Genomic DNA, 111344 nt, shown 5'->3' with positions numbered 1-111344 from the left:
CGGCCGTCAGGTAGTCGACCTCGTCGGTGACCTGGCCGTCGGTGACCTTGCGGTACGGGGTCTCGACGAAGCCGAACGCGTTGACCCGGCCGTAGGACGCGAGCGAGCCGATCAGACCGATGTTCGGGCCTTCGGGGGTCTCGATCGGGCACATGCGGCCGTAGTGCGACGGGTGCACGTCACGGACCTCGAAGCCGGCCCGCTCACGGGAGAGACCACCCGGGCCAAGAGCCGACAGACGGCGCTTGTGGGTGAGACCCGACAGCGGGTTGTTCTGGTCCATGAACTGCGACAGCTGGCTGGTGCCGAAGAACTCCTTGATGGAGGCGACGACCGGCCGGATGTTGATCAGCGTCTGCGGCGTGATCGCTTCGACGTCCTGGGTCGTCATGCGCTCACGCACGACGCGCTCCATACGAGCCAGACCCGTGCGGACCTGGTTCTGGATGAGCTCGCCGACGTTGCGCAGACGGCGGTTGCCGAAGTGGTCGATGTCGTCGGTCTCGACGACGATCTGGGTGCCCGACTCGCCGACCGTCTCGGTCTCACCGGCGTGCAGCTTGACCAGGTACTTGATGGTGGCGATGACGTCGTCGGTGGTGAGAACGCCGGCGTCCAGCGGCTCGTCCGCGCCGAGCTTCTTGTTCACCTTGTAGCGGCCGACCTTGGCGAGGTCGTAGCGCTTCGGGTTGAAGTAGAGGTTCTCGAGCAGCGTCTGGGCCGCCTCGCGCGTCGGGGGCTCGCCCGGACGCAGCTTGCGGTAGATGTCGAGCAGCGCGTCGTCCTGGCCCTGGGTGTGGTCCTTCTCCAGGGTGGCGCGCATGGACTCGTACTCGCCGAACTCCTCGAGGATCTGCTCGGTGGTCCAACCGAGCGCCTTGAGCAGGACGGTCACGGACTGCTTGCGCTTGCGGTCGATGCGGACACCGACCATGTCGCGCTTGTCGATCTCCATCTCCAGCCAGGCACCCCGGGACGGGATGATCTTGGCCGTGAAGATGTCCTTGTCGGACGTCTTGTCGATGTTGGAGTCGAAGTAGACACCCGGCGAGCGGACCAGCTGCGACACCACGACACGCTCGGTGCCGTTGATGACGAAGGTGCCCTTGTTGGTCATGAGCGGGAAGTCGCCCATGAAGACCGTCTGGGACTTGATCTCGCCGGTCTCGTTGTTGGTGAACTCGGCCGTGACGAAGAGCGGGGCCGCGTACGTGAAGTCGCGCTCCTTGCACTCGTCGATCGAGTTCTTCGGGGGCTCGAAACGGTGGTCGCGGAAGGTCAGCGACATCGACCCGGAGAAGTCCTCGATCGGCGAGATCTCCTCGAAGATCTCTTCCAGACCGGACTTGGTGGGGACGTCCTGTCCGCTTTCGAGAGCCGCCTCGACACGAGCCTTCCATGCGGCATTGCCGAGCAGCCAGTCAAAGCTCTCGGTCTGCAGCGCGAGGAGGTTCGGAACCTCGAGGGGCTCCTTGATCTTTGCAAAGGAGATGCGCAGCGGGGCAGTGCTGGCGCCGTTGTTCGTATTCGCGGTCGAGGCGTTGCGCGAGGCGGCCAAGAGGGGGTCCTTCCGAGGGCTCGGACTCACTACGCGCGTACCGGTCCCATGTTGTGAACGGAGGGAGAAACCCCAGCTAAGGGCTGTTCTTCATCCGAAGCTCAGACACGGGCATGCCCCTGGTGACGGGCAGAGGGCAGCTAACAGGCAGCGCAAAGGGTCAGTGTAGCCACTTGGCACACTGATGTCCAGTGCGGGTTTTCGAGACCCTCGAGACCCTCGTTTTTCTCATCTCCGCGAACCCCATGCGCCGTGAGGCGCACATCGATACTGCCCGTTCGGTCGTCGATCCATGCCTCGGAACGTGGATCGTTGTGACGACGCGTCCTGAGAATTGCGCGCTGCGTGCGGTTCGTCAAGGCCCCCGCCCCTGAGCTGCTGCTCCGGGACCCTCATCGGCCGCCGTGAGGGGCGCACGGCGAAGATCACCATACTCCCAGGAGGGAGAAGAACAAGGCACCCTCGGCCGGAACGCCGAAGGGCGACCACCCGCTTGGGTGATCGCCCTTCAGTGTGTGCGCGTTACAGCGCGGGAGTCAGAAGACTCGCGAGGTCACTTGACCTCGACGGAGGCGCCGGCGGCCTTGAGGGACTCGGCAGCCTTCTCCGCGGCGTCCTTGGCGACCTTCTCGAGGACCGGCTTCGGGGTGCCGTCGACGAGGTCCTTGGCCTCCTTCAGACCCAGGGAGGTCAGCTCACGCACGACCTTGATGACCTGGATCTTCTTCTCACCGGCGCCGGTGAGGATGACGTCGAACTCGTCCTGCTCGGCCTCGGCCTCGGCCGGGGCGGCAGCAGCGCCACCGGCGGCAACGGCGACCGGGGCGGCGGCGGTGACGTCGAACTTCTCCTCGAAGGCCTTCACGAACTCGGAGAGCTCGATGAGGGTCATCTCCTCGAACTGCGCAAGCAGGTCGTCCTGGGACAGCTTCGCCATGATGGCGTCCTTCCACTCATTCGGCAGGTGCCGTGTGTACATGTGAGGCGGGCGTACGTTCGGCCCGCTGTGACCGTCGCCTCAGGCGGCGGTCAATGCGCGAGCCGAATTACTCGGCACCGCCCTGCTCGGCCTTCTTGGCACGAAGCGCCTCCGCGGTGCGGACGAACTTCGAGGGAAGCGCCTGGAAGAGCGCGGCAGCCTGGGACTGCTTGCCCTTCATGGCACCCGCCAGCTTGGCGAGCAGAACCTCGCGGGACTCGAGGTCCGCAAGCTTCTTGATCTCATCGGCGGACAGCGCCTTGCCATCAAGGACACCGCCCTTGATGATCAGATTCGGGTTGTCCTTGGCGAAGTCACGAAGACCCTTCGCCGACTCCACCGGGTCACCGGTGATGAAGGCAACCGCCGTCGGACCAGTGAAGTGGTCGTCGAGCGAGTTGATCCCGGCCTCGTTGGCCGCAATCTTGGTCAGCGTGTTCTTCACCACGGCGTACTGGGCGTTCTCACCGAGCGAACGGCGCAGCTCCTTGAGCTGAGCCACGGTGAGACCCCGGTACTCGGTCAGCACGGCGGCGTTCGAGCTGCGGAACGACTCCGTCAGCTCGGCCACCGCGGCAGCCTTGTCGGGCCTTGCCATGAGCGTCGGCCTCCTTCCGGGTGATGAGGACCGCTCAGAAGGGCCGAACAAAACGAAACGCCCCGGCGCAGGCGCACGGGGCTGAGCTCGACCGGAATTGCTTCCGGGAACTTTCCACAGTCACCTGCGCAGGACGTCCGCTACTGAGCGGATCCTTCGGCCACCGGACCCTCGGAAGGAGAGCACGGCAACGACCAGCGGTCTTTGGCTTCTTCGGAAGAGTACGCGAACGCAACCCCGCCAGGCAAATCCGCCGGATTCGCGTCAGGCGTCCCCTGCGTCCTTCATCATTTCGGCGAGATCGACGGTCTCGGCAGCGGGCGGAGCCGCCACGGTCACGGGCTTGTCGACCGACAGGATCTTGATGGTGAGGTCCATCGGGCCCTCACTTGTCGTGCTGCGGGTCCGGACCTGCTTGGTCTGGTCGTTCTCGTCGATCCATATGTCCATGGTGAGCTTCTCGACGCCGAGCTCCTCGTACTGCTCGAGGGTCCCCTCGCGGCGCTTCTTGGTCTCCGCGTCCTCGCCGGCCAGGCTCGCGCGCATGGCGTCGAGGGTCAGGGTGCCCGTGTAGTGCGTGGTCCGCACGCCGTCGACGGTCTCCTCACCGACCTTCTTGAGGTCCTTGGAGGCGGTGAGCGCCGCGGTGTCCTGGGCGGGGTTCCTGTCGGCCTGGGCGGTCAGCTCGGCCAGCGGGTCCTCGCCGCCGGCCTCCTTGAGGGCCGCGAGGTCGAACTTCATCCACGTCTTGCCGGCCTCGAGCGGCTCCCCGCTGTTGAGGTACATCGCCCCGCCGACGAGGCGGATCTCCACCTCTCCGGCATCGGCCCCCACGCCGCCCTTCATCCTCATGCTCATGGCCAGCGGCTTCATGGCCATGGAGGCCTGGGCCTCGATGTCGCCCTCTCCCGGGACGGTGCCGCTCATCGAGTAGCTCAGCGAGGTGAGCTTCTCGTCCTTCTCCGCCGCACGCTTGACCGCGGCGGCCGGGGTGACCTCGACGGGCTTGTCCGCGGACGAGGACGCCTGGGCGGACCCGGCGGCCTTGCCGGACGACGCCTTGCCGTCGTCGGTGCACGCAGCCGTGCCGCAGAGCAGTACACCGGCCAGGACTATCCCGGCTGTCTTCCGGAGCTTTGTGTTCACGATTCCCCCCACGGGATTTTGCTCGCTCTTGATCTTTCCGGACGAGCTTAACCCTCCCGACCGACACCGTGCCCCGGAAAAGAGCCGGCCCCCGCGGCTCCGAAGAGCTGCGGGGGCCGGTTCGGACGCGATGCCCGCGACTGCCGTCCAGGGATCAGACGGCGGCCGGGTCCTCCTCGACGAGGAGGTTGCGGGTGCGGTTGGAGTCCAGCGGGATGCCGGGGCCCATCGTCGTGGTCAGGGTCGCCTTCTTGATGTAGCGGCCCTTCGCGGCGGACGGCTTGAGACGGAGGATCTCCTCCAGCGCCGCGGCGTAGTTCTCGACCAGCTTCGTCTCGTCGAAGGAGACCTTGCCGATGATGAAGTGCAGGTTCGAGTGCTTGTCGACGCGGAACTCGATCTTGCCGCCCTTGATCTCGTTGACGGCCTTGGCGACGTCCATCGTGACGGTGCCGGTCTTCGGGTTCGGCATCAGACCACGCGGACCGAGCACACGGCCGAGGCGGCCGACCTTGCCCATGAGGTCCGGGGTGGCGACGACCGCGTCGAACTCGTTCAGGCGGTTGCCCTTGGAGATCTCGTCGATCAGTTCGTCGGAGCCGACGATGTCGGCGCCCGCGGCTTCCGCGGCCGCAGCACGGTCACCGGTCGCGAAGACCAGGACCCGGGCGGTCTTGCCGGTGCCGTGCGGAAGGTTGACGGTGCCACGGACCATCTGGTCGGCCTTACGCGGGTCAACGCCCAGACGGAAGGCGACCTCGACGGTGCCGTCGAACTTGGTGGCGGCGGTGTCCTTGGCGAGACGGACAGCCTCGAGCGGGGCGTAGTTACGCTCCCGGTCGATCTTGGCGTCCGCAGCGCGGAGAGTCTTGCTGCGCTTCACTTCTGCTCCTGATGTGTTGAGCGTGGAGTCGTGGTGCGGACCAGCGCTTGGTCCTACCACTGGGGCTTACGAGGGGGCTGTCAGCCCTCGACCGTGATGCCCATGGAACGGGCGGTGCCGGCAATGATCTTCGACGCGGCGTCGAGGTCATTGGCGTTCAGGTCGGGGAGCTTGGTCGTGGCGATCTCGCGGACCTGGGCAGCCGTCAGCTTGGCAACCTTGGTCTTGTGCGGCTCGCCGGAGCCCTTGTCCACACCCGCGGCCTTGAGGATCAGCTTGGCGGCCGGCGGAGTCTTGGTGATGAAAGTGAAGGAACGGTCCTCGTAGACCGTGATCTCCACCGGCACGACCATGCCACGCTGCGACTCGGTCGCGGCGTTGTAGGCCTTGCAGAACTCCATGATGTTGACGCCGTGCTGGCCCAGGGCGGGGCCGACCGGCGGAGCCGGGTTGGCCGCACCGGCCTGGATCTGGAGCTTGATAAGCCCCGTGACCTTCTTCTTCTTGGGAGGCATTGCTCTCTCCGGGTCCTAGTGAGAGTTATCCGCCTGCCACCCGATCATCCGGATGGAGGCATACCGCACAACGATAACGGGTATCCATGCGCGGCCAAAAACCGAGCAGGTCAGACAGCCTGCGAGAGGCGGTCTGACCTGTTCGGAAACCTGGCGTCCAGAAGGAACTAGTTCTTCTGGATCTGGTCGAAGCTGAGCTCGACCGGGGTCTCGCGGCCGAAGATCTCGACAAGGCCCTTGACCTTCTTCGAGTCGGCGTTGATCTCGTTGATCGTGGCCTGCAGCGTCGCGAACGGGCCGTCGGTGACGGTGACCGAGTCGCCGACCTCGAAGTCCAGCACCTGGACCTCGACCTTGCGGGCCGGAGCCGGCTTGCCCTCGGCCTCCGCGGCCTCGCGGGCGGCCTTCTCCTCGGCCTCCGGGGCGAGCATCTTGACGATCTCGTCCAGGGTCAGCGGGTACGGGTCGTAGGCGTTGCCGACGAAGCCGGTGACACCGGGGGTGTTACGGACGACGCCCCAGGACTCGTTCGTCAGATCCATGCGGACGAGAACGTAGCCGGGCAGCTTGTTCTGCCGGACGTTCTTGCGCTCGCCGTTCTTGATCTGGACGATCTCTTCCTCGGGGACCTCGGCCTGGTAGATGAACTCCTCGACGTTCAGCGAGACGGCACGCTGCTCCAGGTTGGCCTTCACGCGCTTCTCGTAGCCCGCGTAGGTGTGGATCACGTACCACTCGCCGGGGAGGCCTCGGAGCTCGTCACGGAGGGCGGCGACCGGGTCGACAGGAGCCGCCGGCTCCTCGTCGGCCTCTTCCGCGCTCTCTTCGGGAGCCTCTTCCGCGCTCTCTTCGGGAGCCTCTTCCGCGCTCTCCTCGGCAGCCTCGGCGTCCTCGGAGCCGGCCTCGTCCTCGTCGACGTTCTCGACGTGCAGGGCCTCGTCCTCGGCCGGCTCACCGGCGGCGTCGTCGGCAGCCTCTGCCTGGACCGGCTCCTCAGCGTCCGACGCCTCGACGATGTCGAGCTCGTCCTCAGGGGACTCGAAGCTCTCGCCGGAACGGTCGGCGTCGTTCAGGTTCGGGTCAGACACGATGGCTTCTTCCTGGATACAGATGGGGTGGAACATGCGAAAGGGGCGCCGATTTCCGGCGCCCTCCGCGGATCAGCCGAAGACGTACTTGACTGCTTCCTGGAAGCCATAGTCAATCACGGTCACGAGGCCGATCATGATGACGACGAAGATAATCACCACTGTGGTGTACGTCGTCAGTTGATGACGAGTCGGCCAGACGACCTTGCGCAGCTCGGCGACGATCTGGCGGTAGAAGAGAGCCAGGCGACCCAGCGGGCCCTTCTTGCCGCGCTTGCCGCCCTTGCGGGTCTTCTTCTTCGACTCCGGCGTCTCGTCCTCGGCATCAGGCATGTCGATGGAGCCTACGGCGTCCGTCACGATCTCTCACCTGATTCCCGGGTCGTGGCCGTGCCGCGCCCGGTGGAGCCGCACGGCGGTGCATAGAAGTACGTACATGCGCACACAGCCTGGCGAAGGTGTGTGTAGCAGGGCCGGAGGGACTTGAACCCCCAACCGCTGGTTTTGGAGACCAGTGCTCTACCAATTGAGCTACGACCCTTTGTGACTCCCCCAACCTACCGCATCCGTCCGGGTGCACTAAGTGCCCGGCTCGGACTTGGCTGGTGAGGGCCAACAGCCAGTGAGTGTACGTGTTCCCAGGCCCGGCGTCGAACACAAAGCCCGGCCGCAGCCTTCCGGGCCCTTCCGCGGTCCGCCGCAGGTCCGTGTCGTCCGCCCTTCGAAACCTGTGTGCCGGGTCCTTCCGGCGTCTGGGAGCATGGGCCGTATGAGCGCTGCAACCCCTCCCACCGAGCGCCGGGTCTCCGCGCGCATCGGTGCGATCTCCGAGTCCGCGACCCTCGCCGTCGACGCCAAGGCCAAGGCCCTCAAGGCCGCCGGGCGTCCGGTGATCGGCTTCGGCGCCGGTGAGCCCGACTTCCCGACCCCCGACTACATCGTCGAGGCCGCCGTCGAGGCCTGCCGCAACCCGAAGTACCACCGCTACACCCCCGCCGGCGGTCTGCCGGAGCTGAAGAAGGCCATCGCGGAGAAGACGCTGCGCGACTCCGGGTACGAGGTGGACCCGGCCCAGATCCTGGTGACCAACGGCGGCAAGCAGGCGATCTACGAGGCGTTCGCCGCGATCCTCGACCCGGGCGACGAGGTCATCGTCCCGGCGCCGTACTGGACCACGTACCCCGAGTCGATCCGTCTCGCGGGCGGCGTCCCCGTCGATGTCGTGGCCGACGAGACCACCGGCTACCGCGTCTCCGTGGAGCAGCTCGAGGCCGCGCGTACGGAGAAGACCAAGGTCGTCCTCTTCGTCTCGCCGTCCAACCCGACCGGCGCCGTCTACAGCGAGGCCGACGCGCGCGCGATCGGCGAGTGGGCCGCGGAGCACGGTCTGTGGGTGCTGACGGACGAGATCTACGAGCACCTGGTCTACGGCGACGCGACGTTCACCTCGCTGCCCGCCCTCGTCCCGGCGCTGCGCGAGAAGTGCATCGTCGTCAACGGCGTCGCGAAGACGTACGCCATGACGGGCTGGCGCGTGGGGTGGATCGTCGGCCCGAAGGACGTCGTGAAGGCCGCCACCAACCTGCAGTCGCACGCGACGTCGAACGTCTCCAACGTGGCGCAGATCGCGGCCCTGGCCGCCGTCTCCGGCGACCTGGACGCCGTCGCGACGATGCGTGAGGCCTTCGACCGCCGCCGGCAGACGATCGTGCGGATGCTCAACGAGATCGACGGTGTGGTCTGCCCGACGCCCGAGGGCGCCTTCTACGCCTACCCGTCGGTGAAGGGCCTGCTGGGCAAGGAGATCCGCGGCCGTCGTCCGCAGTCCTCCGTGGAGCTCGCGGCCCTGATCCTCGACGAGGTCGAGGTGGCGGTCGTCCCGGGCGAGGCCTTCGGCACGCCCGGTTACCTGCGCCTTTCCTACGCGCTGGGTGACGAAGACCTGACCGAGGGTGTCTCCCGGATCCAGAAGCTGCTGGCCGAGGCCCGCGACTGATCCCCTCCCTGCGTGCGACGGGCCCCCGGCTTCGGCCGGGGGCCCGTTTCTGTGTTCGGGCAAGAACCCGATCGGGGAAAGGGGCTGCCCCGTTCCGGTCGTCTTTGGCAGGATCACTCAATGGAGCGCGAACGAGACGTCAGCCTGCTGCCGAAAGCCCATCTGCACCTGCACTTCACCGGGTCGATGCGGCCCACCACTCTTCTGGAGCTCGCCGACAAACACGGCGTGCATCTTCCGGAGGCGCTGACCGGGGGCGAGCCGCCGAAGCTGCGCGCCACGGACGAGCGCGGGTGGTTCCGCTTCCAGCGTCTGTACGACATGGCCCGCTCCTGCCTGCGCGACCCCGAGGACATCCAGCGGCTGGTGCGCGAGGCGGCGGAGGAGGACATCAGGGACGGTTCGGGCTGGCTGGAGATCCAGGTCGACCCGACCTCGTACGCGCCGCGGCTCGGCGGTCTGATCCCGGCGCTGGAGATCATCCTGGACGCCGTGGACACGGCCTCCAGGGAGACCGGGCTCGGGATGCGCGTGCTGGTCGCCGCGAACCGTATGAAGCACCCGCTGGACGCCCGGACGCTGGCCCGGCTGGCGGTGCGCTACGCGGACCGCGGCATCGTCGGATTCGGACTCTCCAACGACGAACGGCGGGGCATGGCGCGGGACTTCGACCGCGCCTTCGCCATCGCCCGCGAAGGCGGGCTGCTGGCGGCCCCGCACGGCGGCGAGCTGACCGGACCCGCGTCCGTACGGGACTGCCTCGACGACCTGCGCGCCTCCCGGATCGGCCACGGTGTGCGGGCGGCCGAGGACCCGAGGCTCTTGCGCAAGCTCGCGGAGAGGGGTGTGACCTGCGAGGTCTGCCCGGCCTCCAACGTGGCGCTCGGCGTCTACGAGAAGCCGGAGGACGTGCCGCTGCGGACGCTGTACGACGCCGGGGTCCCCATGGCGCTCGGCGCGGACGATCCGCTGCTGTTCGGCTCCCGGCTGGCGGCACAGTACGAGCTGGCCCGCCGCCACCACGCCTTCACGGACCAGGAGCTGGCGGAACTGGCGCGTCAGTCGGTGCGGGGTTCCGCGGCGCCGGAGGACATCCGGCAGAAGCTGCTGGCGGGGATCGACGACTGGCTGGCGTCTCCGCCGGCCTGATCCGCGCCGCTCGGCCCCGCGCGGCCGGGCGGCGACACCGTTCAGCGGGCGTCGCCGGTGACCGCGACGCCTCGCAGCAGCGTGCGCGCGAGACCCGCCGCGAATTCGTCGAGCGGCTGCGGCGGCCGGTGGCCCGCGGTCATGTCGTAGGCGAAGGCGCGCTGTGCGCAGGCGCCGAGCAGCAGGGACGCCGCGGCGTAGGTGTCGGCCTCCGGGCTGATGCGGCCGGCCGTCCGTTCCGCGCGCAGATACGCGTCGAGTCCCTCGATGGGCTTGTGCGGGCCCGTTCCCATCTCGCGCATGGCTTCTTCGTGCCGGCGCTTGAGGCGGGGCTCGGCGTACAGCGACGCGGCCATGGGGAAGGTCTTCTCGTAGAAGAGGGCTGCCTGGCGGGCGATGTCGGTGAGGTTCTCCTCGACGCTCGCGCCGCCCGGGTCGGCGGCCAGCTCCGCCAGCAGCGGGCCCAGCTTCGGCAGCCTCTCCTGGAGCACGGTCACGAACAGCTCCTCCTTGCCCGTGAAGTGCTTGTAGAGCGCCGCCTCCGAGCAGCCGGCCGCCTTGGCGATCTCCTTGGTCGTGGTTCGGGCGAGGCCGATGGAGAGCATCAGATCTCGCGCCGCGTCGATGATGCGGACGCGGGTGGGCTTCTGTTCCATGCGCGCTCCATACCGGGCTTGACGGGTGGGTGAGTACACACCCACCCTAGGGGTGAGTGAACACTTACCCACCCGAGGAGGGTGTGCACCATGAAGCTCACAGTGTTCGGCGCGACCGGCGGCATCGGCGGGCAGATCGTCAGGCAGGCCTTGGCCGCCGGCCATCGGGTGACGGCCGTGGTCCGCGATCCGGCGCGTTTCACGGTGACCGGGGAGCGGCTCGAGGTCGTCAGCTCCGGTCTGGACGATCCGGAGGCCCTGCGCGAAGCCGTGGCCGGGCGGGACGCGGTGCTCTCCGGTCTCGGCCCGCGCAAGAGGTCCGACGCCGGGATCGCGGCCCGGCTCACCCGCTCGGTGCTGACCGCGATGGAGGCGGAGGGGACGCGGCGGCTGCTGGTCGTCAGCGCGGCGCCGCTGGGCAGCGCACCGGAGCGGGAGCCGCTGCGGGACCGCGCGATGATGTCGGTCGTGGGTGCGGTGCTGAAGCCCGTCTACGACGATCTGCGGGTCATGGAGGACGAGCTCGCGCACAGCGCGGCCGACTGGACCGCCGTGCGGCCGCCGAGGCTGCTCGACAAGCCGCTGACCGGCCGGTACCGGGTCGCGGTCGGCGGCAATCCGCGCAGCGCCAGGGTGATCGGCCGGGCGGACGTCGCGCACGCGATGCTCGCGATGACCGACGACCCCGCCGTGCTCCGTCAGGGCGTGGGCGTCGCCTACTAGGTCTTGGGCGCCCGGGTCCTGGGCTGCCGGGTCCTGTCAGGTCCCCGGCTTCCGCAGTTTCAGAGGCTGACGCCGACGGTCACCGGTTCGTTGACCAGCGTCACGCCGAACGCGTCGCGCACGCCGTCCACCACCTCGCGGGCCAGGGCCAGCAGGTCCTCCGTCGTGGCCTGACCGCGGTTGGTGAGCGCGAGCGTGTGCTTGGTGGAGATGCGCGCCGGCCCCGAGCCGTAGCCCTTGGTGAACCCGGCCTTGTCGATCAGCCAGGCGGCCGACGTCTTGGTGTGCCCGTCGCCCGCCGGGTAGGCGGGCGGGGCGACGCCGTCGCCGAGCCGGTCGCGCACGCGGGCCAGGAAGGTCTCGTACTCGGCGGCGGTGAGGATCGGGTTGGTGAAGAAGGAGCCTGCCGACCAGGTGTCGTGGTCGTCGGCGTCGAGCACCATGCCCTTGCCCGCGCGCAGGGCGAGCACGGTCTCACGGGCGGTGGCGGCCGGGACCCGGTCGCCCACCTCGATCCCGAGGGCACGGGCCGTCTCGGCGTACTTCACGGGCGCGGACAGGCCGCCGGCGTCCTCGAGCTCGAAACGGACGCGCAGCACGACATAGCGGTCGGGTTCCTGCTTGAAGCGGCTGTTGCGGTAGGAGAAACCGCACTCGGCGTTGGGAAGGACCACCGTTCCGCCGCCGCGGCGGTCGTACGCGACGACCTCCGTGATCGTCGACGAGACCTCCTGGCCGTAGGCGCCGACGTTCTGGATCGGGGTCGCGCCCGCGGAGCCGGGGATGCCGGCCAGGCACTCGACGCCACCGAGCCCGGCTTCGACGGTGCGGGCGACGGCGTCGGTCCAGGTCTCCCCCGCGGCCAGCTCGAGGCGCGTCCCATCGAGGTCGAAGCCACTGGTCGCGATGCGCAGCGCGGTCCCGTCGAAGCCCTTGTCGCCGATGACCAGGTTGCTGCCGCCGCCGATGATCAGCAGCGGCGTGCCGGCCTCGTCCGCCTCGCGCACGGCGGCGATCACCTCGTCGTCGGTGGTGGCGACCACGAGGCGGGTCGCGGGGCCGCCGAGCCGGAAGGTGGTCAGGGGGGCGAGGGGGGCATCGTGAAGTTCCTGCACGGGGACAAGAGTACGGTCCGTGGCCCCGGCGTTCCGGTGGGGCCACGGACCGTACGGGTACGCGGGGGTCAGACCGCGACGGGCGTGCGCTCGCTGTCCGTGGCCGCGGCCGGGGCCACGGCTCCGGGCAGTGTGCCGTCCGGCCTCGTACGCCCACCGGGGATCAGCAGGGCCACCAGGGCGGCGGCGGCCAGGGCCCCGGCGCCGATCCACACCGCGGGGACCGTGCCGTCGGAGAAGGCCTGCGGCGTCTCGTAGCCGCCCTGGGCGGCGAAGACCGCGCCGAGCACCGCGATACCCAGCGCGCCGCCGACCTCGCGGAGGGCGTTGTTCGCGCCTGATGCGATGCCCTGCTCCGACGGGCGGACGCTGGACATGACCACACTGGCGGCGGGGGCGAAGTACAGAGCCATGCCGACGCCGCTGATGACGAGGGCGGGCAGCTGGGCCGTGTACGAGACGCCGGGCTCGAGCACCAGCGCGAAGAGCGCGAGGCCGAGAGCCTGGAGCGCCAGACCGGCGGTGACGACCGGACGCCCGCCGATCCGGTCGGACAGGAGGCCCGCCACGGGCGCGACGAGAAGCGACATGCCGGTCCAGGGCAGCATCCGCAGGCCGGCCTCGGTGGGCGAGTAGCCGGCCACACCCTGGAGGAACTGGCTGAGCAGGAAGATCGAGCCGAACATGCCGAGGAACATCAGCAGGCTCGCGATGTTGATCCCGAAGAAGGCCCGGCTGCGGAACAGACGCATGGGCAGCATGGGCTTCTTGGCGACGGCCCCGTACCAGGCGAAGGCGACCAGCAGCACGGCGCCCGCGATCAGGCAGAACAGGATCCGGGGGCTGGTCCAGCCGTCGGCGTTGCCGTTGACCAGCGCGTAGACGATGCCGAAGAGGCCTCCGCTGACGAGCAGGGTGCCGGGGACGTCGAGCCGGGCGTCCGGGGCGTAGGACTCGCTGAGGCGAAGGCGGGCGAGCGGCAGCAGGAGCAGTCCGATCGGGACGTTCAGCCAGAAGATCCACTGCCACGAGATGTGCTCGGTGAGAGAACCGCCGATCAGCGGGCCGGTGGCGACGGCCACGCCGGTCACGGCGCCGAAGATGCCCAGTACGGCCCCGCGGCGGGCGGCCGGGACGGCGGCGGTGAGCAGGGTCAGCGTGAGCGGCATCATGATCGCCGCGCCGACGCCCTGGACGGCGCGGGCGGCGATGAGGGCGTCTATGCCGGAGGCGAGCGCCGCCCCGGCGGACGCGCCGGTGAAGATCGCCAGGCCGGTGATGAACAGCCTGCGGCGGCCGAAGCGGTCCCCCAGGGCAGCACCGAACATCAGCAGGACCGCGAAGGTGAGCGTGTAGGCACTCACCGTCCACTCGAGGTCTTCCAGGCCGCCGCCCAGGTCCTCCCGGATGGAGGGGAGGGCGGTGGTGACGACGAGGTTGTCGAGGGCCGCCATGAAGCCGGCGACGCTGGTGATGACGAGTGCCCAGATCGCGCCGGTGCGTCGGGCGGGTTGCTGATGCTGGTGCTGGTTCACTGCTCCCCCAGAGGGTTAGTTATCGATGACTAACTTTCACGGGCAAGGAAGTGCGCGGACCGCCACGGGCGTGGGCCCCCCTCAGTCCTGGACCGGCCGCGCGGAAAGGTAGAAGCCGGACCAGATGCGGTGCTCCGCGGGGAAGCCCATCGAGACGAGAACGTTGACGAGCATCCCGTAGGCCAGGAAGGTCGTGGTCTCGTTCACGTCGGCGCCGAGGTGCAGATGGACGGTCTCCCACAGTTCCATCCAGTCGGCCCGCACCTGCTCACCGAAGGCGTGGTCGCCCGCCGCCTCGGCGGCCGCCACCGCGACGTACGTCTGCATCTGCATCAGCAGCTTCTCGGGGTCGTCCGCGATGAGGCGCTGGTACGCGGCGGCCATCGCACCGAGGGCCTCCTCACCTTCGAGCCCTTCGGCGGCCGCGCTGAAGACACGCCGGGTGTCCTCGAGACACCGCGAGGACGCGGCCAGGAAGATGGCCTGCTTGTTCGGGAAGAGACGGAAGAGGTACGGCTGGGAGACGCCGACGCGCTTGGCGATGACGTCCGTCGAGGTGCCGTTGTATCCGGCGCGGGAGAACTCCGTGATCGCGGCACGGATCACGCTCTCGCGTCGCTCTTCTGCGCTCATCCTGACCATGCGACAAAGTTATTGGCTAATCACTAACTAGTCAAGCGGTGTCGCCGGGGTGCCGACCGGATGCGCGCGTACGCGGTGCCGCGTGAGGGGGTGCACGCGTAAGGGGCGCTCCTCCAAAGAGGGACGCCCCTTACCTGCTTCTGCCGACCCTCCGCGGGCGGCTTCAGGCGAGCTGCACGACGGCGCGGGACATGCCCAGCACCTTCTGGCCTTCACTGGTCGCGACCAGGTCCACGCGGACCCGGTTGTCGTCCAGTTTCGCCGCGACCCTGGCGCTGACCTCGATCAGTGCGCCCTTGTCGTCGTTCGGGACGACGACGGGCTTGGTGAAGCGGACGCCGTACTCGACGACCGCGCCCGGGTCGCCCACCCAGTCGGTCACGACCCGGATCGCCTCGGCCATGGTGAACATGCCGTGCGCGATCACGTCCGGCAGCCCGACCTCTGTGGCGAACTTCTCGTTCCAGTGGATCGGGTTGAAGTCGCCGGACGCGCCCGCGTACCGCACCAGCGTGGCACGCGTCACAGGAAAGCTCTGCGCCGGCAGTTCGGTGCCGGCCTCGACGTCCGCGTAAGAGATCTTCGCTGCCATCACGCCTCCTCGGCGGCGCGGGCCACCAGCTTCGTCCAAGCGGTCACGACCAGTTCACCGCTCTCGTCGTGCACGTCGCCGCGCACGTCCAGGATGTCGTTGCCGGCGAGGGACTTGATGGCCTCGATCGTCGAGGTGACCGTCAGCCTGTCGCCCGCCCGTACCGGTCGTGCGTACGCGAACTGCTGCTCGCGGTGCACCACGCGGCTGTAGTCGAGCCCCAACTGCGGGTCCTGGACGACCTGCTCGGCGGCGCTGAAGGTGATCGTGAAGGCGAACGTCGGCGGAGCGATCACATCCGAGTGCCCGAGCGCGCGGGCGGCCTCACGGTCGGTGTAGGCGGGATTCGCGTCCCCCACCGCGGCGGCGAACTCCCGGATCTTCTCCCGGCCCACCTCGTACGGCGCGGTGGGCGGATACGTCCGCCCCACGAACGACTGGTCGAGCGCCATGGACTGGTCCCTCCTGATATTGATCACAACTGAATGCCGGCCGCCGGACGAACGGCGGTACGGCAAACGACACGAGGCCGCCCCCAAAGGGGACGGCCTCGTATACGAGCCTTATTCAGCGCGTTTCGCGGTGCGCCGTGTGCGAGTTGCAGCGCGGGCAGTGCTTCTTCATCTCAAGTCGGTCCGGGTTGTTACGCCGGTTCTTCTTGGTGATGTAGTTCCGCTCCTTGCACTCCACGCAGGCCAGCGTGATCTTCGGGCGGACGTCGGTGGCAGCCACGTGAGTGCTCCTTGGACGGATAGGACGGATGAACGCATAAAAGAGTAGCCGATCGGAGGACCGACCCCACAATCGGCTACTGTGTGTAGCGGTGACCGGACTTGAACCGGTGACACAGCGATTATGAGCCGCTTGCTCTACCGACTGAGCTACACCGCTGCGATGCAGGGTTCCCTCGCCCGAAGGCGAGGTCACTCGACATCAGAGCCCCAATACGGAATCGAACCGTAGACCTTCTCCTTACCATGGAGACGCTCTGCCGACTGAGCTATTGGGGCGAGCGATGAAGACATTACACGGTCCCTCGCCGATCGCCCAAATCCGTTTCGGTGGGTGCGGCCGACCCTGCTTCCGGCTCTGCTTCCGGCCCGCCCGCACGGTCCCGGGTGCGGCCCCCGCTCCCGTCCTCCGCAGGCCCGCGGACGGCACCCGGCCCGTCCCGTAGGCCACTTACGACCACGCCGGTACGACTATTGCGCTCCTCCTCGAAGCGCACCGCGAGCGCCCCTACGCTCGACGCACGCTGTGTGATCCTCTCCGGCTCCCACGCCACGGCTCCCACGCCCGGGCAGTGTGCGCGACCGCCGTCCGAGCCCGACCGCCCCACCCAGGAGCGCGATGCCCGACAGCCAGCCGCAGCCGCCCGGCGGCGCCACCGCGGACACCGCCGCGCTGCTGCTCTGCGGCGCAAGGCTCACGGACGGTCGCACGGTCGACGTACGGCTCAGCGGCGGCCGCATCGAGGCCGTCGGCACCGCGGGAAGCCTCCCGCCGCACTCCGCCCGGGTGGACCTGACGGGCTTCCTGCTGCTGCCCGCGCCCGCCGAACCGCACCTCCACGGCGACACGGCACTCAGCGCGGAGACCCCCGGCCCCGTGTCGTACGACACACAGGACGTCCAGCGGCGCGCCACAGAGGCCGCGCTGCTCCAGCTGGGCCACGGGGCGACGGCGCTGCGCTCGCACGTACGGATCGGGGACGTCCAGGGCCTCGGACCACTGGAGGCGGTGCTCCAGGCCAGGCGGTCCCTGCGCGGCCTCGCCGATCTGACCGCCGTCGCCGTGCCGCGGCTGCTGACGGGCGTGGCCGGCGCCGACGGCCTGGCTCTCCTGCGGGACGCGCTGAAGATGGGTGCCGGCGTGGTGGGCGGCTGCCCCGACGCGGACCCCGATCCCACCGGGTACGTGGAGACGGTGCTGGGGATCGCCGCCGAGTACGGCTGCCCCGTCGACCTGCACACCCACGGCGACGACCCGGCACGGCTGGCGCGGCTCGCGGCCATGGCCGGCGGGCTGCGGCCCGGCGTCACCGTCGGGCCGTGCGCCGGTCTCGCCCGGCTGCCCAGGGACATCGCCTCCCGGACCGCGGACCAGCTGGCGGCGGCGGGCGTCACCGTCGTCTCCCTGCCGCAGGGCGGTTGCTCCGGCGTCGAACAGCGCGGCAACGCGCCGGTCCGGCTGCTGCGGGCGGCGGGTGTGCGGGTCGCCGCGGGCAGCGGGGCGCTGCGGGACGTGTGCAACCCGGTGGGCCGCGGGGATCCGCTGGAGGCCGCGTATCTCCTGTCGTCCCAGGCGGGGATGCGGCCCTCGGACGCCTACGGCTGCGTCGCCGGCACGGCCCGGGAGGTGATGGGACTGCCCCCGGTACGGGTCGAGGCCGGCTTCCCCGCGGAACTGCTCGCGGTGCGCGGCGAGCGGATCTCGGGCGTGCTGTCGCTCGCGTACAGCAGGATCGTCATCCACCGCGGACGGGTGGTCGCCCGCACGAGCGCGGTGCGCGAATACTGCGACTCCGCGGCGGCCGTCGCTCTCGAACTGCCGCGCCAGGGGCGGCCGGACCCGGGGCCCTGAGGGCGTCGACTCGCGGTGGAGGCGGGGGTCGTGGGGATCCGCTCGGGGTTCGGCAGGGCCCCTAGGGGATCCACTCGCGGTGCGGGCGCGCGGGCGCCGAGGGCGGGGAGCGGGTGCGCGTTCCGGCCATCGGGGGCGTGTCCCCTTGCCGTCCCTGCGCACGCTCGGTGCTTCGGACGTAACGTCGTATGCATGCGCATTGTCATCGCAGGAGGACACGGTCAGATCGCGCTCCGTCTCGAGCGGCTGCTCTCCGCGGGCGGACACGAAGTCGCGGGCATCATCCGCGATCCGAAGCAGGGTGACGACCTGCGGGCCGTCGGCGCCGAACCGGTGTTCCTCGACCTGGAAACAGCCTCGGTGGAACAGGTCGCGGCCGTGCTCCAGGGCGCGGACGCCGCGGTGTTCGCCGCGGGAGCGGGCCCTGGCAGCGGCACCGAGCGGAAGGACACGGTCGACCGCGGCGCGGCCGTCCTCTTCGCCGACGCGGCCGAACGCACGGGCGTACGGCGGTACATCGTCGTCTCCTCCATGGGTGCCGACGCCGAACACAAGGGCGACGACGTCTTCGACGCCTACCTGCGGGCGAAGGGCGCCGCGGACGACTACGTGCGGTCCCGTCCCAACCTGGAATGGACGATCCTGCGGCCCGGCACGCTGACCAACGACGCGGGTAAGGGCATGGTGCGGCTGGAGGTCTCGACGGGACGCGGCATGGTGCCTCGGGACGATGTGGCGGCGGTGCTCGCGGAGATGGTGGAGACACCGGCCACCGCGGGACTGACGCTGGAACTGGTCAGTGGTTCGACGCCCGTCACCGTCGCCGTGAAGGACATCGCGGGGAACTGACCGAGCCGCCGCCGGCCGGTCGTTCGTCGGATCCGCCGCCTGAATCCCCGTCATGGTCCGGCGAGGAACCCCCGCGATGAAGCACGCGATGGACCACCTGACACGAACCCCGCGATGAATCCCCGTCGCCCCTAGGGTCTTTGAGGTCATGAGCAATCACACACAGGAAGTCCGGCCGGTGGTCGTGGAGCGCGACGAGCAGCTCTACGCCTACGTCCGCGGCTCCGTACGCATGGACGCCTTCGCGCTGATCGCCGACCGGCTGCCCGAACTCATCAACTGGCTCGCGGGCAACGGCGCGGAGTTCGCCGGAGCGCCGTTCTTCCGTTTCAACACCATCGACATGGAGGGCGAGTCGGTGGTCGAGGCCGGCATGCCCGTCGTCTCCGCCCCGGAGCCCGAGGGAGACATCGGCCTGGCCGTACTGCCCCCCGGCCGCTACGCGACGGTCACCCACGTCGGGCACCCGGACCAGCTGGCCGGTGTCGTCACGGCGATGCACGAGTGGGCGGGGCGGGAAGGTCTCGAGTGGGACATGACAGTGGTCGACGGGGTCGAGCACTGGGCATGCCGGACGGAGACGTACAAGACGGATCCCCGGGTGGAGCCGGACATGTCCAAGTGGGAGATCGAGCTGGCGTTCCGCCTGGCCGACTGACGGGCGCGGTCGCCGCTACGACGCCGGCTCGGGGCCCGTGTGCCGTCCCGCCTCGCGCGGCGACCGCCACCCGGCCCACGGCGCGACTGCGGCACACGGGGTGTCACGGCCGTCCTGAGGTCGGCCGGCAGGCGGCGCGGGGCGCCGAGGTCTGTGGTGCGGAGGAGGCCGAGATCCGCGGCAGAGCTGTCAGAGGCAGGCGGAACGTGTTCGGCACCTTGGACGACGATGGCCCCTGGCCTGCGTTTCCGCAGATCAGGGGCCATCTCTTCGCGTGGCGGCGCCAGGATTCGAACCTGGGTAGGCTAAGCCGACGGATTTACAGTCCGCTCCCATTGGCCACTCGGGCACACCGCCATGGGATGTCGCCTGTGGAGGAACCGCTGTGGGGCGGTGCTCCGTGGCAACGACGTAAACGATACCTGATGAACCGGGGTGCTTCGCCACCGGATTGATCAGCGCCGGGGTGGGTGCGGGTGGCTAGGCTTGACCGCGCGGTTCGGGGTGATCCGGCCGCACCCCACTCACCCGATACAAGGAGCCACAGGACATGGCCGACTCCAGTTTCGACATCGTCTCGAAGGTCGAGCGGCAGGAGGTCGACAACGCCCTCAACCAGGCCGCCAAGGAGATCTCGCAGCGCTACGACTTCAAGAACGTCGGTGCCTCGATCTCCTGGTCCGGCGAGAAGATCCTGATGCAGGCGAATTCCGAGGACCGCGTCAACGCGATCCTGGACGTCTTCCAGACCAAGCTGGTCAAGCGCGGCATCTCGCTGAAGGCGCTGGACGCCGGCGAGCCGCAGCTGTCCGGCAAGGAGTACAAGATCTTCGCCTCGATCGAGGAGGGCATCTCACAGGAGAACGCCAAGAAGGTCGCGAAGATCATCCGCGACGAGGGTCCGAAGGGTGTCAAGGCGCAGGTCCAGGGCGACGAGCTGCGGGTCAGCTCGAAGAGCCGGGACGACCTGCAGGCCGTGCAGGCGCTGCTCAAGGGGCAGGACTTCGACTTCGCGCTGCAGTTCGTGAACTACCGCTGACGTCAGCGGGCGCGCCGGGGCGACCGGGGGCGGAGCGGCGCGGCCGCTCCGCCCCCGCCCCGTGCCCGGGTGGTGCGGCCGATGACGAAGGCGGCCGCCGTCACCCGCCGTGACGTCCGAATCCCGCCAGCCCCGGCGGCCGCCGCGTCGCAGACTCGTAGAGGAAGGGCGGGCGAGAGCCCGCCGGACGGAACACCGCAAGGAGGAGCGCGAGCCATGACCGGTGCTCAGGAGACCGTCGCTTACGAGATCGTCGACAGCCCGTTGGGCGAGCTCCTGCTGGTCGGGCGGGCGTCGCGCACGGCGAAGGGTGGCACCGCGCTGGCCTCGCTCTCGCTGCCCGGGCAGAAGGGCCGCGCGGTCGTCGAGGGCGGCTGGCGCCGTGACCCGGCGGCGTTCGAGGAGATCGGGCGCCAGTTGTCGTCGTACTTCTCGGGCCGGCTGACCCGCTTCGAGATCGAGTACGCGGACGGCGGGACCGACTTCCAGCGCCGTGTCTGGAAGGCGCTGGAGGACGTCCCCTACGGGCGGACCACCACCTACAAGGAGATCGCCGCACAGGTCGGCACTTCCGCGGTCGGTGTGCGGGCCGTGGGGACGGCGATCGGGCGCAATCCGCTGCTCGTGGTGCGTCCGTGCCACCGGGTGATCGGTGCGGACGGCACCCTGCGGGGATACGCGGGCGGCCTGGAGTCGAAGGCGCGGCTTCTCGGGCTCGAGGGCGCGCTGGCACCGTGACGGGGCCGGTCCCATGAACGGAGCACTGTTCCCCCGTGACCGGGCGGTCGTCGCCCCGGGCGCGGTGCATGTGCCCGGCTGGCTGTCCGCCCGGCGTCAGCGGGAGCTGGTGGACGCCTGCCGCGGCTGGGCCCGCGGGCCGGTTCCGCTCCGGCACACCGTGCTGCCGGGCGGGGGCGTGATGTCGGTGCGGACGGTGTGCGTGGGCCGGCACTGGCAGCCGTACCGGTACTCCCGGACCGCGGACGACGTGAACGGTGCGCCGGTCGCCCCGTTTCCCGGGTGGCTGGTGGAGCTGGGACGCGAGGCACTGGTCGAGGCCTACGGGGAGCATCAGGGCTACACGCCCGACACCGCGCTGATCAACTTCTACGACGGCGCTGCCAGGATGGGGATGCACCAGGACAAGGAGGAGCGGTCAGGAGCTCCCGTGGTCTCCCTGAGCATCGGTGATGCGTGCGTGTTCCGGTTCGGGAACACGCAGACCAGGGGGCGTCCCTACACGGACGTGGAGCTTGAGTCCGGCGACCTGTTCGTCTTCGGCGGCCCTTCCCGCTACGCCTTTCACGGCGTGCCGAAGGTGCTTCCGGCCACGGCCGATCCTGCGACCGGCATGAACAGCGGCCGCTTGAACATCACTTTGCGCGAGACCGGGCTGGCGGGCTGATCCCGCGCGGGCGCCAGGCGGGGTTCAGCGCGAGCGCGAGTGGCCGAACAGGATCCGGTACGCGATCAGCAGGACGAGCGCGCCGCCGACGGCCGCGATCCAGGTGGGCCCGTCGTAGAACTGGTTGGCGATCTCCCGGTCCAGGTAACGGGAGGATATCCAGCCGCCGATGAAGGCTCCGGCGACACCTATGAGCGTCGTGCCGACCAGGCCGCCCGGGTCGCGTCCGGGCAGCAGGATCTTGGCTATCGCTCCGGCCAGCAGTCCGAGAACGATCCAGCCGATGATGGTCATGGAAATGAACCTGCCTTTCATGGGGTGTTGTTGTCGGGGACGTGCACCGGCGGGCAGCGGTTGCGGTGATCAGTAGGGTGCGGCACATGACACAGGAGTTGCGACGGTCGCTGGGGGTCTTCGACGCTGTGGTGATCGGCCTCGGGTCGATGATCGGTGCGGGAATCTTCGCGGCTCTCGCGCCGGCGGCGCGGGCAGCCGGTTCCGCGCTGCTGCTCGGACTTGCCCTCGCGGCGGTGGTGGCCTACTGCAACGCCATGTCGTCGGCACGCCTGGCCTCCTTGTACCCCGCGTCAGGCGGCACTTATGTGTACGGACGGGAGCGGCTGGGAGAGTTCTGGGGGTACTTGGCGGGCTGGGCGTTCGTGGTCGGCAAGACGGCTTCGTGCGCCGCGATGGCTCTGACCGTCGGCGCGTACGCATGGCCGGAGCACGCGAACGCGGTGGCGGTCGCCGCCGTGGTGGCGCTGACTGCGCTGAATTACGGCGGCGTTCAGAAGTCGGCGTTGCTGACGCGGGTGATCGTGGCCGTGGTGCTGGCGGTTCTCGCGGCGGTCGTGGTGGTCTCCCTCGGTACCGGGCACGCGCGGTTCGGGCACTTGGAGCCGGGGGGCGACGCGTCGGCTGCCGGGGTGCTCCAGGCGGCGGGTCTGCTGTTCTTCGCGTTCGCCGGGTACGCGCGGATCACCACGCTGGGCGAGGAGGTCCGGGATCCGGCACGCACCATCCCGCGGGCCGTGCCGCTGGCCCTGGGCATCGCGCTGTTCGTCTATGTGTGTGTCGCTGTCGCGGTCCTCTCTGTGCTGGGTGCCGGGGGGCTCGGGCAGGCGACGGCGCCGCTCGCCGAGGCCGTGCGTGCCGCGGGGGTCCCCTGGCTGGCGCCGGTGGTACGTGTGGGGGCCGCCGTGGCGGCGCTCGGTTCGTTGCTCGCTCTGATTCTCGGCGTCTCGAGGACGACGCTCGCGATGGCCCGGGACGGCCATCTGCCGGGAGCACTGGCCACCGTTCATCCGCGGTTCCAGGTGCCGCACCGCGCGGAGGTCGCTGTGGGGGTCGTCGTCGCGGTGGTGGCGGCGACCGTGGACCTGCGCGGGGCGATCGGCTTCTCGTCGTTCGGTGTGCTCGTCTACTACACAATCGCCAACGCCTCGGCCTGGACGCTGGGTTCCGGACGGCCCGGCGATACACCCGTTCGAGTGCTCTGGACCGTGAGGCTGACGGCTGGATGCGGGGTGGCGGGATGCCTGGCTCTGGCTTTCTCGTTGCCGCCGACGTCCGTGATCACCGGGGCCGCGGTGCTGGCCGGGGGCGCGGCGCTGTACGCGGCGCGGAACAGCGCTCGGGCGGCTCGTAACCGCTGATCAGCGGCCGCCGGCGGGCGGCGTGGGTGGTGGGTGCGCCGCGCCGGCCGGTCGGACGGACGGACAGGCAGGCAGGCAGGCAGGCAGCCGAGCGGACGAGGTCCGGACGCTCTCAGCGCACCGCGAACGGCTGATCGGTCCGGACGATCTCCCTGCCCAGCGGCATCAGCGACACCGGGATGAGCTTGAAGTTCGCGATGCCGAACGGGATGCCGATGAGCGTGAGGCAGAGAGCGAGACCCGTGACGATGTGGCCCAGCGCCAGCCACCAGCCGGCCAGGATCAGCCACAGGACGTTGCCGACCAGGGAGGGAGCGCCGGAGTCGCGGCGATCCGTCGTCGTGTACCCGAAGGGCCAGAGCGCGTAGATCCCGATGCGGAACGACGCCAGCCCGAAGGGGATGCCGATGACGGTGATGCAGAGGATCAGCCCTGCCACCAGATACCCGAGGAACAGCCAGAAGCCGCTCAGGACCAGCCATATGACGTTCAGGATTGTCTTCATCGGCGAGGACCTGCCATCTGCTCGAGTCGGGCGATTCGTTCCGCCATGGGCGGGTGGGTGGAGAACATCTTGGCGAGGCCGCGGCCAGGTCCGAACGGGTTGGCGATCATCATGTGGCTCGCGGTCTCGAGCCGCGGCTCCGGCGGCAGCGGGAGCTGTTTCGTACCGGCGTCCAGTTTGCGCAGTGCGCTGGCCAGGGCCAGTGGGTCACCGGTGAGCTGGGAGCCCGACGCGTCCGCCTCGAACTCCCGGGAGCGGCTCACGGAGAGCTGAATCACGGATGCCGCCAGCGGGCCGAGCAGCATGATCAGCAGCATGCCGACCAGGCCGGGTCCTTCGTCGTCGTCGGACCGGCCGATGGGGATCAGCCAGGCGAAGTTGACCAGGAACATCACCACGGAGGCGAGGGCTCCGGCCACCGAGGAGATGAGGATGTCTCGGTTGTAGACGTGGCTGAGCTCGTGGCCGATGACTCCGCGCAGCTCGCGCTCGTCGAGGATGCGCAGGATCCCTTCGGTGCAGCACACCGCCGCGTTGCGCGGGTTGCGTCCGGTGGCGAACGCGTTGGGGGCCTGGGTCGGCGAGATGTAGAGCCGCGGCATGGGCTGGCGGGCGGCGGTCGAGAGCTCACGGACCATGCGGTACAGGGCCGGAGCCTCGAATTCGCTCACCGGGCGGGCGCGCATGGCTCGGAGGGCCAGCTTGTCGCTGTTCCAGTAGGCGTACGCATTGGTCGCGAGCGCCACCGCGAGCGCGACGAAAAGCCCCGTCCGGCCGAAGAAGCTGCCGATGACGAGGATCAGTGCGGACAGTCCCCCGAGGAGTACGGCGGTTTTGAGCCCGTTGTGCCGGCGGTGCACGGTACGCCCTCCAGATGGTGCGGCAGGGGAACCCTTTGCGTGGTGCTCCACTCTCCAGTGGACCCTTCTGTACTGGTCAACGCCAGGCGAGGGGCACTGGTTCCCTTGCGCTCCAGGGGCCACGTCACGGCCGTACGGGTGAGCTCGCGGAGCGGGCCGGCCCCGGAGGGATCCGGAAAAGGGTCGCTCCGGCTAGAAGAGGCTCTCCGCGGCGTACCGCAGGACCAGCTGGGGATAGCCGGACAGGACGACGCCCACCGCCGCGGTGAGGGCCACGGCGACAGTCACGGGAGCGGGAACCGCCTTCAAGGCGACCTCCCCCGCCGGCTGCGCCGCTTCCTCCGCTTCCGCCGCCTCGGGAGCCCGGAAGAGGACGGCCGTCCACTGCAGGTAGTAGTAGAGGGCGATCACGACGTTGATGCCCATGACGACGGCCAGCCAGCCGAGACCCGCGTCGACGGCCGCGGAGAACACGGTCACCTTGGCGAAGAGGCCGACGATGCCCGGCGGCAGTCCGGCGAGGCAGAGCAGGAAGAAGCCCATGGCCAGCGCGAGCAGCGGCCGACGGTGGTACAGGCCGCGGTAGTCGGAGATCCGGTTGAGCGGACGCGTGCGGGCGACGACGGCCGCCACCGCGAACGCGCCCAGGTTCACCACGGCGTACATCAGCGCGTAGGCGACGGTCGCGCCGATCTGGTCGTCGCTCGAGTACGCGGCGGCCGCGATCGGCACCAGCAGATACCCGGCCTGCGCCACGGAGGACCAGGCCAGCAGGCGCACCGCGCTCCATGTGCGCGACGCGGACTGGCGCAGCGCGGCGACATTGCCGGCGGTCATGGTCAGGGCGGCGAGAACCGCCATCGCGGGGCCCCAGATATCGGCGTACCCGGGGAAGGCGATCACGGTGACAAGGATGAGCCCGGTGAATCCGACGGCCTTGCCGACGACGGAGAGATAGCCGGCGATCGGCAGCGGCGCCCCCACATAGGTGTCAGGGACCCAGAAGTGGAAGGGGACGGCGGCCGTCTTGAAGGCGAAGCCGACAAGGGTCAGCACGACGCCGGCCTTGGCGAGCGTGTCCAGTTGGCCGGGGACGTCCTCCAGCCCGGCAGCCACCTGGGTGAGGTGCAGCGTTCCTGTGGCGGCGTACACGAAGCTGACGCCGAGGAGGGTCACGGCGGTCGCGGTGACCGAGGAGAGGAAGAACTTCAGGGCGGCTTCGCTGGAGAGCTTGTCGCCGCGCCTGAGGCCCACCAGCGCGAAGGCGGGCAGTGAAGCCACCTCGAGGGCGACCACGAGCGTCGCGAGGTCACGGGAGGCGGGCAGCAGCGCCGCGCCCGCGGCGGACGACAGCAGCAGGAACCAGAACTCGCCGGGCGGCAGCTTCTCGCGGGTGTCCGTGAGGGAGAGCAGCGCGGTCAGCAGCGCCCCGCCGAGCACCAGGAACTGGATCACCAGGGTGAACTGGTCGGCGGTGTAGCTGCAGACGTCCGGGGTGTCGTTCAGGCAGAACGTCGAGCGGTCGCCCTTGCGCAGCGGCAGCAGCGCGGCCATCGACACGACGAGACCTGCGATCGCCACGGCACCCAGAAGCGGCTTGCGCCGGTCGGCGACGAACAGGTCGGCGACGAGGACGGCCAGCGCGACGGCGGCGGTGATCGTGGGCGGTGCGATCGCCGCCCAGTCGACGGACTGGACGAGGCTGTTGGCGCCGTCGGCTGCCACGGTCACGACTTGCCTCCTGAGAGGAGCTTCTGCACGGCCGGGTCGGTGAGGCCGAGGAGGACCGCGGGCCACAGTCCGGCGATGACGGTGAGGGCCACGAGCGGGGACCAGGCCGCGAACTCGTACGCGCGGACGTCGGTGACCCGGTCGGGCCACTGCTCGTCCCGGGCCTCCGGCAGCCGGCCGCCCATGCACACCCGACGCACGACGACGAGCAGGTACGCGGCGGTGAGCAGGGTGCCGAACGCGCCGATCGACATGAAGGTGAGGAAGGCCGGGCGGCTGAGCCCTTCGGCCGGGTCGAACGCTCCGAACAGCGCGAGCATCTCGCCCCAGAATCCGGCGAGTCCGGGCAGTCCGAGGGAGGCGACGGCGGCGAAGGCGAGCAGGCCGCCCAGGCGCGGCGCGCGACCGTACAGTGCGGCGCCGGTGGCGCCGGCGAGCGTGTCGAGGTCGGCGGTGCCGTAACGGTCCTTGACCGCTCCGACCAGGAAGAACAGCAGGCCGGTGATGAGGCCGTGGGCGATGTTGGCGAAGAGTGCGCCGTTCACGCCGGTCGGCGTCATCGACGCGATGCCGAGCAGCACGAAGCCCATGTGACCGACCGACGAATAGGCGATCAGACGCTTCAGGTCACCGCCCGCGCCGCTGCGCGCGAGTGCCAGGCAGGCCAGGGAGCCGTAGACGATGCCGACGGCTGCGAACGCGGCCAGGTACGGGGCGAAGGTCCGCATCCCGTCAGGCGCGATCGGCAGCACGATGCGGACGAAGCCGTACGTCCCCATTTTCAGCAGCACACCGGCGAGGAGGACCGAGCCGACGGTCGGTGCGGCGGTGTGGGCGTCGGGGAGCCAGGTGTGCAAGGGCCACATCGGCGTCTTCACGGCGAGCCCGAGACCGATCGCCAGAACCGCGATGACCTGCACCGACGTGGTCAGTCCACGGCCGTTGTCAGTGGCGAGTGCCACCATGTCGAATGTGCCGGCCTTCAGCCCGATCAGCAGGAGGCCGAGCAGCATGACGACGGAGCCGAGCAGCGTGTAGAGGATGAACTTCCAGGCGGCGGGCTGCCTTTCCTCGCCGCCCCAGCGGGCGATGAGGAAGTACATCGGGATGAGCACCATCTCGAAGGCCAGGAAGAACAGCAGCAGATCGAGGACGGCGAAGGTGGCCAGGGTGCCGGACTCCAGAACCAGGAGCAGGGCGACGAAAGCCTTCGGGGACGGGCCCGCGGGCATGTTGAAGTAGCTGTACAGCGCGCAGAGGAAGGTCAGCAGAGCCGTCAGCACGAGAAGGGGGAGCGAGATGCCGTCGATGCCGAGGTGGATCCGCACGTCGAGTGCCGCGATCCAGCTGATGTCGGTCGTGGCCTGCATCTTCGACGGCTGGTCGTGGTCGAAGCCGAGCGCCAGGACGATCGCCGCGAGCAGGATCGCGCCGGTGACGGTCACACCGTGGCGCAGGACCGCCTGGTCGGGGCTGCTGCCGCGCAGCCCGGGCGGGGCGGGCAGCAGGGCGGCCGCGGCGCCGACCAGCGGAGCGACGACGATGAACGCGAGAAGGGCCTGCATCACGGACTCGCTGATATCGATCACGGCTCACGATCCGGCGTTGACGTTGGAAAGGACGACGGCGGCGATCGCCAGGACGACGGAGCCGGCGAGCAGCGCGCTCAGGTAGGTCTGGACGTTTCCGGTCTGGGCACGCCGGACGGCCGTGCCGAGCCAGCGGGTGCCGGTGCCGGAGCCGCGTACGTAGGTGTCGACGACCTCCCGGTCCAGGAACCGGACCAGTTGGGCCGCGGCACGCACGGGGCGGACGAACAGCACGGTGTAGAGCGCGTCGACGTGGAAACCGGCGGCGGCGTGGCGGTGGAGCGGGCCGAGCAGCAGCCGTGCGGGGTCGGCCGGGTCGTGAGCCGCGGCGATGTCGCCGTAGGCCGGGGTGTGGGTGGCGATGGCCTCGGCCTCCGAGACGGCAGGTTCGGCGTCCGGGTGGGCGGCGACGGCGCCGAGGGGAAGGCGGGCGGCAAGCGCGGTGGAGTGCCGCCAGGCTCCATAGGTGACCAGGCCGCCGACGAGGGCCACGCCCGTGCCGAGGACGGCGGTGGTGAGTGTCGGGGTGAGCGCGTGGTCGTCGAACCAGCGGGGCAGCCGTCCGGCGGTCAGCCCGAAGGCGAGCGAGGGGACGGCGAGGACCCACAGCACGGTGGTCATGGACAGCGGCTGCCGACCGTGGTCGGGGGCTTCCGCGCCGCGGCCGCGGAAGGTCAGCAGCCACAGCCGGATCGCGTAGGCGGCGGTCAGGACCGCGGTCAGCAGCGCGGCGACGAGCACGAACCAGCCGGCGGTGACGGGCGCCGTCTCCGAGTCGCCGAGTGCGGTGTGCTCGGCGGCCACGAGGACGGCTTCCTTGGAGAAGAAGCCTGCGAAGGGAGGGATCGCGGCGAGAGCGAGCAGAGCGACGGTCATCGTCCAGTAGGCGTCCGGGACGCGCTTCGAGAGGCCGCTCATCCGGGACATGGCGGCGAGCGAGTTGGTGCCGGCGGCATGGATGATCACGCCGGCGGCGAGGAAGAGCAGCGCCTTGAACGCACCGTGGGACAGGAGGTGGAAGACGGCGGCGCCACGGTCCCCGACCGCCAGGGCGCCGGACATGTAGCCGAGTTGACCGATGGTCGAGTAGGCGAGGACGCGTTTGATGTCGTCCTGTGCGAGGGCGGCGAGCGCCGAGCCGACCATCGTCACGGCCGCCATCACGGCGAGCACGGTCATGGCCGCGGCGGAGGCCGCGAAGAGAGGAAGGAGCCGGGCCACGAAGTAGATACCGGCGGCGACCATCGTCGCGGCGTGGATCAGCGCGGAGACGGGCGTGGGGCCCGCCATCGCGTCAGGGAGCCAGGTGTGCAGCGGGAACTGCGCCGACTTGCCGGCCACACCGGCGAGGAGAAGCAGCGCGATGAGCGTGGGGTGCTCGATGGCGCCGGCGGCGACGGCTCCCAGGATCCCGGTGATCCGGAAGGTGCCCGCGTCAGCCGCGAGGGCGAACAGGCCGATCAGGAAGGGGACATCGCCGAGCTTGGTGACCAGGAAGGCCTTGAGGGAGGCGGCGCGCGCCTCGGGAGTCTCCCAGTAGTGGCCGACGAGGAAGTACGAGCAGATGCCCATGATCTCCCAGCCGACCAGCAGCACCATCAGGTCGCCGGAGTAGACGACGAGCAGCATGGCGGAGGTGAACAGCGAGACGAGGGCGGCGTACGAGGGATAGCGCGGGTCGTCGCGGAGGTAGCCCGTCGAATAGATCTGCACGCACGAGGCGACGACCCCGACGAGGATCGCGGTGAGCGCCGCGAAGCCGTCGATGTGAAGTGCGAGGTCGATCGGGACCGAGCCGGTCGGAGTGAGCTGCGTGGACGCGTCGATCGCCTTGCCGCCGTCCTGGCGCACGGCGACGACGACGGCCAGCACGGCGGCGGCGAGCGTCGGCAGGACGGCGAGCGGACGGACGAAGCCGGGCGCGGTACGGCCGAGGAGCAGTCCGGCCGCGGCGCCCAAGAACGGAAGGAGGGGGACGAGGACGGCGAGGGTCGTGGTGGTCACGCGGTGGCCTCGGCCTTCTCCTCGCGGTCGGTGGACGTCCCGCCGTGCGGGCCGGGCGTGTCGGGTCCGTGCGCCGTCTCCGCGGTGTCGCGCAGGCGGTCGACGTCGGAGCTGCCGCGGTTGCGGTAGACCATCAGCACGATCGCCAGTCCGATGCCGATCTCGGCGGCGGCGATGGCGATGATGAAGAGGGTGAGGGCCTGGCCGGCGTGCAGGGTGTCGCGGAGCCAGACGTCGAAGGCGACGAGGTTGAGGTTGACGGCGTTGAGCATCAGCTCGACGGACATCAGGACGAGGATGGCGTTGCGCCGGGCGAGCACCCCGTACAGCCCGATGCTGAAGAGGAGCACCGCGAGCACGGCTGGATAGGCGAGGTGCATCAGCTGTTCCCCTCTCGGGCCGATCGGTCCGCACGGCCCGACGGACCGTCCTTGCCTCCGCGGCCGGTCGGGGCTGTCCGGGACGCCGGGACCTGGCCGGGCTCCTCATCGTCCTTGCGGGACAGGACGATCGCACCGATGAGGGCGGCGAGCAGCAGTACGGAGAGCGCCTCGAACGGCAGCACCCAGTGCCGGAAGAGGATCTCGCCGGACACCTTCGTGGAGCCCTGGGCCGGTCCGTCGAGGTCGATCCAGGTGGTGCGGAAGGCATCGACGACGACCCACACGAGGGACGCGGCGGCGACGGCGGCCACGGCCAGGGCGACCCACCGGTTGCCCGAGTCGGCGTCCGGTGAACGGCCGATGGGCGCCTTGGTGAGCATCAGACCGAAGAGCAGGAGGACGACCACGGAACCGACATAGATCAGGACCTGCACCCAGGCGATGAACTCCGCGGTGAGCAGGAGGTACTCGACGGCGAGGCCGCCGAGCGCCACGACCAGCCAGAGGGCGGCATGCACCAGTTGCCGGGTCGTGACGGTTATGACGGCCGCGCCGAGCGTGACCACGCCCACGAGCAGGAAGGCGATCTCGACACCGGCAGGGGACAGGAAACCGTGCGTCGCGGCTGCGGCGAACGTCATGCCGGACCTCCCTGGCCCGATGCCGGGCCGTTTTCGTCAGCAGGGCGTTCAGCGGCGGCCGGCGGAACGCCGCCCGCGTCCGGCGGGGTGCCCGCGTCCGGCGAGGCGCTCGCGTCCGCCTCCGCGGCGGCGAGCTTCTCCGCCGTCTTGCGGGCGGCGCCGATCTCCTTCGGTTCCTCGGCGCCCGGGTCGAGTGCCGGCGGTGCGGGCACCGTCCACATCCACTCGCGGAGCTTGTCGCGCTCGTGGGTGAGTTCACGGATGTCCGTCTCCGCGTACTCGAACTCGGGCGACCAGAACAGCGCGTCGAAAGGACAGACCTCGATGCAGATACCGCAGTACATGCACAGGGAGAAGTCGATGGCGAACCGGTCGAGGACGTTGCGGCTGCGTTCGCGGCCACCCGGTACCGCCGTCGGCACGGTCTCCTTGTGGGAGTCGATGTAGATGCACCAGTCGGGGCACTCACGGGCGCAGAGCATGCAGACCGTGCAGTTCTCCTCGAACAGGCCGATGACGCCCCGCGAGCGGGGCGGGAGTTCGGGCTGGACGTCGGGGTACTGAGCGGTGACGGTCTTCTTCGTCATCGTCCGCAGCGTGACGGCCAGGCCCTTGGCGAGGCCGGATCCAGGGATCGGAGACACGACTAGATCACCACCTTGACGATGCCGGTGAGGGCGATCTGGGCGAGAGCGAGCGGGATGAGGACCGTCCATGCGAGCTTCTGCAACTGGTCCTCACGCATACGGGGATACGTCACCCGCAGCCAGATGACGATGAACGCGAGCACGGCGGTCTTGAGCAGGGTCCACACCCAGCCGAGACCGTCTGCACCGAACGGACCGTGCCAGCCGCCCAGGAAGAGGACGGTGGTGAGTCCGCACAGCACGACGATGCCCGCGTACTCGGCGAGGAGGAACAGAGCGAAACGGAGACCGGTGTACTCGGTGTACGCGCCGAAGATGATCTCGGAGTCGGCGACGGGCATGTCGAAGGGCGGCCGCTGAAGCTCGGCGAGACCGGCGACGAAGAAGACGATGGCGCCCACGATCTGCCAGGGCAGCCACCACCACTCGAAGGCGTTGAGGATGCCGGGCAGCGACACCGTCCCGGCCGCCATGGCGACGGAGGCGGCGGTCAACAGCATCGGCAGCTCGTACGCCAGCAGTTGGGCGGCGGTGCGCAGGCCGCCGAGCAGGGAGAACTTGTTGGCCGAGGCCCAGCCGGCCATCAGCGAGCCGAGCACGCCGACGCCCATGACGGCGAGCACGAAGAAGATGCCGGCGTCCACGACCTGGCCGACCGCGCCCTCGCTCGGGCCGATCGGGATCGCGACGAGGACGAGGAGATACGGAAGGAGCGCCACGGCGGGAGCGAGCTGGAAGACGCGGCGGTCGGCCTCCGCCGGCACCACGTCCTCCTTCTGCGCGAACTTCACACCGTCGGCGACGAGCTGGGCCCAGCCGTGGAAGCCACCGGCGTACATGGGACCGAGACGGCCCTGCATGTGGGCCATCACCTTGTGCTCGGTCTGCCCGATGACGAGGGGGAGGACGAGGAACACGGCGAAGACGACGATGAGCCGGAAGGCGACGTCAAGTGCGTCGTTCACGCGGGGTCGCCTCCGGCAGGTCGGTTCGCCTCGTCCTCGTCCGGTCCGTCAGCGGATTCGGGCGCGGATGTGGCTGGGGGTGTCGGTGGAGCTGGGGGTGTGGCGTTGTCCGGTTCGGAGTCAGATTCGGCTCCGGGTCCGGGTCCCGCCACGTGCTCGGTCCTGGATTCGGGTCCCGCTTCGCGTTCGGCTCCGGCTTCCGGCTCGGCTCCCGCCGTAGGTCCTGGTCCGGGCTCCGTGTCGGTCCCGGGCTCGGTCCCAGCTCCCGGCTCCGTCCCGGTACCGGGCTCGGGGGTGCTGGGCTTGCGGGCGGGCTGCTCGGTGCCGGTCTCCGCGTCCTCGAAGGCCGGGCGGGCATGGTGCCACGGTGCGTCGGAGCTTCGGGAGCGCGGCGGCTTGGTGGCCTCCGCCGGACCGGTGGGCCGGGCCTTCTCCGGTGCTGCCGGTGCGGCCGGCGCCTCCGGTGCCGTGGACGGCTCGGGTGCGCCCGTCCGTCCGGCCGGCGGCGTGGTCCCGGTACCGGCCTGGGAGGCCGAGCCTTCGCTCGCGCTTCGGGTGCGGCGCGGTGCGGCCGCAGGCATCTCGGCCTGCGAAGCCGAGCCCTCGCTCGCGCTCCGGGACCGGCGCGGTGCCGCCGCAGGTGTCTCGCCCTGCGAAGCCGAGCCCTCGCTCGCGCTCCGGGACCGGCGCGGTGCCGCCGCGGGCGTCTCGGCCTGCGAGGCGGAGCCCTCCCCGGCGGTACGGGTGCGACGCGGCGGACGCTCGCCGGCGCCCGCGGCTGCGCCCGCCGCGCCCGCGCCGGCGCGGGGTGTGCGGGCGGGCCGTGCGGGAGCGGGCGGGAGCTGGCCCTTGAGGGGGCCCCACTCGTTCGGGTCCGGGACGCCGGGCGGCAGCATCTGGCGGCGCTTCGGCCCGCCGTGCTCGGACTCGCCCGGCTCCTTGGCTCCGGGCCAGGCCTTGGCGACCCGGGCGGCGAGCACGAAGTCCTTGCGCAGCGGATGTCCCTCGAAGCCGTCCGGCAGCAGCAGGGGCACCTGATGCGGATGGCCGGTGAAGTCGACGCCGAACATCTCGTGCGTCTCGCGCTCGTGCCAGCTCGCGCCCGCGTAGACATCGACGGCCGACGGCAGCGACGGGGCGCCGTGCGGAACGGTCGTGCGCACGAGCAGCCGGCGGACCGCGCGGCCCTCCAGCGAGACGACGTGCGCGCAGATCCGGAATCCGGTCCCCGGCTCGTCGACGGCGCTGAGCCAGTCGAAATAGGTGCAGCCCAGCTTGTCGCGGGCGATCTCCAGAGCAGCGATCCAGGAACCGACGGGGACGTCGACGGTGAGCAGTTCGTAGGTCCGCTCGGCTGTCGCCTCCTCGCCGAAGATCTCGGTGACGGCGTCGGGGAGGCTGTCGTACAGGTTCACCGCTCCCCCTTCGGCCCGGATGCGGCTCCGGACCCGTCCCTCGAGTCGGTTCCTGCCTCGGCCTCGGATCCTGCCGGCGGTGGAGTGATCAGGCCGCTCCGCAGGGCCGTCGTGGAGGGCCGGGCAGGGCCGGTCTGCTCTCCGCCGTGTCCGTAGCGTTCGCCGAGCGACTCGCGGGCGATCTTCTCCTGGAGCTTGAGGATGCCCTGGAGCAGCGCCTCGGGGCGCGGCGGGCAGCCGGGCACGTAGACGTCGACGGGGATGATCTGGTCGACGCCCTTGGTGACGGAGTACGAGTCCCAGTAGGGGCCGCCGCAGTTCGAGCAGGCGCCGAAGGAGATGACGTACTTCGGCTCGGGCATCTGCTCGTACAGGCGCTTCACCGCGGGGGCCATCTTGTCCGTCACCGTGCCGGAGACGATCATCAGGTCCGCCTGGCGCGGGCCCGGCGCGAAAGGAATCACGCCGAGCCGGATGAAGTCGTGCCGGGCCATCGACGCGGCGATGAACTCGATGGCGCAGCAGGCGAGTCCGAAGTTGAAGACCCACAGGCTGTAGCGGCGCCCCCAGTTGAGGATCACCTTCATCGGCTCCGGGGCCAGGCGCGCGAGGGCGCCCAGTCGCCGGGGCTCCGGCAGGAGCTCCGGGGCCGGGGTCGGGGCCGAGGCCGGGCTCGAAGCCTGGTTCGAGGTCTGGTTCGAGGTCTGGTTCGAGGTCGGGGTCACGTCCATGTCAGGACCCCCTTCTTCCATGCGTAGAGCAGTCCCACGGCCAGGAAGCCGAGGAAGATGAACATCTCCACGAGGGTCGTCGCGCCGTATCCGTCGGCGGCGAACACCGTCGCCCACGGGAAGAGGAAGATCGAGTCGACCGCGAAGATCACGTACAGGAAGGCGTAGACGTAGTAGCGGACCTGGGTGTGTGCCCAGCCCTCGCCCACCGGGTCGACACCGCACTCGTAGGTCAGCAGCTTCTCCGGCGTCGGGACGACGGGGCGCAGAAGCCGGCCCGCGGTGAAGGCGACAGCGACGAACAGCACGCCGATCAGCGCGATCAGCCCCACGACGGAGTAGCTCCGGAAGTACTCCGTCGCGAGCACGACTCCGGTCGGTTCCGGCACGTCCGTCCCCTCGCTCCCTGACCCAGTCGACCTTGTCGGTGCGTTGTGGTCGTCGTCGCTACGTTGCTTCGCCGTCACGTCGCGCTTCGTTGCCACGTCGCGCTACGTCGCGCCACGTCACGCTTCGTCGCGCTTCGTTTTGTCGCTACGACTGTGCTTGTCGCCGCTCCGCCGATCTCTACGCACGATCTGTACGCACGGGAGTCTAGGCCCTGCTAAAGAGAGCGTAAGCAGTCGTGTCACGCATCGGTCGGCCGCCGGTGGGGTTATCCCTACTTCGCCCCACCCATGTACCCCATGGCGTACGGCGGTCCGGCCCGGCAGGCTTGCCCTCATGACCGCGAGCATCACCGCCCCCGACAACGACCGGCCGCCACCCGCGCGCTTCGTCTTCGACCGCCACACGTGGAAGGAGATCGCGCATCTGCTGGCCAACCTGCCGATCGCGCTGCTCGGGTTCGTCTATGTGACGGTCACGACCAGCGTCGGCGCCGGGCTCTCCGTGACGGTGATCGGCCTGCCTCTGCTGGCCCTCTGCCTGATGGGGGCCCGTGGCATCGGCAAGGCGGAACGGGCGCGGGCCCGCGCGCTGCTCGGCGTACGGATCGACGAGCCCAGCCCGCTGCCCGGTCCGGCGCACGGTGAGGGCGTGATCGCGTCGGTGTGGTCCCGCCTGAAGGACCCGGTGGCCTGGCGGTCGGTGCTGTACTCGTTCATCCGGCTGCCGTGGGGAGTCCTCACCTTCACCGTCATGGTGGTGGGCCTCTTCGTCCTGTGGCCCGTGCTCCCCTTCATCGCGCGCGGACTGTCCAACGCGGACCGCGCGATGGTGCGAGGGCTGCTGTCGCCGTCCGACGAACTGGAACGGCGCATCGCCGAGTTGGAGTCGGACCGCGGGGTCGTCGTGGACACGGCCGCTGCGGACCTGCGCCGCATCGAGAGGGACCTCCACGACGGCGCGCAGGCCCGGCTGGTCGCGCTCGCGATGGGGCTCGGCCTCGCCAAGGAGAAGCTCCTCGAGGACCCGGACGCCGCGGCCGCGATGGTGGACGAGGCACACGGCGAGGTGAAGCTCGCACTGCAGGAACTGCGCGACCTGGCCCGCGGCATCCACCCGGCCGTACTGACCGACCGCGGCCTGGACGCGGCGCTCTCCTCGGTCGCTTCCCGGTGCACCGCACCGGTGACGGTCACCGTGAACCTCGACGAGCGGCCGGCGGCCGCGATCGAGGGCATCGCCTACTTCACCGTCTCCGAGCTGCTGCAGAACGTGAGCAAGCACGCGCGGGCCACCCGCGCCTCCGTGGACGTGTGGCGGTCCGGCGACCGCCTGTTGCTCCAGGTCATGGACGACGGCAAGGGCGGGGCCCGGCTCGACGGCGGTACCGGCATGGCCGGTCTCGCCGAACGGCTGGGCGCCGTGGACGGCCTCTTCGTCCTGGACTCACCGCCGGGCGGTCCGACGACGGTCACGGCGGAGCTGCCGTGGCGCGTCCGGGAGGCGAGCGAGGCACGCGCTGCGCGCACCCACTGACGCTTCACGGCGACACGACGTGTCCCCGTACTCCGCCCGCTCCGGGCCGCGTGCGGACGCGAGGGGCCGTGAGCGGGCACCCGGAGCCGTCGGCCCCGGCCCGGCCCCACCGGCCCCCACCGGCCGAAAGACCCCACCGGCCCACACCGGCCGAAAGGGCCCCGCCCCGGCCGGGACCCTTCGCCGCCCCGCCGCCCACGGCCTCGACCCACCGGCCACGATCCGCCGTTCCGCTGATCCGCCGATGCCCCCTGAGCGCGCCCCCGAGGGCCGTCGCAGCCGCCGGCCGGCGGCTGCGACGGCCCGTCCGCGGCTTCGCGCCGCCCCACCACCACCGCCGTCGGCGAGGACCGGCGCTCGCCGGGTGGTGGGGAAAACCCCCGCCCAAGACGGATACCGCCCTCATGGTGCGGAACCGGCCGCCACAGCACGCTTACGGGTATGACAGCCCGCTTCGCAGATCGGACGACTTCGATGGCCACGGACCACGGATACGGCTCTCCGGCGCGCCGGGACCATTTCCTCCCTCCCGTTTTGCGCGCGCCCTTCGAGGGCCGTGCCTGGCGCGAGTTCGGTTACCTCGTGCTGAACCTTCCGCTCGCGACCGCGGTCTTCGTGTTCGCGGTGACCATGACGTCGCTCGGCGCCGGGCTCCTCGTCACGTTCCTCGGCGTCCCCGTGTTCGCCGCCTCCCTCGCCGCCCTCCGCGGTTACGGAGCGCTGGAACGCGCCCGCGCACGCGCCCTGCTCGGTCTGGACGTGGCGGCGCCCGAGCCGCTGCTCAGCAGCGCGCGGGGACGCAAGAACGGTGTGGCCGCGTGGATCGGCGGCATCCTCAAGAGCGGGGTGTCCTGGCGGCACCTGCTCTACGCGTTCCTCCACTTCCCGTGGGCGGTCTTCGGCTTCTGCGTGTCCGTGACCCTGTGGGTGACCGGCTGGTCGCTGCTGCTCTACCCGCTGTGGCAGTGGGCCTTCCCGATGTGGGGCGGGGTCGACGGCCTTCAGCTGTACGGGGACGGGACGCACAACTTCTACCTCGACACGCCCCTCGAGATCGCCGCCACCAGCGTCGTCGGTCTGCTGTTCACGCTCATGACGCCGTGGATCATGCGGGGTCTGACGAGCGTCGACCGGCTGATGGTGGCCGGGCTGCTCGGGCCGTCGCGGCTCGCGACCCGTGTCGTGGAGCTGGAGTCGGACCGAGGCGTGGTGGTGGACACAGCGGCGGCGGACCTCCGCCGTATCGAACGCGACCTTCACGACGGCGCGCAGGCCCGGCTCGTGGCGCTCGCGATGGACCTCGGCCTCGCGAAGGAGAAGCTTGCCGAGGACCCGGAGGCGGCGGCCCGGATGGTCGACGAGGCGCACGGCGAGGTGAAGGTGGCGCTGCAGGAACTGCGGGACCTCGCCCGCGGGATCCACCCGGCGGTGCTGACGGACCGCGGTCTGGACGCCGCGCTCTCCGCCATCGCCTCGCGCTGCACGGTCCCCGTGGCGGTGGAGGTGGACCTGGACTCGCGGCCGGCGCCCGCGATAGAGGGCATCGCCTACTTCACCGTCTCCGAGCTGCTGCAGAACGTGAGCAAGCACGCGCGGGCCACCCGCGCCTCCGTCGACGTGTGGCGTTCCGAGGACCGGCTGATGCTCCAGGTCAGGGACGACGGCAGGGGCGGCGCCGGCCTGTCGGCCGGCAGCGGTCTCGCCGGGCTCTCGGAACGGCTCGGCGCCGTGGACGGCGTCCTGGCGGTCGACTCGCCGGCGGGCGGCCCGACCACGGTGACCGCGGAACTCCCCTGGCGCGGCTGATCCCGGGAGCAGCCGACCCCGGGCGCCCGGTCGAACGCCAGGCGCTCGGCCGACCCCCCGAGCACGCGGCCGATCCCCCACCGCCCGGCCGGTGATCCGGCGGCGCGGTTCCCTCCCAGTCCCCGCCTCTCCCACTCCCCGCCCCCGCCGCGGCGCCCCCGTCGCCGCAACCCTGTGCCCCACTTCTGCGTCCCCCGGTGCGGTGACCGGGAAAAACCCGAGGCGGGCCCAAGGGCGCTCCGATCCTGGGATGCTGGGACGGCTGGGCGGGAAACACATCAACAGGGGGACACGGGACTGTGGAGGACAGCGTGCGGGTGGTCATCGCCGAGGATTCCGTACTGCTTCGGGAGGGCCTGACCCGGCTGCTGACCGACCGGGGACACGACGTGGTCGCCGGGGTGGGCGACGCGGAGGCCCTGATCAAGACGATCGACGAGCTGGCCGCGCAGAGCGCGCTGCCGGACGTGGTGGTCGCGGACGTCCGTATGCCGCCGACGCACACCGACGAGGGCGTGAGGGCGGCGGTGCAGCTGCGCCGGGACCATCCCGGGGTCGGGGTCCTGGTCCTGTCCCAGTACGTGGAGGAGCAGTACGCCACGGAACTGCTGGCCGGGAGCAGCCGGGGGGTGGGCTATCTGCTCAAGGACCGGGTAGCGGAAGTGCGGGAGTTCGTGGACGCCGTCGTGCGGGTCGCGCGGGGCGGTACCGCCCTGGACCCGGAGGTCGTGGCGCAGTTGCTGGGCCGCAGCCGTAAGCAGGACGTGCTCGCCGGCCTCACCCCGCGCGAGCGTGAGGTGCTGGGCCTGATGGCCGAGGGCCGTACGAACTCGGCGATCGCCAAGCAGCTCGTCGTGAGTGACGGAGCGGTGGAGAAGCATGTCAGCAACATTTTTCAGAAGCTCGGCCTCTCCCCCAGCGAGGGCGACCACCGGCGCGTACTGGCGGTGCTGACGTACCTCAATTCGTGACCGTCCGCTCCGCCGGGAGGTCCGGCCCACCGGCCGACGCCGGCAGGTCCTGACCGCCGGCGCTCTGCCGGTCCTCGAGTCATGCGGTAGGGCCGGGGCCGGAGAATGAGGGGGAGCGGCTTCCGGGAAGGCCAAGGGCAGGGAAAGCATGACGAACCGGGGCGTCACGGCGTCACCGCCGGGCGTCCGACATGCGAGCGGTCCGGGGAAGGCGACCCTTACGGTCGTAGGGTGGCCAGTGGGACGGCCGGTGGGCCGGTCGGGCCCGAGGAACCGCCTCGAGGGAGGTCCAGTTCAGTGACCAGCAAGGTCAGTAGCCCGGCCGAGCAGGCCGATGAGGTCAACGGGTCCGATGAGGCCCTCGTCGGCGAGCAGCGCAGGCGCGCCGGCGAAAAGGAGATCCGCCGTCTGGACCGGGTGATCATCCGTTTCGCGGGTGACTCCGGCGACGGTATGCAGCTCACAGGTGACAGGTTCACCTCGGAGACGGCGTCGTTCGGCAACGACCTCTCCACGCTTCCCAACTTCCCCGCCGAGATCCGGGCGCCCGCCGGCACCCTGCCGGGCGTCTCCAGCTTCCAGTTGCACTTCGCCGACCACGACATCCTCACCCCTGGCGACGCGCCGAACGTGCTGGTGGCGATGAACCCGGCTGCCCTGAAGGCGAACATCGCCGATGTGCCGCGCGGCAGCGAGATCATCGTCAACACCGACGAGTTCGCGAAGCGGGCCATGGCGAAGGTGGGCTACGAGACCTCGCCGCTCGAGGACGGGTCGCTCGACGGCTACAACGTCCATCCGGTGCCGCTGACGACGCTGACGATCGAGGCCCTGAAGGATTTCGGGCTGTCCCGCAAGGAGGCCGAGCGCAGCAAGAACATGTTCGCGCTGGGGCTCCTGAGCTGGATGTACCACCGGCCCACGGAGGGTACGGAGAGCTTCCTGCGGCAGAAGTTCGCGAAGAAGCCGAACATCGCGGAGGCGAACATCGCGGCGTTCCGCGCCGGGTGGAACTTCGGCGAGACCACGGAGGACTTCGCGGTCTCCTACGAGGTGGCCCCGGCCAGCGCGGCGTTCCCGACGGGCACGTACCGCAACATCTCCGGGAACCTGGCCCTGTCGTACGGGCTGATCGCGGCGAGCAAGCAGGCGGATCTGCCGCTCTACCTGGGTTCCTATCCGATCACCCCCGCTTCCGACATCCTGCACGAGCTGTCGAAGCACAAGAACTTCGGTGTGCGGACCTTCCAGGCGGAGGACGAGATCGCCGGGATCGGGGCGGCGCTGGGCGCCGCGTTCGGCGGCTCGCTCGCCGTCACGACGACCTCCGGTCCCGGTGTGGCGCTCAAGTCGGAGACCATCGGGCTCGCGGTCTCGCTCGAGCTGCCGCTGCTGGTGGTGGACATCCAGCGCGGTGGCCCCTCGACGGGGCTGCCGACCAAGACGGAGCAGGCGGATCTGCTGCAGGCCATGTACGGGCGCAACGGTGAGGCGCCGGTGCCGGTCGTCGCGCCGCGCACGCCCGCGGACTGCTTCGACGCGGCGCTGGACGCGGCCAGGATCGCGCTGACGTACCGGACGCCGGTGTTCCTGCTCTCCGACGGCTATCTCGCCAACGGCTCGGAGCCGTGGCGCATCCCGGACGTCGACGAGCTGCCCGATCTGCGGGTGCAGTTCGCGACCGGTCCGAACCACGAACTGGCCGACGGCACCGAGGTGTTCTGGCCCTACAAGCGCGACCCGCACACCCTGGCCCGCCCCTGGGCCGTGCCGGGCACCCCGGGCCTGGAACACCGTATCGGCGGTATCGAGAAGCAGGACGGCACCGGCAACATCTCGTACGACCCGGCCAACCACGACTTCATGGTCCGCACCCGCCAGGCCAAGATCGACGGGATCGAGGTCCCCGACCTCGACGTCGACGACCCCGACGGCGCGCGCACCCTCGTCCTGGGCTGGGGCTCCACCTACGGACCGATCACGGCGGCGGTGCGCAGGCTGCGCGCCACCGGCACCCCGATCGCCCAGGCGCATCTGCGCCATCTCAACCCGTTCCCCAAGAACCTCGGGGCGGTGCTGAAGCAGTACGACAAGGTCGTCGTGCCCGAGATGAACCTCGGCCAGCTCGCCGGCCTCGTCCGGGCGAAGTACCTCGTCGACGCACGCTCGTTCAACCAGGTCAACGGCATGCCGTTCAAGGCGCAGCAGCTCGCCCACGTTCTCCAGGAGGCCATCAATGACTGAGGCGCTCTCGCTGGTGCCCAAGGCCGAGGCCAAGCAGACCATGAAGGACTTCAAGTCCGACCAGGAAGTGCGCTGGTGCCCCGGCTGCGGCGACTACGCCGTCCTCGCGGCCGTGCAGGGCTTCATGCCGGAACTGGGGCTGGCGAAGGAGAACATCGTCTTCGTCTCCGGCATCGGCTGCTCGTCCCGTTTCCCGTACTACATGAACACCTACGGGATGCACTCCATCCATGGCCGCGCCCCCGCCATCGCCACCGGCCTGGCCTCGTCCCGCCGTGATCTGTCCGTCTGGGTGGTCACCGGCGACGGCGACGCGCTGTCCATCGGCGGCAACCACCTCATCCACGCCCTGCGCCGCAACGTCAACCTGAAGATCTTGCTGTTCAACAACCGGATCTACGGCCTCACCAAGGGCCAGTACAGCCCCACGTCGGAGCTGGGCAAGATCACCAAGTCCACGCCGATGGGCTCCCTCGACGCCCCGTTCAACCCGGTATCGCTGGCGATCGGCGCGGAGGCCTCGTTCGTCGCCCGCACCGTCGACTCCGACCGCAAGCACCTCACCGAGGTGCTGCGCCAGGCGGCAGACCACCAGGGCACGGCGCTGATCGAGATCTACCAGAACTGCAACATCTTCAACGACGGCGCCTTCGAGGCCCTCAAGGACAAGGAGCAGGCGCAGGAGGCGGTCATCCGGCTGGAGCACGGGCAGCCGATCCGCTTCGGGGCCGAGGGCGGCAAGGGCGTGGTCCGCAACCGGTCCACCGGCGACCTCGAGGTGGTGGCCGTCACCGCGGAGAACGAGGCGGACATCCTGGTCCACGACGCGCACGCGGCGTCCCCGACCACGGCGTTCGCGCTCTCGCGGCTCGCCGACGCGGACACGCTCCACCACACCCCGATCGGTGTGCTCCGCAGTGTTCAGCGCCCGGTCTACGACACGCTCATGGCCGAGCAGCTCGACACCGCCGTCGAACAGCACGGCAAGGGCGATCTGGCCGCCCTGCTCACCGGCAACGACACCTGGACGGTCGTCGGCTGACGCTCTGCGGGCCTCACAGGGAGGCGGCGGCGCGTGCCTTCTCGTCGTCGTACGAGACGCGCGCCGCCTCCACGTCCGCCACCCGCCGCTCGGTCCAGCGGGCCAGTCCCCACACCTGTTCGGCGGCCTCCTTGCCGAGCGGGGTGAGCGAGTAGTCCACGCGGGGCGGGATGACGGGCTTGGCGTCACGGTGCACGAAGCCGTCGCGCTCCAGTGTCTGAAGGGTCTGGGCGAGCATCTTCTCGCTGACCCCGCCGATCTCCCTGCGCAGTTCGCTGAAGCGGTACGAACGCTCCAGCAGCGCGGCCAGCACGAGGACGCCCCACCGGCTGGTGACGTGCTCGAGGATCAGCCGGGACGGGCACATCTCGCGGTTCACGTCGGGGACGCGGACCAGATCATCACTTACAGCCATACCAGTACCTTACTTCAAAGTGGGTACTTACGAATAGTTAGTGCCTTGCCTAGGGTCGATCCGAAGCACGTCCAGCCCCGTGAATCGGAGAAACCCGTATGAACATCGTCGTGACCGGCGCCACCGGAGCCCTCGGCCGCCTCGTCGTCGAAGAGCTGCTCGCCACCGTCCCCGCCGACCGGGTCGCCGCCGTCGTCCGCGACAAGGAGAAGGCCGCGGACCTCGCCGACCGCGGGGTCGAGCTGCGCATCGCCGACTATGACGAGCCCGCCACCCTCGAGGGCGCCTTCCGCCCCGGCGATCGCGTCCTGCTCGTCTCCGGCAGCGAGGTGGGCCGCCGGGTGCCGCAGCACACCGCGGTGATCGAGGCGGCGAAGGCGGCCGGCGTCGCCCAGCTGGCGTACACCGGCGTCCTGGGCGGGCCCGAGGCGGACTTCGACCTGGCCGCCGAGCACCGGACGACCGAGCAGCTGATCCTCGACTCGGGTGTCCCGTACACCTTCCTGCGCAACGGCTGGTACACGGAGAACTACACCGCCGCCCTCTCCCCCGTCCTGGAGCACGGCGCCGTCGTCGGCAGCGCCGGTGACGGCCGGATCGCCTCCGCCACGCGCGCCGACTACGCGGCCGCCGCCGCGGCCGTGCTCACCGGCGACGGGCACCTGGGCCGGGCGTACGAACTCAGCGGTGACACGGCGTGGTCGCTGGCCGAGTACGCGGCCGAGCTGTCGCGGCAGACCGGCCGCACGATCACCTACAACGAGGTCCCGGCAGAGACCCATCTGTCGATCCTCACCGGAGCGGGGGTGCCGGAGCAGTTCGCCCGCATCCTCGTCGACGTCGACGCCGCCATCGCGCGCGGCCGGCTGGCGCGGACCACCGGCGACCTTGCCCGGCTGGCCGGCCGGCCCACCACGCCGCTCGCCGAGACGATCTCGGCGGCGCTGGCCGGCGCCTGAGCGGGCGGTCCACCACCAAGATCCGTCATGACCGTATGGCGATACGGGCATGACATCCCGCCCCTGCCGGGCGTACCTTCTTCGAGGGACGCGCGCGCACGGCGGGAGGGTCAGTGAAGTCGGAGAAGGAACAGCGGGCAGGACTGCTGTACGGGATCGGTGCCTACGGGATGTGGGGCCTGGTCCCGCTCTTCTGGCCGCTGCTCAAGCCGTCCGGCGCCATGGAGATCCTCGCCCACCGGATGGTCTGGTCCCTGGCCCTCGTGGGCATCGTCCTCCTGGCCCTCCGGCGGTGGGGCTGGATACGCGAACTGGTCCGGCAGCCGCGCAAGCTGGGGCTGGTCGCCGTCGCCGCCTCGGTGATCACCGTCAACTGGGGCCTCTACATCTGGTCCGTGAACTCGGGCCATGTCGTCGAGGCCTCGCTCGGCTACTTCATCAACCCGCTGGTCACCATCGCCATGGGCGTGCTGCTCCTGAAGGAACGGCTCCGCCCCGCACAGTGGGCCGCCGTCGGCATCGGCCTCGCCGCGGTGCTGGTCCTGGCCATCGGCTACGGGCAGCCGCCATGGATCTCGCTGACACTCGCCTTCTCCTTCGCCACGTACGGACTCGTGAAGAAGAAGGTCAACATCGGCGGACTGGAGTCGCTGGCCGCCGAGACCGCCATCCAGTTCCTGCCGGCCATGGCGTTCCTCGTCTGGCTGGGCGCGGACGGCTCCGCGACCTTCGGCGTCCACGGCGCCGGGCACGCGGCGCTGCTCGCCGCGACCGGTCTGGTGACGGCCGTTCCACTGGTCTGCTTCGGCGCCGCGGCGATACGGGTCCCGCTCTCGACGCTGGGGCTGCTCCAGTACCTGGCCCCGGTCTTCCAGTTCCTGCTCGGCATCCTCTACTTCCACGAGGCCATGCCGGCGGAGCGCTGGGCGGGCTTCGCCCTGGTGTGGCTGGCCCTGACCTGCCTGACGTGGGACGCGCTGCGCAACGCGCGCCGCAACAAGGCCGAAGCCCTGCGGCTGGCGGCCCAGGCGGCGGCCGCCGGCGCGGCGCCTGTCACCACCGGGCGTACCGGTGCCGCCGCGGCACGCGCCGCGGACGGCCCCGCCTCCTGAGCGGACGGCACCGCCTCCTGATACGGGGCAGCGCCATACACACCCCGGTCGCGTCATGCGGCCGGGCCACGCCCACCAGGGCCCAATAACCACTCGAACGGCTCAGCTCCCGCTCCCGGCGCAGGCCGGGACCTGCCGACCGGTGCTACCACCGGAAGTCCAGGCCCCGGTCGGACGGACCGCGGTAGTCCACAGAGCGGAGTGAGTGCGCCATGCAGCAACCCCTCGCGCTATCGGTCGACTTCGGCCAAGGCTTCAGCGACGCGTGGTCCGCCGTGGCCAAGTTCATCCCGAAGTTCATCGCCTTTCTGGCGATCCTGGTCATCGGCTGGCTCATCGCCAAGGCGATAGCCAAGGTGGCCGACAAACTGCTGCGCAAGGTCGGCTTCGAGCGGATGTCGGAGCGCAGCGGCCTCTCGAACACCCTCAGGAACTCGGACTACGACGCCACAGGAATCATCAGCAAGATCCTCTACTACGCGATTCTGCTGATCGCCCTGCAACTGGCTTTCGGAGTCTTCGGACCGAACCCGATCAGCAACATGATCAACGGGGCTGTTTCCTGGATCCCGAAGGCCATCGTCGCCTGTGTCATCGTCGTCGTGGCCATGGCCATCGCGCGTGCCGTCCGCGACATCATCCAGGGCGCCCTGTCCGGGACCTCCTACGGCCGGCTGCTCGGGACGGTTGCCTGGGGCTTCATCGTGGCACTCGGCGCGATCGCCGCGCTCAGCCAGGCCCAGATCGCGACCTCCGTCACCGGTCCGGTGCTCTGGGCCGTGCTCGCCGCGATGGCGGGCATCCTGATCGTCGGCGTCGGCGGCGGTCTCATCGGTCCGATGCGGGAACGCTGGGAGCGGTGGCTCGCGACGGCGGAGGCCGAGTCGGGCCGCGCCAAGGACACCATCAGCGCCTACCAGCGCGGTCGTGCCGACGCCGCCGCGGGCCAGCCCGCGGGCGAGCGGCAGGCGGCACGGCCGGGCATGGGCAGCCAGGACATGGGCCGCCAGGGCAAGGGCCCGGACTTCGGGCGGGAGCCCGGCCCGGAGCAGCGGGGCGAGCGGGGCCGTGGCCCGGACTCGGGTCCGCAGCCCCCGCTCGGCAACGGCCGCGACCCCATGTGACGACGACCCCGGGCGCTTCCTCGACGGCTGCCCGCCGCGAGGAAGCGCCCGGGGCGCATGCGCCCCCAGGATCGCGCTCGTGGTTCAACGGCCCGGCGAGGCGCGCACCGGATCAGCAGCACGCAGCCGGTTGTGGACAAGGCTCCTTCCGCCCAGCGGGTCGAGGCCGCCACTCAGGACCGGGGTCAGCGACCCAGCGGGCCGTGCCCGCCGCTCAACCGGCCGGCGTGTCAGGACCGCGATCAGCGACCCAGCAGGTCGCGTCCGCCACCGAGCCGACCCAGCAGATGCGCACGCGGGTGAGCGACCTAGCGGTCGCGCACAAGGCTCACCGGTCCAGCGGGCCGTGCCCCCCACTCGGCGGACCAGCCGCTCAGGACCAGAATCAGCGGCCCAGCAGGTCGCGCCTGCCACTCAACCGACCAGCCGGCCAGGACCGCGATCAGCGCCCGGATGGAGCGACCCAACCGGTCGGGCACGAGGCTCGCTCGCCCAGCGGGCCGCGCCCGCCGCCAGCGGGACCAACCGGTCAGGACCGGGGTCAGCCGGCCAGGAGGTCGTGCTCGCGGATCAGCCAGCAGACCGCGGTGAGGCGCAGGGTCGCGAAGTCGTAGCCGACCGGTTCCGACCAGTCGATCTCCGTCAGCCAGTCGGTGAACCCCAGGACGTAGTCCGCGAGATCCTCCCGCCGCACCATGCCGGCCGGCTCCTCGCGGGGCCCCTGGCCCGCCCTGCGGGGGGCGGGGACCAGCGGCACAAGAGCATCACGGACCGCCGCCGCGTGCTGGTCGACGGCAGCGACAAGCCCCGGTTCGAAGGAGAACTCCGAGAGCCGGGGCATGTAGGTGGCAGCCAGGCCGACCAGCGGGCAGCCGGGCGGCCCGCTGTGGGGCAGAGCGTCCATCCCTACACGTTAGACGCAGAACGGTCGGCCCAAGACGTGACATCGGTCGCAGAACGCCCACCGGACCGGGTGCCGCGGATCCCCGGTCACCGTTCTTGTTCCGAGTGGCGGGCGCGGTGCGCGCGCACCTTGCTGCGGTTGCCGCAACGCTCCATCGCGCACCAACGGCGGCGCCCCGGCCGTGAGGTGTCGACGAAGACCAGACGGCAGTCGTGCGATCCGCACTCACGGACCCGGTGCGCGTAGGGGCCGGTGAAGAGGTCCACGGCGTCGCGGGCCACGGTGGAGAGCAACTGCCCGGCCGTCGCGCCCGGCGACCACTGTCTCGATCCGTCCGGGCCGATACGGGGCACCAGGGCGGGGGCCGCGGCCGCCGTGTTGACCACGGACACATCGGCGGGGTCCATGTCGTCCCCGTGCGCCGTCGCGGCGGCCATGCCCCACAGGGCGTTCCGCAGGGTGCGGGCGGCGGCCACCCCCGCGTCGTCCACGCTCGGGCGCAGGTCCCCGGGCAGCCGGCTGGCCGCCACCCAGCGCAGCAGCGCGGCCGGGTCGTGCAGCACCTCGTAGCCCGCGAGGCTGCCGGGGCCGCCGGTGGTGAGCAGTTCCAGGCACAGCGCACCCGGGTCGAAGCGGAACGCGCCGCCGGACGGCGGTTCCAGAAGCATGCCCGGCGTGTCCGTTGCCCTGTTCACCATGTAACCACTATAACTGGTTTCCATGACGCTGCATTGGAAGCTCGTGATCGACTCCGTGGATCCGCACGCCCAGGCCGGCTTCTGGGCCGAAGCCCTCGGCTACGTGGTCGAGGACCACAGCACACTCATCGAGCAGCTCCTCGCCCAAGGCGCGGCGCCGCCGGAGGCCACCCTGGAATCGCACGGCCGCCGTGCGTGGCGCGATCTGGCCGCGGTCCGGCATCCGGACGACGACCACGACAAGCTGAGCGACGCCGGGCTCGGGCGCCGTGTGCTGTTCCAGCGGGTGCCGGAGCGGAAGACGGTGAAGAACCGGGTCCACATCGATCTGCACTCCGCCCCGGGGGAGATGGAGGCGGAGACCGCCAGGCTGGAGTCGCTGGGGGCGACCGTCCTGCGCCGGGTGAACGAGCAGGGCGGGCAGTGGGTGGTGATGAGCGACCCGGAGGGCAACGAATTCTGCGTCCAGTAACCGTCCACCAGGTGTCCGGGGACCGTCCGGGGGCGGGCCGGCGCATGTCCGTTGAGCGAACGGCCGTGACCGATTTCCGCCCTTGACGCCTTGTCAGGTCGTCACTGAACATCAGCACGCACAACGCACAAGCACACGCATCGCGTTCGACCAGCACGCTCCAGCGCCCCGGGGACCGCCAACCCCGGGGCGTCACGCACGTTCCGTCCTGTCCCCGTACGGAATCCGGAGCCCCCACATGAAGCTCTCCGTTCCCAGATGCTCCGCCGTGGCCGCCGCGTTCGCCCTGGCAGGGCTGCTCGCGTCCGGCGCGCCCACGGCGTCCGCCGCTCCCGCGGCCCCGGTGTCCGCCCTCGCGGCACCCGACATACCGCTCGCCAACGTCAAGGCGCACCTGAACCGACTCCAGACGATCGCCACCGAGAACGGCGGCAACCGGGCCCACGGCCGGGCCGGCTACAAGGCCTCCGTCGACTATGTGAAGGCCCAGCTGGACGCGGCCGGATTCACCACCTCCGTCCAGCAGTTCAGCTACAACGGCACCACCGGCTACAACCTGATAGCCGACTGGCCCGGCGGTGACGTCAACCGCACGGTGATGGCCGGCGCCCACCTCGACTCCGTCAGCTCCGGCGCCGGCATCAACGACAACGGCTCGGGTTCCGCGGCCGTGCTGGAGGCCGCTCTCGCCGTCTCCCGCGCCCAGCTCCAGCCCGCGAAGCATCTGCGCTTCGGCTGGTGGGGAGCGGAGGAGCTGGGCCTGGTGGGCTCGAAGCACTACGTCAACAGCCTGCCGTCGACGGAGCGTTCGAAGATCTCCGGCTATCTGAACTTCGACATGATCGGCTCCCCCAACCCGGGCTACTTCGTCTACGACGACGACCCGACGATCGAGCAGACCTTCAAGGGCTACTTCGCGGGTCTCGGTGTCCCCACCGAGATCGAGACCGAGGGCGACGGCCGCTCGGACCACGCGTCCTTCAAGAACGCGGGCATACCGGTCGGCGGGCTGTTCACCGGAGCGAGCCGCACCAAGACCAGCGCCCAGGCCCAGAAGTGGGGCGGCACGGCCGGTCAGGCCTTCGACCGCTGCTACCACTCCTCGTGCGACTCGATGTCGAACATCAACGACACCGCACTGGACCGCAACAGCGACGCGATCGCCCATGCGCTGTGGACGCTGTCCGCGGGAACGACGGAACCGCCCGGCGAGCTGTACGAGAACACCACCGACGTCGCCGTCCCCGACGCCGGCGCCGCCGTCACCTCCACCGTGTCCGTCACCGGCCGCACCGGCAACGCGCCCACGGCCCTCAGGGTCGGCGTGGACATCAAGCACACCTGGCGCGGCGACCTGGTCGTGGACCTGGTGGCGCCCGACGGCTCCGCCTACCGGCTGAAGAACTCGAGCGGCAGCGACTCCGCGGACAACGTCATCACCACGTACACCGTGGACGCGTCCGCCGAAGCGGCCAACGGCGACTGGAAGCTGCGCGTGCAGGACGTGGCGCGCTACGACACCGGTTACATCGACAGCTGGAAGCTGACCTTCTGACCGCACAACCAGCGGTCACCGTCGGGCTGCCGCATGCGCGTGCCTCCTGTGTCCAGGGGCACGCGCATGCGGCCGTCGCCCGGGCCGGGGCGGCAGGCTCAAGACGTGATGTCCCTGGTGGTGAAGCGTGCCCACGCCGCCGAGCCGAACACCGCCGCGTACGCGGCCTGCAGGCCCAGGTTCCGCAGCACCCCGTCCCACAGGAGCGGTTCGCGCATCAGGTCCGCGAAGGACATCCAGTGGTGGGTGAAGAGGTACGGGTGGACGGCGTCCAGTTGCGGGACGGACTGAAGGATCTGCACGGTGATCAGCAGCCCCACCGTGGTCGCCATCGCCGCGATGCCGCTGCTCGTCAACGTCGACACGAACAGGCCGATCGCGGCCAGTCCCATCAGCGATCCCGCGACGACCGCCGCGATCAGCGCGGCCCGCCACAGGCCCTCCACGAACGGGACGGGAACACCCGAGATCGTCGTGACGTCGCCGACCGGGAAGAGCAACGCGCCCACGGCGAGCGCCGACAGGGCCACCGTCAGCGTGGCCACCAGGCAGAAGGCCATGACGGCGGCGAACTTGACGAGCAGCAGCCGCGCCCGTCCGGCGGGCGCCACCAGCAGATACCGCAGGGTGCCGGCGCTCGCCTCGCCCGCGACCGAGTCTCCGGCGACGACCCCGACCGCCATCGGCAGGAAGAACGGCAGGGTCGCCGCCAGGGCGGCGAACACCAGGAACAGCCCGTTGTTGGTGATCTGGGAGACGAAGGCGACCCCGGCACCGCCGTCGGGGGCACCACCGCCACCCACTCCGCCGCCGTCGCTCGTCTCGATCTTCACGGCGACGCCGATGAGCACCGGCACGGCGGCCAGCACCCCCAGCAGGGCGAGGCTGCGCCAGCGGCGGAAGGTGAGCGTCAACTCGGAGCGGAACAGGCCCGGCAGACGGAACAGGCCCGGCAGGCGGAACAGGCCGGGTGAGCCGAACGGGCGGGGCGTCGGCGGCGGCGCGGCGGCCGCCGAGCTCTCCGCCGTCCCGGCCTTCTCCCCCGGCCCGGCGGTCTCAGCCCGCGACATCGAAGCCCTCCCCGGTCAGTGCCACGAACGCGTCCTCCAGCGAGGCGCGCTCCACCCCGAAACCCCGTACCCGCACGCCGCCGTGGACCAACGCGGCGTTGAGCCCGGCGAGTTCCGCCTCGTCCGCCGGCGGTTCCGCCGTCACCCGCTCCCCCTCCCGGTCCACACCGGTGAGGCCGTGTTCCGTGAGGATCCGCACCGCCTGCGCCGGATCCGGTGTGAGGACGGCGAGCCGCCCCCTGGCGCCGGCCGCGAGCTCCGCCACCGGGCCCTGGGTGACCAGCCGTCCCTGGGCCATCACCGCCGCGTGGGTGCAGACCTGCTCGATCTCGTCCAGCAGGTGCGAGGAGAGGAAGACGGTGGTGCCGTCCGCGGCCAGCTCCCTCACCAGGATGCGGATCTCCCGCATGCCCTGCGGGTCCAGGCCGTTCGTCGGCTCGTCCAGCACCAGCAGCTTCCTCGGCCGGAGCAGCGCCGCGGCCAGACCCAGGCGCTGTTTCATGCCGAGGGAGTAGGCCTTGGCCTTCTTTCCGGCCGCCTGGCTCAGGCCGACCCGGTCCAGCGCGGACGCGACCCGCGCTTCGCGGGTACGGGGATCGGCGGCCGGGTCGGCGGAGTCGTAGCGCAGCAGGTTGTCCCGGCCGCTGAGGAACCCGTACAGCGCCGGGCCCTCGATCAGTGCGCCGACGTGCGGAAGCACCGAGCTCGCGGAGCGGGGCATGGGCCGGCCGAGGACCGTGGCCGTGCCGGCGGTGGGCCCGACGAGGCCCATGAGCATGCGGATGGTGGTGGTCTTCCCCGAGCCGTTGGGCCCGAGGAAGCCGAAGACACTGCCGGCCGGCACGCTGAGGTCGAGCCGGTCGACGGCCGGCCGGCCGCCCCGGTAGCGCTTGGTGAGCCCGCGTGTCTCGATGACGGCGGTCATCGACTCTCCCGTTCGTCCGTGTCCGCCCGGTCGGACCTCCGCCCCGCCGTACGGAGCGTACGACGGGGCGGACGGCCGGGGTGGTACCTGCTGGTGGTCCGTGCCGCCGGCGGTGCGCCGCCCGGCCGGTGCCGCCTGCTACTTGCCCTCGTTCGCGGCCTTCACCAGGGCGTCCTTGGTCACGGCGCCGACGTACACCGTGCCGTCGTCGGTCATCAGGGCGTTGACCAGGCGGGTCTTGAAGACCGTGCCGGAGCCGAACTTGCCTTCGACCTTGTCGCCGAGGGCGTCGAGGAACTGCTGCGCCTCCGGCGGGACGTCGCCCTTCTCGTTCTTCTTCGCGTCGGCGCCCTTGCCGGCGCCGGGTCCTTCGATCTTGGCGATGGACGTCCAGCCCTCGCCGATCACGTCGAGACCGCCGCCCATGTCCCCGAGGCCCTCGAACTCCTCGTGGCCCTTGGGCGCCCGGGTTCCCTTGCCGTCCTCGAGTTCATCCGCCTCGGTCACCTTGGCGCCCTTCGGCGGGGTGAAGTCGAACGTGGAGGCGGCCGGCCGGGAGAAGTCGACCTTGGTGAAGCCCACGTCGACCACGGCCTTGCCGCCGCTGCTCGGGTTGAGGGTGAACTTCAGCGGGACGCCGTTCTTCGCGTCCACCGCGATGGTGATCGAGCCGACCGTGGAGCCCTCCTGCTTGGGCTTGACGACCAGCTTGTACGCGTCGCGGCCGGCGACCTGGGACGTGCCGTCGACGGTGACGGACGTGGTCTCGTCCGCGGCCTTCAGCACCTCGTCGGCGAGGTCCTTGGGGGTGGTGGGCAGGTCGTCCGGCGTGCGGCGGTCCTTGCCGTCCTTGCCCTCGCGCTGTCCGTCGCCCTCGGCGTGGTAGACCTCGTTCGAGGCGCTGTCGTAGCCCCAGACGTCGTCGCCGTTGTGGATGAGGCTGTACTCGGAGGAGTCCTCCAGTATGGAGACCTTCTGCCGGTCGGGGCCGTCGGCCGCGATCCGCAGGGTGTGGGTGCCCGTGGCGAGCTCGGTCAGCTTGGCGTCGGGAGCCGCGGAGGAACCCTCGCCCTCACCGGCTCCGCCGGTGAGCGAACCGGCGAGACCGCCGAAGGACGGCAGCCCGAGGTCGGTGTTGATCTTGACGGTGCCGGAGAGCTGCTGGGTCTCCGACGCGGCCATCTTCTCGATGAGTTCCTGCGCGCTGATCTTCGGCAGATCGGGGTCACCGGAGGCAGCGAGCGCCGGGACGAGCCCGATGGTCGCGGCCGCCACACCGGCCACCGCGACCGGGACGAGGTAGCGGGCCGTCTTGCGACGCCCCGCCGCGAGGTCCTGGGCCTCTTCGGTGGTCCGTGTGCTGTCGTTCGGTGCCATGGTGTGCCCTACCTCCGTGGTTGGTCAGGGGTGGTGCTCTCCATAGGACCAAATCGGCCGGACGGAAGCGTCAGACCGCGGGCGCAACTTCCTCTACCCCTCTGGGATGAGAAGGACCCCCGGCAACTCACCCGTCCCGTAGGGGGTTCGGCGCCGTGAGCGGATCAGCCGGCGCGGTGGACCACCGCGTCGCACAGCTCTTCCAGGGCGGCCTTGGCCGAGCAGTCCGGCAGCGGGGCGAGCATCGCCCGGGCCTCCTGGGCGTACCGCACGGTGTCCTTGCGGGCCTGCTCGAGTGCGGGGTGCTCACGCAGCCGCCGCAGCGCTTCCGCGTGCCGGTCGTCGTCGGTCAGGTCGCTCTCGAGGAGCGCCACGAGTTCGATGTCCTCCGGCCGGCCGTCGGCGTCCGCCATGGCGCGCAGGCGCAGGACCGGCAACGTGGGGACCCCTTCGCGCAGATCGGTGCCGGGGGTCTTGCCGGACTCGTGGGAGTCGGAGGCGATGTCGAGCACGTCGTCGGCGAGCTGGAAGGCGACACCGAGCCGCTCGCCGTACTGGGTGAGGGTGTCGACGACCCGGTCCTCGGCCCCGGACATCATCGCGCCGAAGCGTACGGAGACGGCGACGAGGGAGCCCGTCTTGCCCGCCATCACGTCGAGGTAGTGGTCCACCGGGTCACGGCCGTCGCGGGGCCCCGCGGTCTCCAGGATCTGCCCCGTCACCAGCCGCTCGAACGCCTCCGCCTGGATGCGTACGGCCTCGGGGCCGAGGTCGGCCAGGATGTGGGAGGCGCGGGCGAAGAGGAAGTCGCCGGTCAGGACGGCCACGGAGTTGCCCCAGCGGGTGTTCGCGCTGTCCACGCCGCGCCGTACGTCCGCCTCGTCCATGACGTCGTCGTGGTAGAGCGTCGCGAGATGGGTGAGCTCGACGACCACGGCGGAGGGCACGATCCCCGGCGCGTACGGGTCGCCGAACTGGGCCGCCAGCATCACCAGCAGCGGCCGGAACCGCTTGCCGCCGGCCCGCACCAGGTGCTGGGCGGCCTCCGTGATGAACGGGACCTCGCTCTTGGTGGCGTCGAGCAGGCCCGCCTCGACGGCCGACAACCCGGTCCGGACATCGGCCTCAAGAGCCTGGTCCCGCACGCTCAGCCCGAACGGCTCGACGACGGTCACGAGGAGATCTCCTGTCTGATGACGATCACACGGATTGTCGATGTGTCGCTGGATTCACTCAAGTCAGCGTATCCGGTCGCCTTTCGATCACCATGAGCGCCTTCCCGCCGCCCCCGGTATGTTCGTGATCAGCCTCAATGGTAGGAAATGCGCCATTTGATCGTTACCGTCGGACCACCGCCCCTCACGCGCCGCCGAGGTCCCGCCATGCGTATCCGTACCGACTTCCCGTACGAAACGGTCCACACGGATCTCCGCATCACGCTGCCCGGACCGCCGGGGATCCCCGGGGACTCCCCCGACGCCGGCGGACCCGTCGATCTGTACGCGCGGGTGTGGCGGCCGGTCACCGACGAGCCCGTGCCCGCACTGCTCGAGTACGCGCCGCACCGGCTCACCGACGCGACGGCGGTCCGCGACGGTGAACGCCACCCCTGGTACGCGGGCCACGGCTACGCCTCCGTGCGGGTCGACGTACGCGGCCACGGGAACAGCGGCGGCGTCCCCGGCGGAGAGTACGACGCGGTCGAGCTCGCCGACGGCGTCGCGGTGATCGAGTGGCTGTCCCGGCAGCCGTGGTGCAGCGGCCGGGTCGGCATGTTCGGGATCGGCACGGGCGGCCGGAGCGCGCTGCGCATCGCGGCACTCGCGCCGGAACCGCTGCGGGCGGTGGTGGTCGTGGACGCGAGCGACGACCCGTACGACAACGACGGCCCCTACACCGGCGGCGCCGTCGCGGCGCAGGGGCCGCACTCGACGGCCGCGGGCCGGCTGGCGCTCGCGGCCCGGCCGCCCGACCCGCTCCACACGGGCGACGGATGGCTCGCGATGTGGCTCGCGCGGCTGGAGGCCCTCACCCCCGCGGCCCACACCTGGCTGGCCCACCCGCTGCGCGACGAGTTCTGGCGGAGCGCCGGCGTCGGCGACGACACCGCGGCGGTGCGGGCCGCCGTGCTGGCCGTGAGCGGACTGCACACGCCGTACCGGGACACGGTGCTCCGGCTGGTCGGGAAGCTCCCCGCGGACCGGGTGCGCGGACTGATCGGGCCGTGGCCGCACCAGTACCCGGACCGGAACCCCGATCAGGAACGCGGGCAGGAGCATCCGGGTGAGAGGGGCCCGGCGATCGGCTTTCTCCAGGAGACGCTCCGGTGGTGGGACCACTGGCTCAAGGACAAGGACACGGGCGTGCTGTCGGAGCCGCTGCTGCGGTGCAGGCTCGGGACGGCCGACCCTTCTCGGGGCCACTGGACCGGGACGGACGCGTGGCCGCCGCCGCAGGTCACCGTCGTCCCGTACGCGCTGGGCGGCGGCCCTGTCGTCGTCGACTCGCCGCTCCGCACCGGGACGGACGCGGGCCGCTTCCTGCCGGTCGGCCACGACGGCGATCTGCCGCCGGACCAGCGGGAGGAGGACGCGCGGTCGGTGTGCTTCGAGTTCCCCGTCGGCGAGGACCCCCTCACCGTTCTCGGCCGTCCCCGGGTGACCCTGCGGCTGCGTCCCGCCGCCTCCGGCGGGACGGTCGTGGTGCGGATCTGCGATGTCGCCCCCGACGGCCTCTCCACGCTCGTCACCCGCGGTGCGCTGAACCTCGCCGCCCGCCGCGGCCCGGAGCGTGCGGTGCCCTGGCCGGCCGGCACGGCGGAGGACGTGACGTTCGAGCCGGCGGCGGCCTGCCACGTGTTCGAGCCGGGGCACCGCATCCGGCTCGCCGTCTCCTCCGTGTACTGGCCGTGGATCTGGCCGCACCCGGCCTCCGGGGGCTTCACCCTCGACCCGGCGGGTTCCCGGCTCGACCTGCCGGTCCGGCAAGGGCCAGTGAGGCAGGAGCGGGAGGAACGCGTCCGCTTCGCGGAGCCGGAGCACTCCGCGGCGCCCCCGGTCGTCGTCCCGCAGACGCTCGACGAGCAGCCGCCGCGGCTGCTGCTCACCCGCGATGTGCCGGCCGGCCGCTGGACCCTCGCGGCGACACCCCACCGTGGCGGCACCCATGTCCACCCGGACGGCCTGGAGTACACGGAGGAGTGCCACGAGACGTACACGATCGAGGACGGCGACCCGCTCTCCGCCCGGGCCCGCGCCGAGTGGACGATCCGGCTGCACCGCCCGGAGGCGGCCTGGGACGTTCGCGTGGAGACGCGCTCGGGGATCAGCTGCGAGGCGGCCGGCTTCGTCACCTCCGACGAGCTGGTGTGCAGGCACGGCGACGAGATCGTCTTCCACCGCACCTGGGAGAAGCGCGTCTCCCGGGCCGGCGGGCTGAACCGGCCGCCCGGCACGGTGCCATGACCGTGGTGCGGCCACGTAACGTGTCACCCACATCCGTGGAAAGCGAGGCAAGCACCGATGCCCGAGCAGAGCCCGCTCGATCTCGCCGAGGGCGATCCCTTCGGCCCGCACAACCTTCCGTACGGCGTCTTCACCACGGCCGGCGAACCCGACCGCAGGCGGCTCGGCGTCCGGATCGGGAATCATGTGCTCGACGTCGGCGCCGCCGCGCACGCGCTCGGCTCCCCCTACGCCGGGCTGCTGGCCCGGCCGAGCCTCGACCCGCTGCTGGCGGCCGGGCGTACGACGTGGCGCGACGTGCGCAGGGCCGTCACCGCCTGGGTCACGGTGCCGGCGCACCGGCCCGACATAGAGCCGCTGCTGCATCCGCTGGACGCCGTGACGATGCACCTCCCGTACGAGGTGGCGGACTACGTCGACTTCTACGCGAGCGAGCACCACGCCACCAACGTGGGCCGGATCTTCCGCCCCGACGGCGAGCCGCTGACGCCCAACTGGAAGCACCTCCCGATCGGTTACCACGGCAGGTCCGGCACGGTCGTCGTCTCCGGCACCGATGTCGTACGCCCCTCGGGGCAGCGCAAGGCGCCCGCCGACCCCGCGCCCGTCTTCGGACCCTCCGTGAAACTCGACATCGAGGCGGAGGTCGGCTTCCTCGTCGGTACGCCCTCGGAGCAGGGGAAGCCGGTGGCCCTCGCGGACTTCCGCGACCACGTCTTCGGCCTCTTCCTGCTCAACGACTGGTCGGCGCGCGACATCCAGGCCTGGGAGTACGTGCCGCTCGGCCCGTTCCTCGGCAAGTCCTTCGCCACGTCCGTCGCCGCCTGGGTGACCCCGCTGGAGGCACTGGACGCGGCAAGGACCGCCCCGCCCGCGCGTGACGTCGAGCTGCTGCCCTACCTCGACGACTCGGCGGAGGAGGAGCCGGGCGGATTCGACGTGCGGATCTCGGTGGCGATCAACGGCCAGGTCGTCGCGGAGCCGCCGTTCGGCACCATGTACTGGACGGCCGCCCAGCAACTGGCCCATATGACGGTCAACGGCGCCTCTCTGCGCACGGGCGACCTCTACGGCTCCGGCACCGTCAGCGGCCCCGAGGTGAACCAGCGCGGTTCGCTCCTCGAGCTCACCTGGAACGGCCGCGACGCCCTCGAACTGCCCGAAGGCAAGCGGACGTTCCTCGAGGACGGCGACGTGGTCACGCTCACGGCCTGGGCCCCGGGCCCGGACGGTGTACGGGTCGGGCTCGGCGAGGTCACGGGGCGCATCGTCCCCGCTCCCTGACGTCCCTCCCGATCAGGATGAAGGCCCGGCCCCCCGGCTCAGGGGTGCCGGGCCTTCGCGCGGTCCCCTCAGCCGCGCCCCGCCGTGGTCACTCGGCCCGCCAGAGCGCCGGGACCGACGGTGGCTCCCAGCCGGGCTGGGCCTGATGCCCCTGGAGGCACGCATAGGTGACACCTCCATAGGTCACGCGGGCGCCCGGCGCGTACGTCGTGCCCACGGCCCATGTGCCGCCGGGCGGAGGTGTGGTCGGCCCGTCGGTCGGGCCCGGTCCCGGGGTCTGCGGCACGTTCAGCACGAAGTCGAAGGCCGCCTCCTTGGCGCCCCCGCTGTCACGCACCGTCATCAGCAGCCGCGGGTCGAACAGCGCGTCGGTGTTGTTGCGGGGCTCGTTCGGGAAGTAGAGCTGGGTGGTCAGCACCGGGCGGCCGGGAGCCTGCAGCTTGACGTGGAGGTGCCGGGTGCGGCCCGGGTACAGACCCGGCACGATCGTGGTGAGCGAGAACGCGCCCCGGGCGTCGGTGAACTGGTGCCCGCGGAAGCGGAAGCCCACGTTGTCGTAGGCGCCGTTGACGTCGGCCTGCCAGAAGTCGAGCAGGACGCCGCTCAGGGGCAGACAGGCCAGCCCGAAGACATAGCCCGTCACGGTCAGCCGCGTGCCCGGGGTGCCCGCCTCCAGCAGCGAGGACCGCCGCGGCGAGTTCGGCTTGAAGTAGGGGCCTTCCATCTGCGGTGGCGTCGGGTCGTCGCCGTCGTCGCACTCGGGGGTGAGGGCGGGGGCCTCGCCTGTCGCGGAGGCGGTCCGCGCCAGCGCCGGCACGCCCATGAGCGCGATGGGTGCCGCCACGGACGCGGCGAGCGCCGCGCGCAGCACCGTCTTGCGGCTGGGGCGGTGGTCCGTCGCCGCTCCGGTGGCCGTCGTTTCCGGGAGTTCCCCGGTCGTGCCGGTGTCGCCGTCCATGCCTGCTCCTCGGTGGGGGGCGGGGGGTCGACAACGAACCTACGCAGACGGCTCCGGGCGGACGATGGACCGGAGCCGGTGGTCATGGTGAATATCGCCGTGGACGTCGCCGCCGCGCCGGAAGTCGCCGGGGCTCACCCCGGTCTCCCGCCGGAAGAAGCGGCAGAAGTACGCGGGGTCGCTGAAGCCGGCCCGGTCCGCCACCTGCCGCACCGTGAGGTCCGTCCTGGCCAGCAGCCTCTTGGCCTCGTGGGTGCGGGCCTCGCGGATCAGCCTGCCGGGAGTCCTGCCGGTCGCCGCCTTGACCGCCTCGGCGAGGTATCCGCCGCTGACGCCGATCCGGTCCGCGCAGGCGGCCGCCGACCACAAGGCGGGCTCGTTGCGCGCGACGAGCCGCAGGAACTCCTGCGCCACCGCGCCGGGGCGGGTGAGCGGCGGGGGCGGAGCGGGCTCCGGCAGGCGTGCCGTGCGGACGACGAGGATGTGGAGCAGCGCCCGCAGCACGGTGGCGAACCCCGCCGCGCCCCGGCGGTATTCGTCGTCGAGGTCGGCGATCAGCCGGGCGGTCCGCGCGTGGGTCTGCTCGTCCAGGTCCCGCCACGGGCGCTCCGCGAGCCGCCGCAGCAGCTCCCGGTCGCCGGGATGGTCCAGCAGGAAGTCCTCGGTGAACAGCACGACGGATCCCTCCAGCCCCGCCGCGTCCTCCCAGTGGTGCACCTGTCCGGGGGCGATGACGCACAGGTGCGGCGGCCGCAGCCGCCACCGGGACAGGTCGACCACATGGGCGCCGGTCCCGCCGGTGACATGGACGATCTCGTAGAAGGTGTGCCGGTGCGGGAAGGCGGCCCGGGACATGGGGCCGATGGTGTCGAAGGTGCCGATGGCGAACGGCATCGCGTTCGGCAGGGGCACCTCCAGGCGGTGCATGGGCAGTGCGCCCGGCTGCGGTTCGGGGCCGGGCGTCCCCGGCAGGACGGTGGTGCCGCGCATCGTGCCCCTCCCTCACACCAGGACATGGCAGGTCCAGACCAATGCTGGACACGATGGCACGAGTCGTACCCGCACGGAACAGGGCCCGCGCCGGGTCATCCCTCGACGAGTCTGATCACGACGACGAAGGACGCGCCGAGCAGCAGCAGCCCGGCACCGGTGGCACGCCACCGCCGATGGCCGCGCACGAGATCCCTGAGGCACCCGGTGAGCGCCACGGCAGCGGCGACCAGGCCGAGGCCGCCGACGGCGGCCGCGGTCCAGTAGGCCCAGGCGTGTTCACCCAGGAACCGGAGCAACAGCATTGCGGGCAGAAGCAGCACGAGCGGCCAGGTGCCGTCGCTGCCGGCACGCTCCTCGGTTGGGCCGTTCGTCCCCTGATGGCTGTCCGGGCTGTTCATGGCTTCCCCCGCGGTCTCGGTGATCGGTCGGCGACAGAGCCGGACGGTGGTGCGCCCGGCCCGTCCTTAGGACGTCAAATCGCGGTGACTCGTTCACACGTGCGCAGGGTGTTGATCCGTTTCCGCCCGATACGCTGGACAGGCCCGCGAGACTCCGTCCCATGGGAGCACTGATGAGCGTGGAACCGACGGCGAGAAGGGCCGAGTGGCCGGTCCCGCCCGTGGGCGGCTGGACCGCCGACGACCTGGACAAGCTTCCGAACCTGCCTCCGCACACGGAGCTGATCGACGGGAGCCTCGTCTTCGTGGGTCCGCAGACCCTTTTCCACTCGCGAGCGGTGAGCTTCTTCGAGTGGCAGCTGCAGTCGCTGGCACCGGAGGACTTCGAGGTCGTCCGTGAGTTCACCATCGACATCGACCGGCAGAACCGGCCGGAGCCCGATGTGATCGTCGTGCCCGAGCATGTGATCCAGGACCCGGAGCAGACCCGCTTCCCCGCCGAGACCGTGCGGCTCGCGATCGAGGTCGTTTCCACCGAGTCGATGTCCCGGGACCGGGAGACCAAGCCGCTGAAGTACGCGCGGGCCGGCATCCCGGTGTACTGGCGCGTGGAGAACGACAACGGCCGCGCCGTCGTCTACGTGTTCGAGCTGGAGCCGAACACCGGCCAGTACACCAGCACGGGGATCTTCCGGGGCCGGATGAAGGTCGATGTCCCGTTCGCCGTCGATCTCGATCTGACGGCGATCACCACCAAGCGCCGGCGGCCCCGCGAGCAGTAGGACACGCCGAAGGTCCGGCCTCTCCCCCGAGGAGACGCCGGACCTTCTCGCTGTGCCGCCCGTCAGCGGACGAACACGCCTGCCTGGCTCGCCAGATCCAGGAAGTACTGCGGGGCGAGACCGAGCACCAGCGTGACCGCCACGCCGACCCCGATCGTCGTCATCGTCAGCGGCGACGGCACCGCGACCGTCGGGCCCTCCGGCTTCGGCTCGCTGAAGAACATCAGCACGATGACCCGGATGTAGAAGAACGCGGCGATCGCCGACGAGATCACGCCGACCACGACCAGCGCCCCGGCGCCGCCTTCGGCCGCCGCCTTGAAGACCGCGAACTTGCCCGCGAAACCGGAGGTCAGCGGGATGCCCGCGAAGGCCAGCAGGAACACCGCGAAGACGGCGGCCACCAGCGGTGAACGCCGCCCGAGCCCCGCCCACTTGGACAGGTGCGTGGCCTCGCCGCCCGCGTCGCGGACCAGGGTGACGACCGCGAACGCGCCGATCGTCACGAAGGAGTAGGCCAGCAGGTAGAAGAGGACGGACGAGATGCCCTCGGGGGTCGTGGCGATGACACCGGCGAGGATGAAACCGGCGTGGGCGATCGACGAGTACGCCAGCAGCCGCTTGATGTCGGTCTGTGTGATCGCGACGATCGCACCGCCGAGCATGGTGACGATGGCGATCGCCCACATGACCGGCTGCCAGTCCCAGGCGAGACCCGGCAGCGCCACGTACAGCAGCCGCAGCAGCGCGCCGAAGGCGGCGACCTTGGTGGCCGCGGCCATGAAGCCGGTGACCGGGGTCGGCGCGCCCTGGTAGACGTCCGGCGTCCACATGTGGAACGGCACCGCGCCGACCTTGAACAGCAGGCCCATCAGGATCAGCGCGCCGCCGATCAGCAGCAGCGCGTCGTTGCCCATGGTGTCGGCGAGCGCCGGGTCGATGGTGCGCACGCTGCCCTCGACGACGTCCGCGATCCGGGCGTACGAGACGGAACCCGCGTAGCCGTAGACCAGGGCGATGCCGAAGAGGAGGAACGCGGAGGAGAACGCGCCCAGCAGGAAGTACTTCACCGCGGCCTCCTGCGACATGAGCCGCTTGCGGCGGGCCACGGCGCACAGGAGGTACAGCGGGAGGGAGAACACCTCGAGGGCGATGAACAGCGTCAGCAGATCGTTGGCGGCCGGGAAGACCAGCATGCCGGTGATCGCGAACAGCACGAGCGGGAACACCTCTGTGGTGGTGAACCCCGCCTTGACCGCGGCCTTCTCGTGCTCGCTGCCCGGTACGGCGGCGGCCTCCGCGGCGAACGAGTCGATGCGGTTGCCGTGCGCCGCCGGGTCGAGCCGGCGTTCGGCGAAGGTGAACACCGACACCAGCGAGGCCAGCAGGATGGTGCCCTGCAGGAACAGCGCCGGGCCGTCGACGGCGATGGCGCCCATCGCCGCGATCTGCTTCTCGGTGGTGCCGTATCCGCCGGCGGCGAGCCCGACGACCGCCGCGAAGGCGGCCGCGAGCGCGACGGTGGTGAGGAACAGCTGTGTGTAGTAGCGGGCCCTGCGCGGGACGAACGCCTCCACCAGGATGCCCAGGACGGCCGCGCCGACGACGATCAGCACGGGCGCCAGTTGTGCGTACTCGATGTGGGGCGTGGGGATCTTGCCGAGGGGCTCGACCTCCGCCGCCGTTGTCCACAGGCTGTGGACAGCTGTAGCGCTCACTTGGCCGCCTCCACATCGGGCCGGGGGTCCTGCTTCTGTACGTCGGACATCGTGTGCTCCACGGCCGGGTTGATGATCTCCGTCAGCGGCTTCGGGAAGACGCCGAGGAAGAGCAGCAGGGCGATCAGCGGGGCGACCACCGCCAGTTCCCGCACCTTGAGGTCCGGCATCGTGCGCACCTCGGTCTTCACCGGGCCGGTCATCGTCCGCTGGTAGAGGACGAGGGTGTAGAGCGCGGCGAGCACGATGCCGAAGGTCGCGATGATCCCGGCCACCGGATAGGCGGCGAACGTGCCGACCAGGACCAGGAATTCACTGACGAACGGCGCGAGCCCCGGAAGCGAGAGGGTGGCCAGGCCGCCGATCAGGAAGGTGCCGGCGAGCACCGGGGCGACCTTCTGCACACCGCCGTAGTCGGCGATGAGCCGCGAGCCGCGCCGCGAGATCAGGAAGCCCGCCACCAGCATCAGCGCCGCCGTGGACAGGCCGTGGTTGACCATGTAGAGCGTCGCGCCGGACTGCCCCTGGCTGGTCATGGCGAAGATGCCGAGGACGATGAAGCCGAAGTGCGACACCGACGCGTAGGCGATCAGGCGCTTGATGTCGCGCTGGCCGACCGCCAGCAGCGCGCCGTAGACGATGCTGACCAGCGCCAGCACGATGATCACCGGAGTGGCCCACTTCGACGCCTCCGGGAAGAGCTGGAGGCAGAAGCGCAGCATCGCGAAGGTGCCGACCTTGTCGACGACCGCCGTGATCAGCACGGCGACGGGGGCCGTCGCCTCGCCCATGGCGTTGGGCAGCCAGGTGTGCAGCGGCCACAGCGGCGCCTTGATCGCGAAGGCGAAGAAGAAGCCGAGGAACAGCAGCCGTTCGGTGGTGGTCGCCATGTCCAGCGAGCCGCTCGCCCTGGCCTCCGCGATCTCGGAGAGCGAGAAGCTGCCCGCGACCACGTACAGCCCGATGACGGCGGCGAGCATGATCAGGCCGCCGGCCAGGTTGTACAGCAGGAACTTGACCGCCGCGTACGACCGCTGCGCGGCGGCGTTCTCGTCGGTGCCGGAGTGGGCGCGGTCGCCGAAGCCGCCGATGAGGAAGTACATCGGGATGAGCATGGCTTCGAACAGGATGTAGAAGAGGAAGACGTCGGTGGCCTCGAAGGACAGGACCACCATCGCCTCGACCATGAGGATCAGGGCGAAGAAGCCCTGGGTCGGCCGCCAGCGGGACGACTTCGTCTCCACGGGGTCGGCGTCGTGCCAGCCCGCGAGGATGACGAACGGGATCAGCAGCGCGGTGAGCGCCACCATCACGACGCCGATGCCGTCCACGCCGAGCTCGTAGCGGACGCCGAAGTCGGCGATCCAGGCGTGCGATTCGGTGAGCTGGTACCGGTCGCCGCCGGGCTCGAACCGTACGAGCACGATCGCGGCCATGACCAGCGTGGCGAGCGAGAAGAGCAGGGCCACCCATTTGGCGGCGGTCCTGCGCGCGGCGGGCACGGCGGCGGTGACGATGGCGCCCACCGCCGGGAGCAGCGCCGTGGCCGTCAGGATCGGGAAGGACATGTCAGACCGCCCTCATCAGCAGGGTCGCGGCGATCAGGATCGCCGTACCGCCGAACATCGAGACCGCGTAGCTGCGGGCGTAGCCGTTCTGCAGCTTGCGCAGCCGGCCGGAGAGCCCGCCGAACGAGGCGGCCGTGCCGTTCACCACTCCGTCGACCAGGCTGTGGTCGACGTAGACCAGGGACCGGGTGAGGTGCTCGCCGCCGCGGACCAGGACCACGTGGTTGAAGTCGTCCTGGAGCAGGTCGCGGCGGGCGGCCCGGGTGAGCAGCGAGCCGCGCGGCGCGGTGACCGGCACCGGCCGGCGCCCGTACATCAGGTAGGCGATGAGCGCGCCGGCCAGCAGGACGACCATGGTCGCGGTCGTGATGGCCGGGACGCTGATCACCGGGTGCGGGTGCTCGAACTGGGTCACCGGAGCGAGCCAGTTGGCGAACCGGTCACCGATGGAGAAGAACGCTCCCGCGAAGACCGATCCGAAGGCGAGCACGATCATCGGGATCGTCATCGACCTGGGCGACTCGTGCGGGTGCGGCATCTCGCCGGGGGTCACTTCGATGCCGGGCTCGACACTGGCGTTCTTGTCCGGGTCGGGCGCAGGCTGCCAGCGCTTCTCACCGAAGAAGGTCATGATCATCACGCGGGTCATGTAGAACGCGGTGATGCCCGCGCCCAGCAGCGCCACACCGCCGAAGATCCAGCCGCGGATCCCGTCGTCGTAGGCGAACGCCGCCTCGATGATCTTGTCCTTGGACCAGAAGCCGGACAGGCCGGGGAAGCCGATGATGGCCAGATAGCCGAGACCGAAGGTGACGAAGGTGATCGGCATGTACGTGCGCAGACCGCCGTACTTCCTCATGTCCACCTCGTCGTTCATGCCGTGCATGACCGAACCGGCGCCGAGGAAGAGCCCGGCCTTGAAGAAGCCGTGCGTCACCAGGTGCATGATCGCGAAGGCGTAGCCGATCGGGCCGAGACCGGCCGCGAGGACCATGTAGCCGATCTGCGACATCGTCGAACCGGCCAGTGCCTTCTTGATGTCGTCCTTCGCGCAACCGACGATCGCACCGAAGAGCAGCGTGACCGCGCCCACGATGACGACGGCGAGCTGCGCGTCCGGGGCGGCGTTGAAGATCGCGCCGGAGCGGACGATGAGGTAGACACCGGCGGTGACCATGGTGGCCGCGTGGATCAGGGCGGAGACGGGGGTCGGGCCCTCCATCGCGTCCCCGAGCCAGGACTGGAGCGGCACCTGGGCCGACTTGCCGCACGCGGCGAGCAGCAGCATCAGGCCGATGGCCGTCAGCATGCCCTCGCTCGTCTCCCCGGTCGCCCCCAGCACCGGGCCGAACGCGAAGGTGCCGAAGGTGGTGAACATCAGCATGATCGCGATCGACAGGCCCATGTCGCCGACGCGGTTGACGAGGAACGCCTTCTTCGCCGCCGTCGCCGCGCTGGGCTTGTGCTGCCAGAAGCCGATGAGCAGGTAGGACGCGAGACCGACGCCCTCCCAGCCGACGTACAGCAGGAGGTAGTTGTCGGCGATGACCAGCAGGAGCATCGCCGCGAGGAAGAGGTTGAGGTAGCCGAAGAAGCGGCGGCGCCGCTCGTCGTGCTCCATGTAACCGATCGAGTAGATGTGGATCAGGGTGCCCACACCGGTGATCAGCAGGACGAACGTCATCGACAGCTGGTCGAGCTGGAAGGCGATGTCCGCCTGGAAGCCCTCGACGGGGATCCAGCTGAACAGCTTCTGGTGCAGGGCCCGTTCCTCGGCACCCTTGCCGAGCATGTCGACGAACAGCACCGCGCCGACGACGAAGGACGCGGCGGCGAGCAGGGTGCCCAGCCAGTGACCGGTCCGGTCGAGGCGGCGCCCGCCGCACAAAAGGACCGCCGCTCCGAGCAGAGGCGCCGCGACGAGCAGCGCAATCAGGTTCTCCACGATTCTTCCGACCCCTTACAGCTTCATCAGGCTGGCGTCGTCGACCGAGGCCGAGTGGCGGGAGCGGAACAGCGACACGATGATCGCGAGCCCGACCACGACCTCCGCCGCGGCGACGACCATCGTGAAGAACGCGATGATCTGGCCGTCGAGATTGCCGTGCATACGCGAGAAGGCGACGAACGCGAGGTTGCAGGCGTTGAGCATCAGCTCGACGCACATGAACACCACGATCGCGTTCCGCCGGATCAGGACCCCCGCCGCGCCGATGGTGAACAGCAGGGCGGCGAGATAGAGGTAGTTGACCGGATTCACCGCTTGGCCTCCTGTCCGTCCCGGTCCCGGGCGTCCTTGTCACGTCCGAGGCGCTCCTCGGAGCGCTGCTCCAGGGCCTTGAGGTCGTCCAGCGCCTCCGTCGAGACGTCCCGGATCTGACCGCGGTCGCGCAGCGTCCTGTTGACGGTGAGCTCGGACGGGGTGCCGTCCGGCAGCAGACCGGCGATGTCCACCGCGTTGTGCCTGGCGTAGACACCGGGCGCGGGGAGCGGGGGCAGGTGCTTGCCTTCGCGTACGCGCTGCTCGGAGAGTTCGCGCTGGGTCTTGGCCCGCTCGGTGCGTTCCCGGTGGGTGAGCACCATCGCGCCGACGGCCGCGGTGATCAGCAGCGCGCCGGTGATCTCGAAGGCGAACACGTACTTGGTGAAGATGAGCGCCGCGAGGCCCTCGACGTTCCCGCCGTGCGCGGAGTTGGCGGCGCCCAGACCGTTGAAGTTCTTCAGGGAGGCGTTGCCGATGCCGGCGATCAGCAGGATGCCGAAGCCGAGGCCGCAGGCCGCGGCGAGCCAGCGCTGTCCCTTCAGCGTCTCCTTGAGCGAGTCGGCGGCCGTGACGCCGACCAGCATGACGACGAAGAGGAACAGCATCATGATCGCGCCGGTGTAGACGACGATCTGGACGACGCCCAGGAAGTACGCGCCGTTGGCCAGGTAGAACACCGCGAGGATGATCATCGTCCCGGCCAGGCAGAGGGCGCTGTGCACGGCACGCTTCATCAGGATCGTGCAGAGCGCCCCGATCACGGCGATCGTGCCGAGCACCCAGAACTGGACGGCCTCGCCGGTGGAGGTGACGGATGCGGCGAGCGTGTTCATGCGCCGATCACCTTCTTCGAGGTCGGCTCGTCCTCGCCGAAGCTGGACCCGCCCTCCTGCGGCGGCTGGTCCTTGGAGACGGCGGCCTGCTGGACCGTGCCGGGGGCGGCCTCGGTGACCAGGCCCCGGTAATAGTCCTGTTCGTCCATGCCGGGGTAGATCGCGTGCGGCGTGTCGACCATGGTCTCTTCCAGACCGGCGAGCAGCTGCTCCTTGGTGTAGATGAGGTTCTCGCGGCTCGAGTCGGCGAGTTCGAACTCGTTCGTCATCGTCAGCGCGCGGGTCGGACAGGCCTCGATGCACAGTCCGCACAGGATGCAGCGGGCGTAGTTGATCTGGTAGACGCGGCCGTACCGCTCACCCGGGGAGTAGCGCTCCTCCTCGGTGTTGTCCGCGCCCTCCACATAGATCGCGTCCGCCGGGCAGGCCCAGGCGCACAGCTCGCACCCGACGCACTTCTCGAGTCCGTCCGGATGGCGGTTGAGCTGGTGCCGCCCGTGGAAGCGCGGCGCCGTCACCTTCTGCTGCTCCGGGTACTGCTCGGTCAGCCGCTTCTTGAACATGGCCTTGAAGGTCACGCCGAAGCCGGCAACCGGATTCAGGAACGTGCTCTCGGACTCCTTGCCACCGGATTCCTTGCGCTGGGATTCCTCAGACACCGTCAGCCTCCTTTCCGTCCCGAGGACCATCACTGTCATTGGGGCCGCCGCTGACGATCAGCTCGCGCTCGTGCCGGGGCCGCCTGCGCGGCACCGGGGGCAACTCCTGGCCGGGCAGCGGTGGTACGGGGAAGCCGCCCGCCATCGGGTCGAAGGCCGCGGGCGGCGGCCCGGCCGCCTCTTCGGCCTTCTCCTTGCGTCCGCGGAAGATGTCGGCGACGAAGGAGAGCAGCAGCACCGCGATCACCGCGCCGCCGACGTACAGCACGATCTGCTGGAAGTCGTAGTTCTCGTTGCGCAGCGCGCGCACGGTCGCCACCAGCATCAGCCAGACCACGGAGACCGGGATCAGGACCTTCCAGCCGAGCTTCATCAGCTGGTCGTAGCGGACCCGGGGCAGCGTGCCGCGCAGCCAGATGAAGAAGAACAGCAGCAGCTGGACCTTGAGGACGAACCAGAGCATCGGCCACCAGCCGTGGTTCGCGCCCTCCCAGAAGGTGGAGATCGGGTACGGCGCCCGCCAGCCGCCCAGGAAGAGCGTCACGGAGACGGCGGAGACGGTGACCATGTTGACGTACTCGGCCAGCATGAACATCGCGAACTTGATGGAGCTGTACTCGGTGTTGAAGCCGCCGACCAGGTCGCCCTCGGACTCCGGCATGTCGAACGGAGCCCGGTTGGTCTCACCGACCATCGTGACGACGTAGATGATGAAGGAGACCGGCAGCAGGATGATGAACCAGCGGTCGGCCTGCGCCTCCACGATCGCCGAGGTCGACATCGACCCGGAGTAGAGGAAGACGGAGGCGAACGCCGCGCCCATCGCGATCTCGTACGAGATCATCTGCGCGCAGGAGCGGAGACCGCCGAGCAGCGGGTAGGTCGAGCCGGAGGACCAGCCGGCGAGCACGATGCCGTAGATGCCGACGGAGGCGACCGCGAGGATGTAGAGCATCGCGATCGGCAGGTCGGTCAGCTGCATCGTGGTGCGCTGGCCGAAGATCGAGACCTCGTTGCCGGACGGGCCGAAGGGGATCACGGCGATCGCCATGAACGCGGGGATCGCGGCCACGATCGGCGCCAGGACGTAGACGACCTTGTCGGCCCGCTTGACGATGACGTCTTCCTTCAGCATCAGCTTGATGCCGTCGGCGAGCGACTGGAGCATGCCCCAGGGGCCGTGCCGGTTCGGGCCGATGCGCAGCTGCATCCACGCGACGACCTTGCGCTCCCACACGATGGAGAAGAGCACGGTCACCATCAGGAAGGCGAAGCAGAACACGGCCTTGATGAGGACGAGCCACCAGGGGTCGCGTCCGAACATCGACAGGTCTTCCAATGCCAGGACGGTCATGCCTCCACCTCCGTCGCGCCCGTCGCCGCCGCGATACGGACCAGCTCGCCGGGGCGGGCCCCGGTGTCCGTGGTGACGCCGCCGCCGACGGAGTTCATCGGCAGCCACACCACCCGGTCGGGCATCTCGCTCACCTGGAGCGGCAGCCGTACGAAGCCGGCCGGTCCGCGGACCTCCAGCTCGTCGCCGTCCTTCACGCCGGTCTCCGCCGCCGTGGCCGCGGACAGCCTGGCGACCGCGGCGTGCCGGGTGCCGGCCAGCGCCTCGTCGCCCTGCTGGAGCAGGCCCTGGTCGAGCAGGAGCCGGTGCCCTGCGAGGACCGCCTCGCCGGAACCCGGCCGGGGCAGCGGCTCGGCGCTCTGCGCCGGCTCGGTGGCCCGGGGGCCGTCCCAGCTGCCGAGCCGGTCCAGTTCGGCGCGTACGGACCTGAGGTCCGGCAGGCCGAAGGGCACGTCGAGCGCGTCGGCCAGCATGTGCAGCACCCGTGCGTCGGTCGGCGCGAGGGTCCGGGTCATCTGCTCGGGCTTGAGCGCCGCCTCGAACATCCGGGCCCTGCCCTCCCAGTTGAGGAAGGTGCCGGGCTTCTCGGCGACGGCCGCGACCGGGAGGACGACGTCCGCCCGTTCGGTGACCTCGCTGGGGCGGAGCTCCAGCGACACGAGGAACCCGACCGCGTCGAGCGCCTCTCGCGCCCGCGCCGGGTCGGGCAGGTCCGCGACCTCGACGCCCGCGACGAGCAGCGCGCCCAGTTCGCCGGTGGCCGCGGCCTCGACGATCTGGCCGGTGTCGCGGCCGTAGCGGTGCGGCAGTTCACGTACCCGCCAGACCTCCGCGGTCTCCGTACGGGCCCGCGGGTCGGTCGCCGGGCGGCCGCCCGGCAGCAGCGACGGGAGCGCGCCCGCCTCCACGGCGCCCCGCTCTCCGGCGCGGCGCGGGATCCACACGAGCTGTGCGCCGGTCGCGGCCGAGGCGCGTACGGCGGCGGTGAGACCGCCGGGCACGGCCGCGAGCCGTTCGCCGACCACGATCACCGCGCCCTCGGCGCGCAGTGCCTCCGCCGCCTTCGCACCGGCCTCGTCGAGGCCGGTGCCCGAGGTGAGGGCGTTCAGCCACTCGGTCTCGGTACCGGGTGCCGCGGGCAGCAGGGTCCCGCCCGCCTTCTCGAGGCCGCGCGTGGCGTGCGTGGCGAGGGAGAAGGCACGCTGTCCGTGCTTGCGGTGGGCCTTGCGCAGCCGCAGGAAGACGCCGGGGGCCTCCTCCTCCGACTCGAAGCCGACGAGCAGCACCGCCGGCGCCTTCTCCAGCGACGTGTAGGTGACTCCGGTGCCGGACAGGTCCCTGCCCTGCCCCGCGACCCTCGCCGCCAGGAAGTCGGCCTCCTCCGCGGAGTGGGCCCGCGCACGGAAGTCGATGTCGTTGGTGTCGAGCGCGACCCGGGCGAACTTGGCGTACGCGTAGGCGTCCTCGACGGTCAGCCGGCCGCCGGTCAGGACACCGGTGCGGCCCTTGACGAGACCGCGGGCCGCGGCCTCCAGCGCCTCGGGCCAGCTCGCCGGCTCCAGCACACCCCGCTCGTTGCGGACGAGCGGCGTGGTGAGCCGGTCACGCTGCTGGGCGTAGCGGAAGCCGAAGCGGCCCTTGTCGCACAGCCACTCCTCGTTGACCTCCGGGTCGTCCGCGGCGAGGCGCCGCATGACCTTGCCGCGGCGGTGGTCGGTGCGGGTGGCGCAGCCGCCCGCACAGTGCTCGCACACGCTCGGCGAGGACACCAGGTCGAAGGGGCGGGAGCGGAAGCGGTAGGCGGCCGAGGTCAGCGCGCCCACCGGGCAGATCTGGATGGTGTTCCCGGAGAAGTACGACTCGAACGGGTCGCCCTCACCGGTGCCTACCTGCTGGAGCGCGCCGCGCTCCAGCAGCTCGATCATCGGGTCGCCCGCCACCTGGTTGGAGAAGCGGGTGCAGCGGGCGCAGAGCACGCACCGCTCTCGGTCGAGCAGCACCTGTGTGGAGAGCGGTACCGGCTTCTCGAAGGTGCGCTTCTTGCCGTCGAACCGTGATTCGGCCTGGCCGTGCGAGACGGCCTGGTTCTGCAGGGGGCACTCGCCGCCCTTGTCGCAGACCGGGCAGTCCAGCGGATGGTTGATCAGCAGCAGCTCCATCACGCCCTTCTGCGCCTTCTCGGCGACGGGCGAGGTGAGCTGCGACCTGACGACCATGCCGTCGGTGCAGGTGATGGTGCAGGAGGCCATCGGCTTGCGCTGGCCCTCCACCTCGACGATGCACTGGCGGCAGGCGCCGGCGGGGTCGAGGAGCGGGTGGTCGCAGAAGCGCGGGATCTCGATGCCGAGGAGTTCGGCGGCCCGGATGACCAGCGTCCCCTTGGGGACGGAGATCTCGATGCCGTCGATGGTCAGCGTCACGAGGTCCTCGGGCGGGACCGGGGCCTCGGAGCCCCCGGAGGGGGCAGACGTCGTGACCGTCATGCGTTCACCTCCATGTGCTTGTCCGCCCAGGCCGTCGACCTGGCAGGGTCGAAGGGGCAACCGCCCTGCGTGATGTGCTGCTCGTACTCGTCGCGGAAGTACTTGAGCGAGGAGAAGATCGGCGAGGCGGCGCCGTCGCCGAGGGCGCAGAACGACTTGCCGTTGATGTTGTCGGCGATGTCGTTCAGCTTGTCGAGGTCGGACATGACGCCGTTGCCCGCCTCGATGTCGCGGAGCAACTGGACCAGCCAGTACGTCCCTTCGCGGCACGGTGTGCACTTGCCGCAGGACTCGTGGGCGTAGAACTCGGTCCAGCGGGTGACGGCCCGCACCACGCAGGTCGTCTCGTCGAAGCACTGGAGCGCCTTGGTGCCGAGCATCGAACCGGCGGCGCCGACGCCCTCGTAGTCGAGCGGGACGTCGAGGTGTTCGTCGGTGAACATCGGGGTCGAGGAGCCGCCGGGCGTCCAGAACTTCAGCCGGTGACCGGGCCGCATGCCGCCGCTCATGTCGAGCAGCTGGCGCAGGGTGATGCCGAGCGGGGCCTCGTACTGGCCGGGGCTCGCGACATGACCGCTGAGCGAGTACAGCGTGAAGCCCGGGGACTTCTCGCTGCCCATGGACCTGAACCAGTCCTTGCCCTTGTTCAGGATCGCGGGAACCGACGCGATGGACTCGACGTTGTTCACCACAGTGGGGCAGGCGTACAGGCCGGCGACCGCGGGGAAGGGGGGCCGCAGCCGGGGCTGGCCGCGGCGGCCTTCCAGGGAGTCCAGCAGCGCGGTCTCCTCACCGCAGATGTAGGCGCCGGCGCCCGCGTGCACGGTGAGTTCGAGGTCGAGGCCGCTGCCGAGGATGTTCTTGCCGAGGAATCCCGCCTCGTACGCCTCGCGCACGGCCTCGTGCAGCCTCCGCAGGACGGGGACGACCTCGCCGCGCAGATAGATGAAGGCGTGGCTGGAGCGGATCGCGTAGCAGGCGATCACGATTCCCTCGATGAGGGAGTGCGGATTGGCGAAGAGGAGGGGGATGTCCTTGCAGGTGCCGGGCTCCGACTCGTCGGCGTTGACGACGAGGTAGTGCGGCTTGCCGTCGCCCTGCGGAATGAACTGCCACTTCATGCCGGTGGGGAAGCCTGCGCCGCCGCGGCCTCGCAGACCGGCGTCCTTGACGTACGCGATCAGGTCGTCGGGCGACATGGCGAGCGCCTTGCGCAGGCCCTCGTAGCCGTCGTGCCTGCGGTAGGTCGCGAGCGTCCACGACCGCGGATCGTCCCAGAAGGCCGACAGGACCGGGGAGAGGAGCTTTTCAGGGCTGCTCTCTCCCCCGACCTCCGGCCGGGAGCCGCCGCCGTGCTCGGTGGACAAGGTCATCACTCACCCTCCGCGACAGGTCCGGCCGGGTTGTCCGGGTCGGATGCCGAAGTCTTCTGCGGTGCGTCGTGCGAGCTGAGGTGCTCGGATCCGGCCTGCGGACGGTCCTTGGGGTACTCGCCGCGCGGGTGGACCACCCGTGCCGGAGCGGCCTCGCCCTTGGCGAGCCTGAGCCCGATGAGCGACGCGGGTCCCGCGCCGCCGCCGGCCTCGACCGCGCCGGGCCGCTGGTCGGGGAAGCCGGCCAGGATGCGGGCCGTCTCCTTGTAGGTGCACAGCGGCGCGCCCCGGGTGGGGACGACCTGTTCGCCGGCGCGCAGGTCGTCGACGAGCTGCCGGGCGGACTCGGGCGTCTGGTTGTCGAAGAACTCCCAGTTGACCATCACCACGGGCGCGAAGTCGCAGGCCGCGTTGCACTCGATGTGCTCGAGAGTGATCTTGCCGTCGTCGGTCGTCTCGTTGTTGCCGACGCCGAGGTGCTCCTTCAGCTCCTCGAAGATCGCGTCGCCGCCCATCACCGCGCAGAGCGTGTTGGTGCAGACGCCGACCTGGTAGTCGCCGGACGGCTTGCGCCGGTACATCGAGTAGAAGGTGGCGACCGCGGTGACCTCGGCCGTGGTCAGGTCCAGCATCTCGGCGCAGAACCGCATGCCGGTGCGGGAGACATGGCCCTCTTCCGACTGCACCAGGTGCAGCAGCGGCAGCAGGGCGGACCGGCTGCCGGGATAGCGGGCGATGATCTCCTTCGCGTCCGCCTCGAGCCGCGCGCGCACCTCTGCCGGATAGTCCGGTGCGGGCAGTTGCGGCATGCCCAGCGATACGTCCGTCATCGGTCGACGCCTCCCATCACGGGGTCGATGGACGCGACGGCGACGATGACGTCGGCCACCTGGCCGCCCTCGCACATGGCCGCCATGGCCTGCAGGTTGGTGAACGACGGGTCCCGGAAGTGGACCCGGAAGGGCCGGGTCCCGCCGTCGGAGACGACATGGACGCCGAGTTCGCCCTTCGGCGACTCGACCGCGGCGTACGTCTGCCCGGCCGGCACCCTGAACCCCTCCGTCACCAGCTTGAAGTGGTGGATCAGGGCCTCCATCGAGGTGCCCATGATCTTCTTGATGTGGTCCAGGGAGTTGCCGAGACCGTCGGGGCCGAGCGCGAGCTGCGCGGGCCAGGCGATCTTCTTGTCGGCGACCATCACCGGGCCGGGCTCGAGCCGGTCGAGGCACTGCTCGACGATCCGCAGCGACTGCCGCATCTCCTCGAGGCGGATGAGGAAGCGGCCGTAGGAGTCGCAGGTGTCGGCGGTCGGTACGTCGAAGTCGTACGTCTCGTAGCCGCAGTACGGGTCGGTCTTGCGCAGGTCGTGGGCGAGGCCCGCCGAGCGCAGGATCGGTCCGGTCGCGCCGAGCGCCATGCAGCCGGTCAGGTCCAGGTACCCGACGTCCTGCATACGGGCCTTGAAGATCGGGTTGCCGGTGGCGAGCTTGTCGTACTCCGGCAGGTTCTTCTTCATCGTCTTCACGAACTCGCGGAGCTGGTCGACCGCGCCGGGGGGCAGGTCCTGGGCGAGTCCGCCGGGCCTGATGTACGCGTGGTTCATGCGCAGGCCGGTGATCAGCTCGTAGATGTCGAGAATCAGTTCACGATCCCGGAATCCGTAGATCATGATCGTGGTGGCGCCGAGCTCCATACCGCCGGTGGCGATGCACACCAGGTGCGAGGAGAGGCGGTTGAGCTCCATCAGCAGGACGCGGATCACGGTCGCACGGTCGGGGATCTGGTCCTCGATGCCGAGCAGCCGCTCCACGCCGAGGCAGTACGCCGTCTCGTTGAAGAACGGCGTCAGGTAGTCCATGCGCGTCACGAAGGTGGTGCCCTGCGTCCACGTCCGGTACTCGAGGTTCTTCTCGATGCCGGTGTGGAGGTAGCCGATGCCGCAGCGGGCCTCGGTGACCGTCTCGCCGTCGATCTCGAGGATCAGGCGGAGCACTCCGTGCGTGGAGGGGTGCTGCGGGCCCATGTTGACGACGATGCGCTCGTCGTCGGCCTTGGCCGCGGACCGGACGACCTCGTCCCAGTCGCCACCGGTGACCGTGTAGACGGGGCCTTCGGTGGTTTCGCGTGCGTGTGCAGACGGTGTAGTCACGAGTACGACCTCCGCTGGTCCGGAGCCGGGATCTGGGCGCCCTTGTACTCGACGGCGATGCCGCCGAGCGGATAGTCCTTGCGCTGCGGGAAGCCCTGCCAGTCGTCCGGCATCATGATCCGGGTGAGGGCGGGGTGGCCGTCGAAGACGAGCCCGAAGAAGTCGTAGGTCTCGCGCTCGTGCCAGTCGTTGGTCGGATAGACCGACACCAGCGACGGGACGTGCGGGTCACGGTCCGGGGCGGAGACCTCGAGCCGGATCAGCCGGCCGTGGGTGAGCGAGCGCAGGTGGTAGACGGCGTGCAGCTCGCGGCCCTTGTCCTCCAGGTAGTGCACCCCGCTGACCCCGGTGCAGAGCTCGAAGCGCAGCGCCGGGTCGTCACGCAGTGTCCTCGCCACCTGCAGCAGGTGTTCGCGCTCGATGTGGAAGGTCAGTTCGCCGCGGTCGACGACGGTCTTCTCGATGGCGTTCTCGGGGACGATGCCCTGCTCCTCGAGTGCGCCCTCGAGTTCGTCGGCCACCTCGTCGAACCAGCCGCCGTACGGGCGGGCGGCCGGCCCGGGCAGCCGTACGGAGCGTACGAGCCCTCCGTAGCCGGACGTGTCCCCTCCGTTGTCGGCGCCGAACATGCCGCGCTGGACGCGGATCTCCTCGCCGTGCTCGCCGCGCTGGCCGGGAAGGTTCTGCGCGGAGAGGTCCTTCTCGGGATTCGGCTGGTCCGTCATCGCAGCAGCCCCTTCATCTCGATCGTCGGGAGCGCCTTGAGGGCCGCCTCCTCCGCCTCGCGGGCCGCTTCCTCCGCGTTCACACCGAGCTTGGAGCTCTGGATCTTCTGGTGGAGCTTGAGGATCGCGTCCATCAGCATCTCGGGGCGCGGGGGACAACCGGGCAGATAGATGTCAACGGGGACAATATGATCAACACCCTGCACAATCGCGTAATTGTTGAACATTCCGCCCGATGATGCGCAAACGCCCATGGAGATGACCCACTTGGGGTTGGGCATCTGGTCATAGACCTGGCGCAGGACGGGCGCCATCTTCTGGCTCACCCGGCCCGCCACGATCATCAGGTCGGCCTGGCGCGGCGATCCGCGGAAGACCTCCATGCCGAAGCGCGCCAGGTCGTACCGGCCGGCGCCGGTCGTCATCATCTCGATGGCGCAGCAGGCCAGACCGAACGTCGCGGGAAAGACGGATGACTTGCGCACCCAGCCCGCGGCCTGTTCGACGGTGGTCAGCAGGAAACCGCTCGGCAGCTTCTCTTCGAGTCCCATGGTGTGCCCCTAGCCCCTCAGTCCCATTCCAGACCGCCGCGCCGCCATACATACGCGTAGGCGACGAAGACGGTGAGCACGAAGAGCAGCATCTCCACGAGCCCGAAGATCCCCAGGGCGTCGAAGGTGACGGCCCAGGGATAGAGGAAGACGATCTCGATGTCGAAAATGATGAAGAGCATCGCCGTCAGGTAGTACTTGATCGGAAAGCGTCCGCCTCCGGCGGGCGTAGGTGTGGGCTCGATGCCGCACTCGTACGCTTCGAGCTTTGCCCGGTTGTACCGCTTGGGGCCGATAAGCGTGGCCATGACCACGGAGAAGATCGCAAACCCTGCCCCGAGGGCGCCGAGCACAAGGATGGGCGCGTAAGCATTCACCCTCCCCGCTCCTTCCAGTCGTCCTTGACCGTTGGACCGCACCCGGGCGATCACTCGCCGCCTCGAAGATCGTGCCGAAGATCGTGCACATGTGAGGCAGTTCACAAGCCCGGAACCCGCATCCTATGCCTGTCGGTCTGTGATCTGCGACACGGGGTCGGGCATCGAGTTTGTGATCTCCACCACCCGACGAAGGATCATGAAGCCGGATGAGCGGTGATCTTCGTACGCGAAGCTCCCGGGTGATCACCAGACGTGACATCTGGAGCTGTTACCGCTGGTCGGAGGCGGGGTGCCCTATCAAGCGGTGGCGGGTGCACGCAAATTCGAGATGGACCGCATCGGGTGATATTGGACCGCCGGGTCACCCGGCAGTGGGATCGGGCGGACCGCGGTGGACCGGAGCACCGGTCCACGGCCTCCCGAGCGCCCGGACGTTGACCATTCTGTGACCTGCGCCACTCACTCAAGAGTTCAACAAAAGCGGGGCTTGGCCAACGACGTAAAGGGGTGGTAAGCCCACGGCAATTCGGACCTTTTACGGAAAGCCCATGATCACAGCCGTGATCACCTGTGACCGGTTTGCCCGTTACGGCGTCAATAAGGGTCCATGCGCAGCGGATTCAGAGGTTCCGGTCGTAACTGTGGCGCAACACACGTTTCTTGAAGGGAACCGTCCTGCCCTGATAGCGGTTGTACTCATGTCCCACACCGCTCACATACCCAGCCACCGGAAGCCCCGCCGCAGCGCCTCGAAAATGGCGATACGGGCCGGAGTTGCCGGTGGCTTCCTCAGCACCATCGCGGTGGCCGGTGCTGCCGGGCCGGCGAACGCCGAGCCGGTGACCGAGACCATCGAGATGCCCTTGCTCACCGCCGACTCCCTGGCCGCGGTCGCCCAGTCCGCGGAGGCCACCCAGCAGGTAGCCCTCGACCTCGAGCTCCAGGCGCAGCTGCAGGCCCAGGAAGAGGCCGCCGCCGCCAAGGCCGCGAAGGCCGCCGAGAAGGCCAAGGCCGAGGCGGACCGCGCTGCCGAGGCCAAGGAGAAGGAAGAGGCGCGCAAGCGCGCCGAGGCCGCCGCCCAGGAGCGCGCGTCCCGCGACTCCGAGCGCACCACGCTCTCGGCCTCCGCCTCCACCGGCACCGCCACGGGCAGCGCCGCCACCGTGGTCGCGTTCCTCAAGGCGCAGCTCGGCGACGCGTACATCATGGGCGCCACCGGCCCCAACGCCTGGGACTGCTCCAGCCTGGTCCAGGCCGCGTACCGCACCGTCGGCATCGACCTGCCGCGCGTCTCCCAGGACCAGTCGCTGGCCGGCACCCAGGTCGGCACCTCCAACCTTCAGGTGGGCGACATCCTCTACTGGGGCGGCGCCGGTTCCGCGTACCACACGGGCGTCTACATCGGTGACGGCCAGTACCTGGACGCCGCGAACCCCAGCAAGGGCGTCGTCATCCAGGACCTGTCCGGCTACCCGGCGAGCGGCGCGGTGCGCGTCCTCTGACGTTTCCTCACTGCCTGGAAGGGCCGCCGTTCCCTCGGGGGAGCGGCGGCCCTTCGGCGGTTTCAGGAGTACGTCACGGGACGCGGCGCCGGCTTCACGGCGGAGCGGATTCCGCCGCTACGCCACCGCGGAGAGCGACGGAACGTGATGCGAAAGGACTCGACTAGCGTCCATCGGCGCACAGGGCCGCGTCGACCGCCCCTTGGAGGTGGCGCAGGCTCTCGCCTTCGGCCGCCCAGGTCGTGGTGTAGACGGTGACGGTGCCGCGGCCAGCCGTGGCCCGGCCGCCGCCGACCGAGTCGCCGGGCAGGTCGCCGCCGTGGCCCCAGTAGACGCCGCCGCAGCTGAGCGGGATCGAAGCGACGCCGTAGCCGTACCGGCTGCCCGCCGGGTAGACGTCGCGGCCGCCGACATCGGTGGTGTCACGGGTCATCAGGCGCAGGGCCCAACCGGGAAGGAGCCGACCGCCGAACAGGCCGTCCCAGAAGGCGTTGAGGTCCTCTGGGGTCGAGACGAGCCCGCCGGACGCACCGAACTCGTACCCGGGCAACTCGGTCATGTCCACCCGGCCGGCCTCCGGACGTGCCGGGTTGATGCCGTAGTTACGGGCGTGCGGTCCGCGCAGGTGCAGCTCACCGGGCGCGGGCCAGTAGGTGTCGTCCAGGCGCAGCGGACGCAGAATGGTGCGCTCGATGTAAGTGCGGAAATCGACCCCCGCCACCTTGTCGATCAGCATGCCGAGCACGAGGTAGTTGGTGTTGGAGTAGCCCCAGTCGGTGCCCGGCTCGAAGGCGGGCTCCTTCTTGAGCGCGAGACCGAGATGGTCCTCGGGCGTGCCGGGCGGCAGGCTCCAGTCGACGAGCGTGGTGTACTCCGGGATACCACTGGTCTGCTTGAGCAACTGGCGTACGGTGACGGCGTGTCCGGCGAGTTGTGGCACGTAGGTGCCCGCGCGGTCGCCGAGCCGTATCCGCCCGTCCGCCACCAGACGCATCACGGCTGCCGCGGTGAATGCCTTGGTGTTGCTGGCCACCCGGAACCGGCCCTCCGCGTCGACCATCGGCCTGCCCGACTCCAGGTCCGCGACGCCGGCGGTGCGCGTCACCTCGCCGTCGTACGCAAGGGCGCCCGGCACCCCGTCCCGGTCGACGAGCAGGTCCAGCTGCCGCTGCACCGGATCGTGTTGCCGGGCCGCTGCCACCGGGGCGAACGCCCCGGTGAGGGTTGCGGCGAGCAGGATCGCGGCGCCGATGCGCTTGTTCAGCATGGATGGTCTCCCCCTGGTCGTGGCCCGGCCTGCCCGGGCCGATCGATCGCTCGCCGACGACATTGCCAGGATCCCGGCGCGAGATCAGTGCACCCGCCACCCGGATCGGAGATGCGGTCAGCCCCCTTGACACACCCCTCTTGACATGGGGTGGATCGCCGGGGTCGCAGCCGGTCCGTGGGGAAGTCGCCGTGCCGTGCGGTCCGTGGGGAAGTCGCCGTGCCGTGCGGTCCGTGGGGAAGTCGCCGTGCCGTGCGGTCCGTGGGGAAGTTCGCCGTGCCGTCACGGACGGCAAGGCCGCACCAGACCGAGGCGGCCCGCAGCGCGGACAGCCGGGCAGGTCGTCACGCAGCCGGCGGGGCGTCGTGCAGGATGCGCTGGAAGAGCCGGTGGTCGCGCCATCGGCCGTCGATGTGCAGATAGCGCGGCGCCATGCCGATGGGTTCGAAGCCGCAGCGCTCGAGCACGCGCTGCGAACGCAGGTTGTCGACCAGTGTGGTGGCCTCGATCCGGTGCAGCCCCAGCTCGCCTGCCGCGATGCCGCACACCGCCTCCACGGCCGCCGTCGCCAGGCCCCTGCCCTGGCGGTCGGCCGCCGTCCAGTAGCCGAGGTAGGCACTGCAGAAGGGGCCGAGCGTGATGCCCGAGAGCGTGATCGTCCCGACGACGCGTCCGTCGCCGGCGACGAGCAGCCAGGGCACGCCGCGTCCGGCCTCGTACTCACGGAGCCGTTCGGCGAGGCGGACGGCCTGTCCCTCGACGGTGAAGAAGCGTTCGTCGCGGCGCGGCTCCCAGGGAGCCAGGTGCTCCCGGTTGTCCACGTACGCCGCGCACAGCGCCTCAGCGTCGGCGGGCGTCGCCGTCCGCAGCACCGTGCCGTCGGGCAGCACCGCCGTACTCACGCCTTCGGGGCCACCTTCGACAGGCCGTTGATGATGCGGTCCATCGCGTCGCCGCCCGACGGGTCGGTCAGGTTCGCCAGCATCTTCAGGGTGAACTTCATCAACAGCGGGTGGGTCAGACCACGCTGCGTCGCGATCTTCATGACCTTCGGGTTGCCGATCAGCTTCACGAACGCGCGGCCCAGCGTGTAGTAGCCGCCGTAGGTGTCCTTGAGGACCTTCGGGTAGCGGTGCAGCGCCAGTTCGCGCTGGGCCGGGGTCTGGCGGGCGTGCGCCTGGACGATGACGTCGGCCGCGATCTGGCCCGACTCCATCGCGTACGCGATGCCCTCGCCGTTGAAGGGGTTGACCAGGCCGCCCGCGTCGCCGACCAGCAGCAGGCCCTTGGTGTAGTGCGGCTGGCGGTTGAACGCCATCGGCAGGGCCGCGCCCCGGATCGGGCCGGTCATGTTCTCGTCGGTGTAGCCCCAGTCCTCCGGCATGGACGCGCACCAGGCCTTCAGGACCTCGCGCCAGTCCAGTTCCTTGAAGGACGCCGAGGTGTTCAGGACGCCGAGGCCGACGTTGGACGTGCCGTCGCCCATGCCGAAGATCCAGCCGTAGCCGGGCAGCAGCCGGTCCTCGCCCGGCCCGCGCCGGTCCCACAGCTCCAGCCACGACTCGAGGTAGTCGTCGTCGTGACGGGGTGAGGTGAAGTACGTACGCACCGCCACGCCCATCGGGCGGTCCTCGCGGCGGTGCAGGCCCATCGCGAGCGAGATCCGGGAAGAGTTGCCGTCGGCGGCGACCACCAGCGGGGCGTGGAAGGTGACCGGGGTCTTCTCCTCGCCGAGCTTGGCGTGGACCCCGGTGATCCGGCCGGTGCGGTCGTCGATGACGGGGGCGCCGACGTTGCACCGCTCGTACAGCCGCGCGCCGGCCTTCTGGGCCTGGCGGGCCAGCTGCTCGTCGAAGTCGTCGCGCTTGCGGACCAGTCCGTAGTCCGGGTACGAGGCGAGCTCTGGCCAGTCGAGCTGGAGACGCACACCGCCGCCGATGATCCGCAGGCCCTTGTTCCGCAGCCAGCCCGCCTCTTCGGAGATGTCGATCCCCATGGAGACCAGCTGCTTGGTGGCGCGCGGGGTGAGGCCGTCGCCGCAGACCTTCTCGCGCGGGAAGGCGGTCTTCTCCAGCAGCAGCACGTCCAGCCCGGCCTTGGCCAGGTAGTACGCGGTGGTGGAGCCGGCCGGGCCTGCCCCGACGACGATCACATCGGCAGTGTGCTCGGTGAGGGCTTCGGTCACGGCGGCTTCTCCCGAGTATTCGATGGGGCATTCCGATATTTGCGTACCGAACGGCACAGGACCTGTGCAGTCTTGTGCAGTCTAAGGTGGCGTAGCGATCAACCGACCGAAGGGCTCCGTCTATGAGCAGCAGGCCGCTTCCCGTCATACAGCTCCGGGTGCCCACGGACGAGGACGCCGTCATCTGGCACCGGGTCTTCGACGACCCGGAGGTCATGGAGTTCCACGGCGGAAGAGCGGCCGAGCTGTCCGTGTACGAGGAGCTGACGGCCCGGCAGCGCAGACACGACGCCGAGCACGGATTCTGCCTCTGGACGATGCTCGACGAGGACGGCGAGGTCGTCGGCTTCACGGGCGCCCAGCCCTGGCCGCACGAGGACTTCGGCCCTGTCGGCGAGATCGAGATCGGCTGGCGGCTGGCCCGTTCCGCCTGGGGCCGCGGCTACGCGACCGCCGCCGCCCGCACCACGCTGGAGCGGGTACGGGCGGCGGGGGTGGAGCGGGTCGTGGCGATGGTGAACTCCCGCAACGAGCGGTCCATCGCCGTGGCGAGGCGGCTCGGCATGGAGCTCGCGGAGACCTTCACGACCCCGGTGTCCCAGCAGAGCGGCTACTGCTTCCGGCTGGAGCTCGGCGGCACCGGCCGCCCCTGAGCCCCTGGGCGGGGCGCTCAGGGGGCCGTGGCCTCGGGTGCCGGGACCGCGGCGGCGTGCTCAGCCGGCCTTGAACGTGCTGATGGCGGTCGAGAACACGACGTCCGCGGCCGGGTCCCACGTGTCCGCGCGCCCGGCGGCCAGAATCGCGTACTCGGTCCCGTCTGCGGCGACGAAGGCCTGGTCGATCACATGACGCCGCAGGTCGCTCTCGTCGGGCTCGGGAACGTGCGTGAACTCCCAGAGCGCGCCGGGGCGGCCCTGGTAGGTGTTCTCCTCCAGGCGCAGCCGCTCGTAGTCGCTCCCTGCCTTGGCCAGATGCTTCTGCTCCAGGCCGGTGAAGTTGTCGTACGAACTCATCGGCGTGTTCCTGACGATGCCGATCTGGATGTAGTCGCCGCCGGTGGGCGCCTCGTAGAAGACCTGGCTGCCGGCCTGCCGGCGTGACCATCCCTCCATCACGCCGACCGTGAACCCGGCGGGGTCCTGCTTCAGTACGAAGCCGGCCGGCAGCACCGGGTCGGCGCCGGGCGACGGCCCCGTCGCGCTCGGGGAGGGAGTGGTGGTCGGGGTGGGGGACGCCGCCGGGGACGGCGGGGTCGGCGAGGGTGACGTGGAGCCCTTCGCGTCGCCCTCGGGCGTCCCGACGATCTCGATCGACGGATCGGCCCGGTCGTCCCTGTCCTGGAGCATCAGCACGCCCGCGGTCGCGCCGCCGCCGATGACGAACGCGGCGGTGAGGGTCGCCGTCCACACCAGGACCCGGCGCTTGCCGGCCCCGTCGGCGGCGGGCTCGTCGTACGCGCCGGGGAGCGGCTGCTGCGGTACGTACGGCGCGGGCACGTGGGCGGCTGCGCCGCCGTCCACGGCGGTGGGCGTGGGCACGGCCGCCGGGCCGGGCTCGTGCATCGACACCGGCGCTGCCGGGCCCGGCTCATGCATCGGCTCCGGCGCTGCCGGGCCCGGCTCCGGCCAGGGCCTCACGGCCGCTGCGGCCTCCGAGGCGCCTGCGGCCTCCGGCAGAGCGGCAGGGTTGGCGCCGCCGGGCACGGCGGGGTGCGGCGCCGCCTCTGTGGACGCGGCGGGATGCGGCGCCGCCTCCGCGGACGCGGCGTGGTGCGGTGTCGCCTCCGCGGAGGCGGCCGGGCCAGGCGCGGGCACTGCCCCCAGGGCACCGGGCAGGCCGATCGGGTCGCCACCGGCGGGCCCGGCGCGATGCGCCGCCTCTGCGGGAACGGCGGGGACGGGCGCCGCGCCGGCCGGGCCGGGACCGGGCCCGTAGGGCGGCGGCGTGTGCCCCATGGGCTGCTGACCAGGCGAGGGCGACACCGGCGGATGCGGGGCGGGGCCCGTGCCCGGCGACGTCGGCCCGCCGCCCGTGAGGCGCAGCAGCACGGGGCCGAGCAGCAGCGCTCCGCCCACCCACAGCAGTCCGAACAGCAGCGCGTCCGGCACGCTCGGGGCCACCTCGGTCGTGCCCATGCCGACGAAGTAGCCCAGGCCGCCCGTCAGATCCGTGGTGACGCCGCTGACGCCGGTGAACGTCAGGAGCAACGCCAGCGTGAACCCGCCTGCCAGCACCTGCTCACGGCGGTCGGCCGAGCGGCGGGCCGTCCAGAGGCCGATGGCCAGCGCGCACACGGCGCCGAGCACCAGGACCCCGGCCACCGCGCCGCCGCCCCACTCGTCGGAGATCTCCCCGAGGCCGATGCTGCCGCGCTCCACGGCGGAGTCGCCCCAGCCGCCGCTGCCCCGGAAGCTGTACTCGACGGGCACGCCCCAGCTCAGCCCGAGCACGGCGAAGCCGATGTTGGGCAGGATCGGCAGGGCGAGCAGCAGTGCCGTGCCGTCCACATCGTCGGTGCCGGCGAAGACCACGAAGCCGACCAGCGAGCAGAGCGCGACCACCGCGCCCACCACGCCCACGGCCGTGCCGAGTGCGCGGACCGCCGACCGGGCGGCCGGACGCTGCGCGAGCGCGACGGCGAACCGGTCCCGCTGGAGCACCCCGGCGGTCACCACCAGGGAGATCACGAGTGCGCCGAGCGCGGCGAGCACGGGCGAGGCGGAGACCTTCACACCCATGATCTCGGGCTGGGCGAACAGACCGAGCACCAGTACAGCGGCCGTCACCAGCAAGGAGACGCGCACCGCTGCCTCCATGCCCTCGCCGCGCCGGCGCAGTGTCCGGGCGCCCAGCCAGAGGGCGGCGATCCACAGCGCGGTCACCGTCAGCGGTACGAGTGACAGGGACGCCGCTCCCTGCGCGAGTTGGTCCATGCCGGAGCCGTAGGAGCCGTCGCCGTCGGGCCCGAAGCCCGAGCCGGAGCCCGATCCGGAGCCCGGTCCGGAGCCGAATCCGTCCGGTCCGTACGGTGACGCTCCGGCCGCCTTCAGCTCGAAGCCGCCGCCGACGCCCTGGAGCAGCAGGGCGAGGGCGATACGGAGCCGCTCGCTCCAGCCGACGAAGACCTCGTCGTCCTGGCCGTAGGACGGAATCGCCAGCCCGATCGCGAGCACCAGCAGCAGTCCGGTCGGCCACACGGCGGCCTTGGCGGCGGACAGCCAGTCACCTCGCATCGCCCGTCCGAGGAACGCGCCGACGGGCGACGGCTGTACGGGGCCGGGGCCGTACCCCGGCGGGGGCGGAACGGCGGGAGCGGGCAGGGGCGCGGGTGCCGAAGCGGGCGGTGGCGGAGGGGTCGGCAGGGCGGCGGGGGCCGACGGAGCCGGTGGGGCCGCGGGGGCCGGCGGGGCCGGTGACCCGGCCGGCGAGGACGGAACTTCGGGCAGCCGTTCCTTCCCGCATTTCATGCAGAAGCGCGCCTCGTCCGGGAACGGGGTGCCGCAGTGCAGGCAGTACGACGCCATGGGGAGACTCCGAAAGAGCAAGCGGTGACGGGGAGACGGGGAAGTACGCACGAGCGGTGAGCGTTCTTGGACAACTGACTCATCTTCACCATCGGGCGGTTCCCGTCAACTCACCTTTCCCCAAAGGAAGAAGTGGACGCGGCCTCAGAACACCGAGAGACCGGTCAGTGTCGTGAAGCGGTCCAGCGCCGCCACCCCCGCCACCGAGTTGCCCCGCGCGTCCAGCCCCGGGCTCCATACGCACAGCGTGCACCGCCCCGGCACGACCGCCACGATCCCCCCGCCCACCCCGCTCTTGCCGGGCAGCCCGACCCGGTAGGCGAAGTCCCCGGCCGCGTCGTAGGTACCGCAGGTGAGCATCACGGCGTTGATCTGCTTGGCCTCGCTGCGGGTCAGCAGCCGCGAGCCGTCGGCGCGCAGCCCGTGCCGGGCCAGGAAGCGGGACGCCAGGGTCAGATCGGCACAGCTCATCTCGATCGAGCACTGCCAGAAGTAGTGGTCGAGCAGGGTCGGTACGGGATTGACGATGTTGCCGTACGAGGCCATGAAATGGGCGAGGGCGGCATTGCGGTCGCCGTGCGCGGACTCCGACTCGGCGACCTCGGGGTCGAAGGCCAGGTCCGGGTTGCCGCTCTCCTGCCGCAGGAACTCCAGCAGTTCGCTGCTCGCGTCGCCGGTCAGGGTCTGCAGCCGGTCGGTGACGACGAGGGCCCCGGCGTTGATGAACGGGTTGCGCGGGATCCCGTTCTCGTACTCCAGCTGCACCAGTGAGTTGAAGGGGTTGCCCGAGGGTTCACGGCCGACGCGTTCCCACAGGCTCTCGTCGTCCGCGGCGAGAGCGAGCGCGAGGGTGAAGACCTTGGTGATCGACTGTACGGAGAAGGGGTGTTGCCAGTCCCCCACTCCGTACACCTTGCCGCTGACGTCGGCGATCGCCATGCCGAAACGCCGCGGGTCGACCGAGGCGAGAGCCGGGATGTACTCGGCGGGCGTGCCGCTGCCGATCAGCGGGGCGATGTCGGCCGCGATCTGTTCCAGGACCGCCTGGTAGTCCACGGCGATCCCCTGGAGCTCCATGTCCGGCTTGCCTACCGGGGCCGGGTGCCGCGGTGCAGCGCCACGATGCCGCCGGACAGGTTGCGCCAGGCGACCTGGGACCAGCCGGCCCGCTGGAGTCGGCCGGCGAGCGCGGGCTGGTCGGGCCAGCTCTGGATCGACTCGGCGAGGTACACGTAGGCGTCGGGGTTGGAGGACACGGCACGCGCCACGGGCGGCAGGGCGCGCATCAGGTACTCCTCGTACACGGTGCGGAACGGCGCCCAGGTCGGGTGCGAGAACTCGCAGATGACCACGCGCCCGCCCGGCTTGGTCACCCGGTACAGCTCGCGCAGCGCGGCGTCGGTGTCCTGCACGTTGCGCAACCCGAAGGAGATCGTCACGGCGTCGAAGACCCCGTCGGCGAAGGGCAGCTTCGTCGCGTCGCCGGCGGTGAGCGGCAGCCAGGGATTGCGCTTCTTGCCTTCGCGCAGCATCCCGAGGGAGAAGTCGCACGGCACGACGTACGCGCCGGTGGCCGTGAACGGCAGGGACGAGGTGCCGGTGCCCGCGGCGAGGTCGAGGACCTTCTGCGCGGGGCGGGCGTCGACCGCCTTGGCGACCTCCTTGCGCCACAGCCTGGCCTGGCCGAGCGAGAGCACGTCGTTGGTGAGGTCGTACTTGGCCGCCACGTCGTCGAACATCGAGGCGACTTCGTGCGGCTGCTTTTCCAGGGAGGCTCGGGTCACGGACCCATTGTGCAACCCGGCCCGCCCTTGCGAGGGACCAGGGTTCCGCCCGCGCGCCACGGGTGGGTCCGACTGCCATGGATCCGTCCGCCTCGGATCCGCATACGTCGGTCCTGGGCCGGCGGGGCCGCCGACCCGGGCAGCCCCGCGGTCCTAGCTGCGCCGGTGGACCAGCCGCCCGCCGATGACGGTGGCCACGCACGTCGACGCCCCGCGCCGCACCAGTTCGGCCCGGTCCGGCACGTCGAACACCGCGAAGCGGGCGGGCCCGCCCGGAGTCGGCATGGGGAGCAGGACGAGCGGCACCGGCGAGAAGGACGGGGGTCCGGGCAGCCTCGGCGGGCGTCCGCCCACGACCAGCCCGGCACGGCGCACGGCGTCCAGCGCCGGCCGGCTCCGCAACTCGCCCGCGATGGCGACCGTTCCATGGGCCAGCAGGCGCTGGACACCGCGGCGAGCGCTCGCGCCCCGCCGTGACGCGTCGGCGCGGAAGACGGCCTGCGCGCGCTCCCCGGTGATCGGCTCGGTGCCCAGCTCGGCGGCCTCGCGCGGGTCCGGGTGGTAGGTGGCTTCGAGCAGCTCGGGCCCGTACGGGTTGAGCAGCCCGGGGGTGAGGATGCCGGGCCACCGCCGTACCCGTGCCTGCGGGCGGACGGCGGCCAGGTCCTCGTACGGGCCGACGGCGGCGACCTGCGCGCCGTCGACGAGGACGGCGAGCTCGGGCGAGGCCTCGGCCACGTGAATGGTCAGCAAGGCGGCCTCAGTTCGAGGCGAGCAGCTTCAGCTCGGGGTGCGCCGTCCCGCCCTCGATCGCCGTGGACGAGATGTGCGAGACGACCCGCTCGTCGACCGGGTCGTCGGCCGGGTCGTCGTGCACCACGATGTGCTCGTACGTCGTGGTCCGCTGCGCCGGGACGCGGCCCGACTTGCGGATCAGGTCGATGATCTCCATGCGGTTGGAGCGGTGCTTGGCGCCCGCCGAGGAGACGACGTTCTCCTCGAGCATGATCGAGCCGAGGTCGTCCGCGCCGTAGTGCAGCGACAGCTGGCCGACCTCCTTGCCGGTGGTGAGCCAGGAGCCCTGGATGTGCGCGACGTTGTCGAGGAAGAGCCGGGCGATCGCGATCATGCGCAGGTACTCGAAGAGCGTGGCCTGCGTACGGCCCTTGAGGTGGTTGTTCTCGGGCTGGTACGTGTACGGGATGAACGCGCGGAAGCCGCCCGTGCGGTCCTGCACGTCACGGATCATGCGCAGGTGCTCGATGCGCTCGGCGTTGGTCTCGCCGGTGCCCATCAGCATCGTGGAGGTGGACTCCACGCCCAGGTTGTGCGCGATCTCCATGATCTCCAGCCACCGCTCGCCGGACTCCTTGAGCGGGGCGATCGCCTTCCGGGGACGCTCCGGCAGCAGCTCGGCGCCGGCGCCCGCGAAGGAGTCCAGACCGGCGGCGTGGATGCGCGTGATCGCCTCTTCCACGGACACCCCGGAGATCCGGGCCATGTGCTCCACCTCGGACGCGCCGAGCGAGTGGATCACCAGCTGCGGGAACTCCTTCTTGATGGCCGCGAAGTGCTCCTCGTAGTACTCGACGCCGTAGTCCGGGTGGTGGCCGCCCTGGAACATGATCTGCGTGCCACCGAGCTCGACGGTCTCCGCGCAGCGGCGCAGGATGTCGTCGAGGTCACGGCTCCAGCCCTTCGCGGTGTCCTTCGGCGCGGCGTAGAAGGCGCAGAACTTGCACGCCGTGACACACACGTTGGTGTAGTTGATGTTGCGCTCGATGATGTACGTCGCGATGTGCTCGGTGCCGGCGTAACGGCGCCGGCGCACGGCGTCCGCCGCCGCGCCCAGGGCGTGCAGCGGAGCGGAGCGGTAGAGCTCGAGCGCTTCCTCTGCCGTGATCCGCCCGCCTTCCGCGGCACGGTCCAGGACGGGCTGAAGATCGGCCTTCTCGGTCACCGGGCGTCACCCTTCGGCGGTTTTTCGGTGGATCTACGGACCGATCCAGGCTACGCCACCCCTCCGGCCGTTCCGTCAGCCGGTCTTCTTGGTGAGCGTGGCGGTCGGCCGGCCCGCGGCGTCCTCGTCGGACCGGTAGCGCAGTGTCCCGTCGTCGTCGAGCGTGAAGACCAGTCCGGCCTTGCCCGAGGTGCACTGGCCCTGCTGTCCCGGCCGTTCGGGGTCGGTGCGCTCCTCGACGCGCAGGGCACGCTCCGTGCTGCCCGCGGCGAGCTTGCCGACGCCGTGGCACTCGACGCTCACCCCCGGCACGGAGATCGACGTGGTCGTGCGCACGACGTCGTCGCCCTTGCCGCCCTCGGTGAAGGTGACGGTGAGCGTGCCGTGCGGCAGGCCGGTCTGCTCGACCGCCGGTCCGCTCCAGGTGCCGAGGAACGCCTCCGGCACCTCGTCGACCCGGGCGGAGGCGGAGGGGGCAGGGCTCTTCGACGCTGTCGCGGCAGGTGGTCGGGCGCCGGTGTCGCCCTGGTCCGCGCCGCCGGCGCCCCGCCACTGGTCGAGCAGCACGACGCCGCCGACCGTGACGGCGGCGAGGGCGCCGGCGACCGTGAGCGCCAGGGTGCAGCTGACCCGGCGGCCCTGCCGGCCTCCGGCGGCGGTGACCGAGAAGCCGTTCCCCGGTGTCCGGGACGGGCCGGTGGGTGTCCCGCCCGGCTGCGGCGCCCAGCCGGGCGGGGCCTGCCCGGGCGAGCCGGGTTCGACCGGCGGGCCGAAGACACCGACGGCCGGGCTGCTGAACGCGACGGGTCCCGATGCGGCGCCCTCGGGCGGGGCGGGCGGGGGCTCCGGCAGCGATTCCAGGTGAAGCAGTTCCACCGCCGCGCGGCTGATCTGCTCCACCAGCGGCCCCGGCAGCCACCCCGACGACTGCCCCGCGGCGACGGCGAGCCCGTCGGCGATCTCGCCGGGGCCCGGCCGCGCGGCCGGTTCCTTGGCCAGGCAGGCGGCCACCAGGTCCCGCAGTCCGCCGTCCAGCGCGCCGAGTTCCGGCTCCTCGTGCACCACCTTGTAGAGCAACGCGGCAGAGGAGTCGCCGTGGAAGGGGGCGGTGCCGGTCGCCGCGTACGCGAGGACCGCGCCGAGCGAGAAGACGTCGGCGGCGCCGGTGACGCCCTTGCCGAGGATCTGCTCCGGAGACATGTAGCCGGGTGACCCGACGGAGACACCGGTGGAGGTGAGCGACGCCGTGCCGTCCGTGGCACGGGCGATCCCGAAGTCGATCAGCCGCGGCCCCTCCAGCGTCAGCAGCACGTTGGACGGCTTCACGTCACGGTGCACCAGTCCCAGCGCGTGCACGGCGACCAGCGCGCGTGCCAGTCCGGCGCCCAGCACCCGCACCGACCGCACGGGCAGCGGCCCGTGGTCCGTGACCGCCTGGGTGAGGGAGGGTCCTGCGACGTAGCCGGTGGCCACCCACGGCACAGGCTCGTCGGGGCCGGCGTCGAGGACCGGGGCGGTCCACTCCCCACCGACCTGGCGTGCCGCCTCCACCTCGCGCCGGAACCGGGCACGGAACTCGTCGTCGAGCGCGAAGTGCGGATGGACGACCTTGACCGCGACGGTGCGCCCGCCGGCGCTGCGCCCCAGATAGACGCGCCCCATTCCGCCCGCCCCGAGCCTGCCCAGCAGCCGGTACGCGCCGATGCTGCGCGGGTCGCCGGGATCAAGCGGCTGCATCTGAACTCCCCCGTTCGGCATCCTGCGCCGGTCGGCCCTCAGCCTAGGGCCTGCCGGGGGCGGCGGGGCCGGGCGGGGACGCGGTTCAGCTGCCGAGGAGTTCGACCTTCACGTCCGCCGGGAAGCCGGTCGTGGGACCGGTCCTGCGGGCGAATTCCGTGACGCCCGCGAGCTGGTCCGGACCGAAGCGGAAGTCCAGCGTCGTGAAGTACCGCTCCAGCAGCTCCGCGTCGAAGGCCTCCCAGCGCGCCGCCTGTTCGGCGACCTTGCCGACCTCTTCGAGGGACACGTCCCGCGAGGTGAGGAAGGCCTCGTGCACCTTGCGCACCACGAGGGGCTCACGGGCCAGATAGTCCTTGCGCGCGGCCCAGACGGCGAAGACGAACGGCAGTCCCGTCCACTCCTTCCACATCTGTCCGAGGTCGTGGACCTGGAGCCCGAGGCGGGGAGCGTCGTGGAGGGAGGCCCGCAGCGCGGCGTCGCCGATCAGGACGGCCGCGTCGGCCTCCTGCATCATCACCCCGAGGTCGGGCGGGCACGTGTAGTAGTCCGGAGCGACCTGGTACTGCTCGGCCAGCAGCAGTTGGGCGAGCCGTACCGATGTACGGGAGGTGGAGCCGAGCGCGACGCGCGCCTTGTCGAGCTGCTCCAGCGGAAGCTGCGACACGATCACGCAGGACATCACCGGGCCGTCGCAGCCCACCGCGAGGTCGGGAAAGGCGACGAGTTCGTCTGCATTGCGAAGGAATTCCACGAGCGTGACGGGCGCGATGTCGAGTTCGCCCCTTACCAGCCGTTCGCTGAGCTTCTCCGGGGTGTCCTTCGTCAGTTCGAGATCGAGGAGAGTTCCGGTCCTGGCGAGCCCCCAGTAAAGGGGGAGACAGTTCAGGAACTGGATGTGACCGACACGCGGCCGGCTGCGACGGAGGTCGGTTGCTGTGCTTTCTCCAAGACTGTCCACATCGTGAGGCTAGACCTGTCCCCCGGATCCGTCCGCGCCGGGTCGCCGCGATTGTCGGGCGCGACCCGTCCGAGCTGGGCTTCGTCAGCGCGACGAGGGGTCGGTCAAACGTCCGGGTGACGTGATCTTTCCCTCTACCGCTGCGCACACGCTGCGTGCTAGGCTCGACGCAAGTTGCAGTTTGGTTTCCCTTGCAGTACAGAGCCTGCGGAGCATGTAACCCGCAGGCTTTTGTAGTTTTCAGACTTCTTGCAGGTTCTGGAGCAGGGCAACCCTTTGGCCCATAGGAGGGCTTATGGCTACCGGAACCGTCAAGTGGTTCAACGCTGAAAAGGGCTTCGGCTTCATCGCCCAGGACGGCGGCGGCCCGGATGTCTTCGTCCACTACTCCGCGATCAACGCGTCCGGGTTCCGCTCCCTCGAGGAGAACCAGGTCGTGAACTTCGACGTCACCCAGGGCCCGAAGGGCCCGCAGGCGGAGAACGTCACCCCGGCCTAGTCAGCCAGGGTCGGCGATCGCGCACGACTCAGCAGTACCCAAGGAGCCCCGTCCCCGTACGTCGTACGGAGCCGGGGCTCCTGCCTTTCCCGGGCCTTTCCGGATCTTTCCCGGCCCTTTCCCGGATCTTTCCCTTCTCTCCTCAGATCTGCGGCAGGCGGTGGCAGGGCTGCGGCAGATCCCGTGGCCTCGCCGACAGGGACAGGACCTCAGTCGCGCCCGCCGTCGTACAGGGCCTCGATGTCGGCCTCGAAGTCGTGTGCGATCGCCGCGCGCTTCAGCTTCAGCGACGGCGTCAGATGCCCGCTCTCCTCGGTGAAGTCCACCGTCAGCACCGTGAAGCGACGGATCGACTCCGCCCGTGAGACCAGCCGGTTGGCCTCGTCGACCGCACGCCGCAGCGCGCCGAGCAGTTCCTCGTCCCGGACGAGGTCTGCCAGTGGCAGATGCACCTTCTTCTTCATCCGCCGCCAGTGGTCGAGCCCGTCCTGCTCGAGCGTGAGCAGGGCCGTGACGTACGGGCGGTTGTCGCCGACGACCATGCACTGGGACACCAGGGGATGCGCGCGCAGCCAGTCCTCCAGCGGCGCGGGGGCGACGTTCTTGCCGCCGGAGGTGATGATGATGTCCTTCTTGCGCCCGGTGATCGTCAGGTATCCGTCCTCGTCCAGGGCCCCCAGGTCGCCGGAGGCCAGCCAGCCCTCGGCATCCGTCAGCGGTACGGCCTCGCCGCGCTCGGCGTCCCAGTGGCCGGCGCAGACCTGGCCGCCGCGCAGCAGTACCTCGCCGTCGTCGGCGATGCGGACCGCCGTGCCCGGCATCGGCCAGCCGACCGTGCCGAGACGGGGCCGCAGCGGCGGGGTCACCGTCGAGGCGGCCGTCGTCTCGGTGAGCCCGTACCCCTCGAACACCTCGATGCCGGCGCCCGCGTAGAACGAGGCGAGCCGGCTGCCCAGCGGTGAGCCGCCACAGATGGCGTACCGGACCTTGCCGCCGAGGGCCGCCCGGATCCGGCGGTAGACCAGCGGGTCGTACAAGGCCCGTGCCGCCCTGAGGCCGAGCGAAGGACCGGGGCCCGTGCCGTGCTCCGCCGCCTCCACGGCCCGCCCGTAGCGCCGGGCGATCCGCGCGGCGCGGTCGAACGAGGAGGCGCGGCCGAGTTTCTCGGCGGTGGCCCGGCCGGTGTTGAAGACCTTCTCCAGGACGTACGGGATCGCCAGCAGGAACGTCGGCCGGAAGCCGGCCAGGTCGGCGAGCAGGTCCTCGGTCCGGATCGAGGGTGCGTGTCCGAGCCGCACCCGGGCGCGCAGGCAGCCGATGGCGACCATGCGGCCGAAGACATGGGAGAGGGGCAGGAAGAGCAGGGTCGAGGCGGGTTCCTTGCTGAGCGACTTGAAGACCGGGTGCAGCAGTTCGACCGCGTTGTCGACCTCGGCGAAGAAGTTCGCGTGGGTGACCACACAGCCCTTGGGGCGGCCGGTGGTGCCCGAGGTGTAGATCAGCGTCGCGATCGCGTCCGGCGACAGTCCGGCCCTGCGTGCCGTCACGGTGGCGTCGGGGATCCCCGCCCTCTCGCCCGCCTCGCGGAGTTGGGCGACGGCCCCGGTGTCGAACGTCCACAGGTGGGCCAGGCCGGGCAGTTGTCCGCGTTCCTGACCGACCGTCCTGGCCTGTGCGGCACTCTCGACGACGCAGGCGACGGCCCCGGAGTTCTCGAGGATCCAGCGGGCCTGGAAGGCGGAGGAGGTCGGATAGACGGGGACGGTGACGAGACCGGCGGCCCAGGCGGCGAAGTCCAACAACGTCCACTCGTATGTCGTACGGGACATGATCGCGACCCGGTCGCCGGGCTCGAGCCCTTCGGCGATCAGCCCCTTCGCCACGGCGAGGACGTCCTCGGCGAACTGCGCCGCGGTCACGTCCTGCCAGGCGCCGTCCGCGTCCTTGACGCTGATGACGGCGTCGTCCGGGGCCTCTTGGGCGTTGTGGAAGGGGATGTCGGCGAGCGAGCCGTGGGTGACGGCCGGCACGAGCGCCGGCACGGACACCTCTCGCACGACGCCGTTCACCCGCTTCTTGTGCGGTTCCACCGGCACGGGCGCACCGCCGGGGACAACCAGATCGACTGACACGTGCGGCTCCTCGTCGTGAAGGCTGACAGGCGTGCTGCGCAGGGGGCCGGCCGGCTCACGCGTGTTCGGCGACCACGGTGACACCCTGACCGCCGAGGGCCCGGGGGGAGTTCGGCCCGCGGCCAGGCGCTCGCGTTCCGCGCGGCGACGTCGGCACCATCTCGACCAGCTCCTGACTTCTGAGTAAGCTTACTCAGGAGTAATCTACGACCGAGCTGGAGCCAGGACAATGGCCGATCGCTGTCCGACCTTCACCGGCAGGCCGTCGGCCGGACCGTTTGCGCGGTGGAGCAAGGCGGGGCAGGCGGGCAGGGCGGGAATCATGAGCGGCGCCGGGGCAGCGATCGCCTGCGTGGCAGGCCCGAAGTTGCGTGCCTGCCGCCGGAATCCGCTGGGGGCGTGAGCGTGCGGACCGTCACCCTCGCCTCGGCGCCCGCGCTCACGCCACTGCTCGTCCGCGGGGCGGCACTCTCACCGATGAAGCGCCGGGTCCATGCCGGGGCGCGATTGCCCGGCACCCGGCTGGTACTGCCCGGCGCCCGCACCGACGCCGCGCGGCTCGCCGCGTACGCCGGCGTCTGCGGCTTCCCGGCGGGCGGGCCACTGCCGCTCCCCTACCCGCACATCCTCGGGTTCCCGCTCGCCATGCGGCTGATGGCCGACCGCGCCTTCCCGCTGCCGCTCCTCGGCCTCGTCCACACCCGCATCGAGATCATCCGGCACGGACCCGGGCTGACGTCGGCGGACCGGCCGGAACTCGCGGTGCACGCCGAGGAACTGGTCCCCCACCGGCGCGGCACCGAAGTGCTCATGGTGACCCGGGCGTGCCTCGACGGCGAGCTCGTGTGGGAGTCCCGCAGCTCCTATCTCGCCCGGCACCGCACAGGTCACGACGGTCCGCGGGAAAGCGCCCCCGCCGCCGAGCCGCTCCCCGCCGTCACCGGGTGGCGGGTCCCCGGCAACCTCGGCCGCCGCTACGGCGCCGTCTCCGGAGACCGCAACCCGATCCATCTGCACCCGCTCACGGCGAGACTCTTCGGATTCCCCCGCGCCATCGCCCACGGCATGTGGACGTTCGCGCGCTGCCTGGCGGAGGCCGAGCGGACGAGCGGGCCGGCGGAGAGCGCACGGGCCGCGTTCCGGGCACCCGTGCTGCTGCCCGCCGACGTCACCTACGCGGCACGCACCGCGCCGGGCGGCACCCGCTTCGAACTGCGCAGCGGCGACCGCGTGCACCTCACCGGGGAGACCAGCGCTCCCCCTGCATGAGGCCGCCGAGTCCGGTCCACGCGAAGTTCATCAGGAGGCCGGCGGCCTCCTTCGCCGAGATGCCGCCGGCGTCGTTCGCCCACCCCGCGAGCGACTCCGCGGCCCCCACGAGCGCCTGTGCAAGGCCTTCGATGTCCCGGTCGGCCAGCTCGGAGCTGCGGTGCGAGCCCGCCGTTCCCGGCGCCGGAGGCACACCCTGTTCGGCCGCCGCGCCGATCAGCACGGTCACGAAGGCGGCGATCTCCGACCGCATCCGCGCGACCTCCGCCGCGAACGGCTCGCCGTGCGTACGCGCCTGGCGGTGCAGCACCGACCAGCCGTCCGGGTTCTGCTGCGTGTGCCGGAAGAAGGCCTCCAGCCCCGCCCACATCTGCTGATCGGCCGTCAGCCCGGGCTGGATCGCCGCCTGCACGGCCTCGGTCAGCCGCTGCGCCTCCCGCCTGATGCAGGCGGTGAAGAGCTCCTCCTTGGAATTCAGGTACAGGTACACCAGGGGCTTGGACACACCGGCGAGCTCCGCGATCTCGTCCATCGAGGCGGCCCGGTAGCCCAGCTGCCCGAAGGTCCGCACCGCGGCGTCCATCATCTGCTGCTCACGCACGGCCCGCGGCATGCGCTTGGTCCTCGCGCTCTTCACCGCACTCATGTCAGTGTTCCTCCCGCCCCGTGCCCTTACTCAGCAGTAAGCCTACGACCCTGGCAGTTGACTGCGTCATAGCGGCGTTCATGGCCCGCATTAAGGTCCACTCCGCGCGGCGGGGTCAACCGCGCGCGACGGGTCTCGGCCGTGTCCGGGGGCCCCGGACATACGTGTGCTGTGCCCGCGGCGAGGCGGACACAGCACACGGTCGGCGTTCCCGGCCCCGGTCGGGGGCCGGGACCGTCAAGGGATCAGGGCCGGAACTACTTCATGCCCTTGGCGCGGTAGTTGGGGTCGGTGGCACGCTGCTCGGCGGCCAGCTGGGGGTCGTCCGCCGGCGTCTCCAGCATCACCCAAGGCGAGTTGCAGGTGAGAGTGACGGGGTTGCCCGGGTTCTGGGAACACACGGTCTCCCACACCTCGCCGTCGAGGGTCAGCACCTCGATGGAGACGGCACCCTCGGCATTGCTCTGGGAACCGACCGAGATGGAGCAGGCCCCGTCGGGGAAGTTCGCCCCCGCGCCGTCGGTGAGGTCGTACCAGATGAAGTCACCGACGTCAGGCTGCAAGTCACGGACGCCCGCATAGGCGACGTCGTCGTGGAGCACGGCCTTGTACTCCACAGCGTTGCTGGGGAGGTAAGCGTCGATGTCCTGGCACGGACCGGGCTCACCCTGCGGACCCGTCGGGCCCGTCGCACCCGTCGCACCCGTCGCGCCCGTCGGACCCGTCGGGCCCGTCGCGCCGCCACCAGGTCCTGCCGGACCGGTCGGACCCGTCGGGCCGGTCGCGCCGCCACCAGGCCCTGTCGGACCCGTGGGACCGGTCATACCCGTCGGACCCGTCGGACCCGTCGGACCGGTCACGCCGGCAGGGCCCGTCGGGCCCGTCACGCCCGGCTTGCACTTGTCGTCGTGACCGTCGTGACCGTCGACGCCCGGGACGCCCATCTCGCGCAGCTCGTCCAGCAGGTGACGCGGGTAGTCGGGCTTGCCCGGCTTGCACTCGTCGTCGCCGCCGTACGCACCCGCGACGCTCGCGCTCGGGGCGTACTGCATCGCCGCGACCGCGGGGCTGCCGAAGCCCGCGAGTACGAGCGCGATCGACGCCATCGCACCCGTGGTCAGCAGCGACTTGCGGCGGGGCAGCGGTCCGAAGGGGGACTTCGTCCTGCGATCAGGACTCATAGATTTGCTCCTTTTGAACCGGATCGGGTGACGATCCGGAAGCAGGTTCTGGTCGCTGGGATCTTCGGATCGTCAACCCCGCACATTGAGACGCCACGTCCGAGAGTCAGCTCTTCGGCCTACTGCGTACCCACCACTGGGCGTGCGCAACGGCGAACCGGAGCCGGCCTCGGCGTGGCTCCGGCATCGCCGTGAGCCGGGCGCTCTAGCGTCACCCGCGGACCGACCGGCCGGAGAGGGTTGCTGCTGTGAAGCCTTCCATCTGCTTGTGCATGATCGTCAAGAACGAGTCGGGCGTCATCGAGAGATGCCTGTCATCCGCGCGGGGCCTCATCGACACGTGGGTCATCTCCGACACCGGGTCGACCGACGGCACGCAGGACCTGATCAGAAAGTCCCTGCGCGGCATCCCTGGGGAGCTCCACGAGGAACCGTGGGTGAACTTCGGCCACAACCGGAGCCTGAACATCGGGCACGCCCGCGGCAAGGCCGACTACCTTCTGCTTCTCGACGCGGACCTGGTGCTCCGTCAGGACGGACCACTGCCCCGCCTCACCGCGGACTCGTACATGCTCCGCCACGAGGGCGCGCTCGAGTACCGGATCAAGCGTCTGGTCCGCGGCAGCCTCCCGTGGCGGTACGAGGGCGTCACGCACGAGTACCTCACGGCCGACCGTCAGGACGTCCAGCGGAATCTCGACGCGCTCGTCATCGAGGACCACGCCGACGGCGGCTCCCGCCACGACAAGTTCGAGCGTGACGCCCGTCTGCTGGGCGCCGAGCTCGAGCGCGACCCGTCCAACACCCGCACGGTCTTCTACCTGGCCCAGACGATGCGCGACATGGGCAGGACCGCCGAGGCGATCGAGCTCTACGAGCGCCGCGCCACCATGGGCGGCTGGGTGGAGGAGGTCTACTACGCGCTGCTCCAGGTCGGTGTCCTGCGGGCGCGGTCGGACGACTGGCCCGGGGCGATGGACGCCCTGTCGCGGGCCTGGGAGTCACGGCCGGAACGGCTGGAGGCGTGCTACGAACTCGCCTCCCGGCTGCGCGGCATGGGCCGCCACCGCGCGGCGCACGCCTTCGCCTCCGCCGGACTTGACCGCCCGCAGCCCGACGACGTGCTGTTCACTCAGCCGTGGGTGTACCGGTGGGGGCTGCTGTTCGAGTTCTCGATCACCGCGTACTGGGTGGGCGAGTACGCGGCGTCGGCGCGGGCGTGCGACCGGCTGCTGGCGATGCCCGACCTGCCGGAGGTCTACCGGCGGCAGACCGTCGCGAACCGCCGCTTCGCGCTGGGCCGTATCGCCCCGCAGAAGACCGTGGGCCTCGCCCGCTGACGGGAGAGGCCCACGAGGGGTGGCGGTCGCACGGACCGCCGGACGCGATGGAGTGTCAGGCGGGGACCGGCACGGCCCCCTTCTCCTCGGCCGTCACGGCGTCGGTGCCGGCCTCGGTCCCGCCGTCGATGTCGTCGATGTCGTCGATCGGCGAGGAGGTGGCGCTGTTGTACGCGTCGTGGTCGAGGATCTGCTCACGCGCCGCGACGATGACGGGAACGAGCGCCTGGCCCGCGACGTTGGTGGCGGTGCGCATCATGTCCAGGATCGGGTCGATCGCCATCAACAGGCCGACGCCCTCCAGCGGGAGGCCCAGGGTGGACAGGGTCAGCGTCAGCATGACCGTCGCGCCGGTCAGACCGGCGGTGGCGGCGGAGCCGACGACGGAGACGAAGGCGATCAGCAGGTAGTCCTGGATGCCGAGCTGCACGTCGAAGATCTGCGCGATGAAGATCGCGGCGAGCGCCGGGTAGATGGCGGCGCAGCCGTCCATCTTGGTGGTCGCGCCGAACGGGACCGCGAAGCTCGTGTACTCCTTCGGGACGCCGAGACGCTCGGTGACCTTCTGGGTGACCGGCATGGTGCCGACCGAGGAGCGGGAGACGAACGCCAGCTGGATGGCCGGCCAGGCGCCCTTGAAGAACTGGACCGGGTTGACCTTCGCGACGGTCGCGAGCAGCAGCGGGTAGACGCCGAACAGGACCAGTGCGCAGCCGATGTAGACGTCGGCGGTGAAGGTGGCGTACTTGCCGATGAGCTCCCAGCCGTAGTCGGCGATGGCGAAGCCGATGAGGCCGACGGTGCCGATGGGGGCGAGGCGGATCACCCACCACAGGGCCTTCTGGAGCAGCTCGAGCACCGACTCGCTCAGGTCGAGGATCGGCTTGGCGCGGTCACCGAGCTTGAGCGCGGCGATACCGGCGACGGCGGCCATGAAGACGATCTGGAGCACTTCCAGCTCGGTGAACGGCGTGATGATGTCCGTCGGGACGATGCCGGTGAGGAAGTCGATCCAGGTTCCGGCGTTCTCCGGCTTCTGGCCGTCCTTCGGGGTGAGGCCGGTGCCCGCGCCCGGGTCGGTGACCAGTCCGATGACGAGGCCGATGGCGACGGCGATCAGCGACGTGATCATGAACCACAGCAGCGTGCGGCCGGCCAGCCGTGCGGCGTTGTTGACCTTCCGCAGGTTGGTGATCGACACCAGGATGGCGAAGAACACGAGCGGCGCGACGGCCAGCTTCAGCAGCTGGACGAAGATCGAGCCGACCTGGTCGAGGGTGTCCTTCAGCCAGCCGATGTCCTGGCTGCGGGCGAGGGCGCCGAGCAGGACGCCGAGGGCCAGACCTGCGACGATCTGGGCCCAGAAGGGGACCTTGGGTATACGGAATCCGGAGCCGGACTGCTTTCCGGCAGGGGTGGACGCGGTGTTCGCGGACACGGACGCACTCCAGTGGTGGCGTTCGGGAAGTACAGGGGACGGGGTGCGGCGCCCGTGCGCGTGAAGGCGCGGCGCCGCTGCGTGATGCCGGGTTGTCAGATGTGGCGGCAACAGACCGCGGACATGCAGCGGCACAGATCGACATGCAGGCGCGCCACGAGCAGGAGGCTCGCGGCGTCTGGGTGGCGCACTGCTGTCTTCACGCCGAACACGTTAACACTTGAACTTATCGAAGCTCAAAGCTCCCCTTTGGGACCCCTGTCGGCCCGCCCTGCCGGGTGACCGTAGGCCCTCCCTGCCTGGACCGTCGGCCCGCCCTACTGGGTGACGCCGTCCTCCTGCTTGCGGTTGGCCTCGAGGCGGGCCTTGGCGCTGTCCACCTTGGTGACGATCTGGGCGGACATCGCGTCACGCTGCTTGCGCAGCAGCACGAAGCTGAGCGGCGCGGAGAGCACGAGCGAGAGCAGCACGACCCAGACGAAGTTGGAGTCGCCGAGCCCCTTGGGCAGGGCGCCGACCTGGACCAGTCCGACGACGACGACGAAACAGCCGACGAAGATCGCCAGACGCAGTGCGGTGTACTTGATCGCGGCACTCGTCCTTGCAGCGGACACGGCGGGCCTTCTTCCTTGCGTACGACGTGGGTGCCTGTCCAGTGAAGCACGCCGCCCCGGAGGGCTAGCTCAGGGGCAGCAGCATGATGACGTCGTCGCGGTCGTCGCCGTCGCCGACCCGGATCGCTCCCGGCACCCGGCCGACCTCCTTGTAGCCGCAGGCCGCGTAGAAGCGGTCGGCGCCGGTGCCGCCGCGGCAGGTGAGACGTATCGCCTCGATGCCCTCGAAACCGCGGGCGGCGTCGGCGGCGGCGGCCATCAGATCGCGCCCGTAGCCCTTGCCCTGGTGGCCGGGGTGGACCATCACCGTGTACAGCCAGATCCAGTGCTTCATCAGGCGGTGGGTGTTGAAGGCGAGGAAGGCGGTGGCCGCGATCGCGCCGGCCTCGTCGCGGCCGACGAGCAGCCGCATCCGGCCCTCGGCGATGGCGGTGAGGTGGCCGAGCCACCCCGGCCGGACGTCCTCGGCCGTCACGGGCGGGACGAAGCCGACGGCGCCGCCCGCGTTGCTGACGTCCGTCCAGAGTGCGACGACGCCGTCCCGCAGCTCGTTCGTGAGGGCCGGGTCGAGTTCGAAGGTGAGGGCCATGCGGGCCAGCGTAGAAAACGGCGAACCCCGGCCGGGGCCGGGGTTCGCGGAGCGAGACGGACGCGTTCCGGGTCTCAGACGCGCATGGGCTGCGGCGACTCGCGGCGGTCGGCGTCGGGGCCCGGGTACTCGCGGATGATCTCGTAGCGGGTGTTGCGCTCCACGGGACGGAAGCCGGCGTCGCGGATCAGGTCGAGCAGGTCGTCACGGGTCAGCTTGTTCGGCGTCCCGTAGTTGTCCGCGTCGTGCGTGATCTTGTACTCGACGACCGAGCCGTCCATGTCGTCGGCGCCGTGCTGGAGGGCGAGCTGGGCGGTCTGCACACCGTGCATCACCCAGAAGACCTTGACGTGGGGCACGTTGTCGAACAGCAGACGCGACACGGCGAAGGTCTTGAGCGCCTCCGCGCCGGTCGCCATCGTGGTGCGCGCCTGGAGCTTGTTGCGGACCTTGCCGTCCTGCATGTCGACGAAGTCGTGCTGGTAGCGCAGCGGGATGAAGACCTGGAAACCGCCGGTCTCGTCCTGGAGTTCACGCAGCCGCAGCACATGGTCGACCCGGTGGCGCGGCTCCTCGATGTGCCCGTACAGCATGGTGCACGGGGTCTTGAGGCCCTTCTCGTGCGCCAGGCGGTGGATGCGCGACCAGTCCTCCCAGTGGGTGCGGTGGTCGACGATGTGCTGGCGGACCTCCCAGTCGAAGATCTCCGCGCCGCCGCCGGTCAGCGACTCCAGACCGGCCTCGATGAGCTCGTCGAGGATCTCGGAGGCGCTGAGCCCGGAGATCGTCTCGAAGTGGTGGATCTCGGTGGCGGTGAAGGCCTTCAGCGAGACGTTCGGCAGGGCCTTCTTGAGCTCGGAGAGCGAGCGCGGGTAGTACCGCCAGGGCAGGTTGGGGTGGAGCCCGTTGACGATGTGCAGCTCGGTGAGGTTCTCGCCCTCCATCGCCTTCGCGAGGCGGACGGCCTCCTCGATGCGCATGGTGTACGCGTCCTTCTCGCCCGGCTTGCGCTGGAACGAGCAGTAGGCGCACGACGCGGTGCACACGTTGGTCATGTTGAGGTGGCGGTTGACGTTGAAGTGGACGACGTCGCCGTTCTTGCGGGTGCGCACCTCGTGCGCGAGACCGCCGAGCCATGCCAGGTCGTCCGACTCGTAGAGGGCGATGCCGTCCTCACGCGTCAGCCGCTCACCGGCCCGGACCTTCTCCTCGAGCTCGCGCTTGAGTCCTGCGTCCACTTCGGGCCGCCTCCCATACGTCTACCAATCGGGCTCCACCCACGGTATCCCTAGCTCTCCTCCGGCAGGTCGCCGACCCGGTTCTCCCACTTGGTGGAGAGCACGATGGTGGTCCGGGTGCGCGAGACGCCGCGCGTCCCGGAGAGCCGGCGGATCGTCTTTTCGAGGCCGTCCACGTCGCTCGCGCGCACCTTGAGCATGTACGAGTCGTCGCCGGCGATGAACCAGCAGTCCTCGATCTCCGCCAGGTCCTTCAGCCGGCGCGCCACGTCCTCGTGGTCGGCGGCGTCGGAGAGCGAGATGCCGATCAGGGCCGTGACGCCGAGGCCCAGGGAGCGGGCGTCGACGGTGGCGCGGTATCCGGTGATGACGCCCGCCGCTTCCAGGCGGTTGATGCGGTCGGTGACGGAGGGGCCGGAGAGCCCCACGAGCCGGCCGAGCTCGGCGTACGAAGCCCTGCCGTTCTCGCGCAGGGCCTGGATGAGCTGCCTGTCCACGGCGTCCATATGCCTGAGCCTTCCATTATTCAGCGATACCGCAAGTTTACGTGTAGAATCTAAGGTACACAGGGACGACACCCTGCGATTTACTCAAATGATCAGAGCTGATCCCACAGGATCACGATCCATACAGGAGATGACACTCACCGTGTACACGATCGAGATGGCCTACGCCCACATGCGACAGCTGCAGGAGCTGGCCAACCGCTCGCGTGCCCACCAGCCCTCTGCCGCCCGCAAGGCCGCCACGGCCCGCGCCCCGCGCACCGGCAAGAAGCGCTAATCGCCTCCGGAGCCACCACCCAGCTCCCCCTTCCAGCGGCGGTACAGCCGATGCGGCACCCCTGCCGCGTCGAGCACCCGCCCCGCGACGAAGTCCACCAGATCCTGGATGTGCGTCGCCCCCGCGTAGAACGCCGGAGAGGCGGGCAGCACCACTGCGCCCGCCTCGTCCAGCGTGACCAGGTGCTTCAGCGTCTGTCCGTTCAGCGGGGTCTCCCGCACGGCGACCACCAGAGGGCGCCGTTCCTTGAGCGTCACGCTCGCCGCCCGCTGCAGCAGGTCCTTCGAGAGTCCGAGCGCCACACCCGCCACACAGGCGGTCGACGCCGGCACGATCAGCATCCCCTTGACCGGGTACGACCCCGACGACGGCCCGGCGGCGAGGTCCCCGGCCGCCCAGTGCCGTACGTCGCTCACATCGACGTCGAAGCTGTCCGGCTTCCCGTCGGCTCCCCGGGCCAGCCACTGCCGCAGGTCCTCCTGCCAGTGCGCGTCCCGGAAGGCGATACCGGTCTCGTCGAGCAGCGTCAGCCGCGAGGCCCTGCTGACCACCAGGTCCACGCTCTCGCCCGCGTCCAGCAGACCGCGCAGCACGGCGGCCGCGTACGGCGTGCCGGAAGCACCGGACACGCCCACGACCCAGGGCCGTCGACTGTTCACTTCTTGCTGCTCCACACCGCCGAGCCTATCCGGCGGCGCGGAAGCGGAACCGGGCACGGTGCGCGGGACGTTCCCGTCACACAAGCGCGTGCACATCACAGGGGGCGACGATGACCCGTACAGAGGCGACCGAGTGGGGCAGATCGGATCGGGCCAGGTCCGCGGCCAAGCTGGTGCTGGCCTTCGTCGCGCTGCTGTGGGTACTGGAAGCGGTCGACGTGGCGACGGGACACGCCCTCGACTCCTACGGCGTGGTGGCCCGCGAGCCCGGCGAGCTGGTCGACATCGTGCCGTCGGCGTTCATGCACTTCGGGTTCGCCCATCTCGCCGCCAACAGCGTCCCGCTGCTGGTCTTCGGCTTCCTCGCCGCGCTGACCGGCGTGCGCCGCTTCCTCGCCGTGTCACTGATGATCGTCCTGGTGGCCGGACTCGGCGTCTGGCTGTTCTCCCCCTCGGGCGCCAACACCGCGGGCGCCTCCGGTCTGGTCTTCGGGCTCTTCGGCTACCTCGTGGTGCGCGGCTTCGTGGAGCGCAAGCTGCTGGACGTGTGCGTGGGCCTGCTGATCGGCGCGGTCTGGGGCAGCTCCATCCTGCTCGGCCTCTCCCCGGCGAACACGGGCGTGAGCTGGCAGGGCCACCTCTTCGGCCTGCTGGCGGGCACAGCGGCCGCGTTCGTGTTCCGCAGCCGCGGCCGCGCCTGAGCCGGCGGGACCGTCAGACCGTCAGGCCCCGCACCACGAGATCGAGCAGGGCGCACACGAAGAGCGAGATCCCGATGAAACCGTTCGTCGTGAAGAACGCCCTGTTCAGACGGGACAGGTCGTGCGGCCGGACGATCGTGTGCTCGTAGAGGAACGCCGCAGCGACGATCACCAGACCCGCCCAGAACAGCACCCCCGCGTCCGTCGCCAGCGCGAACCAGACGAGCAGGCCCGTCGTCACGACGTGCGAGGCGCGGGCGCCGTACAGCGCGGCCGGGATACCGAAGCGGGCCGGGACCGACTTCACGCCGTGGGCGCGGTCGGCCTGGACGTCCTGGCAGGCGAAGATCAGATCGAAGCCGCCGATCCACACGCCCACGGCCAGGCCCAGGATCACTGCGTCCCACGACCACTCGCCCGTGACCGCGATCCACGCCCCGACGGGGCCCATGGCCTGCGCGAGACCGAGGATGGCGTGCGGGAAGTCGGTGAACCGCTTGCCGTACGGGTAGACCACCATCGGCACGACCGCGACCGGCGCGAGCGCCAGACACAGCGGGTTGAGCAGCGCCGCCGCGCCGAGGAAGACGACCAGCGCGATCAGCGCGCCGGTCCAGGCGGACCGCACGGACACCGCGCCCGTGACCAGTTCACGCCCCGCGGTGCGCGGGTTCCGCGCGTCGATCTCCCGGTCGATGATCCGGTTGCAGGCCATCGCGAAGGTCCGCAGACCCACCATGGCGACGGTGACGAGCAGCAGGTCCGTCCAGTGGACCTGCCCGTCCACCTGGAACATCGCGGTGAGGGCGGCGATGTAGGCGAACGGCAGCGCGAAGACCGAGTGCTCGATCATCACCAGCCGCAGGAAGGCCTTCACCTTCCCGGTCGGCTGCGGTGCCGGGCCGGAACCCACGACCCCGTCGGCGGTCGTCATCATGCGAGGCTCCCGAGGAACGCGTCGAGGTCGGCCAGCAGCCCGGCGACGGGCAGCGGGCCCGTCTCCACGGTCAGCGGCGTCCCGGTCTCGTCGTCGGGCGGGGTGACGTGCGCCGTGAAGGCGTACGCGTCCGCGCCGGCCGGACGGCCGTCCAGGCTCAGCACCGCACCTCCGTCGACCGTGAAAGGCCCGGATGCCGCGGCGAGCTCCGCGCGCAGCCGCTCCGCGAAATCGGCGGGCTCCGCGTCGCGCACACCGGGCAGCTCGAAGCCGTCGCCCTCACCGTGGTGCTCCAGGAGGACCGCCCAGGTGTCACCCGGGCCCGCGAACTCCTCCGGCGATACGCCCGCCTGCTCGGCGGCCAGCCGGACGCCCGGGTCGGCCGGGTCGAGCTCGGGGCGCACCAGGGCCACATAGTCGGTGTCGGTGCCGACGAAGAGGGCGGGGCCGCCCACGGCGATGGGACTCACAGTCCGTACTCCTTCCACCGGCGGTCGACGAGCGCCGCCGTCGCGGGATCGGACTCGACCATCTCCGGCCAGCCCCCGTCCCGCGTGTACCCCTCCTCCGGCAGTTTGCGCGTCGCGTCGATGCCCGCCTTGCCGCCCCAGAACTGCTGGTAGGAGGCGTGGTCCAGATGGTCGACGGGGCCTTCGACGACGGTGAGGTCGCGTGCGTAGTCGGTGTTGCCGAGCGCCCGCCAGGAGACTTCGTGCAGGTCGTGGACGTCGCAGTCCTTGTCCACGACCACGATCAGCTTGGTCAGCGACATCATGTGCGCGCCCCAGATGGCGTGCATGACCTTCTGCGCGTGCTTCGGGTACTTCTTGTCGATCGAGACGATCGCGCAGTTGTGGAAGCCGCCCGACTCCGGCAGGTGGTAGTCCACGATGTCCGGCACGATGATCTTCAGCAGGGGCAGGAAGAACCGCTCCGTCGCCCGCCCCAGCGGCCCGTCCTCCGTCGGCGGCCGGCCCACCACGATCGACTGGAGCAGCGGCCGCTTGCGCATCGTGACGCAGTCGATGGTCAGCGCCGGGAAGGGTTCCTGCGGCGTGTAGAAGCCGGTGTGGTCGCCGAAGGGGCCCTCCGGCAGCATCTCCCCGGGCTCCAGCCAGCCCTCCAGCACGACCTCGGCGTTCGCCGGCACCTGGAGCGGCACCGTCTTGCAGTCGACCATCTCGATCCGCTTGCCCGCGACGAAGCCGGCGAACAGGTACTCGTCGATGTCGCCGGGCAGCGGCGCGGTCGAGGCGTACGTCACGGCCGGCGGGCAGCCGAACGCGATGGCGACCGGCAGCCGCTCGCCCCGTTCGGCGGCCACGGCGTAGTGGTTGCGGCTGTCCTTGTGGATCTGCCAGTGCATGCCGATGGTGCGCCGGTCATGGCGCTGAAGGCGGTAGAGGCCGAGGTTCCGTACGCCCGTCTCCGGGTGCTTGGTGTGGGTGAGGCCCAGGTTGAAGAAGGAGCCGCCGTCCTTGGGCCAGGTGAACAGCGCGGGCAGGGCGTCCAGGTCGACGTCGTCGCCGCGCAGGACGACCTCGTGCACGGGCGCGTCCTTCACCTTCTTCGGCGGCACGTGCACCATCGACCCGAGCTTGCCGAAGGCCTCGCGCACCCCGATGAAGCCGTGCGGCAGCTCGGGCTTGAGCAGCCCGCCGATCTTGTCGCTGATCTCCGCGTAGGACTTCAGCCCGAGCGACTTCAGCAGCCGGCGGTCGGTGCCGAACACGTTCATCGCGAGCGGCATCGCGGAGCCGCGCACGTTCTCGAACAGCAGGGCCGGGCCGCCTGCCTTGTTCACCCGGTCGACGATCTCCCCGACCTCGAGATACGGGTCGACTTCGGCCTTGATGCGCTTGAGGTCGCCCTCGCGCTCCAGCGCCCGGAGCAGGGAGCGAAGATCGTCGTAAGCCATGGGGTCAAGTATCGGTCACCCGCTACCCTGGCCCCGTCACCGGGGCCGGGGAAACGCCGCCCCGCCTAAGTCTCCAGGGGGCTGTCCCACATGCTCAGGGCGCTGATGTACATCCTGCCGCTGGCGCTGACGATCTACGCGTTCGTCGACTGCCTGAACACCCCCGAGGACGAGGCGAAGCATCTCCCCAAGCTGGCCTGGGTGTTCATCATCCTGCTCTTCTGGATCGTCGGCCCGATCGTCTGGTTCGCCGCCGGCAAGATGCGGCACGCCCCGGCCGGCGGCCGCACCCCCTCCGAGTGGCACCGCAATCACCGCACGCAGTGGGTCGCCCCTGACGACAACCCCGACTTCCTGAAGTCCCTCAAGGACGAGAACGAGAAGGACGAGGCGGTCCTCAAGGACTGGGAGGCCGACCTGCGCCGCCGCGAGGACGAGCTGAAGAAGCGCGAGCAGGGCGGCGAGGGCGACAAGTCCTGACGTGGAGATCCGCCTGCTGGTCACCTTCGAGAAGGTCGCGGCCCACCTCAGCTTCACGCAGGCCGCGGCCGAGCTGAAGTACGCCCAGTCGAGCGTCACCAGCCAGATCCGCTCGCTGGAGAGCTCCCTGGGCACCGAGCTGTTCGACCGGCTCGGCAGCCGCATCCGGCTCACGGAGGCGGGCGAACGACTGGTGCCGTACGCCCGAAGGATCATCGAGCTGTCCGAAGAGGCGCGCGCGGCCGTCGTCGAGACCGACGAACCGGCGGGCGCCATCAACATCGGCACCATGGAGTCGCTCACCTCCTACCGGCTCCCGGAACTGCTCGAGCTGTTCCACCACCGCTATCCGCGGGTCAAGCTCTCCCTGCGCCCCACCCTGGGCGACGAGACCCGGCAGGCACTGCGCCTCGGCGTGTACGACATCGGCTTCCTGATGGAACGGGAGACGGAGCACACGGGCCTTCAGAGCGAGGTCCTGGCTCCGGAGCCGCTGGTGCTCGTTGCCGCGCCCGGCCATGCGCTGGCGGGGGCCGGGGAGCTGACCACCGCCGACCTGGCGGAGGCCCAGTTGGTGGGCACCGAGCCGGGCTGCCCGTACCGGGACCTGTTCGAGGGCGAGCTGCGCGAGCGGACCGGGGCGCCGCCGCCGTTCATGGAGTTCGGCACGATCGAGGCCACCAAGCGGGGTGTGGCCGCGGGTCTCGGGGTCGCGCTGCTGCCCCGGATGACGGTCCGTGCGGAGCTGGCGTCCGGGGCGCTGGTCGCGCTGCCGTGGGAGCCGCCGTTCCGGCTGCACACGCAAGTGGCGTGGCGGGAGGGGAAGCGGCTGCCCCGGCATGTGCGGCTGTTCATCGACGAGACGGTACGGCTGGTGCGGGAGCAGGAGTCGTAGCGGGAGCCTGGGTCGTCGCGGGAGCCTGAGTCATCGCGGGAGCCTCAGTGGTAGCGGGAGCCTCGGTCGTCGCGGAGCGGGCGGCGGTGCGCGGCTGCCGGGCGCGGTTGATCCGCAGCGAGGCCAGCAGGATCAGCGGGACGCCCAGCGCCTGGACGAGCCCGATGTGGTGCCCGTACACGGCCCGGTCCGCGACCATGGCGACGGCCGGGTAGACGAAGGCCAGCACGGCGATCTTCGCGGTGGCGAGCTTCTGGTAGGCCGAGTACATCAGCACGTACATCAGGCAGGTGTGGATCAGGCCGAGGCCCACCAGCCAGGCCCAGCCGGCGCCGAGGCCGCTCACCGCCGCGAAGTCGGCGAAGGGCAGCAGCAACGGGATACCGACCACCACCTGCACCAGCGCCACCAGATGCGGCCTCACCCCGGTGACACGCTTGGTGATCACCGTCGAGACCGCGTAGAACAGCGCGGCCAGCAGGGCGAATCCCAGCCCGGCGAGCGGGCCGGGGTCCGTGGGGCTCACCCCGGACACGAGGACGAGGCCGGCGAACGCGACGCCGAGCCAGCCGAAGGTCGCGGCGGTCAGCCGCTCCTTGAACAGCAGCGCGCCGAGCAGCACCACGTAGAACGGCTGGGTGTGATAGACGACGGTCGCGAGCGAGATGGACGACTCCTCGTACGCCTCGAAGAGGAACACCCAGTTGAAGACGATGAACACGCCGCCGAGCGCGGCGAGCGCCAGCTTCTTCGGCGTGAAGGCGTGGTCGGTGAAGTAGCCGCGTGCCAGGCAGTAGGCGCCGAGCGCGAGGGCGCCGAACAGGCAGCGGAAGAACACGACCTCGAACGGGGAGGCGCCCGACTCGACGACGAAGATGCCGAGGGTGCCGGAGAGCACCATGGCCAGGGTGAGTTCGACGGTGCCGCGCCGGGTGGCGTTCGCGGCGGTCTGCGCGGTCTCGGTTGTCATGTCTGTGAAGCTACGAGCGGCACACCGGGGCGGTCCACGCGCCAGTGGGGCGTCCTGCCGATGGGCCCATAGGCGCGTCCGATGGGCCCCGACGCGGAGAGGAAGCGCATGGCACAGGACAGGTACGGGACATGGCTGGAGACGGCCGTGGCCGAGGCCCGGGCCGGCCTCGCGGAGGGCGGCATCCCCATCGGGGCCGCGCTCTACGGCGCGGACGGCGCCCTCCTCGGCCGTGGCCGCAACCGCCGTGTGCAGGACGGTGATCCGTCGGCGCACGCCGAGACGGAGGCGTTCCGCGCCGCGGGGCGGCAGCGTTCCTACCGCGGCACGACGATGGTGACGACCCTGTCGCCCTGCTGGTACTGCAGCGGCCTGGTGCGGCAGTTCGGCATCTCACGGGTGGTGATCGGAGAGGCGGAGACCTTCCACGGCGGCCACGACTGGCTGGCCGGGAACGGCGTGGAGATCGTGCTCCTCGACGACCCCGCGTGCCGGTCGATGATGCGCGATTTCGTCGCCGCGAGCCCCGGCCTCTGGCAGGAGGACATCGGCGCCTGAGCGGCGCCGCTACGCCGCGGCGTAGGAGTCACGCAGCTCCCGCCAGCGCTTCGGTGTCCAGGTGGCCCAGTCGGTCGTCGGGCTGCCGCCGAGGGCGTCGTCGAGCAGTTCGAAGTGGTTGTGCCAGCCGGCCAGACAGTCCAGCAGCACGCCGTCGTCGCAGCGCAGTTCGTTGGTGAAGCGCAGCACGGTGCCGTTGTCGCCGTGCGG

109 protein-coding genes, 4 tRNA genes and 1 pseudogene (2 of these 114 cut by a window edge) are annotated in these 111344 nt (G+C 70.5%); 33 read left to right on the top strand and 81 right to left on the bottom strand.

All coding sequences use genetic code 11. The features are described from left to right. From rpoB to AB0K36_RS00790, 9 genes are all read right to left on the bottom strand, one after another. On the bottom strand, positions 1 to 1558 hold the 5' portion of the coding sequence (gene rpoB, locus AB0K36_RS00830; RefSeq protein WP_364586454.1) for a DNA-directed RNA polymerase subunit beta. Its footprint begins 1928 nt before the window's first position; only the first 1558 of its 3486 coding nucleotides appear in the window; the start codon lies at positions 1556 to 1558; its stop codon lies off the left edge, out of view. Positions 1559 to 2111: 553 nt separating this feature from the next. After that, positions 2112 to 2495, bottom strand: a complete 384-nt coding sequence (gene rplL / locus AB0K36_RS00825; RefSeq protein ID WP_005313624.1) for a 50S ribosomal protein L7/L12 — start codon at positions 2493 to 2495, stop codon at positions 2112 to 2114. Between the two features lie 109 nt (positions 2496 to 2604). Then, the gene (gene rplJ, locus AB0K36_RS00820) at positions 2605 to 3135 is read right to left on the bottom strand and encodes a 50S ribosomal protein L10 (RefSeq protein ID WP_005313626.1); all 531 of its coding nucleotides are present in this window, start codon (positions 3133 to 3135) and stop codon (positions 2605 to 2607) included. Positions 3136 to 3399: 264 nt separating this feature from the next. Further along, positions 3400 to 4281, bottom strand: coding sequence for an SCO4651 family lipoprotein (locus AB0K36_RS00815; protein ID WP_364586450.1), 882 nt, complete (start codon positions 4279 to 4281; stop codon positions 3400 to 3402). A 154-nt stretch (positions 4282 to 4435) separates the two neighbouring features. After that, positions 4436 to 5164 (bottom strand): 50S ribosomal protein L1, encoded by a 729-nt coding sequence (gene rplA, locus AB0K36_RS00810; RefSeq protein WP_005313630.1) that lies wholly within the window; start codon positions 5162 to 5164, stop codon positions 4436 to 4438. Positions 5165 to 5244: 80 nt separating this feature from the next. Further along, positions 5245 to 5679: a 50S ribosomal protein L11 gene (gene rplK / locus AB0K36_RS00805; RefSeq protein WP_005313632.1), complete on the bottom strand. Its 435-nt coding sequence runs from the start codon at positions 5677 to 5679 to the stop codon at positions 5245 to 5247. A gap of 167 nt (positions 5680 to 5846) precedes the next feature. Then, a complete protein-coding gene (gene nusG / locus AB0K36_RS00800; protein WP_364586446.1) occupies positions 5847 to 6767 on the bottom strand; it encodes a transcription termination/antitermination protein NusG in 921 nt (306 codons plus the stop codon). Between the two features lie 72 nt (positions 6768 to 6839). After that, positions 6840 to 7127, bottom strand: coding sequence for a preprotein translocase subunit SecE (gene secE, locus AB0K36_RS00795; protein ID WP_159688599.1), 288 nt, complete (start codon positions 7125 to 7127; stop codon positions 6840 to 6842). A gap of 108 nt (positions 7128 to 7235) precedes the next feature. Continuing rightward, positions 7236 to 7308 (bottom strand) — tRNA-Trp (locus tag AB0K36_RS00790). Positions 7309 to 7536: 228 nt separating this feature from the next. On the opposite strand from AB0K36_RS00790, the gene AB0K36_RS00785 reads away from it, so the two are divergent. Then, positions 7537 to 8763 carry a pyridoxal phosphate-dependent aminotransferase gene (locus tag AB0K36_RS00785; RefSeq protein ID WP_364586443.1) on the top strand — a complete coding sequence of 409 codons (1227 nt, stop codon included), beginning with the start codon at positions 7537 to 7539 and terminating at the stop codon, positions 8761 to 8763. A 120-nt stretch (positions 8764 to 8883) separates the two neighbouring features. After that, positions 8884 to 9912 (top strand): adenosine deaminase, encoded by a 1029-nt coding sequence (locus AB0K36_RS00780; protein WP_364586441.1) that lies wholly within the window; start codon positions 8884 to 8886, stop codon positions 9910 to 9912. A 41-nt stretch (positions 9913 to 9953) separates the two neighbouring features. On the opposite strand, the gene AB0K36_RS00775 is transcribed toward AB0K36_RS00780, so the two are convergent. Next, the gene (locus AB0K36_RS00775) at positions 9954 to 10568 is read right to left on the bottom strand and encodes a TetR/AcrR family transcriptional regulator (RefSeq protein WP_364586438.1); all 615 of its coding nucleotides are present in this window, start codon (positions 10566 to 10568) and stop codon (positions 9954 to 9956) included. Between the two features lie 90 nt (positions 10569 to 10658). Here AB0K36_RS00775 and AB0K36_RS00770 point away from each other — a divergent pair, with 90 nt between their 5' ends. Further along, on the top strand, positions 10659 to 11291 hold the full coding sequence (locus tag AB0K36_RS00770; RefSeq protein ID WP_364586435.1) for an NAD(P)-dependent oxidoreductase: 633 nt from the start codon (positions 10659 to 10661) through the stop codon (positions 11289 to 11291). 59 nt (positions 11292 to 11350) lie between these two features. Here the strand turns inward: AB0K36_RS00770 and AB0K36_RS00765 are convergent, their stop codons facing one another. The 8 genes from AB0K36_RS00765 to AB0K36_RS00730 form a co-directional block, all read right to left on the bottom strand. After that, positions 11351 to 12406, bottom strand: coding sequence for a UDP-N-acetylmuramate dehydrogenase (locus AB0K36_RS00765; RefSeq protein ID WP_364586432.1), 1056 nt, complete (start codon positions 12404 to 12406; stop codon positions 11351 to 11353). Positions 12407 to 12474: 68 nt separating this feature from the next. Continuing rightward, positions 12475 to 13941 (bottom strand): DHA2 family efflux MFS transporter permease subunit, encoded by a 1467-nt coding sequence (locus tag AB0K36_RS00760; RefSeq protein WP_364586429.1) that lies wholly within the window; start codon positions 13939 to 13941, stop codon positions 12475 to 12477. An 81-nt stretch (positions 13942 to 14022) separates the two neighbouring features. Beyond that, positions 14023 to 14574 (bottom strand): TetR/AcrR family transcriptional regulator, encoded by a 552-nt coding sequence (locus AB0K36_RS00755; RefSeq protein WP_364586426.1) that lies wholly within the window; start codon positions 14572 to 14574, stop codon positions 14023 to 14025. 172 nt (positions 14575 to 14746) lie between these two features. Beyond that, positions 14747 to 15175: a MaoC family dehydratase gene (locus AB0K36_RS00750; RefSeq protein WP_364586423.1), complete on the bottom strand. Its 429-nt coding sequence runs from the start codon at positions 15173 to 15175 to the stop codon at positions 14747 to 14749. Continuing rightward, complete coding sequence (locus AB0K36_RS00745; RefSeq protein ID WP_364586420.1) at positions 15175 to 15627, bottom strand: FAS1-like dehydratase domain-containing protein; 453 nt, start codon at positions 15625 to 15627, stop codon at positions 15175 to 15177. Before AB0K36_RS00745 ends, AB0K36_RS00750 begins: the two co-directional genes overlap by 1 nt. A 115-nt stretch (positions 15628 to 15742) precedes the next feature. Next, positions 15743 to 15907, bottom strand: a complete 165-nt coding sequence (gene rpmG, locus AB0K36_RS00740; RefSeq protein WP_003956487.1) for a 50S ribosomal protein L33 — start codon at positions 15905 to 15907, stop codon at positions 15743 to 15745. A gap of 86 nt (positions 15908 to 15993) precedes the next feature. Continuing rightward, a tRNA-Met gene (locus AB0K36_RS00735) sits at positions 15994 to 16066 on the bottom strand. A gap of 46 nt (positions 16067 to 16112) precedes the next feature. Then, a tRNA-Thr gene (locus AB0K36_RS00730) sits at positions 16113 to 16185 on the bottom strand. A 340-nt stretch (positions 16186 to 16525) separates the two neighbouring features. Between AB0K36_RS00730 and AB0K36_RS00725 the strand changes: the two genes are divergently transcribed. The 3 genes from AB0K36_RS00725 (at position 16526) to AB0K36_RS00715 (ending at position 19265) form a co-directional block, all read left to right on the top strand. Beyond that, entirely contained in the window at positions 16526 to 17758 is a 1233-nt protein-coding gene (locus tag AB0K36_RS00725) for an amidohydrolase family protein (RefSeq protein WP_364586417.1), read from the top strand. Positions 17759 to 17950: 192 nt separating this feature from the next. Beyond that, positions 17951 to 18607, top strand: a complete 657-nt coding sequence (locus AB0K36_RS00720; protein ID WP_364586414.1) for an SDR family oxidoreductase — start codon at positions 17951 to 17953, stop codon at positions 18605 to 18607. Between the two features lie 148 nt (positions 18608 to 18755). Continuing rightward, positions 18756 to 19265 carry a GyrI-like domain-containing protein gene (locus tag AB0K36_RS00715; protein WP_364586411.1) on the top strand — a complete coding sequence of 170 codons (510 nt, stop codon included), beginning with the start codon at positions 18756 to 18758 and terminating at the stop codon, positions 19263 to 19265. Between the two features lie 275 nt (positions 19266 to 19540). Here AB0K36_RS00715 and AB0K36_RS00710 read toward each other — a convergent pair. Beyond that, positions 19541 to 19622, bottom strand: a tRNA-Tyr gene (locus AB0K36_RS00710). 193 nt (positions 19623 to 19815) lie between these two features. Here AB0K36_RS00710 and AB0K36_RS00705 point away from each other — a divergent pair. From AB0K36_RS00705 to AB0K36_RS00695, 3 genes are all read left to right on the top strand, one after another. Continuing rightward, positions 19816 to 20304 carry a YajQ family cyclic di-GMP-binding protein gene (locus AB0K36_RS00705; RefSeq protein WP_189466956.1) on the top strand — a complete coding sequence of 163 codons (489 nt, stop codon included), beginning with the start codon at positions 19816 to 19818 and terminating at the stop codon, positions 20302 to 20304. A 216-nt stretch (positions 20305 to 20520) separates the two neighbouring features. Next, a complete protein-coding gene (locus AB0K36_RS00700; RefSeq protein WP_364586408.1) occupies positions 20521 to 21042 on the top strand; it encodes a methylated-DNA--[protein]-cysteine S-methyltransferase in 522 nt (173 codons plus the stop codon). Between the two features lie 13 nt (positions 21043 to 21055). Then, complete coding sequence (locus AB0K36_RS00695) at positions 21056 to 21709, top strand: alpha-ketoglutarate-dependent dioxygenase AlkB family protein (RefSeq protein ID WP_364586405.1); 654 nt, start codon at positions 21056 to 21058, stop codon at positions 21707 to 21709. A gap of 24 nt (positions 21710 to 21733) precedes the next feature. Here the strand turns inward: AB0K36_RS00695 and AB0K36_RS00690 are convergent, their stop codons facing one another. Further along, positions 21734 to 22003, bottom strand: coding sequence for a GlsB/YeaQ/YmgE family stress response membrane protein (locus AB0K36_RS00690; RefSeq protein ID WP_189466962.1), 270 nt, complete (start codon positions 22001 to 22003; stop codon positions 21734 to 21736). 86 nt (positions 22004 to 22089) lie between these two features. Here AB0K36_RS00690 and AB0K36_RS00685 point away from each other — a divergent pair, with 86 nt between their 5' ends. Continuing rightward, positions 22090 to 23364: an APC family permease gene (locus AB0K36_RS00685; RefSeq protein WP_364586402.1), complete on the top strand. Its 1275-nt coding sequence runs from the start codon at positions 22090 to 22092 to the stop codon at positions 23362 to 23364. Positions 23365 to 23476: 112 nt separating this feature from the next. On the opposite strand, the gene AB0K36_RS00680 is transcribed toward AB0K36_RS00685, so the two are convergent. The 12 genes from AB0K36_RS00680 to AB0K36_RS00625 all read right to left on the bottom strand — a co-directional run bounded on the left by AB0K36_RS00680 (position 23477) and on the right by AB0K36_RS00625 (position 35224). Continuing rightward, positions 23477 to 23869, bottom strand: a complete 393-nt coding sequence (locus AB0K36_RS00680) for a YccF domain-containing protein (protein WP_189466966.1) — start codon at positions 23867 to 23869, stop codon at positions 23477 to 23479. Beyond that, complete coding sequence (htpX, locus tag AB0K36_RS00675; RefSeq protein ID WP_364586399.1) at positions 23866 to 24729, bottom strand: zinc metalloprotease HtpX; 864 nt, start codon at positions 24727 to 24729, stop codon at positions 23866 to 23868. The genes AB0K36_RS00680 and htpX overlap by 4 nt, the downstream gene beginning before the upstream one ends. 192 nt (positions 24730 to 24921) lie before the next feature. Beyond that, entirely contained in the window at positions 24922 to 26460 is a 1539-nt protein-coding gene (locus AB0K36_RS00670; RefSeq protein ID WP_364586396.1) for an NADH-quinone oxidoreductase subunit N, read from the bottom strand. Beyond that, positions 26457 to 28049: an NADH-quinone oxidoreductase subunit M gene (locus tag AB0K36_RS00665; protein WP_364586393.1), complete on the bottom strand. Its 1593-nt coding sequence runs from the start codon at positions 28047 to 28049 to the stop codon at positions 26457 to 26459. The genes AB0K36_RS00670 and AB0K36_RS00665 overlap by 4 nt, the downstream gene beginning before the upstream one ends. Before the next feature lie 3 nt (positions 28050 to 28052). After that, the gene (locus AB0K36_RS00660; protein WP_364586390.1) at positions 28053 to 30053 is read right to left on the bottom strand and encodes an NADH-quinone oxidoreductase subunit 5 family protein; all 2001 of its coding nucleotides are present in this window, start codon (positions 30051 to 30053) and stop codon (positions 28053 to 28055) included. Further along, a complete protein-coding gene (nuoK, locus tag AB0K36_RS00655; RefSeq protein ID WP_364586387.1) occupies positions 30050 to 30433 on the bottom strand; it encodes an NADH-quinone oxidoreductase subunit NuoK in 384 nt (127 codons plus the stop codon). Before nuoK (AB0K36_RS00655) ends, AB0K36_RS00660 begins: the two co-directional genes overlap by 4 nt. Further along, entirely contained in the window at positions 30433 to 31077 is a 645-nt protein-coding gene (locus tag AB0K36_RS00650; protein ID WP_364586384.1) for an NADH-quinone oxidoreductase subunit J family protein, read from the bottom strand. The genes nuoK (AB0K36_RS00655) and AB0K36_RS00650 overlap by 1 nt, the downstream gene beginning before the upstream one ends. Next, positions 31074 to 31721, bottom strand: a complete 648-nt coding sequence (locus tag AB0K36_RS00645) for a NuoI/complex I 23 kDa subunit family protein (RefSeq protein WP_364586381.1) — start codon at positions 31719 to 31721, stop codon at positions 31074 to 31076. Before AB0K36_RS00645 ends, AB0K36_RS00650 begins: the two co-directional genes overlap by 4 nt. Before the next feature lie 2 nt (positions 31722 to 31723). Next, positions 31724 to 32689: a complex I subunit 1/NuoH family protein gene (locus AB0K36_RS00640; protein ID WP_364586378.1), complete on the bottom strand. Its 966-nt coding sequence runs from the start codon at positions 32687 to 32689 to the stop codon at positions 31724 to 31726. Further along, on the bottom strand, positions 32686 to 34104 hold the full coding sequence (locus AB0K36_RS00635; RefSeq protein ID WP_364586375.1) for an NADH-quinone oxidoreductase subunit C: 1419 nt from the start codon (positions 34102 to 34104) through the stop codon (positions 32686 to 32688). The genes AB0K36_RS00640 and AB0K36_RS00635 overlap by 4 nt, the downstream gene beginning before the upstream one ends. Then, positions 34101 to 34835: an NADH-quinone oxidoreductase subunit B gene (locus AB0K36_RS00630; protein ID WP_364586372.1), complete on the bottom strand. Its 735-nt coding sequence runs from the start codon at positions 34833 to 34835 to the stop codon at positions 34101 to 34103. The genes AB0K36_RS00635 and AB0K36_RS00630 overlap by 4 nt, the downstream gene beginning before the upstream one ends. Further along, positions 34826 to 35224, bottom strand: coding sequence for an NADH-quinone oxidoreductase subunit A (locus AB0K36_RS00625; protein ID WP_189466990.1), 399 nt, complete (start codon positions 35222 to 35224; stop codon positions 34826 to 34828). The genes AB0K36_RS00630 and AB0K36_RS00625 overlap by 10 nt, the downstream gene beginning before the upstream one ends. 334 nt (positions 35225 to 35558) lie before the next feature. Here AB0K36_RS00625 and AB0K36_RS00620 point away from each other — a divergent pair, with 334 nt between their 5' ends. The 5 genes from AB0K36_RS00620 (at position 35559) to AB0K36_RS00600 (ending at position 42821) form a co-directional block, all read left to right on the top strand. Then, positions 35559 to 36758, top strand: coding sequence for a sensor histidine kinase (locus AB0K36_RS00620; protein WP_364586369.1), 1200 nt, complete (start codon positions 35559 to 35561; stop codon positions 36756 to 36758). 474 nt (positions 36759 to 37232) lie between these two features. Then, positions 37233 to 38564, top strand: a complete 1332-nt coding sequence (locus AB0K36_RS00615; RefSeq protein ID WP_364586366.1) for a sensor histidine kinase — start codon at positions 37233 to 37235, stop codon at positions 38562 to 38564. Positions 38565 to 38875: 311 nt separating this feature from the next. Continuing rightward, on the top strand, positions 38876 to 39535 hold the full coding sequence (locus AB0K36_RS00610; RefSeq protein ID WP_307710451.1) for a response regulator transcription factor: 660 nt from the start codon (positions 38876 to 38878) through the stop codon (positions 39533 to 39535). A gap of 297 nt (positions 39536 to 39832) precedes the next feature. Further along, positions 39833 to 41779: a 2-oxoacid:acceptor oxidoreductase subunit alpha gene (locus AB0K36_RS00605; protein ID WP_364586363.1), complete on the top strand. Its 1947-nt coding sequence runs from the start codon at positions 39833 to 39835 to the stop codon at positions 41777 to 41779. After that, positions 41772 to 42821 carry a 2-oxoacid:ferredoxin oxidoreductase subunit beta gene (locus AB0K36_RS00600; protein WP_364586360.1) on the top strand — a complete coding sequence of 350 codons (1050 nt, stop codon included), beginning with the start codon at positions 41772 to 41774 and terminating at the stop codon, positions 42819 to 42821. The genes AB0K36_RS00605 and AB0K36_RS00600 overlap by 8 nt, the downstream gene beginning before the upstream one ends. Positions 42822 to 42834: 13 nt before the next feature. Here AB0K36_RS00600 and AB0K36_RS00595 read toward each other — a convergent pair whose 3' ends face one another. Next, a complete protein-coding gene (locus AB0K36_RS00595) occupies positions 42835 to 43236 on the bottom strand; it encodes a winged helix-turn-helix transcriptional regulator (RefSeq protein WP_189467001.1) in 402 nt (133 codons plus the stop codon). A gap of 98 nt (positions 43237 to 43334) precedes the next feature. On the opposite strand from AB0K36_RS00595, the gene AB0K36_RS00590 reads away from it, so the two are divergent. The 3 genes from AB0K36_RS00590 to AB0K36_RS00580 all read left to right on the top strand — a co-directional run bounded on the left by AB0K36_RS00590 (position 43335) and on the right by AB0K36_RS00580 (position 46431). Beyond that, on the top strand, positions 43335 to 44195 hold the full coding sequence (locus AB0K36_RS00590; RefSeq protein WP_364586357.1) for an SDR family oxidoreductase: 861 nt from the start codon (positions 43335 to 43337) through the stop codon (positions 44193 to 44195). 113 nt (positions 44196 to 44308) lie between these two features. Then, the gene (rarD, locus tag AB0K36_RS00585) at positions 44309 to 45307 is read left to right on the top strand and encodes an EamA family transporter RarD (protein ID WP_364586354.1); all 999 of its coding nucleotides are present in this window, start codon (positions 44309 to 44311) and stop codon (positions 45305 to 45307) included. Positions 45308 to 45519: 212 nt separating this feature from the next. Next, the gene (locus AB0K36_RS00580) at positions 45520 to 46431 is read left to right on the top strand and encodes a mechanosensitive ion channel family protein (RefSeq protein WP_364586351.1); all 912 of its coding nucleotides are present in this window, start codon (positions 45520 to 45522) and stop codon (positions 46429 to 46431) included. 541 nt (positions 46432 to 46972) lie between these two features. On the opposite strand, the gene AB0K36_RS00575 is transcribed toward AB0K36_RS00580, so the two are convergent. Next, a complete protein-coding gene (locus tag AB0K36_RS00575) occupies positions 46973 to 47335 on the bottom strand; it encodes a DUF6401 family natural product biosynthesis protein (protein WP_364586348.1) in 363 nt (120 codons plus the stop codon). A gap of 86 nt (positions 47336 to 47421) precedes the next feature. Beyond that, positions 47422 to 48033, bottom strand: coding sequence for a CGNR zinc finger domain-containing protein (locus tag AB0K36_RS00570; RefSeq protein WP_364586346.1), 612 nt, complete (start codon positions 48031 to 48033; stop codon positions 47422 to 47424). Between the two features lie 22 nt (positions 48034 to 48055). Here AB0K36_RS00570 and AB0K36_RS00565 point away from each other — a divergent pair, with 22 nt between their 5' ends. After that, positions 48056 to 48505, top strand: a complete 450-nt coding sequence (locus AB0K36_RS00565) for a VOC family protein (RefSeq protein WP_364586344.1) — start codon at positions 48056 to 48058, stop codon at positions 48503 to 48505. A gap of 238 nt (positions 48506 to 48743) precedes the next feature. Next, positions 48744 to 50060 carry a M28 family metallopeptidase gene (locus tag AB0K36_RS00560; protein ID WP_364586342.1) on the top strand — a complete coding sequence of 439 codons (1317 nt, stop codon included), beginning with the start codon at positions 48744 to 48746 and terminating at the stop codon, positions 50058 to 50060. Between the two features lie 98 nt (positions 50061 to 50158). Here the strand turns inward: AB0K36_RS00560 and AB0K36_RS00555 are convergent, their stop codons facing one another. The 4 genes from AB0K36_RS00555 to AB0K36_RS00540 form a co-directional block, all read right to left on the bottom strand. Next, positions 50159 to 51130, bottom strand: a complete 972-nt coding sequence (locus AB0K36_RS00555; RefSeq protein WP_364586340.1) for an ABC transporter permease — start codon at positions 51128 to 51130, stop codon at positions 50159 to 50161. Continuing rightward, positions 51117 to 52055 carry an ABC transporter ATP-binding protein gene (locus AB0K36_RS00550; RefSeq protein ID WP_364586338.1) on the bottom strand — a complete coding sequence of 313 codons (939 nt, stop codon included), beginning with the start codon at positions 52053 to 52055 and terminating at the stop codon, positions 51117 to 51119. Before AB0K36_RS00550 ends, AB0K36_RS00555 begins: the two co-directional genes overlap by 14 nt. 138 nt (positions 52056 to 52193) lie before the next feature. Then, on the bottom strand, positions 52194 to 53432 hold the full coding sequence (locus AB0K36_RS00545; protein ID WP_364586336.1) for a LolA family protein: 1239 nt from the start codon (positions 53430 to 53432) through the stop codon (positions 52194 to 52196). Between the two features lie 164 nt (positions 53433 to 53596). After that, on the bottom strand, positions 53597 to 54607 hold the full coding sequence (locus tag AB0K36_RS00540) for a polyprenyl synthetase family protein (protein WP_364586333.1): 1011 nt from the start codon (positions 54605 to 54607) through the stop codon (positions 53597 to 53599). 207 nt (positions 54608 to 54814) lie between these two features. Between AB0K36_RS00540 and AB0K36_RS00535 the strand changes: the two genes are divergently transcribed. Both AB0K36_RS00535 and fahA read left to right on the top strand, forming a co-directional pair. Further along, positions 54815 to 56896: a CocE/NonD family hydrolase gene (locus tag AB0K36_RS00535; protein ID WP_364586330.1), complete on the top strand. Its 2082-nt coding sequence runs from the start codon at positions 54815 to 54817 to the stop codon at positions 56894 to 56896. 57 nt (positions 56897 to 56953) lie between these two features. Beyond that, positions 56954 to 58180 carry a fumarylacetoacetase gene (gene fahA, locus AB0K36_RS00530; RefSeq protein ID WP_364586327.1) on the top strand — a complete coding sequence of 409 codons (1227 nt, stop codon included), beginning with the start codon at positions 56954 to 56956 and terminating at the stop codon, positions 58178 to 58180. 88 nt (positions 58181 to 58268) lie between these two features. On the opposite strand, the gene AB0K36_RS00525 is transcribed toward fahA, so the two are convergent. From AB0K36_RS00525 to AB0K36_RS00515, 3 genes are all read right to left on the bottom strand, one after another. Continuing rightward, positions 58269 to 59138 carry a dioxygenase family protein gene (locus AB0K36_RS00525; RefSeq protein WP_364586324.1) on the bottom strand — a complete coding sequence of 290 codons (870 nt, stop codon included), beginning with the start codon at positions 59136 to 59138 and terminating at the stop codon, positions 58269 to 58271. Between the two features lie 39 nt (positions 59139 to 59177). Continuing rightward, entirely contained in the window at positions 59178 to 60128 is a 951-nt protein-coding gene (locus tag AB0K36_RS00520) for an AraC family transcriptional regulator (RefSeq protein WP_364586321.1), read from the bottom strand. 95 nt (positions 60129 to 60223) lie between these two features. Then, positions 60224 to 60529 carry a hypothetical protein gene (locus AB0K36_RS00515; RefSeq protein WP_364586318.1) on the bottom strand — a complete coding sequence of 102 codons (306 nt, stop codon included), beginning with the start codon at positions 60527 to 60529 and terminating at the stop codon, positions 60224 to 60226. A 173-nt stretch (positions 60530 to 60702) separates the two neighbouring features. On the opposite strand from AB0K36_RS00515, the gene AB0K36_RS00510 reads away from it, so the two are divergent. Then, complete coding sequence (locus AB0K36_RS00510) at positions 60703 to 61311, top strand: Uma2 family endonuclease (RefSeq protein ID WP_435877752.1); 609 nt, start codon at positions 60703 to 60705, stop codon at positions 61309 to 61311. 62 nt (positions 61312 to 61373) lie between these two features. Here the strand turns inward: AB0K36_RS00510 and nuoN are convergent, their stop codons facing one another. The 14 genes from nuoN to AB0K36_RS00440 are packed head-to-tail and all read right to left on the bottom strand — an operon-like array spanning position 61374 to position 77364. Beyond that, positions 61374 to 63029 (bottom strand): NADH-quinone oxidoreductase subunit NuoN, encoded by a 1656-nt coding sequence (nuoN, locus tag AB0K36_RS00505; protein WP_189467032.1) that lies wholly within the window; start codon positions 63027 to 63029, stop codon positions 61374 to 61376. After that, positions 63026 to 64597 (bottom strand): NADH-quinone oxidoreductase subunit M, encoded by a 1572-nt coding sequence (locus AB0K36_RS00500; RefSeq protein WP_364586312.1) that lies wholly within the window; start codon positions 64595 to 64597, stop codon positions 63026 to 63028. The genes nuoN and AB0K36_RS00500 overlap by 4 nt, the downstream gene beginning before the upstream one ends. A 1-nt stretch (position 64598) precedes the next feature. Further along, a complete protein-coding gene (gene nuoL, locus AB0K36_RS00495; protein ID WP_364586309.1) occupies positions 64599 to 66542 on the bottom strand; it encodes an NADH-quinone oxidoreductase subunit L in 1944 nt (647 codons plus the stop codon). A gap of 15 nt (positions 66543 to 66557) precedes the next feature. Further along, a complete protein-coding gene (nuoK, locus tag AB0K36_RS00490) occupies positions 66558 to 66857 on the bottom strand; it encodes an NADH-quinone oxidoreductase subunit NuoK (RefSeq protein ID WP_069927518.1) in 300 nt (99 codons plus the stop codon). Then, the gene (locus AB0K36_RS00485; protein ID WP_364586306.1) at positions 66854 to 67693 is read right to left on the bottom strand and encodes an NADH-quinone oxidoreductase subunit J; all 840 of its coding nucleotides are present in this window, start codon (positions 67691 to 67693) and stop codon (positions 66854 to 66856) included. The genes nuoK (AB0K36_RS00490) and AB0K36_RS00485 overlap by 4 nt, the downstream gene beginning before the upstream one ends. Then, complete coding sequence (nuoI, locus tag AB0K36_RS00480; RefSeq protein WP_364586303.1) at positions 67690 to 68391, bottom strand: NADH-quinone oxidoreductase subunit NuoI; 702 nt, start codon at positions 68389 to 68391, stop codon at positions 67690 to 67692. Before nuoI ends, AB0K36_RS00485 begins: the two co-directional genes overlap by 4 nt. Continuing rightward, positions 68345 to 69706, bottom strand: a complete 1362-nt coding sequence (gene nuoH, locus AB0K36_RS00475; protein WP_364586300.1) for an NADH-quinone oxidoreductase subunit NuoH — start codon at positions 69704 to 69706, stop codon at positions 68345 to 68347. Before nuoH ends, nuoI begins: the two co-directional genes overlap by 47 nt. Next, entirely contained in the window at positions 69703 to 72189 is a 2487-nt protein-coding gene (locus tag AB0K36_RS00470; RefSeq protein ID WP_364586297.1) for an NADH-quinone oxidoreductase subunit G, read from the bottom strand. Before AB0K36_RS00470 ends, nuoH begins: the two co-directional genes overlap by 4 nt. Next, positions 72186 to 73562, bottom strand: coding sequence for an NADH-quinone oxidoreductase subunit NuoF (gene nuoF, locus AB0K36_RS00465; protein WP_364586294.1), 1377 nt, complete (start codon positions 73560 to 73562; stop codon positions 72186 to 72188). The genes AB0K36_RS00470 and nuoF overlap by 4 nt, the downstream gene beginning before the upstream one ends. After that, positions 73562 to 74392 (bottom strand): NADH-quinone oxidoreductase subunit NuoE, encoded by an 831-nt coding sequence (gene nuoE / locus AB0K36_RS00460; protein WP_364586291.1) that lies wholly within the window; start codon positions 74390 to 74392, stop codon positions 73562 to 73564. The genes nuoF and nuoE overlap by 1 nt, the downstream gene beginning before the upstream one ends. Next, positions 74389 to 75711 carry an NADH-quinone oxidoreductase subunit D gene (locus AB0K36_RS00455; RefSeq protein WP_364586288.1) on the bottom strand — a complete coding sequence of 441 codons (1323 nt, stop codon included), beginning with the start codon at positions 75709 to 75711 and terminating at the stop codon, positions 74389 to 74391. The genes nuoE and AB0K36_RS00455 overlap by 4 nt, the downstream gene beginning before the upstream one ends. After that, entirely contained in the window at positions 75708 to 76436 is a 729-nt protein-coding gene (locus AB0K36_RS00450; RefSeq protein ID WP_364586285.1) for an NADH-quinone oxidoreductase subunit C, read from the bottom strand. Before AB0K36_RS00450 ends, AB0K36_RS00455 begins: the two co-directional genes overlap by 4 nt. Beyond that, complete coding sequence (locus tag AB0K36_RS00445; RefSeq protein ID WP_018528252.1) at positions 76433 to 76987, bottom strand: NuoB/complex I 20 kDa subunit family protein; 555 nt, start codon at positions 76985 to 76987, stop codon at positions 76433 to 76435. Before AB0K36_RS00445 ends, AB0K36_RS00450 begins: the two co-directional genes overlap by 4 nt. A gap of 17 nt (positions 76988 to 77004) precedes the next feature. After that, on the bottom strand, positions 77005 to 77364 hold the full coding sequence (locus AB0K36_RS00440) for an NADH-quinone oxidoreductase subunit A (protein ID WP_003974383.1): 360 nt from the start codon (positions 77362 to 77364) through the stop codon (positions 77005 to 77007). Positions 77365 to 78065: 701 nt separating this feature from the next. Here AB0K36_RS00440 and AB0K36_RS00435 point away from each other — a divergent pair. Next, positions 78066 to 78869, top strand: coding sequence for a C40 family peptidase (locus AB0K36_RS00435; RefSeq protein ID WP_364586280.1), 804 nt, complete (start codon positions 78066 to 78068; stop codon positions 78867 to 78869). A 163-nt stretch (positions 78870 to 79032) separates the two neighbouring features. Here the strand turns inward: AB0K36_RS00435 and AB0K36_RS00430 are convergent, their stop codons facing one another. From AB0K36_RS00430 to AB0K36_RS00420, 3 genes are all read right to left on the bottom strand, one after another. Beyond that, the gene (locus AB0K36_RS00430; protein ID WP_364586277.1) at positions 79033 to 80136 is read right to left on the bottom strand and encodes a serine hydrolase domain-containing protein; all 1104 of its coding nucleotides are present in this window, start codon (positions 80134 to 80136) and stop codon (positions 79033 to 79035) included. A gap of 344 nt (positions 80137 to 80480) precedes the next feature. Beyond that, entirely contained in the window at positions 80481 to 81038 is a 558-nt protein-coding gene (locus AB0K36_RS00425) for a GNAT family N-acetyltransferase (protein ID WP_364586274.1), read from the bottom strand. Further along, complete coding sequence (locus AB0K36_RS00420) at positions 81035 to 82321, bottom strand: geranylgeranyl reductase family protein (protein ID WP_159688763.1); 1287 nt, start codon at positions 82319 to 82321, stop codon at positions 81035 to 81037. Before AB0K36_RS00420 ends, AB0K36_RS00425 begins: the two co-directional genes overlap by 4 nt. A 122-nt stretch (positions 82322 to 82443) precedes the next feature. On the opposite strand from AB0K36_RS00420, the gene AB0K36_RS00415 reads away from it, so the two are divergent. Next, positions 82444 to 82974, top strand: a complete 531-nt coding sequence (locus AB0K36_RS00415; protein WP_189467061.1) for a GNAT family N-acetyltransferase — start codon at positions 82444 to 82446, stop codon at positions 82972 to 82974. A 60-nt stretch (positions 82975 to 83034) separates the two neighbouring features. Here the strand turns inward: AB0K36_RS00415 and AB0K36_RS00410 are convergent, their stop codons facing one another. The 8 genes and pseudogenes from AB0K36_RS00410 to AB0K36_RS00380 form a co-directional block, all read right to left on the bottom strand. Further along, positions 83035 to 85554 (bottom strand): serine/threonine kinase C-terminal domain-containing protein, encoded by a 2520-nt coding sequence (locus AB0K36_RS00410; RefSeq protein WP_364586270.1) that lies wholly within the window; start codon positions 85552 to 85554, stop codon positions 83035 to 83037. Between the two features lie 222 nt (positions 85555 to 85776). Then, positions 85777 to 85845: pseudogene (locus tag AB0K36_RS34685) on the bottom strand (zinc-ribbon domain-containing protein); the annotation flags it as partial. Positions 85846 to 85989: 144 nt separating this feature from the next. Beyond that, positions 85990 to 86922, bottom strand: a complete 933-nt coding sequence (locus AB0K36_RS00405; protein ID WP_364586267.1) for a glutaminase — start codon at positions 86920 to 86922, stop codon at positions 85990 to 85992. A gap of 11 nt (positions 86923 to 86933) precedes the next feature. After that, positions 86934 to 87629 carry a demethylmenaquinone methyltransferase gene (locus AB0K36_RS00400; protein WP_189467065.1) on the bottom strand — a complete coding sequence of 232 codons (696 nt, stop codon included), beginning with the start codon at positions 87627 to 87629 and terminating at the stop codon, positions 86934 to 86936. A gap of 153 nt (positions 87630 to 87782) precedes the next feature. After that, on the bottom strand, positions 87783 to 88382 hold the full coding sequence (locus AB0K36_RS00395) for a hypothetical protein (RefSeq protein WP_364586263.1): 600 nt from the start codon (positions 88380 to 88382) through the stop codon (positions 87783 to 87785). Between the two features lie 7 nt (positions 88383 to 88389). Then, positions 88390 to 89589, bottom strand: coding sequence for a cyclic dehypoxanthinyl futalosine synthase (gene mqnC / locus AB0K36_RS00390; protein WP_307707727.1), 1200 nt, complete (start codon positions 89587 to 89589; stop codon positions 88390 to 88392). A gap of 75 nt (positions 89590 to 89664) precedes the next feature. After that, complete coding sequence (locus AB0K36_RS00385; protein ID WP_364586260.1) at positions 89665 to 91326, bottom strand: serine/threonine-protein kinase; 1662 nt, start codon at positions 91324 to 91326, stop codon at positions 89665 to 89667. Positions 91327 to 91411: 85 nt separating this feature from the next. Continuing rightward, positions 91412 to 92287, bottom strand: coding sequence for a menaquinone biosynthetic enzyme MqnA/MqnD family protein (locus AB0K36_RS00380; RefSeq protein ID WP_364586257.1), 876 nt, complete (start codon positions 92285 to 92287; stop codon positions 91412 to 91414). A 295-nt stretch (positions 92288 to 92582) separates the two neighbouring features. Between AB0K36_RS00380 and AB0K36_RS00375 the strand changes: the two genes are divergently transcribed. Then, on the top strand, positions 92583 to 92786 hold the full coding sequence (locus AB0K36_RS00375) for a cold-shock protein (protein WP_003967102.1): 204 nt from the start codon (positions 92583 to 92585) through the stop codon (positions 92784 to 92786). Positions 92787 to 92995: 209 nt separating this feature from the next. Here AB0K36_RS00375 and AB0K36_RS00370 read toward each other — a convergent pair whose 3' ends face one another. Then, the gene (locus AB0K36_RS00370; RefSeq protein ID WP_364586254.1) at positions 92996 to 94918 is read right to left on the bottom strand and encodes an AMP-dependent synthetase/ligase; all 1923 of its coding nucleotides are present in this window, start codon (positions 94916 to 94918) and stop codon (positions 92996 to 92998) included. 477 nt (positions 94919 to 95395) lie between these two features. Here AB0K36_RS00370 and AB0K36_RS00365 point away from each other — a divergent pair, with 477 nt between their 5' ends. After that, entirely contained in the window at positions 95396 to 96187 is a 792-nt protein-coding gene (locus AB0K36_RS00365) for a MaoC family dehydratase (protein WP_364586970.1), read from the top strand. On the opposite strand, the gene AB0K36_RS00360 is transcribed toward AB0K36_RS00365, so the two are convergent. Then, a complete protein-coding gene (locus tag AB0K36_RS00360) occupies positions 96156 to 96833 on the bottom strand; it encodes a TetR/AcrR family transcriptional regulator (protein WP_189467075.1) in 678 nt (225 codons plus the stop codon). The two genes, AB0K36_RS00365 and AB0K36_RS00360, sit on opposite strands and share 32 nt — an antisense overlap. A gap of 257 nt (positions 96834 to 97090) precedes the next feature. Continuing rightward, positions 97091 to 98014: a hypothetical protein gene (locus AB0K36_RS00355; RefSeq protein WP_364586251.1), complete on the bottom strand. Its 924-nt coding sequence runs from the start codon at positions 98012 to 98014 to the stop codon at positions 97091 to 97093. A 272-nt stretch (positions 98015 to 98286) separates the two neighbouring features. Between AB0K36_RS00355 and AB0K36_RS00350 the strand changes: the two genes are divergently transcribed. Then, positions 98287 to 99354 (top strand): glycosyltransferase, encoded by a 1068-nt coding sequence (locus AB0K36_RS00350; RefSeq protein ID WP_364586248.1) that lies wholly within the window; start codon positions 98287 to 98289, stop codon positions 99352 to 99354. 55 nt (positions 99355 to 99409) lie between these two features. On the opposite strand, the gene AB0K36_RS00345 is transcribed toward AB0K36_RS00350, so the two are convergent. The 5 genes from AB0K36_RS00345 to AB0K36_RS00325 all read right to left on the bottom strand — a co-directional run bounded on the left by AB0K36_RS00345 (position 99410) and on the right by AB0K36_RS00325 (position 103739). Then, on the bottom strand, positions 99410 to 100792 hold the full coding sequence (locus AB0K36_RS00345; protein ID WP_364586245.1) for a dicarboxylate/amino acid:cation symporter: 1383 nt from the start codon (positions 100790 to 100792) through the stop codon (positions 99410 to 99412). 317 nt (positions 100793 to 101109) lie between these two features. Then, complete coding sequence (locus AB0K36_RS00340) at positions 101110 to 101406, bottom strand: DUF4229 domain-containing protein (RefSeq protein ID WP_364586242.1); 297 nt, start codon at positions 101404 to 101406, stop codon at positions 101110 to 101112. Positions 101407 to 101470: 64 nt separating this feature from the next. Next, positions 101471 to 101995 (bottom strand): GNAT family N-acetyltransferase, encoded by a 525-nt coding sequence (locus AB0K36_RS00335; protein WP_364586240.1) that lies wholly within the window; start codon positions 101993 to 101995, stop codon positions 101471 to 101473. Between the two features lie 74 nt (positions 101996 to 102069). Further along, positions 102070 to 103233 carry an aminofutalosine synthase MqnE gene (gene mqnE, locus AB0K36_RS00330; RefSeq protein WP_005313880.1) on the bottom strand — a complete coding sequence of 388 codons (1164 nt, stop codon included), beginning with the start codon at positions 103231 to 103233 and terminating at the stop codon, positions 102070 to 102072. Positions 103234 to 103283: 50 nt separating this feature from the next. Further along, entirely contained in the window at positions 103284 to 103739 is a 456-nt protein-coding gene (locus tag AB0K36_RS00325) for an Lrp/AsnC family transcriptional regulator (protein WP_005313883.1), read from the bottom strand. Positions 103740 to 103869: 130 nt separating this feature from the next. On the opposite strand from AB0K36_RS00325, the gene AB0K36_RS00320 reads away from it, so the two are divergent. Further along, positions 103870 to 104016 carry a hypothetical protein gene (locus AB0K36_RS00320; protein WP_364586235.1) on the top strand — a complete coding sequence of 49 codons (147 nt, stop codon included), beginning with the start codon at positions 103870 to 103872 and terminating at the stop codon, positions 104014 to 104016. Here AB0K36_RS00320 and AB0K36_RS00315 read toward each other — a convergent pair. Continuing rightward, positions 104013 to 104675 (bottom strand): UbiX family flavin prenyltransferase, encoded by a 663-nt coding sequence (locus AB0K36_RS00315; RefSeq protein ID WP_435877751.1) that lies wholly within the window; start codon positions 104673 to 104675, stop codon positions 104013 to 104015. The genes AB0K36_RS00320 and AB0K36_RS00315 overlap by 4 nt on opposite strands. A gap of 110 nt (positions 104676 to 104785) precedes the next feature. Here AB0K36_RS00315 and AB0K36_RS00310 point away from each other — a divergent pair, with 110 nt between their 5' ends. After that, positions 104786 to 105376: a rhomboid family intramembrane serine protease gene (locus AB0K36_RS00310; protein WP_364586230.1), complete on the top strand. Its 591-nt coding sequence runs from the start codon at positions 104786 to 104788 to the stop codon at positions 105374 to 105376. Positions 105377 to 105389: 13 nt separating this feature from the next. On the opposite strand, the gene mqnP is transcribed toward AB0K36_RS00310, so the two are convergent. Genes mqnP through AB0K36_RS00295 form a run of 3 tightly spaced genes read right to left on the bottom strand, consistent with a single transcriptional unit; the run spans position 105390 to position 108231 of the window. Then, a complete protein-coding gene (gene mqnP / locus AB0K36_RS00305; RefSeq protein ID WP_364586966.1) occupies positions 105390 to 106310 on the bottom strand; it encodes a menaquinone biosynthesis prenyltransferase MqnP in 921 nt (306 codons plus the stop codon). After that, positions 106310 to 106783: a hypothetical protein gene (locus tag AB0K36_RS00300; protein ID WP_364586227.1), complete on the bottom strand. Its 474-nt coding sequence runs from the start codon at positions 106781 to 106783 to the stop codon at positions 106310 to 106312. Before AB0K36_RS00300 ends, mqnP begins: the two co-directional genes overlap by 1 nt. Next, a complete protein-coding gene (locus AB0K36_RS00295) occupies positions 106780 to 108231 on the bottom strand; it encodes a menaquinone biosynthesis decarboxylase (RefSeq protein ID WP_189467091.1) in 1452 nt (483 codons plus the stop codon). The genes AB0K36_RS00300 and AB0K36_RS00295 overlap by 4 nt, the downstream gene beginning before the upstream one ends. Before the next feature lie 90 nt (positions 108232 to 108321). Between AB0K36_RS00295 and AB0K36_RS00290 the strand changes: the two genes are divergently transcribed. Further along, the gene (locus AB0K36_RS00290) at positions 108322 to 108711 is read left to right on the top strand and encodes a PLD nuclease N-terminal domain-containing protein (RefSeq protein ID WP_189467092.1); all 390 of its coding nucleotides are present in this window, start codon (positions 108322 to 108324) and stop codon (positions 108709 to 108711) included. Between the two features lies 1 nt (position 108712). Then, positions 108713 to 109606, top strand: coding sequence for a LysR family transcriptional regulator (locus AB0K36_RS00285; RefSeq protein WP_364586223.1), 894 nt, complete (start codon positions 108713 to 108715; stop codon positions 109604 to 109606). On the opposite strand, the gene AB0K36_RS00280 is transcribed toward AB0K36_RS00285, so the two are convergent. Continuing rightward, a complete protein-coding gene (locus tag AB0K36_RS00280; protein ID WP_364586220.1) occupies positions 109563 to 110576 on the bottom strand; it encodes a DMT family transporter in 1014 nt (337 codons plus the stop codon). The genes AB0K36_RS00285 and AB0K36_RS00280 overlap by 44 nt on opposite strands. Before the next feature lie 108 nt (positions 110577 to 110684). Between AB0K36_RS00280 and AB0K36_RS00275 the strand changes: the two genes are divergently transcribed. Continuing rightward, on the top strand, positions 110685 to 111134 hold the full coding sequence (locus tag AB0K36_RS00275) for a nucleoside deaminase (RefSeq protein ID WP_364586217.1): 450 nt from the start codon (positions 110685 to 110687) through the stop codon (positions 111132 to 111134). Between the two features lie 9 nt (positions 111135 to 111143). Here the strand turns inward: AB0K36_RS00275 and AB0K36_RS00270 are convergent, their stop codons facing one another. Further along, positions 111144 to 111344, bottom strand: the 3' portion of a protein-coding gene (locus tag AB0K36_RS00270; protein ID WP_364586214.1) for an SRPBCC domain-containing protein. 315 nt of this gene lie beyond the right edge of the window; only the last 201 of its 516 coding nucleotides appear in the window; its start codon lies beyond the right edge, outside the window; the stop codon is at positions 111144 to 111146.

It is taken from the genome of Streptomyces kurssanovii, assembly GCF_040677245.1.
GTDB classification, from domain to species: domain Bacteria; phylum Actinomycetota; class Actinomycetes; order Streptomycetales; family Streptomycetaceae; genus Streptomyces; species Streptomyces kurssanovii.
This window is presented reverse-complemented; position numbering and strand designations above follow the sequence as displayed.

What these genes read in the sequence shown, in the direction of transcription:
- rplL (WP_005313624.1), bottom strand. Translation starts at nt 2,495, where the DNA reads ATGGCGAAGCTGTCCCAGGACGACCTGCTTGCGCAGTTCGAGGAGATG.
- rplJ (WP_005313626.1), bottom strand. Translation starts at nt 3,135, where the DNA reads ATGGCAAGGCCCGACAAGGCTGCCGCGGTGGCCGAGCTGACGGAGTCG.
- rplK (WP_005313632.1), bottom strand. Translation starts at nt 5,679, where the DNA reads ATGCCTCCCAAGAAGAAGAAGGTCACGGGGCTTATCAAGCTCCAGATC.
- AB0K36_RS00785 (WP_364586443.1), top strand. Translation starts at nt 7,537, where the DNA reads ATGAGCGCTGCAACCCCTCCCACCGAGCGCCGGGTCTCCGCGCGCATC.
- AB0K36_RS00780 (WP_364586441.1), top strand. Translation starts at nt 8,884, where the DNA reads ATGGAGCGCGAACGAGACGTCAGCCTGCTGCCGAAAGCCCATCTGCAC.
- AB0K36_RS00775 (WP_364586438.1), bottom strand. Translation starts at nt 10,568, where the DNA reads ATGGAACAGAAGCCCACCCGCGTCCGCATCATCGACGCGGCGCGAGAT.
- AB0K36_RS00770 (WP_364586435.1), top strand. Translation starts at nt 10,659, where the DNA reads ATGAAGCTCACAGTGTTCGGCGCGACCGGCGGCATCGGCGGGCAGATC.
- AB0K36_RS00755 (WP_364586426.1), bottom strand. Translation starts at nt 14,574, where the DNA reads ATGAGCGCAGAAGAGCGACGCGAGAGCGTGATCCGTGCCGCGATCACG.
- AB0K36_RS00750 (WP_364586423.1), bottom strand. Translation starts at nt 15,175, where the DNA reads ATGGCAGCGAAGATCTCTTACGCGGACGTCGAGGCCGGCACCGAACTG.
- AB0K36_RS00745 (WP_364586420.1), bottom strand. Translation starts at nt 15,627, where the DNA reads ATGGCGCTCGACCAGTCGTTCGTGGGGCGGACGTATCCGCCCACCGCG.
- AB0K36_RS00725 (WP_364586417.1), top strand. Translation starts at nt 16,526, where the DNA reads ATGCCCGACAGCCAGCCGCAGCCGCCCGGCGGCGCCACCGCGGACACC.
- AB0K36_RS00720 (WP_364586414.1), top strand. Translation starts at nt 17,951, where the DNA reads ATGCGCATTGTCATCGCAGGAGGACACGGTCAGATCGCGCTCCGTCTC.
- AB0K36_RS00715 (WP_364586411.1), top strand. Translation starts at nt 18,756, where the DNA reads ATGAGCAATCACACACAGGAAGTCCGGCCGGTGGTCGTGGAGCGCGAC.
- AB0K36_RS00705 (WP_189466956.1), top strand. Translation starts at nt 19,816, where the DNA reads ATGGCCGACTCCAGTTTCGACATCGTCTCGAAGGTCGAGCGGCAGGAG.
- AB0K36_RS00700 (WP_364586408.1), top strand. Translation starts at nt 20,521, where the DNA reads ATGACCGGTGCTCAGGAGACCGTCGCTTACGAGATCGTCGACAGCCCG.
- AB0K36_RS00695 (WP_364586405.1), top strand. Translation starts at nt 21,056, where the DNA reads ATGAACGGAGCACTGTTCCCCCGTGACCGGGCGGTCGTCGCCCCGGGC.
- AB0K36_RS00690 (WP_189466962.1), bottom strand. Translation starts at nt 22,003, where the DNA reads ATGACCATCATCGGCTGGATCGTTCTCGGACTGCTGGCCGGAGCGATA.
- AB0K36_RS00685 (WP_364586402.1), top strand. Translation starts at nt 22,090, where the DNA reads ATGACACAGGAGTTGCGACGGTCGCTGGGGGTCTTCGACGCTGTGGTG.
- AB0K36_RS00680 (WP_189466966.1), bottom strand. Translation starts at nt 23,869, where the DNA reads ATGAAGACAATCCTGAACGTCATATGGCTGGTCCTGAGCGGCTTCTGG.
- nuoK (WP_364586387.1), bottom strand. Translation starts at nt 30,433, where the DNA reads ATGCACCTCGCCTATCCAGCCGTGCTCGCGGTGCTCCTCTTCAGCATC.
- AB0K36_RS00650 (WP_364586384.1), bottom strand. Translation starts at nt 31,077, where the DNA reads ATGACGTTCGCCGCAGCCGCGACGCACGGTTTCCTGTCCCCTGCCGGT.
- AB0K36_RS00630 (WP_364586372.1), bottom strand. Translation starts at nt 34,835, where the DNA reads ATGGACGTGACCCCGACCTCGAACCAGACCTCGAACCAGACCTCGAAC.
- AB0K36_RS00620 (WP_364586369.1), top strand. Translation starts at nt 35,559, where the DNA reads ATGACCGCGAGCATCACCGCCCCCGACAACGACCGGCCGCCACCCGCG.
- AB0K36_RS00615 (WP_364586366.1), top strand. Translation starts at nt 37,233, where the DNA reads ATGGCCACGGACCACGGATACGGCTCTCCGGCGCGCCGGGACCATTTC.
- AB0K36_RS00600 (WP_364586360.1), top strand. Translation starts at nt 41,772, where the DNA reads ATGACTGAGGCGCTCTCGCTGGTGCCCAAGGCCGAGGCCAAGCAGACC.
- AB0K36_RS00595 (WP_189467001.1), bottom strand. Translation starts at nt 43,236, where the DNA reads ATGGCTGTAAGTGATGATCTGGTCCGCGTCCCCGACGTGAACCGCGAG.
- AB0K36_RS00590 (WP_364586357.1), top strand. Translation starts at nt 43,335, where the DNA reads ATGAACATCGTCGTGACCGGCGCCACCGGAGCCCTCGGCCGCCTCGTC.
- AB0K36_RS00580 (WP_364586351.1), top strand. Translation starts at nt 45,520, where the DNA reads ATGCAGCAACCCCTCGCGCTATCGGTCGACTTCGGCCAAGGCTTCAGC.
- AB0K36_RS00575 (WP_364586348.1), bottom strand. Translation starts at nt 47,335, where the DNA reads ATGGACGCTCTGCCCCACAGCGGGCCGCCCGGCTGCCCGCTGGTCGGC.
- AB0K36_RS00570 (WP_364586346.1), bottom strand. Translation starts at nt 48,033, where the DNA reads ATGGTGAACAGGGCAACGGACACGCCGGGCATGCTTCTGGAACCGCCG.
- AB0K36_RS00565 (WP_364586344.1), top strand. Translation starts at nt 48,056, where the DNA reads ATGACGCTGCATTGGAAGCTCGTGATCGACTCCGTGGATCCGCACGCC.
- AB0K36_RS00560 (WP_364586342.1), top strand. Translation starts at nt 48,744, where the DNA reads ATGAAGCTCTCCGTTCCCAGATGCTCCGCCGTGGCCGCCGCGTTCGCC.
- AB0K36_RS00555 (WP_364586340.1), bottom strand. Translation starts at nt 51,130, where the DNA reads ATGTCGCGGGCTGAGACCGCCGGGCCGGGGGAGAAGGCCGGGACGGCG.
- AB0K36_RS00550 (WP_364586338.1), bottom strand. Translation starts at nt 52,055, where the DNA reads ATGACCGCCGTCATCGAGACACGCGGGCTCACCAAGCGCTACCGGGGC.
- AB0K36_RS00545 (WP_364586336.1), bottom strand. Translation starts at nt 53,432, where the DNA reads ATGGCACCGAACGACAGCACACGGACCACCGAAGAGGCCCAGGACCTC.
- AB0K36_RS00535 (WP_364586330.1), top strand. Translation starts at nt 54,815, where the DNA reads ATGCGTATCCGTACCGACTTCCCGTACGAAACGGTCCACACGGATCTC.
- fahA (WP_364586327.1), top strand. Translation starts at nt 56,954, where the DNA reads ATGCCCGAGCAGAGCCCGCTCGATCTCGCCGAGGGCGATCCCTTCGGC.
- AB0K36_RS00525 (WP_364586324.1), bottom strand. Translation starts at nt 59,138, where the DNA reads ATGGACGGCGACACCGGCACGACCGGGGAACTCCCGGAAACGACGGCC.
- AB0K36_RS00520 (WP_364586321.1), bottom strand. Translation starts at nt 60,128, where the DNA reads ATGCGCGGCACCACCGTCCTGCCGGGGACGCCCGGCCCCGAACCGCAG.
- AB0K36_RS00515 (WP_364586318.1), bottom strand. Translation starts at nt 60,529, where the DNA reads ATGAACAGCCCGGACAGCCATCAGGGGACGAACGGCCCAACCGAGGAG.
- AB0K36_RS00510 (WP_435877752.1), top strand. Translation starts at nt 60,703, where the DNA reads ATGAGCGTGGAACCGACGGCGAGAAGGGCCGAGTGGCCGGTCCCGCCC.
- AB0K36_RS00500 (WP_364586312.1), bottom strand. Translation starts at nt 64,597, where the DNA reads ATGTCCTTCCCGATCCTGACGGCCACGGCGCTGCTCCCGGCGGTGGGC.
- AB0K36_RS00485 (WP_364586306.1), bottom strand. Translation starts at nt 67,693, where the DNA reads ATGAACACGCTCGCCGCATCCGTCACCTCCACCGGCGAGGCCGTCCAG.
- nuoI (WP_364586303.1), bottom strand. Translation starts at nt 68,391, where the DNA reads ATGACAGTGATGGTCCTCGGGACGGAAAGGAGGCTGACGGTGTCTGAG.
- nuoH (WP_364586300.1), bottom strand. Translation starts at nt 69,706, where the DNA reads ATGACCGTCCTGGCATTGGAAGACCTGTCGATGTTCGGACGCGACCCC.
- AB0K36_RS00470 (WP_364586297.1), bottom strand. Translation starts at nt 72,189, where the DNA reads ATGACGGTCACGACGTCTGCCCCCTCCGGGGGCTCCGAGGCCCCGGTC.
- nuoF (WP_364586294.1), bottom strand. Translation starts at nt 73,562, where the DNA reads ATGACCTTGTCCACCGAGCACGGCGGCGGCTCCCGGCCGGAGGTCGGG.
- nuoE (WP_364586291.1), bottom strand. Translation starts at nt 74,392, where the DNA reads ATGACGGACGTATCGCTGGGCATGCCGCAACTGCCCGCACCGGACTAT.
- AB0K36_RS00450 (WP_364586285.1), bottom strand. Translation starts at nt 76,436, where the DNA reads ATGACGGACCAGCCGAATCCCGAGAAGGACCTCTCCGCGCAGAACCTT.
- AB0K36_RS00445 (WP_018528252.1), bottom strand. Translation starts at nt 76,987, where the DNA reads ATGGGACTCGAAGAGAAGCTGCCGAGCGGTTTCCTGCTGACCACCGTC.
- AB0K36_RS00435 (WP_364586280.1), top strand. Translation starts at nt 78,066, where the DNA reads ATGTCCCACACCGCTCACATACCCAGCCACCGGAAGCCCCGCCGCAGC.
- AB0K36_RS00430 (WP_364586277.1), bottom strand. Translation starts at nt 80,136, where the DNA reads ATGCTGAACAAGCGCATCGGCGCCGCGATCCTGCTCGCCGCAACCCTC.
- AB0K36_RS00415 (WP_189467061.1), top strand. Translation starts at nt 82,444, where the DNA reads ATGAGCAGCAGGCCGCTTCCCGTCATACAGCTCCGGGTGCCCACGGAC.
- AB0K36_RS00410 (WP_364586270.1), bottom strand. Translation starts at nt 85,554, where the DNA reads ATGCGAGGTGACTGGCTGTCCGCCGCCAAGGCCGCCGTGTGGCCGACC.
- AB0K36_RS00405 (WP_364586267.1), bottom strand. Translation starts at nt 86,922, where the DNA reads ATGGAGCTCCAGGGGATCGCCGTGGACTACCAGGCGGTCCTGGAACAG.
- AB0K36_RS00385 (WP_364586260.1), bottom strand. Translation starts at nt 91,326, where the DNA reads ATGCAGCCGCTTGATCCCGGCGACCCGCGCAGCATCGGCGCGTACCGG.
- AB0K36_RS00375 (WP_003967102.1), top strand. Translation starts at nt 92,583, where the DNA reads ATGGCTACCGGAACCGTCAAGTGGTTCAACGCTGAAAAGGGCTTCGGC.
- AB0K36_RS00365 (WP_364586970.1), top strand. Translation starts at nt 95,396, where the DNA reads ATGAAGCGCCGGGTCCATGCCGGGGCGCGATTGCCCGGCACCCGGCTG.
- AB0K36_RS00360 (WP_189467075.1), bottom strand. Translation starts at nt 96,833, where the DNA reads ATGAGTGCGGTGAAGAGCGCGAGGACCAAGCGCATGCCGCGGGCCGTG.
- AB0K36_RS00355 (WP_364586251.1), bottom strand. Translation starts at nt 98,014, where the DNA reads ATGAGTCCTGATCGCAGGACGAAGTCCCCCTTCGGACCGCTGCCCCGC.
- AB0K36_RS00350 (WP_364586248.1), top strand. Translation starts at nt 98,287, where the DNA reads ATGATCGTCAAGAACGAGTCGGGCGTCATCGAGAGATGCCTGTCATCC.
- AB0K36_RS00335 (WP_364586240.1), bottom strand. Translation starts at nt 101,995, where the DNA reads ATGGCCCTCACCTTCGAACTCGACCCGGCCCTCACGAACGAGCTGCGG.
- AB0K36_RS00325 (WP_005313883.1), bottom strand. Translation starts at nt 103,739, where the DNA reads ATGGACGCCGTGGACAGGCAGCTCATCCAGGCCCTGCGCGAGAACGGC.
- AB0K36_RS00320 (WP_364586235.1), top strand. Translation starts at nt 103,870, where the DNA reads ATGACACTCACCGTGTACACGATCGAGATGGCCTACGCCCACATGCGA.
- AB0K36_RS00310 (WP_364586230.1), top strand. Translation starts at nt 104,786, where the DNA reads ATGACCCGTACAGAGGCGACCGAGTGGGGCAGATCGGATCGGGCCAGG.
- mqnP (WP_364586966.1), bottom strand. Translation starts at nt 106,310, where the DNA reads ATGACGACCGCCGACGGGGTCGTGGGTTCCGGCCCGGCACCGCAGCCG.
- AB0K36_RS00295 (WP_189467091.1), bottom strand. Translation starts at nt 108,231, where the DNA reads ATGGCTTACGACGATCTTCGCTCCCTGCTCCGGGCGCTGGAGCGCGAG.
- AB0K36_RS00290 (WP_189467092.1), top strand. Translation starts at nt 108,322, where the DNA reads ATGCTCAGGGCGCTGATGTACATCCTGCCGCTGGCGCTGACGATCTAC.
- AB0K36_RS00280 (WP_364586220.1), bottom strand. Translation starts at nt 110,576, where the DNA reads ATGACAACCGAGACCGCGCAGACCGCCGCGAACGCCACCCGGCGCGGC.
- AB0K36_RS00275 (WP_364586217.1), top strand. Translation starts at nt 110,685, where the DNA reads ATGGCACAGGACAGGTACGGGACATGGCTGGAGACGGCCGTGGCCGAG.